At 69.4% G+C, this 88,408-nt stretch carries 84 protein-coding genes and 1 tRNA gene; 42 read left to right on the plus strand and 43 right to left on the minus strand.

Translation table 11 applies throughout. The features are described from left to right. Positions 1-209, minus strand: a 209-nt coding sequence (locus IHD13_RS10920; RefSeq protein ID WP_326838341.1) for an EamA family transporter, incomplete at its 3' end; no start/stop codon positions are given. Positions 210-374: 165 nt separating this feature from the next. On the opposite strand from IHD13_RS10920, the gene IHD13_RS10925 reads away from it, so the two are divergent. Together IHD13_RS10925 and IHD13_RS10930 are read left to right on the plus strand one after the other, a co-directional pair. Continuing rightward, positions 375-1,025: a DUF1826 domain-containing protein gene (locus tag IHD13_RS10925; protein WP_195861079.1), complete on the plus strand. Its 651-nt coding sequence runs from the start codon at positions 375-377 to the stop codon at positions 1,023-1,025. A 144-nt stretch (positions 1,026-1,169) separates the two neighbouring features. Beyond that, the gene (locus IHD13_RS10930; protein WP_195861080.1) at positions 1,170-1,514 is read left to right on the plus strand and encodes a DUF6482 family protein; all 345 of its coding nucleotides are present in this window, start codon (positions 1,170-1,172) and stop codon (positions 1,512-1,514) included. A gap of 32 nt (positions 1,515-1,546) precedes the next feature. On the opposite strand, the gene IHD13_RS10935 is transcribed toward IHD13_RS10930, so the two are convergent. The 5 genes from IHD13_RS10935 to dksA all read right to left on the minus strand — a co-directional run bounded on the left by IHD13_RS10935 (position 1,547) and on the right by dksA (position 7,162). Next, complete coding sequence (locus IHD13_RS10935; RefSeq protein ID WP_195861081.1) at positions 1,547-2,878, minus strand: dihydroorotase; 1,332 nt, start codon at positions 2,876-2,878, stop codon at positions 1,547-1,549. Further along, positions 2,875-3,771 carry a GTP cyclohydrolase FolE2 gene (gene folE2 / locus IHD13_RS10940; protein WP_195861082.1) on the minus strand — a complete coding sequence of 299 codons (897 nt, stop codon included), beginning with the start codon at positions 3,769-3,771 and terminating at the stop codon, positions 2,875-2,877. The genes IHD13_RS10935 and folE2 overlap by 4 nt, the downstream gene beginning before the upstream one ends. Before the next feature lie 127 nt (positions 3,772-3,898). Beyond that, on the minus strand, positions 3,899-5,296 hold the full coding sequence (locus IHD13_RS10945; protein WP_326838342.1) for a D-alanyl-D-alanine carboxypeptidase: 1,398 nt from the start codon (positions 5,294-5,296) through the stop codon (positions 3,899-3,901). Between the two features lie 167 nt (positions 5,297-5,463). Continuing rightward, positions 5,464-6,699 (minus strand): zinc metallochaperone GTPase ZigA, encoded by a 1,236-nt coding sequence (gene zigA / locus IHD13_RS10950; RefSeq protein WP_195861083.1) that lies wholly within the window; start codon positions 6,697-6,699, stop codon positions 5,464-5,466. A 34-nt stretch (positions 6,700-6,733) separates the two neighbouring features. After that, a complete protein-coding gene (gene dksA / locus IHD13_RS10955; RefSeq protein WP_195861084.1) occupies positions 6,734-7,162 on the minus strand; it encodes an RNA polymerase-binding protein DksA in 429 nt (142 codons plus the stop codon). 160 nt (positions 7,163-7,322) lie between these two features. Here dksA and IHD13_RS10960 point away from each other — a divergent pair, with 160 nt between their 5' ends. Next, a complete protein-coding gene (locus IHD13_RS10960) occupies positions 7,323-7,526 on the plus strand; it encodes a DUF2061 domain-containing protein (protein ID WP_195861085.1) in 204 nt (67 codons plus the stop codon). A gap of 2 nt (positions 7,527-7,528) precedes the next feature. On the opposite strand, the gene IHD13_RS10965 is transcribed toward IHD13_RS10960, so the two are convergent. Continuing rightward, complete coding sequence (locus IHD13_RS10965; protein WP_195861086.1) at positions 7,529-7,963, minus strand: hypothetical protein; 435 nt, start codon at positions 7,961-7,963, stop codon at positions 7,529-7,531. 60 nt (positions 7,964-8,023) lie between these two features. Between IHD13_RS10965 and IHD13_RS10970 the strand changes: the two genes are divergently transcribed. Further along, positions 8,024-8,566 (plus strand): hypothetical protein, encoded by a 543-nt coding sequence (locus IHD13_RS10970; protein ID WP_195861087.1) that lies wholly within the window; start codon positions 8,024-8,026, stop codon positions 8,564-8,566. On the opposite strand, the gene IHD13_RS10975 is transcribed toward IHD13_RS10970, so the two are convergent. Continuing rightward, positions 8,563-9,330 (minus strand): sulfite exporter TauE/SafE family protein, encoded by a 768-nt coding sequence (locus tag IHD13_RS10975; protein WP_195861088.1) that lies wholly within the window; start codon positions 9,328-9,330, stop codon positions 8,563-8,565. The genes IHD13_RS10970 and IHD13_RS10975 overlap by 4 nt on opposite strands. A gap of 160 nt (positions 9,331-9,490) precedes the next feature. Between IHD13_RS10975 and IHD13_RS10980 the strand changes: the two genes are divergently transcribed. Genes IHD13_RS10980 through IHD13_RS10995 form a run of 4 tightly spaced genes read left to right on the plus strand, consistent with a single transcriptional unit; the run spans position 9,491 to position 12,642 of the window. Next, on the plus strand, positions 9,491-10,399 hold the full coding sequence (locus IHD13_RS10980) for a 3-keto-5-aminohexanoate cleavage protein (protein ID WP_195861089.1): 909 nt from the start codon (positions 9,491-9,493) through the stop codon (positions 10,397-10,399). Next, a complete protein-coding gene (locus IHD13_RS10985) occupies positions 10,396-11,352 on the plus strand; it encodes an L-carnitine dehydrogenase (RefSeq protein ID WP_195861090.1) in 957 nt (318 codons plus the stop codon). Before IHD13_RS10980 ends, IHD13_RS10985 begins: the two co-directional genes overlap by 4 nt. Next, on the plus strand, positions 11,352-11,807 hold the full coding sequence (locus IHD13_RS10990; RefSeq protein ID WP_195861091.1) for a thioesterase family protein: 456 nt from the start codon (positions 11,352-11,354) through the stop codon (positions 11,805-11,807). Before IHD13_RS10985 ends, IHD13_RS10990 begins: the two co-directional genes overlap by 1 nt. A 4-nt stretch (positions 11,808-11,811) precedes the next feature. Continuing rightward, complete coding sequence (locus tag IHD13_RS10995) at positions 11,812-12,642, plus strand: alpha/beta hydrolase (RefSeq protein ID WP_195861092.1); 831 nt, start codon at positions 11,812-11,814, stop codon at positions 12,640-12,642. Here IHD13_RS10995 and IHD13_RS11000 read toward each other — a convergent pair. Continuing rightward, positions 12,639-13,610, minus strand: a complete 972-nt coding sequence (locus IHD13_RS11000; protein ID WP_195861093.1) for a GlxA family transcriptional regulator — start codon at positions 13,608-13,610, stop codon at positions 12,639-12,641. The two genes, IHD13_RS10995 and IHD13_RS11000, sit on opposite strands and share 4 nt — an antisense overlap. 211 nt (positions 13,611-13,821) lie before the next feature. On the opposite strand from IHD13_RS11000, the gene IHD13_RS11005 reads away from it, so the two are divergent. After that, the gene (locus tag IHD13_RS11005; RefSeq protein WP_195861094.1) at positions 13,822-15,222 is read left to right on the plus strand and encodes a BCCT family transporter; all 1,401 of its coding nucleotides are present in this window, start codon (positions 13,822-13,824) and stop codon (positions 15,220-15,222) included. An 18-nt stretch (positions 15,223-15,240) separates the two neighbouring features. Here the strand turns inward: IHD13_RS11005 and cyoE are convergent, their stop codons facing one another. From cyoE to cyoA, 5 genes are read right to left on the minus strand one after another with little or no spacing between them, the layout of a single operon-like run. Further along, complete coding sequence (cyoE, locus tag IHD13_RS11010; RefSeq protein WP_230086256.1) at positions 15,241-16,161, minus strand: heme o synthase; 921 nt, start codon at positions 16,159-16,161, stop codon at positions 15,241-15,243. Positions 16,162-16,180: 19 nt separating this feature from the next. Then, on the minus strand, positions 16,181-16,513 hold the full coding sequence (cyoD, locus tag IHD13_RS11015) for a cytochrome o ubiquinol oxidase subunit IV (protein ID WP_195861095.1): 333 nt from the start codon (positions 16,511-16,513) through the stop codon (positions 16,181-16,183). Beyond that, positions 16,510-17,118: a cytochrome o ubiquinol oxidase subunit III gene (gene cyoC / locus IHD13_RS11020; RefSeq protein WP_442786571.1), complete on the minus strand. Its 609-nt coding sequence runs from the start codon at positions 17,116-17,118 to the stop codon at positions 16,510-16,512. Before cyoC ends, cyoD begins: the two co-directional genes overlap by 4 nt. A gap of 2 nt (positions 17,119-17,120) precedes the next feature. Beyond that, positions 17,121-19,133 carry a cytochrome o ubiquinol oxidase subunit I gene (gene cyoB / locus IHD13_RS11025; RefSeq protein ID WP_195861096.1) on the minus strand — a complete coding sequence of 671 codons (2,013 nt, stop codon included), beginning with the start codon at positions 19,131-19,133 and terminating at the stop codon, positions 17,121-17,123. Between the two features lie 11 nt (positions 19,134-19,144). Then, positions 19,145-20,014: a ubiquinol oxidase subunit II gene (cyoA, locus tag IHD13_RS11030; protein ID WP_195861097.1), complete on the minus strand. Its 870-nt coding sequence runs from the start codon at positions 20,012-20,014 to the stop codon at positions 19,145-19,147. A 246-nt stretch (positions 20,015-20,260) separates the two neighbouring features. On the opposite strand from cyoA, the gene IHD13_RS11035 reads away from it, so the two are divergent. Further along, positions 20,261-21,244, plus strand: coding sequence for a GlxA family transcriptional regulator (locus IHD13_RS11035; RefSeq protein WP_195861098.1), 984 nt, complete (start codon positions 20,261-20,263; stop codon positions 21,242-21,244). Between the two features lie 178 nt (positions 21,245-21,422). Further along, the gene (locus IHD13_RS11040; protein WP_195861099.1) at positions 21,423-22,664 is read left to right on the plus strand and encodes a TauD/TfdA family dioxygenase; all 1,242 of its coding nucleotides are present in this window, start codon (positions 21,423-21,425) and stop codon (positions 22,662-22,664) included. Here the strand turns inward: IHD13_RS11040 and IHD13_RS11045 are convergent. Then, positions 22,661-23,680 carry a GlxA family transcriptional regulator gene (locus IHD13_RS11045; protein ID WP_195861100.1) on the minus strand — a complete coding sequence of 340 codons (1,020 nt, stop codon included), beginning with the start codon at positions 23,678-23,680 and terminating at the stop codon, positions 22,661-22,663. The two genes, IHD13_RS11040 and IHD13_RS11045, sit on opposite strands and share 4 nt — an antisense overlap. 113 nt (positions 23,681-23,793) lie before the next feature. Between IHD13_RS11045 and tmpA the strand changes: the two genes are divergently transcribed. The 9 genes from tmpA to IHD13_RS11090 all read left to right on the plus strand — a co-directional run bounded on the left by tmpA (position 23,794) and on the right by IHD13_RS11090 (position 32,908). Further along, complete coding sequence (tmpA, locus tag IHD13_RS11050; protein WP_195861101.1) at positions 23,794-24,906, plus strand: 2-trimethylaminoethylphosphonate dioxygenase; 1,113 nt, start codon at positions 23,794-23,796, stop codon at positions 24,904-24,906. Then, entirely contained in the window at positions 24,903-25,499 is a 597-nt protein-coding gene (locus IHD13_RS11055; RefSeq protein ID WP_195861102.1) for an HD domain-containing protein, read from the plus strand. Before tmpA ends, IHD13_RS11055 begins: the two co-directional genes overlap by 4 nt. After that, positions 25,496-27,088 carry a 5-guanidino-2-oxopentanoate decarboxylase gene (locus tag IHD13_RS11060; protein ID WP_195861103.1) on the plus strand — a complete coding sequence of 531 codons (1,593 nt, stop codon included), beginning with the start codon at positions 25,496-25,498 and terminating at the stop codon, positions 27,086-27,088. Before IHD13_RS11055 ends, IHD13_RS11060 begins: the two co-directional genes overlap by 4 nt. A gap of 32 nt (positions 27,089-27,120) precedes the next feature. After that, positions 27,121-28,347 carry a pyridoxal phosphate-dependent aminotransferase gene (locus tag IHD13_RS11065; protein ID WP_195861104.1) on the plus strand — a complete coding sequence of 409 codons (1,227 nt, stop codon included), beginning with the start codon at positions 27,121-27,123 and terminating at the stop codon, positions 28,345-28,347. Beyond that, positions 28,344-29,141, plus strand: a complete 798-nt coding sequence (locus IHD13_RS11070; protein ID WP_230086257.1) for an ATP-binding cassette domain-containing protein — start codon at positions 28,344-28,346, stop codon at positions 29,139-29,141. The genes IHD13_RS11065 and IHD13_RS11070 overlap by 4 nt, the downstream gene beginning before the upstream one ends. A 33-nt stretch (positions 29,142-29,174) precedes the next feature. Beyond that, positions 29,175-29,945, plus strand: a complete 771-nt coding sequence (locus IHD13_RS11075) for a transporter substrate-binding domain-containing protein (RefSeq protein ID WP_195861105.1) — start codon at positions 29,175-29,177, stop codon at positions 29,943-29,945. A gap of 77 nt (positions 29,946-30,022) precedes the next feature. Next, entirely contained in the window at positions 30,023-30,730 is a 708-nt protein-coding gene (locus tag IHD13_RS11080) for an ABC transporter permease (protein ID WP_195861106.1), read from the plus strand. Position 30,731: 1 nt separating this feature from the next. Next, the gene (locus IHD13_RS11085) at positions 30,732-31,457 is read left to right on the plus strand and encodes an ABC transporter permease (RefSeq protein WP_195861107.1); all 726 of its coding nucleotides are present in this window, start codon (positions 30,732-30,734) and stop codon (positions 31,455-31,457) included. 14 nt (positions 31,458-31,471) lie between these two features. Next, positions 31,472-32,908, plus strand: a complete 1,437-nt coding sequence (locus IHD13_RS11090) for an aldehyde dehydrogenase family protein (protein WP_195861108.1) — start codon at positions 31,472-31,474, stop codon at positions 32,906-32,908. Here IHD13_RS11090 and IHD13_RS11095 read toward each other — a convergent pair. The 8 genes from IHD13_RS11095 to hmpA form a co-directional block, all read right to left on the minus strand. After that, positions 32,905-34,959, minus strand: coding sequence for a prolyl oligopeptidase family serine peptidase (locus tag IHD13_RS11095; protein WP_195861109.1), 2,055 nt, complete (start codon positions 34,957-34,959; stop codon positions 32,905-32,907). The genes IHD13_RS11090 and IHD13_RS11095 overlap by 4 nt on opposite strands. Positions 34,960-35,024: 65 nt before the next feature. Continuing rightward, positions 35,025-35,993, minus strand: a complete 969-nt coding sequence (locus IHD13_RS11100; protein ID WP_195861110.1) for a GlxA family transcriptional regulator — start codon at positions 35,991-35,993, stop codon at positions 35,025-35,027. A gap of 4 nt (positions 35,994-35,997) precedes the next feature. Next, positions 35,998-37,668, minus strand: coding sequence for a BCCT family transporter (locus IHD13_RS11105; RefSeq protein ID WP_195861111.1), 1,671 nt, complete (start codon positions 37,666-37,668; stop codon positions 35,998-36,000). 309 nt (positions 37,669-37,977) lie between these two features. After that, positions 37,978-38,778 carry an ABC transporter permease gene (locus IHD13_RS11110; RefSeq protein ID WP_195861112.1) on the minus strand — a complete coding sequence of 267 codons (801 nt, stop codon included), beginning with the start codon at positions 38,776-38,778 and terminating at the stop codon, positions 37,978-37,980. Then, the gene (locus IHD13_RS11115) at positions 38,775-39,662 is read right to left on the minus strand and encodes an ABC transporter permease (RefSeq protein ID WP_195861113.1); all 888 of its coding nucleotides are present in this window, start codon (positions 39,660-39,662) and stop codon (positions 38,775-38,777) included. Before IHD13_RS11115 ends, IHD13_RS11110 begins: the two co-directional genes overlap by 4 nt. Continuing rightward, positions 39,655-40,794, minus strand: a complete 1,140-nt coding sequence (locus IHD13_RS11120; protein WP_195861114.1) for an ABC transporter ATP-binding protein — start codon at positions 40,792-40,794, stop codon at positions 39,655-39,657. Before IHD13_RS11120 ends, IHD13_RS11115 begins: the two co-directional genes overlap by 8 nt. Positions 40,795-40,887: 93 nt before the next feature. Continuing rightward, positions 40,888-42,003, minus strand: coding sequence for an extracellular solute-binding protein (locus IHD13_RS11125; RefSeq protein ID WP_195861115.1), 1,116 nt, complete (start codon positions 42,001-42,003; stop codon positions 40,888-40,890). Positions 42,004-42,209: 206 nt separating this feature from the next. Next, positions 42,210-43,385, minus strand: a complete 1,176-nt coding sequence (gene hmpA, locus IHD13_RS11130) for an NO-inducible flavohemoprotein (protein WP_195861116.1) — start codon at positions 43,383-43,385, stop codon at positions 42,210-42,212. 372 nt (positions 43,386-43,757) lie between these two features. Between hmpA and norR the strand changes: the two genes are divergently transcribed. Then, positions 43,758-45,284 (plus strand): nitric oxide reductase transcriptional regulator NorR, encoded by a 1,527-nt coding sequence (gene norR / locus IHD13_RS11135; RefSeq protein ID WP_195861158.1) that lies wholly within the window; start codon positions 43,758-43,760, stop codon positions 45,282-45,284. A 26-nt stretch (positions 45,285-45,310) separates the two neighbouring features. Here norR and IHD13_RS18565 read toward each other — a convergent pair whose 3' ends face one another. The 3 genes from IHD13_RS18565 to IHD13_RS11150 form a co-directional block, all read right to left on the minus strand. Beyond that, positions 45,311-46,465: a GGDEF domain-containing protein gene (locus tag IHD13_RS18565; RefSeq protein WP_195861117.1), complete on the minus strand. Its 1,155-nt coding sequence runs from the start codon at positions 46,463-46,465 to the stop codon at positions 45,311-45,313. Next, entirely contained in the window at positions 46,462-46,935 is a 474-nt protein-coding gene (locus IHD13_RS11145; protein ID WP_195861118.1) for a molybdopterin-dependent oxidoreductase, read from the minus strand. Before IHD13_RS11145 ends, IHD13_RS18565 begins: the two co-directional genes overlap by 4 nt. A 159-nt stretch (positions 46,936-47,094) precedes the next feature. Continuing rightward, positions 47,095-47,171: transfer RNA gene (locus IHD13_RS11150), tRNA-Arg, on the minus strand. Positions 47,172-47,368: 197 nt separating this feature from the next. Between IHD13_RS11150 and IHD13_RS11155 the strand changes: the two genes are divergently transcribed. After that, positions 47,369-48,109, plus strand: coding sequence for a c-type cytochrome (locus IHD13_RS11155; protein ID WP_326838343.1), 741 nt, complete (start codon positions 47,369-47,371; stop codon positions 48,107-48,109). An 83-nt stretch (positions 48,110-48,192) separates the two neighbouring features. Here the strand turns inward: IHD13_RS11155 and rep are convergent, their stop codons facing one another. From rep to pyrE, 4 genes are all read right to left on the minus strand, one after another. Then, positions 48,193-50,241, minus strand: a complete 2,049-nt coding sequence (gene rep, locus IHD13_RS11160; protein ID WP_195861119.1) for a DNA helicase Rep — start codon at positions 50,239-50,241, stop codon at positions 48,193-48,195. Between the two features lie 3 nt (positions 50,242-50,244). Continuing rightward, a complete protein-coding gene (gene trmL / locus IHD13_RS11165) occupies positions 50,245-50,730 on the minus strand; it encodes a tRNA (uridine(34)/cytosine(34)/5-carboxymethylaminomethyluridine(34)-2'-O)-methyltransferase TrmL (RefSeq protein ID WP_195861120.1) in 486 nt (161 codons plus the stop codon). A gap of 86 nt (positions 50,731-50,816) precedes the next feature. Further along, on the minus strand, positions 50,817-51,377 hold the full coding sequence (locus tag IHD13_RS11170) for a YfaZ family outer membrane protein (protein WP_195861121.1): 561 nt from the start codon (positions 51,375-51,377) through the stop codon (positions 50,817-50,819). 33 nt (positions 51,378-51,410) lie between these two features. Then, on the minus strand, positions 51,411-52,082 hold the full coding sequence (gene pyrE, locus IHD13_RS11175) for an orotate phosphoribosyltransferase (protein WP_195861122.1): 672 nt from the start codon (positions 52,080-52,082) through the stop codon (positions 51,411-51,413). 105 nt (positions 52,083-52,187) lie between these two features. On the opposite strand from pyrE, the gene IHD13_RS11180 reads away from it, so the two are divergent. Further along, positions 52,188-52,955, plus strand: coding sequence for an exodeoxyribonuclease III (locus IHD13_RS11180; RefSeq protein ID WP_195861123.1), 768 nt, complete (start codon positions 52,188-52,190; stop codon positions 52,953-52,955). A gap of 88 nt (positions 52,956-53,043) precedes the next feature. On the opposite strand, the gene rph is transcribed toward IHD13_RS11180, so the two are convergent. After that, complete coding sequence (gene rph / locus IHD13_RS11185) at positions 53,044-53,766, minus strand: ribonuclease PH (protein WP_230086258.1); 723 nt, start codon at positions 53,764-53,766, stop codon at positions 53,044-53,046. A gap of 263 nt (positions 53,767-54,029) precedes the next feature. Here rph and IHD13_RS11190 point away from each other — a divergent pair, with 263 nt between their 5' ends. The 12 genes from IHD13_RS11190 (at position 54,030) to IHD13_RS11245 (ending at position 66,991) form a co-directional block, all read left to right on the plus strand. After that, positions 54,030-54,893: a YicC/YloC family endoribonuclease gene (locus IHD13_RS11190; protein WP_195861125.1), complete on the plus strand. Its 864-nt coding sequence runs from the start codon at positions 54,030-54,032 to the stop codon at positions 54,891-54,893. Between the two features lie 7 nt (positions 54,894-54,900). Then, positions 54,901-56,622 carry a transporter substrate-binding domain-containing protein gene (locus IHD13_RS11195; RefSeq protein WP_195861126.1) on the plus strand — a complete coding sequence of 574 codons (1,722 nt, stop codon included), beginning with the start codon at positions 54,901-54,903 and terminating at the stop codon, positions 56,620-56,622. Then, entirely contained in the window at positions 56,619-58,049 is a 1,431-nt protein-coding gene (locus tag IHD13_RS11200) for a sigma-54-dependent transcriptional regulator (protein WP_195861127.1), read from the plus strand. Before IHD13_RS11195 ends, IHD13_RS11200 begins: the two co-directional genes overlap by 4 nt. Before the next feature lie 332 nt (positions 58,050-58,381). Beyond that, positions 58,382-59,842: an alanine/glycine:cation symporter family protein gene (locus IHD13_RS11205; RefSeq protein WP_195861128.1), complete on the plus strand. Its 1,461-nt coding sequence runs from the start codon at positions 58,382-58,384 to the stop codon at positions 59,840-59,842. Between the two features lie 54 nt (positions 59,843-59,896). Further along, a complete protein-coding gene (gene glsB / locus IHD13_RS11210) occupies positions 59,897-60,886 on the plus strand; it encodes a glutaminase B (protein WP_195861129.1) in 990 nt (329 codons plus the stop codon). A gap of 125 nt (positions 60,887-61,011) precedes the next feature. Further along, positions 61,012-62,217 carry an MFS transporter gene (locus tag IHD13_RS11215; RefSeq protein ID WP_195861130.1) on the plus strand — a complete coding sequence of 402 codons (1,206 nt, stop codon included), beginning with the start codon at positions 61,012-61,014 and terminating at the stop codon, positions 62,215-62,217. 104 nt (positions 62,218-62,321) lie between these two features. Continuing rightward, positions 62,322-62,954: a guanylate kinase gene (gene gmk, locus IHD13_RS11220; RefSeq protein WP_195861131.1), complete on the plus strand. Its 633-nt coding sequence runs from the start codon at positions 62,322-62,324 to the stop codon at positions 62,952-62,954. A 64-nt stretch (positions 62,955-63,018) separates the two neighbouring features. Continuing rightward, positions 63,019-63,273 (plus strand): DNA-directed RNA polymerase subunit omega, encoded by a 255-nt coding sequence (rpoZ, locus tag IHD13_RS11225; protein ID WP_195861132.1) that lies wholly within the window; start codon positions 63,019-63,021, stop codon positions 63,271-63,273. Positions 63,274-63,326: 53 nt separating this feature from the next. Then, positions 63,327-65,465, plus strand: coding sequence for a RelA/SpoT family protein (locus tag IHD13_RS11230; protein ID WP_195861133.1), 2,139 nt, complete (start codon positions 63,327-63,329; stop codon positions 65,463-65,465). Positions 65,466-65,543: 78 nt separating this feature from the next. Beyond that, entirely contained in the window at positions 65,544-65,933 is a 390-nt protein-coding gene (locus tag IHD13_RS11235) for a Rid family detoxifying hydrolase (protein WP_195861134.1), read from the plus strand. 20 nt (positions 65,934-65,953) lie between these two features. Further along, positions 65,954-66,472 carry an RNA 2',3'-cyclic phosphodiesterase gene (gene thpR / locus IHD13_RS11240; RefSeq protein ID WP_195861135.1) on the plus strand — a complete coding sequence of 173 codons (519 nt, stop codon included), beginning with the start codon at positions 65,954-65,956 and terminating at the stop codon, positions 66,470-66,472. A gap of 12 nt (positions 66,473-66,484) precedes the next feature. Further along, on the plus strand, positions 66,485-66,991 hold the full coding sequence (locus tag IHD13_RS11245; protein ID WP_195861136.1) for an acyloxyacyl hydrolase: 507 nt from the start codon (positions 66,485-66,487) through the stop codon (positions 66,989-66,991). 244 nt (positions 66,992-67,235) lie between these two features. Here IHD13_RS11245 and IHD13_RS11250 read toward each other — a convergent pair whose 3' ends face one another. Further along, on the minus strand, positions 67,236-68,111 hold the full coding sequence (locus IHD13_RS11250) for an SDR family oxidoreductase (protein ID WP_195861137.1): 876 nt from the start codon (positions 68,109-68,111) through the stop codon (positions 67,236-67,238). Between the two features lie 78 nt (positions 68,112-68,189). Between IHD13_RS11250 and IHD13_RS11255 the strand changes: the two genes are divergently transcribed. Both IHD13_RS11255 and recG read left to right on the plus strand, forming a co-directional pair. Then, positions 68,190-69,104, plus strand: a complete 915-nt coding sequence (locus IHD13_RS11255) for a hydrogen peroxide-inducible genes activator (protein ID WP_195861138.1) — start codon at positions 68,190-68,192, stop codon at positions 69,102-69,104. Continuing rightward, on the plus strand, positions 69,101-71,182 hold the full coding sequence (recG, locus tag IHD13_RS11260; RefSeq protein ID WP_195861139.1) for an ATP-dependent DNA helicase RecG: 2,082 nt from the start codon (positions 69,101-69,103) through the stop codon (positions 71,180-71,182). Before IHD13_RS11255 ends, recG begins: the two co-directional genes overlap by 4 nt. A gap of 129 nt (positions 71,183-71,311) precedes the next feature. Here the strand turns inward: recG and IHD13_RS11265 are convergent, their stop codons facing one another. The 3 genes from IHD13_RS11265 to IHD13_RS11275 form a co-directional block, all read right to left on the minus strand. Next, complete coding sequence (locus IHD13_RS11265; protein WP_195861140.1) at positions 71,312-71,668, minus strand: hypothetical protein; 357 nt, start codon at positions 71,666-71,668, stop codon at positions 71,312-71,314. Positions 71,669-71,732: 64 nt separating this feature from the next. Continuing rightward, a complete protein-coding gene (locus IHD13_RS11270; protein ID WP_195861141.1) occupies positions 71,733-72,008 on the minus strand; it encodes an HU family DNA-binding protein in 276 nt (91 codons plus the stop codon). 137 nt (positions 72,009-72,145) lie between these two features. Next, on the minus strand, positions 72,146-73,306 hold the full coding sequence (locus IHD13_RS11275; RefSeq protein WP_195861142.1) for an FAD-dependent oxidoreductase: 1,161 nt from the start codon (positions 73,304-73,306) through the stop codon (positions 72,146-72,148). Between the two features lie 76 nt (positions 73,307-73,382). Here IHD13_RS11275 and IHD13_RS11280 point away from each other — a divergent pair, with 76 nt between their 5' ends. The 4 genes from IHD13_RS11280 (at position 73,383) to phoR (ending at position 77,225) form a co-directional block, all read left to right on the plus strand. Next, on the plus strand, positions 73,383-73,925 hold the full coding sequence (locus tag IHD13_RS11280) for a chorismate--pyruvate lyase family protein (RefSeq protein WP_326838344.1): 543 nt from the start codon (positions 73,383-73,385) through the stop codon (positions 73,923-73,925). 29 nt (positions 73,926-73,954) lie between these two features. Continuing rightward, complete coding sequence (gene ubiA, locus IHD13_RS11285) at positions 73,955-74,836, plus strand: 4-hydroxybenzoate octaprenyltransferase (RefSeq protein WP_195861143.1); 882 nt, start codon at positions 73,955-73,957, stop codon at positions 74,834-74,836. A gap of 324 nt (positions 74,837-75,160) precedes the next feature. Continuing rightward, complete coding sequence (gene phoB / locus IHD13_RS11290) at positions 75,161-75,850, plus strand: phosphate regulon transcriptional regulator PhoB (protein ID WP_195861144.1); 690 nt, start codon at positions 75,161-75,163, stop codon at positions 75,848-75,850. 64 nt (positions 75,851-75,914) lie between these two features. After that, positions 75,915-77,225 (plus strand): phosphate regulon sensor histidine kinase PhoR, encoded by a 1,311-nt coding sequence (phoR, locus tag IHD13_RS11295; RefSeq protein ID WP_195861145.1) that lies wholly within the window; start codon positions 75,915-75,917, stop codon positions 77,223-77,225. A gap of 121 nt (positions 77,226-77,346) precedes the next feature. Here phoR and cysZ read toward each other — a convergent pair whose 3' ends face one another. The 6 genes from cysZ to IHD13_RS11325 all read right to left on the minus strand — a co-directional run bounded on the left by cysZ (position 77,347) and on the right by IHD13_RS11325 (position 84,194). Next, positions 77,347-78,072 (minus strand): sulfate transporter CysZ, encoded by a 726-nt coding sequence (gene cysZ / locus IHD13_RS11300; RefSeq protein WP_195861146.1) that lies wholly within the window; start codon positions 78,070-78,072, stop codon positions 77,347-77,349. Positions 78,073-78,221: 149 nt separating this feature from the next. After that, a complete protein-coding gene (gene phoU, locus IHD13_RS11305) occupies positions 78,222-78,944 on the minus strand; it encodes a phosphate signaling complex protein PhoU (protein ID WP_195861147.1) in 723 nt (240 codons plus the stop codon). Positions 78,945-78,967: 23 nt separating this feature from the next. Next, the gene (pstB, locus tag IHD13_RS11310) at positions 78,968-79,786 is read right to left on the minus strand and encodes a phosphate ABC transporter ATP-binding protein PstB (RefSeq protein ID WP_195861148.1); all 819 of its coding nucleotides are present in this window, start codon (positions 79,784-79,786) and stop codon (positions 78,968-78,970) included. 8 nt (positions 79,787-79,794) lie between these two features. Next, positions 79,795-81,360: a phosphate ABC transporter permease PstA gene (gene pstA / locus IHD13_RS11315; RefSeq protein ID WP_195861149.1), complete on the minus strand. Its 1,566-nt coding sequence runs from the start codon at positions 81,358-81,360 to the stop codon at positions 79,795-79,797. Continuing rightward, positions 81,357-83,168, minus strand: coding sequence for an ABC transporter permease subunit (locus IHD13_RS18570; protein ID WP_326838345.1), 1,812 nt, complete (start codon positions 83,166-83,168; stop codon positions 81,357-81,359). Before IHD13_RS18570 ends, pstA begins: the two co-directional genes overlap by 4 nt. Positions 83,169-83,249: 81 nt before the next feature. Next, on the minus strand, positions 83,250-84,194 hold the full coding sequence (locus IHD13_RS11325; protein WP_195861150.1) for a PstS family phosphate ABC transporter substrate-binding protein: 945 nt from the start codon (positions 84,192-84,194) through the stop codon (positions 83,250-83,252). A gap of 136 nt (positions 84,195-84,330) precedes the next feature. Here IHD13_RS11325 and IHD13_RS11330 point away from each other — a divergent pair, with 136 nt between their 5' ends. Then, positions 84,331-84,735, plus strand: coding sequence for an acyl-CoA thioesterase (locus IHD13_RS11330; protein ID WP_195861151.1), 405 nt, complete (start codon positions 84,331-84,333; stop codon positions 84,733-84,735). Positions 84,736-84,823: 88 nt separating this feature from the next. Here IHD13_RS11330 and IHD13_RS11335 read toward each other — a convergent pair whose 3' ends face one another. Continuing rightward, positions 84,824-85,912, minus strand: coding sequence for a TRAP transporter substrate-binding protein (locus IHD13_RS11335; RefSeq protein ID WP_195861152.1), 1,089 nt, complete (start codon positions 85,910-85,912; stop codon positions 84,824-84,826). Positions 85,913-86,077: 165 nt separating this feature from the next. Next, positions 86,078-88,285 carry a DNA helicase II gene (uvrD, locus tag IHD13_RS11340; protein WP_195861153.1) on the minus strand — a complete coding sequence of 736 codons (2,208 nt, stop codon included), beginning with the start codon at positions 88,283-88,285 and terminating at the stop codon, positions 86,078-86,080. Positions 88,286-88,408: the final 123 nt, after the last annotated feature.

The following is an 88,408-nucleotide window of genomic DNA, read 5'->3' on the forward strand; positions in this document are numbered from 1 at the left end:
TGCACCCCGGGGCGCCGGGTACTCAGCTTGCGCAGGCCGCCATAGAAGTGAGCGATCAGGGCGATCAGCGGCAGCGACACCAGGGTGCGGAAGAAGATGATCTGCACCGGGGAGTGCACCTCCCCCAGCCACTTGGCGATGGCGTCCCCCACCGAGAGGCAGAAGACCCCGGCACACATCCACAGGATACCCTTCAAGGACGGTGACATCGCCGCTCCTCCTTTCCCTGGTTGTTGAATAATTGACACACCGACTCTACCGGACTCTCGCCTCCGGAGCGATGCCTCTCGGGACACCGAACGCCCACCGGGCTTGCCAGCCCCCACAAAAGCAATGTTATATAGTTACTTTTCACTCCGAGAGACGAGGTCCCCATGTCCCTGTCGGCCACCCCGCTCGCCGCCTCGCCGCCCCAGGCCGCCTTCGGCGACACCATCGAGATCCTGCCGCGGATCTTCCATGACGACACCAACCTGGCGGTGATGCGCCGCCGGCTGGACCCGGCGTTGGCGGCCAGCGTGATGGCCCAGCTGGAGGACGAGCGCCGCCTGGACTGGCGCTGGCGGGGCGGCGTCGGCGAGGCCCTGACCGAGGACCTGCTCAGGCACCTGCCGCGACCCCAGCAGGCCGGGCCCCTGGTGGAGGACATCACCCTGATCTGCGAAGCCATGGCCTACCTCTTCGATACCGAAGCCATCGGCGTGCGACTGCAGCGCCTGGAGGGCGCCATGTGCCCGCGCTTCCATGTGGACAACCTGGCGGTGCGCCTGGTCAGCACCTATGCGGGGCCCGGCAGCGAGTGGCTGCCGGAGTCGGCGGTCAACCGGGCCGGCCTGGGGGCGCCGCGTCCCGACAAGCCCGACCCCCTGCGCAATGCCCAGTCGGTTCGCCGCCTGGGGTGCGGCGATATCGCCCTGCTCAAGGGGGAAGGATGGATCGGCAATGAGGGGCGTGGCCTGGTACACCGCAGCCCCCAACCGGCGCCCGGCGAGCCGCGGCTGCTATTGGCCCTGGACCCGGGATAGGGTGATACACAGGCAATACAATGCTTATACAAAAAGCTCAGAATATAATGGCGCCCGGTACCATGGCGTGCCGATACGCCTAGACATGGGCGTCTCATCTTCTACGCTTGTTATACAGGGCACCCTTTCCCCATGAGGTAACAGATGAGCACCATCGACTTGACCGACTGCCGCAAGCTGACCTACAAGCAGCTTGGCCAGGCCCTGCATCAGGGCTTCTCCCCCATCGTCGAGGTGGAGTCCCTGGATGGCATCTACACGGTGCATTTCCACCACGCCCATGGCGTCGCCGACCTGGTGGACGACCGCGGCAAGGTGCGCACCTTCATGGGCACCGGCGAGATTCGCGATCTGCTCGGCGACCTGGGGCTGACCCATGGGGTGCTGACCTGCGCCGACCAGTGCGGCGACGAGATGATCGGGGTGCCGGGCAAGCCGATCACCCCGGACGAGATGCTCACCTACGGCACCCGTATCGCCTTCCGTTAGGTTTTTTCAACGCTCCGCTCAATCGCGCCGGCTTAGCGAGCAAAGCGCAGTGGCCGGCCTCGGCTGGCCTCCGGCCGCCCCCGGTACCAGGCCAGCTGCCCCGAGACCAGGGTCGCCACCACCTCATGGCGGAAATGCCAGCCCGCGAAGGGCGTCCAGCCGCAGTGTGCCAGCACGGGACGCTCGGCTACCGCCCGGGGGGTGGGCAGGGCCCCCAGCAGGGCCAGGTCGGCCCAGTAGCCCTCCCGCAGATAGCCCCGTTCGACGATGTCGAAGCGCTCGGCCACCGCGTGGCTGGTCTTCGCCACCAGGGTCTCCAGGGGCAGGACCCCGTCGGCCACCAGCTCCATCAGCGCCGGGAGGGCATGCTCCACCAGGGGCAGCCCCGCCGGGGCCGAGACGTAGGGGCGCTGCTTCTCGGCCAGCGCATGGGGGGCATGGTCGGTGCCGATGATATCCAGGCGCCCCTCCACCAGGGCCCGGCGCAGGGCGTCACGGTCGGCACGCCCCTTCACCGCCGGGTTGCACTTGAGGCGATGCCCCAGGTCGGCGTAATCGCCCTCGTCGAAGAGCAGGTGATGCAGGCACACCTCGGCGGTGATCCGCTTGTCGCTAACGGGCCCCGCCTCGAAGAGCGCCAGCTCCCGGGCGGTGGTCAGGTGCAGCACATGCAGCCGGGTGCCATGGCGCCGCGCCAGCGCCACCGCCAGGCTCGACGACCGGTAGCAGGCCTCGTGATCACGAATCCACGGATGCCACTCGGCGGGAATCGCCTCGCCGAAGCGGGCCCGGGCCTCGGCCTCCCGGGCCTGGATGCGCGGCGTGTCCTCGCAGTGGGCCAGCAGCGGCGTGGGGCAGGTGGCGAAGAGGCGCTCCAGCACGACGGGGTCGTCCACCAGCATGTCGCCGGTGGAGGCCCCCATGAAGACCTTGACCGCCGCCACCCGATCCGCCGGTAGGGCGGCCACCCGATCCAGGTTGTCGTGGCTGACCCCGAAGTGGAAACCGTAGTTGGTCCAGGCGGTGGCCGCGGCGCGACGCTCCTTGGCCTCCAGGGCCGTCAGGTCGAGGGTCGGCGGCTGGGTGTTGGGCATGTCCATGACGCTGGTGATGCCCCCCGCCACCGCGGCCCGGGACTCGCTGGCGAAGTTGCCCTTGTGGGGGGCACCCGGGTCGCGGAAGTGCACCTGGTCGTCGATCATCCCGGGCAGCAGCCAGGCCCCATCGGCCTCGATCTCCCGCTCGGCGTTGGCGTCGATGGCGGGGGCGATGCGCGCGATGCGACCGTCCCGGACCAGCAGGTCCCCTTCCCGGATCTCGCCCTCATTGACCAGGCGAGCGTTGCGAATCAGTACCTGGTTCATTCGGCCTCCCAGCGCCACTCGCTGCGCGCCACGGCATCATGGGCGTGCAGGCTCTCGCCGTGCACCACCCGCAGCCGGAAACCGGCCACCTCGGGCGCCTCCCGCAGGGTGTCGTCCAGGCGGCGCGCGGCGTCCTCGCAGAACATCAGGTTCTGGCCATTGGCCAGGGCGAAGGCCTGCTCGTCGGCACGCTTCACCGCGGTCTGCAGGGCCGTGCCCAGGGCCGCTTCGGCGCGCTCCACCAGGGCCTCCAGGGGCAAGTCCTCGAGTCCCTCGGCGAGGCGCAGCCGCAGATGCGCCTGGCTGCGCTGGCTATGCGGGGTGGCGACGATGCCCTGGGCACTGCCCAGCCAGGCCTGCACGGCCTCCGCGTTCACGCTCCCCTCGCCGAAGTCCTGTCGAAACTGCTGCTGTATCAGCTGGCGGGCCAGGGCCGCCGAGCAGGGGCAGGTGGAGGAGTAGCCGAGGGTGATGGCCAGCTCCAGGGCGAGCCCGTTGCCATCGAGGCAGGCCTCGAGCCGGAAGGGATAGGTCTTCCAGCCCGCCAAGGGGCTGACCAGGGCCGGGCGCCGCAGCAGGGCATCCCCAGAGAGGCTCAGGAAGGCCTGGCGGGAGAGGCCGTCGTGGCTGGCCAGGAAACGCTGCAGTACCGCCTCGATGCGAGCCGGGGTCAGGGGCTCGCCTTCCAGGGCTTCCAGGGCCAGGTAGAGGCGCGACATATGGATGCCCCGGGCGCTGGGCTCGTCGAGGCTGACGCCGGCATCGGCCCAGCCATTGATCGACTGGCCGGCCACGCTGAGGGGCAGGGCGATGCCCTCCATGCCGACCCAGCTGAGGGTGCCCAGGTGGCGGCCGCGCTCCGCGGCGATATCGGCGAGGGGTGAGCGGGTCATGGCGGTCTCCCGGTGATGGCTCGAACAAAATGCAATGTTATAACATTTTCATCGCCATCACAGGCCCCTCAACGACGACGCCCCCGCCGGCCTTGGCCGGCGGGGGCGTTCCCGGGTCAGTAGTCGCTCAGGGGTTGGCGGTGACCACCAGGCACTCCAGGCCCCGCCGTTGCAGGCGCTGGCAGGCGCTATAGGCCTGGTCCTGTTCGAAATCCACCAGGCGGGCGCGGAAGACGGTGCGCTCCTGGGTGGCCAGCTCGGTGACCGCCACCGGGGCGGGCTGGGCCAGGTAGTCGGCGGCCCGACTGGCCAGCTGCTGGGCCTGGTCGCGATCCTGGAAGGCTCCCACCTGGATCGCCCAGTTCCCGCCGCCCTGGGCCGCCACCGTCCGCGTCACCGGGGCAGGCTCGGGCTCGCGGCGCATCAGCTCGAGAATCGGGTCTTGGGTCGTCAGGCTGCCCTCGGCCAGGGCGCCATCCTCGGCATAGGTGGGCGAGGCCGGCGCGAAGGCCGCCACCAGACGCTCGGTGGCCTCGGCCCGCGCGCGCGCCTCGGCGGCCCGGGTGTCCACGGCGCTGGCCAGCATCGTGCCCGGTGCCGCCCCCGGCGAACGCGGCCCGAGATCGGCGGAGACGCTCGCCAGCAGCGGCGGTACATTGGCGGAGACATCGGCGGAGGCGACCCAGTCACGCCCCCCGCGCAGCGCCAGGCGTTCGAAGCCGTTGTCCAGCAGGGTGGTCATATGGGCATCCCGGGAGTGGGCGGTGAAGCCGCCCATCACCACCGCCAGCAGGCGCTGGTCTCCGCGCCGCGCCGAGGTGGCCACATTGAAGCCGGAGGCGCGAATGAAGCCGGTCTTGAGGCCGTCGGCACCGGAATAGTTGGTCAGCAGGCGATTATGGCCGTTGTGCTGGTTGCCGCGGAAGCTGAAGCGGGTGTTGCCGAAGTGATCGTAGTAGTGGGGGTAGTCGGCCATCAGCCGCACCGCCAGGTTGGCCATGTCCCGGGCGGTGGTGACCTGCAGGTTGTCGGGTAGCCCCGAGGCGTTGCGGAAGCGGGTGTCCAGCATGCCCAGCTCCCGGGCCTTGTCGGTCATCAGCCGGGCGAAGCCCGCCTCGCTGCCGCCCAGGGCCTCGGCCACCACCACCGCCACGTCATTGGCGGAGCGGATGACCAGCGCGGGGATGGCGTCGCGCACCCGGATGCTGTCACCGGCCTGAAGCCATAACTTGGAGGCGGGCATGGCCGCCGCCTGGGCGGAGACCGGCAGGGGCTGGTCGAGGCTGAGGCGCCCCTCGTCCAGGGCCTCGAACAGCAGGTAGAGGGTCATCATCTTGGTCAGCGAGGCCGGGTAACGCTGGGCCTCGGCATTGGCGGCGTGCAGTACTTCGCCCGTGGTGGCATCCACCACGATGGCGGCATAGCGCGGATTGGCCTGGGCCGGCGCCGTGGCCAGGGCCAGGCAGACCAGCACCATCAGCGGTGCCAACCAGCGCCCCCGGGCGGCCTTGTGAGTGGGCATCATCGTTCGGTTCCCCCGCATGAAACTGCCTGGTTGGAACGCCGGCGGCCCCCTTATCCATCGCTTGGCGACGATACCGGGGGCTCGACCCGTTCCCTGCGAATCTTTTCTCCTTACCTGGAAGTATGCCGACGAAAACGCTGCTGTCCACCGCCGGGCGTGGAATCCGGTCACGCTGACGGTGCGGGTTCCCAGGCCGGGAAGGGATCCTCGAGGGATTGCCAGTATTCACGACCGGCCGCGAGCTCCTCTTCGCTCAACAAACAGGCGTCCAGGGCGGCACGAATGCGTGCCTCGTCCAGGTGCTGGCCGATAAACACCAGCTCCTGACGCATGTCACCGAAGGGCTCCTGCCACTTCTCGAGGATATAGCCGCGATACTCCGGGTCCGTGGGCCAGCGGGACTCCGGCACCGCCTTCCAGAACAGGCCGGCGAAGCCGTGGTGGGCGATGCCCCCCGCCTGGCTCCACTGGCCGGCGAACTGGGGCCGGGTGGCCAACCAGAAGAAGCCCTTGGAGCGCAGCAAGCGGCCGCCGAACCAGTCGCCATGCAGCACGGCATGGAACCTGGCCGGGTGGAAGGGGCGCCGCGCCAGGTAGGTAAAGCTGGAGATGCCGTACTCCTCGGTCTCCGGCACATGCTCGCCGCGCAGCTCCTTGAGCCAGCCCGGGGCCTGCTGGGCGCGCTCGAAGCTGAAGCGCCCGGTATCCAGCACCCGATCCAGGGGCACCTCGCCCTTGGCGATGGAAATCAGCTCCGCCTCCGGGTTGAGGCTGCGCAGCACCGCCTTGAGCTCATCGAGCCGGGCGGCATCGATCAGGTCGGTCTTGCTGATCAGCAGCACATCACAGAACTCGATCTGGTCCACCAGCAGGTCGGCGACGTTGCGCTCGTCTTCCTCGCCCAGGCTCTCGCCCGCCTCTTGCAGGGACTGGGCCTCCCGATACTGGGCGAGGAAGTTGGCGCCATCCACCACCGTGACCAGGGTGTCCAGGCGCGCCAGTTGAGAGAGGCTCTGGCCCAGCTCGTCCTCGAAGGTAAAGGTCTCGGCCACCGGCAGCGGCTCGGAGATGCCGGTGGACTCGATCACCAGTTGATCGAAACGCCCTTCCCGGGCCAGCCGCGCCACCTCCAGCAGGAGGTCCTCGCGCAGGGTGCAGCAGATGCAGCCATTGCTCATCTCCACCAGCCGCTCCTCGGCGCGGTTGAGCTCCACGTCACCCTGGGCCCCGGGGCCGCCGCGCACCGCGGCGGCGTCGATATTGACCTCGCTCATGTCGTTGACGATCACCGCCACCCGGCGGCCGTCGCGGTTGGCCAGGATATGGTTGAGCACCGTGGTCTTGCCGGCACCGAGAAAACCGGACAGCACGGTCACCGGCAAAGTGGCATTCGGGTCGGACATCATGCCCTCCTCGTCAGGGTCGGTCGCCCGCGGCTCACTGGCCGCGGTGCTTGGTGAAGTGGTGTTCGCGGCGCTCCTGGCGCTGCTTGGCCTCCAGGCAGAGTTCCGCGGTGGGGCGCAGCAGCAGGCGCGGCAGGCCGATGGGCTCGCCGATCTCCCGGCAGTAGCCGTACTCCCCCTCATCGATCCGCGTCAGCGCCTGGGCGATCTTGCGCAACAGCCGGGTCTCCCGGTCCGCCTGGCGCAGCAGCAGGCTCAACTCCTCCTCCATGGAGGCGCGATCCGCCTCGTCGCTGCACTGCTCGTTGGCGGCGATGGCCCCCCGCACCTCATCCAGGTGGGCCTCCACCTGGCCGCGCTCCTCCTCCAGGCGACGGCGGAAGAAGGCCAGCTGGGCCGCATTCATGTAGTCATCGGAGGCCATGGCCAACAGGCCGGCCTCATCGGTAATGGCATCAGGCATGGCGGCTCTCGTCACGGGAAAATACGAACGTTATAACATAACTATTTTGACGGGCACTATCCACGATGGGGTCAGGCTATCGCGGGGATTGGGGGATTTAACTCAACAAATAAGAATCATTCTCTTATGATGAGTCTCAACAGTCTCGAGGAGAGCCTCCATGTCCCAGGCCAAGATCAAGACCCTCACCTTCGCCGCCGTCCACTTCAGCGTGGCCTTCGCCGTCACCTTCCTGCTCACCGGCAGCTGGGTACTGGGCGGGCTGATCGCCATGATCGAACCGGCGGTCAATACCCTGGCCTACTTCTTCCACGAGAAGGCCTGGGAGGCCTTCGGCCGGCGCGCCCCCGGGGCCGGCGCCTGATCTCAGAGCGGTTCGACCCTCAGGCTGACCCGGTAGCGGGCATCGCGATCCGGGCAGCGCAGCACCGAGCGACAGCCGTGGGTCTCGCTGACGATCAGGTACCAGGTGCCCGCGTCGAGACGAGTCTCGATACGGAAGTTGCCGCCCTGGCGACCGCTGGCGAAGTCCCGCGCCACCACCTCCCCATCGGCATTCAACAGGCGCCCGTTGGGGCGCACCGCCAGCACCTGCCCGGGGAAGACCTCGCTCTCCAGGATCACCCGAGCCGGGGCCGCCAGGCTGAAGCGGTAGCGATCCGGGCCGCTCAGCAGCTGGCCTTCCCGGGACTCGCCGGGGCGCAGCTCCCGCGCCGACTCCATCGGCGACACGGCGGCACAGCCCACCAGTCCCATCACCAGCCCCGCCAGTAGGCCCCGGCACCACGCTCTGCTACCCATGGTCGTTCTCCCTGCGATTCGGTTAGGCTATTCGACTCTCTTCTGATCGGAACGCTCACCATGCCGACCCTGGTTCGTCCCCTGCTGCTTATCGGCGCCCTGCTGCTGGCCACCCCGGCGGCGGCCACCATGTTCAATGCCGACCGCGTCGAGCCCAGCGGCCACTGGCACTCCCTGCGCCTGAGCCTGGGCGAGGCGCGCCTGTTCCGCGCCACCAACACCCTGGACCAGCCCGGCACCGCCTTCTCGGTGGACTTTACCCCACCCCACTGCCAGCCCCGGGCGGAGCTGCGGGTCGAGATGCACGAGTTCGTGGCCGAGCCCGAGATCCGTCAGGATGCGGCCAGCCTGCGCATCGACGACCTGGCCCCCTTCGCCGGCCCGGTCGAGCTGCAGCGGGAGCCCGGCGACAGCGGCGCCTATGCCCTCTTTCACCTCGACGAGCCCTATCGGCTGCTGCATGAGCTGCGCAGTGGCGAGGTGCTGCGGCTGCGCCTCGGCGATGACGATGCTCCCTGGGAGCTGGACTTCGCCCTGGCCGGGGCCGGTCCCGCCCTGGATCGCGCCGCCCGCCTGTGCCGGCGAGCCGGCGACGAGGACTAGACGACGCCGAGCCGCCCCACCCCCAACCAGACCAACCGTAGCGCCAGCAGGGTCAGCACCCACTTGAAGAGGCTGTCGAAGCGCCGATCGGAGAGCTGGCGCAGCAGGCGCAGGCCCAGCCAGGTGCCCACCAGGCCGGCGACGATCATCGCCGCCATCAGCGCCAGCCACTCCCGGAAGACGAAGCCGGCGGCCCCGAAGATAAAGGCCTTGGAGAGGTGCTGGAAGCTCATGCAGGCGGCGAAGGTGGCCACCCGCGGCAGGCGCTCGCCGAAGTGCTGCTTGATCACCGCCCCCACCAGGGGGCCGGATGCCCCCACCAGGCTGGAGAGGAAGGTGGTCAGGGCTCCGGCCAGCAGGGTCCCGGCACGCCCCAGCCACCCCTTGGGCCAGCCCGGCCCCCAGCAGGAGTAGAGCACGAAGGCGGCGATGCACAGCTCCAGTACGCCGGCAGGCAGGCGTACCAGCAGCCAGGCGGCCACCAGGGCCCCCAGCACCACCCCGGGCAGGAAGGCGGCCAGCAGGCCGCGATCGATATGCCGCCAGGTCATTACCGCCCGGCCGCCATTGGAGCCCAGCTGCACCATGCCGTGGACCGGAATCAGCGCCGTGGCCGGCATCACCTGGGCCATCACCATGATCAGCAGGGTGCCACCGCCGATGCCCACCGCCGCCGAGACCCCCGAGGTCAAGGCCGCCAGCAGCACCAGGCCCAGGTTGATCGCCGCCGATAGCGGCGACAAGAGCTCCAGCATCCCTTCCATGACCTTCTCCTCGATGGTTTCGGGCGACCTCACCCGATGATTCGCCTCCTATTCATCCCCCTCCGGCGACTCGGGTCAACTTCCCGGCGCAACTTGCCAAACGGCCGGGGCCTCGGCGGACGACACTGGACGGGAATTCCACCACCCCGAGGGAGCGACCATGAATCGCAACGTCATCCTCACCTGCGCCATCACCGGCGCCGGCGACACCGCCGCCAAGAGCCCCCATGTGCCGGTGACCCCCAAGCAGATCGCCGACAGCTGCATCGAGGCCGCCCGGGCCGGGGCCAGCGTGGCGCATATCCACGTGCGCGACCCGGAGACCGGCGGCATCAGCCACTCCGTGGAGCACTTCCGCGAAGTGATGGACCGGGTCCGCGAGGCGGACGCGGATATCGTCATGAACATCACCGCCGGCGGCGGCGGCGACTGGATCCCCGACGCCGAGGACCCCACCCGCGGCGGCCCGGGCACCGACATCCAGACCCCGGCCGAGCGCCACGCGCCGGTGGCCGAGCTCCTGCCGGAGCTCTGCACCCTGGACTGCGGCAGCCTCAACTTCGGCGACATGGTCTACGTGAACACCGCCGACTGGCTGCGCGAGCATGCCCGCCTGGTGCAGGCCGCCGGGGTCAAGCCGGAGCTCGAGTGCTTCGACCTGGGCCATGTGTGGTTCGCCCGCCAGCTGCAGCAGGAGGGCCTGCTCGACGGCGATCCCCTCTACCAGCTCTGCCTGGGCATTCCCTGGGGCGCCGAGGCCGACACCGAGACCATGCTGGCCATGCGCAACAAGCTGCCGGAAAACGCCAACTGGGCCGCCTTCGGCATCGGTCGCCACCAGATGCCCATGGTCGCCCAGGCGGTGCTGCTGGGCGGTCATGCCCGGGTCGGCCTGGAGGACAACCTCTACCTGGAGAAGGGCGTCCTGGCCACCAACGGCCAGCTGGTCGAGAAGGCCACCACCCTGATCGAGAACCTCGGCGCCCGGGTCATGACCCCCGCCGAGACCCGCGCCCACCTCAAACTGCGCGACCCGCGCACCGGGAAGGTCGTCGGAGGTGACGCATGAGCCGCCAACTGAGCGTGATCGGCACCGGCGTGATCGGCAACGGCTGGATCGCCCGGGCCCTGGCCCGGGGCTGGGACGTGGTGGCCTTCGACCCGGCCCCGGAGGCCCCGGCGCGCACCCGAGCCTTCGTCGACAACGCCTGGCCGTCCCTCGAGCGCCTGGGCCTGGCCGAGGGCGCCAGTCCCGCGCGGCTCACCTTCGTCGACAGCCTCGAGGCCGCCGTGGCCGGCGCCGACCTGATCCAGGAGAACGTCCCGGAGCGCCTGGCACTCAAGCGCGAGATCCTCGCCGCCCTGGACACCGCCGCCGAGGCGGAGGTGATCATCGGCTCGTCCACGTCCGGCTTTAAGCCCAGCGACCTGCAGCAAGACTGTGCCAAGGCGCCGGGACGGGTGATCGTCGCCCACCCCTTCAACCCGGTCTACCTGCTGCCGCTGGTCGAGCTGGTGGGGGGCGAGGCCACCGCCAGCGAGCAGACCGAGCGCGCCCGGGGGCTCTACCAGGCCCTCGAGATGCGCCCCCTGGTGGTCCGCCGCGAGATCGAGGGGCATATCGCCGACCGCCTGATGGAGGCGCTATGGCGGGAGGCCCTGCACCTGGTCAACGACGGCGTGGCCACCACCGAGGAGGTGGATGCCGCGGTGGTCTACGGCTGCGGCCTGCGCTGGTCGCTGATGGGCACCTTCCTGACCTTCCACCTGGCCGGCGGCGACGCGGGCATGCGGCATATGCTCGAGCAGTTCGGCCCCGCCCTGAAGCTGCCCTGGACCAAGCTCGAGGCCCCCGAGCTCACCGAGGAGTTGATCGACAAGGTGGTCGAGGGCTGCGAATACCAGGCCGCCGGCCGGCCGGTCAGCGAACTCGATCGTCGCCGCGACGACTTCCTGGTTGAACTGCTCGACCTGGTGCAGAAATACTGGCCCGAAGCGGAAGGCCTGGAGGGGCGTATCTGATGGTGATCCTGGAGACCCGGGTGGCCCCGGCGTGGGTCGACTACAACGGCCATATGAACGACGCCGAATACGCCAGGGTCTTCTCCCTGGCGGTGGAGGCGCTGATGGACAAGATCGGCCTGGATGCCGAAGGGCGCAGCCGTCACGGCTATACGATCTACACCCTGGAGACCCACCTCTGCTACCGTCGCGAGGCCCACCAGGACCAGCCGCTGGCGGTGGCGGTGACCCTGCTGGATCGCGACGCCAAGCGGCTGCACGCCTTCTTCGAGCTGTTCGACGAGGAGCGCAACCTGCTGGCCACCAGCGAGCAGATGCTGATGGGCATGAACCAGCAGAGCGGCCGCCCCGACGCCTTCCCGGCGCCGGTGGCCGAGGCGCTGGCCGAGCTGCCCCACGCCGAGGCCGACGCCTGGCCGGCGCTCGCCGGGCGCACCATCGGCATCCGGCGCTGACGGAATGGAGGTCGAGGCCTTTATCCGGCGCTTCGCCACCGGCCTGAGTGATCTGGAGGGCGTGCCACCGACGGTGGCACGCCCTCGCTATGAGGCCCTCTGCGCCGGCTTCGCCCCCGCCGACCCACCCGGCCTGCGAGTCACCGATACAGGGTGCGGCGGGGTGGCGGTGCGCCGCTTCCTGCCCGATAACGCCGGCCCCGGCACGGTGCTCTTCGTGCATGGCGGCGGCTGGAGCCTCGGCTCCGTGAAGAGCCACCACGGGGTGGCGGCGAGCCTCGCCGAGGCGCTGGGCCGCGAGGTCATCAGCATCGACTATCGCCTGGCCCCGGAGGCCGACTACACGATCATGCTCGCCGACTGCCGAGCGGTGGCCGAGGCCACCGCCCCGCAGGCGCTGGTGGGCGACAGCGCCGGGGGACGGCTGGTACTCAACCTGGCCTGGGAGCAAGCACGCCCGGCCATGCCCCTGGGGCTGATCTATCCCCCGGTGGGAAACCCCGATACGGTCGAACTGGGCCCGGATGCGCCGCTGCTCTCCCGGGACGAGATCCTCGCCCTGTGGCGAACGATCGCCCCGGACCTGCCCCCCGCCCCCGAGACGCCTCCCTCCCAACGGATCGAAGTGCTGGCGGTGGAACACGACCCCCTGACCCGTCCCCTGGAGGCCGCCGTGGCCGAGTGGCGCCGCCGGGGGGCCCGGGTCGGCTATCGCCTTGCCCCGGAGATGGTCCATGGCGCCCTCCACGCCCAGGCCCAGCTAGCCCCCATGGGCGAGGCCTGGCGCGACTTCTGTCGGGCCCTGGCCAGGCGCCTGGACACCCCGCCCCCCTAGCTGGGTGGCATCAAGCGCACCCGCCGCGGCGAGATGCCGAACTGGGCGCGGAAGGCCCGGGAGAAACTGGAGCTGGAGGTAAAGCCGCAGGCCAGGCCCACCGAGAGGATATCCAACTGGGTATCCTCAAGGAGCTGACGGGCCCGGGTCAGGCGTAGCTTGAGGTACCAGTGGCGCGGCGAGCTATTGAGTTCCTGCTCGAAGAGGCGCTGCAGCTGGCGTGGCGAGACGCCGCTGCGGCAGGCGATTTCCGCCAGTGACAGCGGCTCCTCCAGGTGACGCTCCATCAGCGCCACCGCCTCGATCAGGCGGCGTTTATGGGTGCCCAGCCGCCGCGCCAGGGACATGCGCTGCTGATCGCCACGGCTGCGGATGCGGTCATGGATCAGCTGCTCCGAGACCGCCACCGCCAGGGCGCTACCGTGACGATGACCAATCGCCGCCAGGGCCATGTCCATGGCGGCGGCCCCGCCGGCACAGGAGAAGCGTCGCGGTCCCAGTTCGAAGAGCTCGTCGGAAGTGGCGATGGTGGGAAAGCGTTCGCGGAAGGCGGGCAGGCTCTCCCAATGCAGGGTGACCCGCGCCCCCTCCAGGAGCCCCGCCGCCGCCAGCAGGAAGCCGCCGGTATCCAGCCCTCCCAGCACGCAGCCGCCGCGGTCGAGCCGGTGCAGCCAGCGAATCAGCGGCCGACTCAGCTGGGCCTCCGGTGAGAAACCGCTGCATACCGCCAGGCAAGGCAGCGACGCCACCTCATCCATGGCGTGATCCACCATCAGGGTCATGCCATTGGAGGCGGAGACCGGCTGGCCATCGGTGCTGATCAGGCACCAGGCATAGAGGGCCCGATCGGCCACGCGATTGGCGATGCGCAGCGGCTCCACCGCGGCGAAGAAGGCCATCATCGAGAAGCCGGGCACCAGCAGGAAGCCGATGCGCTCCGGGGTCGTACCATCATGCTCGAGCCGCATGGCCGCCGCCTCCCGCGCCGATTCAGGACACCATGCCGGCAGTCTCGCTCAGCCCCGTCCTCGACCCTTGTCCCAATGCGACGCCCGGCAGACGCCTTCGGCCCTGCGGATGGCGTCGATTTCCCTTCGCCTGGTGCCAAGTGCACCTCCGGCTCCGGGCCTAGGCTGGCATGGCGTCCCACCCCAATAACAACAGTGGAATCGACCCGCCATGAAACAGGACTATCTGACCAGCGTCGCCTCGATACTGACGGTGGGCGCCCTGATCGGCGCCATCGTGCTTTTCCCGGGCCAGTTCGAGCAGGCCCTGACCCTGGCCAAGACCCAGGTGATCGGCAACTTCGGCTTCCTCTTCACCTACCCGGCCTTCGCCGCCTCGCTGTTCTTCCTGGTGGCCGCCGTCACCCCCCTGGGGCGGCTACGCTTCGGCGAGGGCCCGCCGGAGTTCTCCACCGCAAGCTGGCTGGGCATGCTGTTCTCCACCGGCATGGGCATCGCCCTGCTGACCTGGGGCGTCAGCGAGCCCCGCTACCATGTGGAGGCGGGCATGAGCTCCCACCAGGCGCTGCTCACCGCCCTCAACCACTGGGGGCTGCTGGCCTGGGTGGGCTATCTCGGGGTGGGGGTGATGTTCGCCCACGCCCTCTATAACCTGCGTATCGACAAGCCCGCCGAACAGTTGTTGGGCAACGGCTTCCTCAGCCGACTCAACCTGGTGAGCCTGGTGGTGGCGACGGTGATCGGCCTGGCGCTGACCTTCGCCTACGCCAGCACGCCGCTGCGCCAGGCGCTGACCGACGGCCTCGGCCTGGAGGTGAGCAACGCGGCGATGATCCTGGCCCTGGCCGGCTTCGCCATCCTCTCCTCCGCCTCGGGGCTCAAGCGCGGCATCAAGTGGTTGAGCAACTACAACAGCGTCTTCGCCCTGGGGCTGATGCTGGCGGTCTTCCTACTCACCCAGCCCGGGGAGATCCTCGCCCAGTTCGCCCGCCTGCTGCCGGAGTACCTGCTGCGCTACCCGGCCATGGCCACCGATATCGGCCTCGGCGACCCGGAGCGCAAGGCCTGGCTGGCCGACTGGCTCTACGCCTTCGAGGCCTCCTGGTACGGCTGGTTTATCTTCACCGGGGTCTTTATCGCGCGCATCTCCAAGGGCCGCAGCCTGCGCGAGCTGGTGCTGGGCATCCTGGTGGTGCCCAGCCTGCTCACCGGCTTCTGGTTCGTCACCTTCGGCCTGGCGGGCCTGGAGGCCGGCGCCGAGGACGTCTTCGCGCTGGTACGCGGCATCGACACCAGCGGGCTGCTGTCGCTGGTGCTGCTGCTCAATATCCTGCTGTTCTTCGTCACCAGCGCCGATTCGGCGGGCCTGGTCTGCGAGATGCTCACCGCCCGACGCACGCGGATCTTCTGGATCCTGGCCATGGCCGGCCTGGCCATCGTGATCGGCTGGCTGGGCGGCGACGTCTACCGGGTGATCCTGACCCTGATCTCGGTCTCGGCGATTCCCGTGGCGCTCGGCATCTTCGCCCTGACCGGCGCCTTCCTGCTGCGCCTCAGGCGAGACCGGGCCGCCATGCCCGAAACCCGCGGTGGTGACTCGGGGGCGGCGTAGCCCTCTCCCGACACGGCGTCACCCCCCCCACCAGGCCGCCAGGGGCGCTCCCGGGGCATCCAGCGCCAGCAGGGTGCTGAGGGTGACCACCACCAGGATCGAGCCCAGGAACTGGCGCCGCGCCCAGCGCCGTGGCGGCTGGTGCCGCCAGCCGACCAGCGCCGAGCCCCACCAGGCGCCCCCCGCCAGCAGGATCACCGTCAGGTAGGCCGGCCCGGCATGGCCGGCCCAGCCGAGGCCGGCGGCGGCCAGGGTGAAGGCGGGGATCTGGCCGACGATGGTGGCCCGGGCCGTGGCCTGGCCACGCACCCGGGGCAGGACCGGGATGCCCGCCCGGGCGTAGTCGTCCAGGCGCAGGAGGGCGATGGCGTGGGAGTGGGGCAATTGCCACAGGCAGAAGGTCAGCAGCAGCAGCCAGGCCGCCCCGTCCCAGCGCCCGGCCACCGCACAGTAGCCGATCACCGGCGGCATGGCCCCGGCCAGGCTGCCGACCAGCACGGCATGCACCGAGCGACGCTTCAGCCACAGGCTATAGAGCCCCACATAGACCGCCCAGCCCAGCACGCCCAGGGCGGCGGCCAGGCCGCCGCCCTGCCAGCCCAGCAACCCCAGGCCCAGGCCGCCCAGCAGGGCGGCATAGCCCAGGGCCAGTCCCGGGGCCAGGCGCCCCTCGACCAGCAGGCGGTCACGGGTACGCGCCATGCGTCCATCGATATCCCGGTCGATGACGTTGTTGCAGACGCAGCCCGAGGCCACCACCAGCGCCACGCCGGCGAGGATCGCCAGCAGCGGCCCGGGCGCCGCGATGCCGCCACCGGCCAGCAGGGCCCCGCCCAGGGCGGTGATCAGGTTGCCGGCGATGATCCCCGGCTTGGTCAGCGCCAGCCAGTCGCCGAGCCCCAGGCCCTCCATGGTGAGGGCCAGTTCCTTGGTGGACATCCGCGCTCTCCCGCCCGGTTCAACCGGGCATCACGTTGTGGTGGAGGTGGTGCATGATCCACAGCGACCCCACCACCACGATGGCCAGGATCAGCACCGTGAAGGCCAGGGAGAGCAGGGTCCAGCCGCCCTCCGAGTCGCGGTCCAGGTGCATGAAACAGACCAGTTGCACCAGGATCTGCAGCCCCGCGGTGGCGGCGATCACCGCCACCATCGCCGGGCCCGCCAGGGCCCCCGTCATCACCAGGCCGAAGGGGATCAGGGTCAGCCCCAGGGAGAGCAGCAGTCCCCAGGTGTAGGCACGGACGCTGCCGTGGCTGGCGCCGCCATAGGTGGTCGCTGTTCGGCTCATGACATCACTCCCAGCAGGTAGACGATGGAAAAGACGCAGATCCACACCACGTCGAGGAAGTGCCAGAACAGGCTCAGGCACAGCACCCGGGGCCGGGTCATGGCGGTCAGGCCCTGGGTATTGACCTGGATCAGCAGCACCAGCAGCCACACCAGGCCCAGCCCCACATGCAGGCCATGGGTGCCCACCAGGGTGAAGAAGGCCGACAGGAAGGCGCTGCGCTGGGGACCCGCCCCCGCGGCGATCAGGTGGTGGAACTCGTAGAGCTCCATGCCGATAAAGGCAGCGCCCAGCAGGAAGGTGATGACCAACCAGCGGTTCAGCCCGCGCCGGTCGTCCCGGTGCATGGCCAGCACGCCGAGGCCGAAGGTGAAGCTGCTGGCCAGCAGCAGCAACGTCTCGCCCAGCACGAAGGGCAGCTCGAAGAGCTCCGCGGCGGAGGGGCCGCCGGCGGTGTTGCCCTGGAGCACCGCATAGGTCGCGAACAGACAGCCGAACAGCAGGCAGTCGCTCATCAGGTAGATCCAGAAGCCGAACAGGGTGGTGTCGCCGGCCTCCTGGTGGTCATGCCCCGCTGCCTGCGGGGCCGGATGGGTCATGGCCATGATCAGAAGGCCTCCTGGGGCTGTTCGTGAAGGGAGGAGGACGATGCGGTCGGATGCGCCGGCCGACCGGCCTCGATCCGTGCGACCTCCTCGGCGCCGACGTAATAGTCGATATCGGTAGCGAAGGCGCGCACCAGGAAGGCGACGAAGGCGCCCAGCGCCGAGAGCCCGGCCAGCCACCAGATATGCCAGACCAGGGCGAAGCCCAGGCCGAAGGCGAACAGCGAGATAATCACCCCGGCACCGGTATTGCGGGGCATATGGATGGGTTGGTAGTCCCGAGCCTCGGGCAGCGGCGATTCGCCCCGGCGCTTGGCATCCCAGAAGGCGTCGCGCTCGGCGATGACCGGGGTATGGGCGAAGTTGTAGAAGGGCGGGGGCGAGGTGGTGGCCCACTCCAGGGTACGGCCATCCCAGGGGTCGCCGCTCAGGTCGCGATTCTTCTCCCGGTCGCGCACGCTGACCACCAGCTGGATCACCTGGCAGACGATGCCGGCGAGGATGATCAGGGACCCCAGGGCGGCGATGATCATCATCGGTTGCCAGTCGGCGTTGGCGTAGTGGTTCATGCGCCGCACGGCGCCATGGAAGCTCAGCACATAGAGCGGCACGAAGGCCACGTAGAACCCCACCAGCCAGCACCAGAAGGCACGCTTGCCCCAGGTCTCGTCGAGGGTGAAGCCGGTGGCCTTGGGGAACCAGTAGGCCAGGCCCGCCATGGCACCGAACACCACCCCGCCGATGATCACGTTGTGGAAGTGGGCGATCACGAAGAGGCTGTTATGGAGCACGAAGTTGAGCCCCGGCAGGGCCAGCATCACCCCGGTCATGCCGCCGATGGTGAAGGTGACCATGAAGCCGAGGGTCCAGAGCACCGGGGTGGTGAAGCGCACCCGGCCACGGTACATGGTGAACAGCCAGTTGAAGATCTTCACCCCGGTGGGGATGGCGATCAGCATGGTGGCGATGCCGAAGAAGGCGTTGACGTTGGCGCCGGCGCCCATGGTGAAGAAGTGGTGCAGCCAGACGATAAAGGAGGCCAGGGTGATGACCACGGTGGCCCATACCAGGGTGGTGTAGCCGAACAGCCGCTTGCGGGAGAAGGTGGCGATCACCTCGGAGAAGACCCCGAACATCGGCAGGATCAGGATGTACACCTCGGGGTGGCCCCAGGCCCAGATCAGGTTGACGTACATCATGGCGTTGCCGCCGCCGTCATTGGTGAAGAAGTGCATGCCCAGGTAGCGGTCCAGGGAGAGCAGCGCCACCGTCACGGTGAGGATCGGGAAGGCGGCGATGATCAGCACATTGGTGCACAAGGCCGTCCAGGTGAATACCGGCATGCGCATCATCGTCATGCCCGGGGCGCGCATCTTGAGGATGGTGACGAAGAAGTTGACCCCGGTGAGCAAGGTGCCCACCCCCGAGATCTGCAACGCCCAGATCCAGTAATCGACCCCCACCCCGGGACTGAACTCGATGCCTGAGAGGGGCGCGTAGGCCAGCCAGCCGGTGGCGGCGAACTCGCCCAGGGCCAGGGAGACGTTGACCAGCAGGGCACTGACCGCGAACAGCCAGAAGCTCAGCGAGTTGAGGAAGGGAAAGGCCACGTCGCGGGCGCCGATCTGCAGCGGCACGACGATATTCATCAGGCCGATCACCAGCGGCATGGCGACGAAGAAGATCATGATCACGCCATGGGCGGTGAAGATCTGGTCATAGTGCTCGGGCGGCAGGTACCCCAGGGCCTCGCCGGCGGCCAGGGCCAGCTGGGCGCGCATCATCAGCGCATCGGCGAAGCCGCGCAGCAGCATCACCAGGGCCACCAGGAGATACATCAGGCCGATCTTCTTGTGGTCCACCGAGGTCAACCACTCGTTCCACAACCAGCCCCACTTGCGGGCCCGGGTCAGGTAGGCGACCAACGCCAGTCCTGCCAGGGCCATCAGGCCGACCGCCCCCATGATGATCGGCTCGTGATAGGGAATCGCTTCCAGACTCAGTTTTCCCCACATGGGGTGCCCTCCTAGCCTTCCGGCGCCGTGTGATGGGGTTCACCGCCCTGGTAACGGGCGAGAATGTAGTCATAGAGTTCGCCGTCCACCGCGCCGAAGTACTCGACCGGATGGGCCCGGGTCGGCTCGGCCAGCTCCTCGAAGGCCTCGGCATCGAGGGACGCCTCCGCCGCCTGACGCGCCGCGATCCAGTCGGCGAAGGCCTCCCGATCGGAGGCATGGGCGTCGAAGACCATGTCGGAGTAGCCGACCCCGCTGTAGTTGGTGGACTTGCCCGCATAGACGCCGGCCTCGTCGGCGATCAGGTAGAGGTCGTTGTCCATGCCGGTCATGGCATAGATCTGGCTACCCAGTTGGGGAATGAAGAGGGCGTTCATCACCGAGGCCGAGGTGACCCGGAAGTGCACCGGCACACCCACCGGCAGGGCGACCTCGTTGACCGCGGCCACCCCCTGCTCGGGGTAGATGAACAGCCACTTCCAGTCCATGGCCACCGCCTGGATCTCCAGGGGCGCCTCGTCGGACTCCAGCGGCTGGTGGGGGTCGAGGGAGTGGGAACTCTTCCAGGTCATCACCCCGAGGATCAGGATGATCACGCAGGGTACCGCCCAGACCACCGCCTCGATGCGGTTGGAGTGGGCCCAGTCGGGCAGGTACCTGGCCAGGGTATTGGTATGGCGATAGCGCCAGGCGAACCACAGGGTCATGACGATCACCGGGATCACCACGATCAGCATCAGCCCGGTGGAGGTCAGCAGCAGCGACTTCTGCTCGGCACCGATCTGCCCCTTGGGGTCGAGCAGGGCCGAACCGCAGCCGCTCAACAGCAAGGGGGAGACCGGTACCAGGCGCCGCCAGCCGGGACGGGGACTCAGGGTCATAGCGAGACTCTCGTTGGCAGGGGGGACGGCCGCACTGGCGGGGGCCAGGGGCCGGCCGGGCGGAACCCTGCCGGTCGCGGTCTCGACAGCGCGGCACGATGGCGTGCTATTTAGTTAGCCAACGAAAAATATTCCTGCAAAACATAAGACGAAAGTGGCATTTTGACGCAGACCCTCGGCAGCCGGGTTTGCCGGTGCGATCCCCGGGCTCCCATAATGGGGCCCCCGAGCCGACGACGACGCCCGATGCGACTCCACTACGCCGGCCCCGAGCCGGAACCCATCGGTATCCTGCTGCTGCCGCGCTTCGCCATGGTGGCGCTCTTCTCCGCCATCGAGCCGCTGCGGATCGCCAACCGCATGGCGGGCCGCGAGCTGTTCCGCTGGCACCTGATCGGCCTGGACGGTGCCCCGGTGACGGCCAGCAACGGCATGTCCCTGGGGGTCGAGCTGGCCCTGGCGCAGGCCCCGGACTTCCCCAGCCTGGCGGTCTGCGCCAGCTTCGCCCCCGAGGCGGCCCTGACCCCGGCCCTGCTGGGCTGGCTGCGCGAGCGGGCGGCCCGGGGCTGCGTGCTGGGCGGCATGGACACCGGCTGCGTGGCGCTGGCCGCGGCGGGGCTGCTCGATGACCGGACCGTGACCCTGCACTGGGAGAGCCTGCCCGACTTCCGCCGCCGCTTCCCGCGGGTCGACGCCGTGGAGTCCCTCTACGAGGTGGATGCCCGAGGCTTCTCCTGTGCCGGCGGCAGCGCCGCCATCGACATGGCCCTGGACCTGGTGCGACGCCGCCACGGCGAGGCCCTGGCGGCCCGGGTCAACGCCCAGCTGGTGCATGCCCGGGGGCGCCTGCCCGCCAGCCGCCAGCGTCCCGCCGTACCGCCCCACCTGCCCCTGGAACTGCGCCGTGCCATCGGCCTGATGGAGGCCAACCTGGAGTCGCCCCTGGCCATCGCCGATCTGGCCCGGCGCCTGGCACTCTCCTGGCGTGGCCTGGAGCGGCTCTTCCTGCGCTACCTGGCGTGTTCGCCCCGGGATCACTACCTGGGGCTGCGCCTGGATCACGCTCATGGCCTGCTGCTGGAGACCTCCCACCGGGTGCTGGAAATCGCCCAGGCCTGTGGCTTCGCCTCCGCCTCCAGCTTTACCCGCGCCTTTCGCCAGCGCCACGGCCTCACCCCCAGCCAGCTGCGACGCCAGCAGGATCGGGCCTGGCTATCGAATGGCGCTTAAGCCGGGCTGTCGAATGGTGCCTGCTTTAGCCGGGGCGTCGAATGGCGCTTACGCCGGATCCTTGCGTGGTACTAGGCCGGGCTGTCGAATCGTGCATAGTCGGCGTCGAATGGCGCCGCTTTTCCTCGGCGGGCAATCGGCAAGCTAGGACCTTCCATCCCCCCCCGGAGAGGTCCTTATGAATTCGCTCTCGTCCCCGACGCTGCCGCTTACCCCGGACTACGACGCCTGGCCCATCGAGGCCGAGATCCGCTCCGTCACCCACGACGCCCGGGTGGTGACCCTGGGCTGGAGCGACGGTCGCGTGAGCCGCTACCACGGCATCTGGCTGCGCGAGAACGCGGCCGACGAGAGCACCGTCAATCCCGCCACCCGGGAGCGTATCCTCGACCTCTCCACCCTGCCCGCCTGGCCGGAGATCGGCGCCGCCGAGGTGGGCGCCGCCGGCGCCCTCTGCGTCACCTTCGCCCCCGAGGCGCGCGTGCTGCGCTTTCACCCCGGCTGGCTGCGCGCCCACGACTACGACAACGGCGCCACCCAGGAGGCCCCCCTGGTGCCGGTAACGACCTGGCTGGGCGGCCCCGGGGCCAGCCCCGACAGCCTCGACGCCAGCGGCCTGCTCGACGCCGAGCCGGCCGGCGAGGCCGAGGAGGCGATCCTCGCCCCGGCCCTGGAGAGCGTGCTCGGCAAGGGGCTGGTGCGCCTGCGCGGCCTGCCCACCACGCCGGGCTCCCTGGCCGAGATCGCCGCGCGCATCGGCCCGCTGCGGGCCACCAACTTCGGCACCCTCTTCGACGTGCGCGCCAAGCCCGACCCGGACTCCAATGCCTATACCTCCATCGCTCTGCCGCCCCATGTGGACCTGCCCACCCGGGAGTACCAGCCGGGGCTGCAGCTGCTGCACTGCCTGGAGAACGACGTGGCGGGGGGCCAGGCGGTGATGCTCGACGGCTTCGCCGTGGCCGAGGCGCTGCGCGACCGACATCCCGAGGCCTTCGCCACCCTGACCCGCCAGCGCTGGTGCTTCGCCAATACCGCCCGCACCACCGATCATGTCTGGCATGCCCCCATGATCGGCCTGGACGAGCGCGGCGAACTGCAGGAGGTGCGTATCGCCGACTTCCTGCGCGGCCCGCTGCAGGCCCCCTTCGAGGCGGTGGAGTCCGCCTATGAGGCACTGATGGCGCTGCAGGCCCTGCTCCATGAGCCGCAGTTCGCCCTGCGCTTCGACTATGCCCCGGGGGACCTGGTGATCTTCGACAACCGCCGGCTGCTGCATGCCCGGGACGCCTTCGCCGGGGGCGGCGGCCGGCGCTGGCTGCAGGGCTGCTACCTGGAGCGGGACGAAGTGCGCTCCCGCTACCGGATGATCCAGCGCGCCCGGCGCCGCCGGCGGCTCGATCCGGAACACAACGGCTAACGCGGGGGATCCAGCGAGCCCCGCTCGGCGGTGGTGCTCGGAGCCTCGTTGAAGCGTTGCCGATAGGCCCGCGAGAAGTGCGCCGGCTGGGTAAAGCCGGCGGCCAGGGCCGCCTCGGTGACCCGGCAGCGGCTATCGGCGAGGATGCGCCGCGCCTGGTCGAGGCGCAGGCCCAGATAGCACTGCTTGGGGCTCTCGCCGAAGTGGGCCATGAACAGCCGCGTCAGCTGGCGCTGGGACTGGCCCACCAGGCGACACACCTCGGGGATCGGCAGCGCCTGGGCCAGGTTGGCCTCCATCACCGCCAGGGCCCGCACCACGCTGCGCGGCAGCTCTTCGTAGAGATGACGCTGCGCCAGGGAGGCCTCGCCCCGGGCCCGCTGGTGGACCAGCTGGCGCCCCACCGCATTGGCCAGGGCCGGCCCGTAGGCCCGCTCGATCCAGTCCAGCATCATGTCGATGCTGGCCGAGCCCCCGGAGCCGGTCAGGCGCTCGCTACCGAACTCGTAGCGGGCCTGGCTGATGGCCAGGTGAGGAAACTCCTGGCGAAAGGCCGGCACGCTCTCCCAGTGCAGGGCCACCCGGTGCCCCTCCAGCACCCCCGCCCGGGCGAGGATAAAGGGCGCCGTGTCCAGCCCCCCCAGCCAGCCACCATGGGCGGCGATGCGCCGCAGTACGGCGCGCTCCGCCGCCCCCACCGTCAGCTCCGCCTCGTAGGAGGAGACCACGATCAGGCCGGCATCGTCGGCCAGGGTCTCGAGGGGGCCGTCCACGTCGATACGCACCCCGTTGCTGGCCACCACCGCCTGGCCGGTGGCGGAGCGCAGCCGCCAGGCGAAGAGGTCGCGCCCGAAGCGATTGGCCACCCGCAGCGGCTCCAGCAGGCAGAACAGGGTCAGCATCGAGAACTTGGGCACCAGCCAGACATCCAGGGTGTGCTCGGCCTCCTCGGGGGTCAGCAGGGGCGGCGAGTCGGGACGCGGATAGGGCCATTCGTCGGGATAGGGTTCCATCATGGCCAATAAGTTCAAGGATATGGCCAATTTAATCAAGTCCAGGGGCGAAACCACGGATAAGGTAATAAGCACTCACGCCAATGCCAGTGACCGAATCTTGTGGAGACGCCGTCATGACCCACGTCAGGCTCCGGGCCCAGGGCCAACGCCTGGTACTCGACCATCGGGACCAATCGCGGGAGTTCACCGCCCTGTGGCTGCGCGAACGCAGCCCCGATCCCCAGACCCGGGACCCGCGCACCGGCCAGCGCCTGATCGAGGCCGCCGAGCTGCCCCTGGACCTGCGCCTCGAAGCCGCCGAGGTCAGCGGCGCCGGCCTGGCACTGCGCTTCAGCGATGGCCACCGCTGCGAGGTGCCGCTGGCGGAGCTGCTCGAGGCGCCCATCGATCCGCCCCGGCGGCTCTGGGACGCCGCCGGCGCCCCTAGCCCCCGGGCCGACTTCGCCGCCGCCCTGAACGACGACGGCGCCCTGCTGGCGCTGCTGGAGGCACTGCACCGGGACGGCTTCGTGCTGGTCTCCGGGGTCCCCGCCGAGGAGGATGGCATGCGCCCGCTGATCGACCGCATCGGCCCGCTGCGGCGCACCAACTGGGGCGGCATCGCCGACGTCAAGTCGGTGGCCGATGCCTACGACCTGACCATGACCCAGCGCGGCCTGGAACCGCACACCGACAACCCCTACCGGGACCCCATCCCCGGCTATATCTGGCTGCACTGCCTGAGCAATGCCGCCGAGGGCGGCGACAACACCCTGGTGGACGGCTATATGGCGGCGCGCCGGCTGCGCGAGCGCGACCCCGTGGCCTTCGACTGCCTGACCCGGGTGCGCCCGGGCTTCCGCTACCGGGACGACACCACCCACCTGGAGAGCGAGGGGCCGCTGATCGAGCTGGATCGCCAGGGCGAGCCGGTGCGGGTGCGCTACTCCAACCGCACCGAACGGGTGCCGGCCCTGGCCCCCGAGACGCTGGACACCTACTACGCCGCCCGCCGCGCCTTCTATGAGCTGATCACCGGCGACGAGCTGACCCTGCACCTCAAGCTGGCGCCGGGACAGATGCTGATCATGGACAACTATCGGCTGTTCCACGGCCGGCGCGCCTATCAGCTGGCCGGCGGCGTGCGCCACCTGCGCCAGGGCTACGTGGATCGCGACAGCACCGCCAGCCGCCGCCGGGTATTGCGCCGCCAGGCCGAGCCCCTTGCCCAAGGAGAGCCCGCATGACCCAGGCCCGTTTCCGCCACTTCGGCGAGGCCCAGCGCGACGACTGGGCGCTGATCGATGCCCGTTTCCGCGACTATGTGGCCGATGCGCCGCGCCGGGTGCTGGCCCACCTGAACAACCTGGCCGGGGACACCCACGGCTACCCGGTGGACCGCTACGAGCACTGCCTGCAGACCGCCACCCGGGCGCTGCGCGACGGCGCCGACGAGGAGATGGTGGTCTGCGCCCTGCTCCACGATATCGGCGATGACCTGGCCCCGGCCAACCACGCCGAGATCGCCGCGGCCATCCTCGAGCCCTTTATCGACCCGCTCAATGCCTGGATGATTCGTCACCACGAGCTCTTCCAGGGCTACCACTATCGCCACTACTTCGGCCTCGATCGCCACGCCCGGGAGGCCTACCGGGATCACCCCGCCTATGCGCGCACCGTGCGCTTCTGCGACGACTGGGACCAGACCAGCTTCGATCCCGACTACGACACCCTGCCGCTGAGCCACTTCCTGCCCATGGTGGAGCGGGTCCTGGGGCGCCCGCCCTTCGGTGGCCTGCCCGACCCGGTATCCCCGGTCGACGAGGAGACCCCGCGATGAACCAGACCTGTGCCAGCTATCTACTGCGGCTCTTGGAGGCGTACGGCATCGATACCGCCTTCGGGATTCCCGGGGTGCATACCATCGAGCTCTACCGTAGCCTGGGCGACAGCGCCATCCGCCACGTCACCCCGCGCCACGAGCAGGGCGCCGGCTTCATGGCCGACGGCTATGCCCGGGCCAGCGGCAAGCCCGCCGCCTGCTTTATCATTACCGGCCCCGGCATGACCAATATCGCCACCGCCATGGGGCAGGCCCTGGCCGACTCCATCCCCATGCTGGTGATCTCCAGCGTCAACCGTCGCGATACCCTGGGCCGCGGCCAGGGCCGGCTCCACGAGCTGCCCGGCCAGCGCGAGACCCTGGCCGGGGTCAGCGTCTTCAGCCACACCCTGCTCGACCCGGCGGCGCTGCCGGAGGTGCTGGGGCGAGCCTTCGCGATCTTCCAGGGCGCCCGCCCGGGGCCGGTGCATATCGAGATCCCCCTGGACCTGCTGGCTGCGCCCCTGGAGGCCCCGGCGCCGCGCCCGCTGCGGGTCTATCCGCCGGCGGCCCCGGCGGCGGCCATCGCCCAGGCCGCCGACTGGCTGGCCGGCGCCGAGCGCCCCCTGCTGCTGCTGGGCGGCGGCTGTGCCGATGCCCCCCAAGCGGCCCGCGCCCTGGTGGAGCGCCTGCAGGCGCCGGTGCTGACCACCATCAACGCCAAGGGGGTACTGGGTCAGGATCACCCCCTGGACCTGGGCGCCACCGCCAGCCTGCCCGCTGCGCGCCGCCTGGCCGCCGAGGCCGATGTGGTGCTGGCGCTGGGCACCGAGCTGGGCGAGACCGACTATGACCTGGTGTTCGACAATGGCTTCCGCCTCGACGGGCGGCTGATCCGGGTGGATATCGCCCCCCAGCAGCTGGCCCGCAACCAGGCCGCCGACCTGGCCCTGGTGGCCGACGTGGGCCAGGTGATGCAGGACCTGGCCGAGGCCCTGCCGGCGCGCGCCGACGATGGCCGCGCCGCGGCGGTGCGCGACGCCCTGGCCCTCGAGGCGGACCCGGAGCTGGCCCCCTATGTGCCCCTCTATGCCAGCCTGCGGGCGGCGCTGCCCGAGGCGATCCTGGTGGGCGACTCCACCGGGCCGGTCTATGCCGGCAACTTCCTCGCCTCGCTGCCGGCGCCGCGGCGCTGGTTCAATGCCGCCACCGGCTACGGCACCCTGGGCTACGGCCTGCCGGCGGCCCTGGGTGCCGCCCTGGCCTGCCCGGAGCGGCCGGTGGTCGCCCTGGTGGGCGACGGCGGCCTGCAGTTCGTGCTCGGCGAGCTGGCCACCGCCCGCGACCTGGGCCAGGCGGTGGCGGTGGTGATCTGGAACAACCAGGGCTACGACGAGATTCGCCGCTACATGGCCATGCACGAGGTGCCCCGGCTCGGCGTCGACCTGGCGCCACCGGACTTCGCCGGCCTGGCCGCGGCCTACGCCTGCCGCTACCGGGCGGTGGGTGACCCGGCCGCCCTGGGCGAGGCCCTCGGCCGGCTCGACGAGGCGGCCTCGCCGCTGCTGATCGAGGTCGATGCCGCCGCCTGGACCCAGGCCCTGTGAGCACCACGCCAACACAACCAAGGAGCCCTGATATGCGCTACTCCCGACTGACCGACCGCATCGCCGGCGACGGGGCCGCGGCCTGGGATATCCACTACCGCGCCCTGGCCCGCCAGGCCGCCGGCGAGGAGATCACCGTGCTCTCGGTGGGCGACCCCGACTTCGCCACCCCGGCGCCCATCGTCGAGAGCGCCGTGGCCAGCCTGCGCGGCGGCGCCACCCACTATTCGGACGTGCAGGGCAAGCTGGCGCTGCGCCAGGCCATCGCCGACGGCTACCGGCGCCGGGGCATCGCCGCGGGCCCGGACAACGTCATCGTCATGGCCGGCGCCCAGTGCGGCCTCTATGCCGCCGCCCAGTGCCTGCTCGATCCCGGCGACGAGGTGCTGGTCCCCGAGCCCAGCTATGTCACCTACGAGGCGGTGCTGCGCGCCACCGGTGCCGAGCTGGTGCAGGTGCCGCTGAGCGGCGAGGCGGACTTCCGCCTCGACCCGGCGGCCCTGGAGGCGGCCCTCACCCCGCGCACCCGGGCCATCCTGCTCAACAGCCCCCACAACCCCACCGGCCAGCTGATCGACGCCGAGACCTGGGCGGCGATCGCCGCCCTGTGCCAACGTCACGACCTCTGGCTGATCTCCGACGAGGTCTATGCCGAGCTGATCTTCGAGGGCGAGCACCTCTGCCCCGCCGGCCTGCCAGGGATGGCCGAGCGCTGCGTGGTGATCAGCAGCCTCTCCAAGTCCCACGCCATGACCGGCTGGCGCCTGGGCTGGGTGCTGGGCCCCGAGGCGCTGATCCAACACCTGACCCACCTGGCGCTGTGCATGCTCTACGGCTGCCCCGACTTCATCCAGGACGCCGCCTGCGAGGCCCTGACCGCGCCGCCCGTCGAGCTGCAGGCGATGCGCGAGGTCTACCGGGGCCGCCGCGACGCCGCCTGCGCGGCCCTGGCCGAGAGCCCGGCGGTCACGGCGATCCGCCCGCCGGCGGGCATGTTCCTGATGGTGGATATCCGCGCCACCGGTCTCTCCTCCCAGGCCTTCGCCGACCGCCTGCTCGACGAGGAGGGCATCTCGGTGCTCTCCGGCGAGGCCTTCGGGCCCTCGGCGGCGGGCTTCGTGCGCCTCAGCCTGACCGTGGAGGCCGAACGCCTCGCCGACGCCTGTCGACGCCTGGCGGCCTGTGCGGAGCGCGCCCGCGATGCCGGCGCCCCGCCTGCCCTGTCACCCACCGCGGCCCCGGAGGCCGATTGCCTATGACATCATCACTCGAGCTTCCCCTCCGTCCCCGGGCCGCCACCGCCGATGCGGTGGTGGCCGACCACCTGATCAAGCGCTATGGCGACCTGGAGGTGCTCAAGGGCGTCTCCCTGAGCGTCCCCGAAGGCACCGTCACCTCCATCATCGGCGCCAGCGGCTCCGGCAAGAGCACCCTGCTGCGCTGCATGAACCTGCTGGAACGCCCCGACCGCGGCGAACTGGCGATTGCGGATGAGGCGATTCGCTTCGCCCGCAATCCCCAGGGCGACATCATCGGCCTGGATCGGCGCCAGCTGCAGCGGCTGCGCGCCAAGGTGACCATGGTCTTCCAGCAGTTCAATCTCTGGCCCCACCTCAGCGTGCTGGGCAACGTCATCGAGGCCCCCATGCGGGTCAAGGGACTCTCCCGCCGGCGCGCCACCGCCCTCGGCGAGCACTACCTGGAGCGAGTCGGCATGGCCGACAAGCGCGACGCCTACCCCGCCTTCCTCTCCGGCGGCCAGCAGCAGCGGGTGGCCATCGCCCGCGCCCTGGCCATGGAACCGCGCCTGCTGCTCTTCGACGAGCCCACCTCGGCCCTCGACCCGGAGCGGGTCAACGAGGTACTGGGAGTGATCCGCGGCCTGGCCGACGAGGGTCGCACCATGCTGCTGGTCACCCACGAGATGCACTTCGCCCGCGAGGTCTCCGACCAGCTGGTCTATCTCGACCAGGGGCGCATCGCCGCCTCCGGGGCCCCACAAGACGTCTTCGAGGATCCCCGCTGCCGCCACTTCGTGGCGCCCGCGGCCTGAACGCTCCACCAACCATAACGACAGGAGAAGACCATGAAATTCCCCCTGATGATCGCCACCGCCGCCACCCTGGGCCTCAGCCTCACCGCCCAGGCCGACGCCCCCCTCAAGGTGGGTATCTCCGGCGAGCCCTACCCGCCCTTCACCTACCGCGCCGCCAGCGGCGACTGGACCGGCTTCGAGGTGGAGCTGGCCAATGCCATCTGCGACGCCATGGGTCGCGACTGCGAGATCGCCCCCACCGGCTGGAGCGGCATCATTCCCTCCCTCAACGCCGGGCGTATCGACATGATCATGAACTCCATGTCGATCACCGAGCAGCGCCAGCGGGTCATCGACTTCACCCGCCCCTACTACTTCACCCCCGGCGCCTATGTGGCGGCCAGCGACCTGGCGCTGGACATCCCCGACGGCCTGGACGGCCTGATCATGGGGGTGCAGAGCGCCACCACCAACGCCACCTATGCGCGCCGCGAGCTGCGCGACAGCGGCGTGGACATCCGTCTCTATGACCAGGCGGAGCAGGTCAACAACGACCTCCTGGCCGGTCGCCTGGACCTGGTCCTCGCCGACGAGATCGCCATGTTGCAGTTCCTCGACCGGGACGAGGCAGCGAACTTCGAGGTCAAGGCCACCGCGCCCCGCCACGAGGCCTACGGGGAGGGCATCGGTATCGGCCTGCGCCAGGAGGACGACGATCTGCGCGAGGCCCTGAACGCCGCCATCGCCGCGGTGATCGAGGACGGCACCTGCGGCGAGCTTTCCGAGCAGTTCCTGGACACCGACGTCTGCGTCTACGACTGAGCCATCAACGGCTGCCATGCCCCCCGGCGCCAGCAGCGCCGGGGGACTTCGTCGCGTGACCGAGGAAAGGTTCCACCATGACTTCGATGACACCGGAGGGGCTCGGCGACTGGGCCGGTCCCATCCTGGCCGGGGCCCTGACCACGGTGCAGATCGCCGTGCTGGCCTACGCCATCGGCCTGCTGCTCGGGCTGCTGGGGGCCGGCGCCCGACTCAGCCCCTGGGCGCCCCTGCGCGGCCTGGCCACCGCCTACTCCACCCTGATCCGCGCGGTGCCCGAGCTGCTGCTGATCATCCTGCTCTACTATGCCGGCGCCCAGGCCCTGGACGCCCTGCTGGACCGGCTCGGCATGGCCGGCGCCGTGCAGATCACCGGCTTCGCCACCGCCGTGGGCGTGCTGGCCTTCGTCCAGGGGGCCTACATGACCGAGGTGTTCCGCGCCGCCATCCTGGCCATTCCCCGGGGCCAGCTGGAGGCCGCCGATGCCTATGGCTTCTCGCGCTGGACGCGCTTCCACCGCATCGTGCTGCCCGGGATGCTGCCCAATGCCCTGCCGGGCATGTCCAACCTCTGGCTGATCCTGATCAAGGACACCGCCCTGATCAGCGTGATCGGCTTCAACGAGCTGTTCTTCACCATCCAGCAGGCCGCCGCCAGCAGCCGTGCCTACTTCCTCTTCTATGCCGCCGCCGGCGTCATCTACCTGCTGATGACCCTGACCTCCACGGCGCTCTTCGCCCGCCTCGAGCGTCATGTGCGCCGCGGCCAACCCACGGAGGCCTGAGATGGACTTTTCCTGGCTGAGCGACCCCTTCTACCAGGCCTACCTGTGGGAGGGCTTCGTCAATACCCTGTGGCTGCTGCTGGTCTCGGCGGTGGGCGGCCTGCTCCTCGCCGTGGCGGTGGCCCTGGCCCGGCTGCGCGGCCCGCGTCCCCTGGCCTGGCTGGCCTGGGCCTTTACCACCGTGATTCGCGGCACCCCGCTGCTGGTGCAGCTGTTCTTCTTCTACTATGGGGTGGGCCGGCTGCTGGAGGGGGTCCCGGGCATCCGCGACAGCGTCTTCTGGCCGCTGCTGCGCGACCCCTTCTTCTTCGGCGCCCTGACCTTCATCCTCAGCGTCGGCGCCTACTCCGGCGAGGTGATCCGCGGCGCCATGCAGAGCGTGCCCCGGGGCGAGCTGGAGGCCGGCCGCGCCTTCGGCCTCTCCGGCTTCCAGGTGCTCTATCGGCTGTGGCTGCCCCGGGCCATCCAGCTCTGCCTGCCGACCCTGACCGGCGAGATGATCCTGCTGCTCAAGTCGGTACCGCTGGTCTCCACCATCGCCCTGATGGACCTGCTGCAGGCGGCCAATATCATTCGCGACGAGACCTTCCTGGTCTACGAGCCACTGCTGCTGATCGCCGGCATCTACCTGGCCACCACCATCGTGTTGACCCTGGTGCTGCGCCTGGTGGAGCTGAACTTCCCCGGCATGCGCCCGACCCGGCGCCGCTGGCTACCCATTCGCTGAGCGAGGAGCGGCCGATGCACGTCCTGACCGAGCAATTCATCGCCAACGCCTGGGTGGCCAGCCAAGCCAGGGCGCGCCACCCCCTGATCGATCCCTACCGAGAGGTGGCGATCGGCGAGGTGACCGCCGGCGATCCTGCCGACGTGGAGGCGGCGGTGACCGCCGCCCGCCGAGCCCTGCCCGGCTGGCGGGCGACCCCCGAGGCACGCCGCGGCGATGCCCTGGACGCCATCGCCGCGGGGCTCGAGAGGCGCCGCGGGGCGCTGGCCGCACTATCGAGCCGCAACAACGGCAAGCCGCTCGCCGAGGCGCGCCAGGACCTGGATGACGCCATCGCCTGCTACCGCTACTACGCCACCCGGGCCCGCGCCCTGGGCGAGCGCCAGGGGCAGCGCGACGACGGCGGCATCGACGGCCTGACGGCCCGGCGCTACTGGGAGCCCATCGGCGTGGTGGGGCTGATCACCCCCTGGAACTTCCCCCTGGTCAGCAGCGCCTGGAAGCTGGCCCCGGCGCTGGCCGCCGGCTGCACGGTGGTGTTCAAGCCCTCCGAGGTCACGCCCCTGCCGGAACGCGCCCTGGCGGAGATCGTCCGGGAGGCGGGCCTGCCCCCGGGGGTGGTCAACCTGTTGCATGGCGACGGCCAGGGCATCGGCGCACCGCTGAGCCGCCATCCGGGCATCGACAAGCTCTCCTTCACCGGCAGCAACCCGGTGGGCGAGGCGGTGATGCGGGCCGCCGCCCACGGGGTGCGGCCGGTCTCCCTGGAGCTGGGCGGCAAGTCGCCGATCCTGGTCACCGAGGACGCCGACCTGGCCCGGGCCCGGGACCTGGTGATGGCCGGCATCTGCTACAACGCCGGCCAGATGTGCTCGGCTACCAGCCGGTTGCTGGTCCACGAACGCCTGGCGGACGCCCTCTATGCGGCCATCGACGCGGCCATGGGCGCCCTGCGCCTGGGTGATCCCCTGGCCGCGGAGACCGAGATGGGCCCCCTGGTCAACGCCGCCCAGCGCGACCGGGTGCGGGACTATCTGGCCCTGGCCGAGGCCGAAGGGCTGCCGAGCGAGACCCCGGCGCTCGCCCTGCCCGCGCGGGGCTGCTTCGTGGCCCCGCGCCTCTATCGCGAGGTGCCGACCACCAGCCGGCTGTGGCGGGAGGAGATCTTCGGGCCACTGCTCTGTGCGCGGCGCTTCGCCAGCGACGAGGAGGCCATCGCCCTGGCCAACGACAGCGACTACGGCCTGGCCGCCAGCGTGGTCAGCGGCGATCCGGGGCGAGCCGAGGCCATCGCCCGGCGCCTGGAGGTGGGCAACGTCTGGATCAACTGCGACCAGGTGGCGCCGCCCCACGCCAGCTGGGGCGGCATGAAGGGCAGCGGCATCGGCCGCGAGCTCGGCGAGGCGGGACTCGCGGCCTATCTGGAACCCAAGCGGGTGACCCTGGGCTAGTCCCCCGCCAGGGTCTGCCACAGGAAGGTAAAGGCCAGGGCCTGCATCTGGGCCCGCTGGGGATTGTCCGCGGCGCCGCCGTGGCCGCCTTCGAGGTTCTCGTAGTAGAGCGCCGGCTGGCCCAGCTCGTGCAGCCGCGCCAGCATCTTGCGGGCATGGCCCGGATGGACCCGGTCGTCCCGGGTGCTGGTCATCAGCAGCGTCGGCGGGTAGGCCACCGCCGGGTCCAGGTTGTGGTAGGGAGAGAGGTCGCGCAGGAAGGCCTCCCAGTCGTCGCCGTCCGGGTCCCCGTACTCGGCCATCCAGGAGGCGCCGGCGAGCAGCTCGTGGTAGCGGCGCATATCGAGCAGCGGCACCTGGCAGACCACGGCGCCGAACAGCCGCGGATACCTCACCAGCATGTTGCCCACCAGCAGGCCGCCATTGGAGCCGCCCTGGATGCCCAGGCGCCGCGGCGAGGTGACGCCCCGGGCGATCAGGTCCTCGGCCACGGCGGCGAAGTCCTCGAAGGCCCGGGGGCGCTTCTCCTTGAGTGCCGCCTGGTGCCACTCGGGGCCGTATTCGCCGCCGCCACGGATATTGGCCACCACATAGACTCCGCCCCGACTCAGCCAGCCGCGCCCTACCCCGGGGCTGTAGGCGGGCAGCAGCGATACCTCGAAACCGCCGTAGCCGTAGAGCAGGGTCGGGTGGTCGCCATGGGGCGCGAGGTCGCGCCGCGCCACCTGGAAATAGGGGACACGGGTGCCGTCGGCACTGGTGGCGAAGTGCTGAGTGACCGCGAACTCCTCGGCCGCGAACCGCGCCGGGGCCCGCTTGAGCGGGGTGAGCGGCTCGCCGACCCGACCGTGGTACAGGGTGGTGGGGGTCAGGTAATCGCTGGCCACCAGGAACAACTCGTCGCTCTCCTGCTCGTCCACGGCGGCGACGCTCAGGCTGCCCGCCGCGGGGACGCCGGCCAGGGGCGCCCGGCGCCAACCGTCGGCCCCGGGGGTCAGCACCTCCAGGCGGTTGCGCACGTGCTCCAGCACATTGAGCACCAGGTGATGGCGGGTCCAGGTGACGTCCGTCAGGGAGCGTCCCGCCTCGGGGGTGAAGAGCACCGTCACCTCGCGCCGGCCGGCCAGCCAGGCCGCGAAGTCGGCGACCAGCAGGCTGCCCGCCGGATGGGTGGTCCCGGCCAGTTCCCAGGGCTCGCGCGGCTCGATCAGCAGCCAATCGCGATGCACCTGTTTGTGGGCGGAGTCGGGCACCTCGATGCGCCGCAGTTGGTCATCGGCCTCGCGGAGGTAGAGCTCGCTGGCATAGAAGGCCCTGGCGCGGCTGATGAAGTCGCGCTCGAAGCCGGGGGTCGGGTCGTGCACGGCGGCGACGGAGAGATCATCCGCTTGCCCTTCGAACAGCGTCTCGGCCGTCGCCAGGGGCGTGCCCCGCCGCCAGCGCTTGACCACCCTGGGGTAGCCCGAGGCGGTCAGCGAGCCCGCGCCGAAATCGGTGTAGACGTAGACGCTGTCGCGATCGATCCAGCCGACCCCGCCCTTGGCCTCGGGGCGCTGGAAGCCGTCGTCCACCCAGCGCTTCTCCACCAGGTCGAACTCCCGGGTCACGTCGGCATCGGCCCCGCCCCGGGAGAGGCTGATCAGGCAGTGCCGCCAGGGCGCGTCCGCGTCGCGGGGCCGCAGGCAATGGGCGCCGTGCCACACCCAGTTCTCGCCCTCGGCGGCGTTGAGGGCGTCCAGGTCGATCAGCACTTCCCAGGCCGGCTGCGGCTTGGCGTACTCCGCCACCGGGGTGCGCCGCCAGAGGCCCCGGGGATGGGCCCGATCCTGCCAGAAGTTGTAGTAATGGGGGCCGCGGCGCACCACGAAGGGGATGCGATCCTCGGCCTCGAGGATCGCCAGCAGGTCGTCGCGCAGCGCCGTAAAGCCGGCATCCGCCGTCAGCCGGGCCAGGGTCTCGGCGTTGTGTTCCCGCACCCAGGCCAGGGCCGCCGGGTCATCCACCGCCTCGAGCCAGCGGTGGGGATCTTGGGGGTGGGGTGAGGATGCCATGGCCGTTCTCCGAGGGGCTTTTCCCCAGTGTATCGGGGAGTGGCTCGGGCGTCGCCGCCCCGGGGTCAGCCGGGGCCCCGCCGCGCCTGACGCGGCGAGTGGCCGTAGAAGCCCCGGAAGGCCCGGGAGAAGCTGGAGCTGGAGGTGAAGCCGCAGGCCAGGCCCACCGAGAGGATATCCAGCTCGGTCTCGTCGAGCAGACGGCGGGCCCGCTCCAGGCGCAGCTTGAGGTAGTAGTGGCGGGGCGAGCAGCCCAGCTCCTGGTCGAAGAGGCGCTGCAGCTGGCGCGGCGAGACACCACCGCGCCGGGCCACCTCGGCGAGGCTCAGCGGCTCCTCCAGGTGGCGCTCCATCAGTGCCACCGCCTCCACCAGATGCCGCTTGTGGGTGCCCAGGCGCCGCGCCAATGTCATGCGCTGCTGGTCGCTGCGGGTGCGGATGCGCTCGTGGATCAGCTGCTCGGAGACATCGACGGCCAGCCGCGCCCCGTGGCGCCGGCCGATCACCTCCAGGGCCATGTCCATGGCGGCGGCGCCGCCGGCACAGGAGAAGCGCCGGCGGCCCAGCTCGAAGAGCTCGTCGGAGGTGGGCACCCCGGGGAAGCGTTCGCGGAAGGCGGGCAGGCTCTCCCAGTGCAGGGTGACCCGCTCGCCCTCCAGCAGGCCCGCCGCCGCCAGCAGGAAGCAGCCGGTGTCCAGGCCACCCAGCACGCAGCCGGCCTGGTCCAGGCGGTGCAGCCAGGCCATCAAGGGCCGGCTGAGGTGCGCCTCCGGCGCGAAGCCGCTGCATACCGCCAGCGAGGGCAGGTGGTGCACCTCGCCGATGGCCTGGTCGCTCATCAGTGTCATGCCGTTGGAGGCGGTGACCGGCCCGCCGCCCTCGCTGATCAGGGTCCAATCGAAGAGCGGCCGGCCGCTGATGCGGTTGGCGATGCGCAGCGGCTCCACCGCCGAGAAGAAGGCCATCATCGAGAAGCCCGGCACCAGCAGGAAACCGACGGTCTCCGGCAATGGGCCCGCATACGCCAGGCGCATGGCGTCAGTCCTGCCCGGTGGCGGCGGCCCGGGCCGCACGTCGCCGACGGCGTACCGCGGCGGGGTTCTGGATCAGCGACTTGAGTACCCCCAGGGTCATCAGGATGATCACCACGCTGAGCGGCAGGGCCGCGGCGATGGAGGCGGTCTGCAGGGCGCCGAGGCCACCGGCCAGCAGCAGTACCGCCGCCACGGCACCGATCACCGCGCCCCAGAAGATGCGCATCGGCCGGGAGGGCTCGTCATTGCCCAGCGACAGGATGGTGGTGATCACCAGGGTGCCGGAGTCGGAGGAGGTGATAAACCAGCTGGCCAGCAGCAGGGTGGCCAGTGCCGAGACCGCCCAGGCCAGCCAGGGGGTGGCCGCCAGGCCATCGATGGTGCCGTAGAGGGCCGCCGGGAGGTTCCAGTTCTGCACCAGGGTGATCAGCCCGGCCTCGCCACCGGCGGCGAGCTCCTGATGCAGGGCCACGCCACCGAAGACGCAGAGCCAGCCGATGATGATGGCGGTGGGAATGATCATCACGCAGGCCATGTACTCGCGCAGGGTGCGCCCCTTGGAGATGCGCGCGATAAAGAGCCCGACGAAGGGGGCCCAGGCCAGCCACCAGCCCCAGTAGAAGATGGTCCAGTCGCCCTGCCACTGGGAGGGGCCCGGCTCCTCGGGGAACCACAGCCCCATCTGCACGAAATTGCCCAGGTAGTGCCCCAGGGAGTCACCGAACATGCCCAGCAGCCAGCTGGTGGGGCCGGCGAAGAGGAAGAAGCCCAGCAGCAGCACCGACATGATGATGTTCCACTGGGAGAGCAGCTTGATGCCACGCCCCACCCCGGAGACCGCCGAGAGGATGGAGAGGCCACTGATGCCGACGATCAGCGCCAGCTGGGTGGGGTTGCCCGGATCGATACCGAACAGCCGCTCCAGGCCGGTGGCGATCTGGCTCACCCCCAGCCCCAGGGAGGTGGCCACCCCGAAGACGGCACCGAACACCGCCAGGATATCCACCAGATGGCCGATGGGACCGTAGATCCGCTCGCCGATAAACGGATAGAGGGCCGAGCGCAGCGCCAGGGGCAGCTTCTTGCGGTAGGCGAAATAGGCCAGCGACAGCCCCACCAGCACATAGACCGCCCAGCCATGGAAGCCCCAGTGGAAGTAGGTGACCGCCAGCGCCGAGACCGCCCGCTCATGGCCCAGCTCGGTGGCCCCGGCCAGGTCCGCGTAGGGGTTGTTGGGGTAGCCGAAGGCGCCGCTGGTATCCAGGTAGAAGAGCGGCTCGGCGACGCCGAAGAAGAGGATGCCGATGCCGATACCTGCGGAGAAGAGCATGGCGATCCAGGCGAAGGTGGAAAACTCCGGGCGGCTGTCATCGTCGCCCAGGCGCACCTTGCCGAAGGGGCTCAGCATCAGGCCGAAGCAGACGGCGATCAGGAACACCAGGGTGATGATGTAGTAGGCGCTGAAGGTGCTCTCGATCCAGGCCCGGGCGCTGCCGAAGACGGTGCCGGCCAGGGAGGTATCGAAGGCGGTGAACAGCACGAAGGCCAGGATGATGGCCGCGGCGGTGAGGGTCATGCCGCGGTGGGCGCCCTTGAGCAGGCCCTGTTGCTGAATCTGTAACGCGGCGGGGTTCAGCGGCCCCGCCTGGCTGGGGTCGTCGTGACGGTCGGACATCTCGGCTCCTCGAGCCGTTGCCGTGAGCTTCGGACAGTGTCGCAAGCCCCGAAAACCGGAGACTGTGAGACTAGCCGTTCACGCAACGGACGGATGACCCGCCGGGGCCTGGATCCTGCCTGTCAGGGGCCCCAGGGCGGAGATCGGCTTGGGTTCGGCGACAGGCACGCCCCTATGGTGGGCGAAGCCGCCAGGCAAAAATGACAAAACACGCCATTTATTGCGCACGAAGCGACGCATTATCGCCTTCGTCGCCATCATTCGGCCAGATTCCGCGTCTTTTTGCGCCGACGACGTAGGGAGTTGTCACTAGACGCCGGGCACCCGGGTCTCCCGGCGCCGCTTGACCTCGTAGGCGATGGCCAGCAGCACCGTGACCAGGATCAGGATCAGCCCCAGGGCATTGACCGCCGGGGTCAGGCCGGTGCGCACCTTGGAGGCGATATAGACGGTGAGGGTGGTGTCATAGCCCACCACGAAGAGGGTGGTGTTGTAGTTCTCGAAGGATTGCAGGAAGGCGATCACCGCCGCCGAATAGATCGCCGGCTTGAGGTAGGGCAGCAGGATGCGCCGGAACATCTGCCACTGGCTGGCGCCCAGGTCCAGGGCGGCGCGCTCCATGGTGCGGTCGAAGCGCTGCAGCCGGGCGGTGACCATCAGCATCACATAGGCGGCGATAAAGGTGGCCTGGCCCAGCACGGTGAGGAAGATGCCGCCGCTCACGCCCCACTGGCGCCAGAAGATCAGCGTCGAGATGCCGATGATCACCCCCGGGGTGAGCAGCGGCGAGAGGATCAGCGCATAGAGGAAGGGCTTGGCGCGGCTCGACACCGTGTTGAGGAAGAGCGCCGTGGCGATGCCGATGGGCACCGCCACCACCAGCACCCCGGCGGCGACGATCAGGCTGTTGGTGAGCGCCTGCCACATGCCCCGGTCATTGGCCAGCTCGCCGAACCAGCGCAGGGTGGTGCCGTCCCAGGGGGTCACGGTGGGGAAGCGGCTGTCGTTGAAGGTGGCCGCCGCCATCACCAGCAGCGGCAGGAAGAGGTAGGCGAAGAACACCACCACATAGCCGCGCAGGGCCCAGCCCATCAGTCGTTGCGAACTCATTTGGCGATATCCCCCAGCCCCACCTTGAAGAGCTTCATCACCAGCGACATGAAACCGATGCACAGCACCAGCAGCAGGAAGGCGTAGGCCGCCCCCTGGTTCCAGTTGCCGCCCTCGAAGAACCAGTTGTAGATGATCTGGGTGAACCAGCGGCTGCCCGGCGAGCCCAGCAGGGCCGGCACCGCATAGCTGCCCGCCGCCAGCATGAAGGTCATGATGCAGCCGGTGGCGATGCCCGGCTTGGCATGGGGAATGATGATGCGCCGATGGGTGCGCAGGGTGCCGGCGCCCAGGTCCCGGGCCGCCCGCACCTGGTTGTCGTCGAGGCTCTCGATGGCGTTGTAGATGGGGAAGACCATGAACAGGATATAGGCATAAACCATGCCCACCATGACCCCGGCATCGCCGCTGAGGAAGCGGATGGGGCGATCGATCAGCCCCAGCATCATCAGCACCTCGTTGAGCGGGCCGCGAAACGCCAGGATGATGAACCACGAGTAGGTGCGCAGGATCTCGTTGATCCAGAAGGGAATGATCAGCAGCAGGATGCATAGCGCCGCCTGCCGGGGACTGGCCAGCTTGGCCAGGTAGTAGGCCAGCGGGTAGCTCACCGCTAGGGTCAGCAGGGTCACCAGCACGCTGGACCAGAGCGTCTTGAAGAAGATCGCCCGGTGAATCTCGTTGTTGAACAGGGTGACGTAGTTGGCCAGGGTCCAGCCGTCCTCGGGCCCACCGACCTGGGCCGGCAGCAGGTTGGGGCGCAGCGAGTAGTCGATCATCTGCAGCTGGGGCAAGGTGACCATGACGATCAGCCAGATCCCCAGTAGGGCCAGGATCGCCGCCGCCAAGGGGCCGCCGAAGCGTGCCCGCAACTGCCTAAACATGGGCGTCCTCCATCACCTCGCCGGTGGCCGCGTCCAGCGCCGGGCCGCCATCGTCGGGCAGCACCACCGCGTCTTCGGGATCGAAGCCGAAGTGGGCATGGCGCCCCGGCTGGAGCGCCTCCAGGTGCTGGCGGGAGAGCTCGTGGCCCAGCTGCACCCGCAGCTTCTCGCCGCTGGCGGCGAGCCGCGTCTCCAGCATCACCCAGGCGCCCTCGAAGTGCACCGCCTCGATGGTGGCCTCGAGGCCCTGCCCCGGAGCCACCGGGCGCAGGTGCTCGGGGCGCACGTAGAGGGTCGCGGCGGCGCCATTGGCCAGGGGCGTGGGCGCGGTGCCGCGCCCGCTCAGCTCGCCCAGGGCGCCGCCGTCCAGGCGTACCCGCTCGCCGTCCTGGTCGATGACCTTGGCCTCCAGGCGGTTGTTCTCGCCCACGAAGGCGGCCACGAAGCCGGTCTGGGGCGAGCGGTAGAGGGTCATGGGGTCGGCCACCTGCTGGAGTCGCCCCGCCGACATCACCGCCACCCGGTCCGACATGTTGAGGGCCTCGCCCTGGTCGTGGGTGATGTAGATAAAGGTGATGCCGGTCTTGCGCTGGATCGCCTTGAGCTCGACCCGCATATGCTGGCGCAGCTTGAGGTCCAGGGCCGAGAGCGGCTCGTCGAGCAGCAGCACCCGGGGCTCCACCGCCAGGGCCCGGGCGATGGCCACCCGCTGCTTCTGGCCACCGGAGAGCTCGGTGACCTTCTTGGGACCGCTGCCCTCCAGGGCCACCAGGGCGAGCAGTCGCTCCGAGGTGGCGCGCCGCGTCCTGCGGTCGACGCCGCGCACCTCGAGGCCGAACTCGATGTTCTCGAACACCGTCATCAGCGGGAAGAGCGCCAGGTTCTGGAAGATCATCGCCGTGGGGCGGCGGTTCACCGAGACCCCGGCCATGGACTCGCCGCCGATGCGTACCTCTCCGGCGGTGGGGGTCAGGAAGCCGCTGACGATATTGAGCAGGGTGGTCTTGCCGCAGCCCGAGGGGCCGAGGAAGCTGAAGAACTCGCCGGAGGCGATGGCCAGGGAGGTCTCCTCGATGGCGGTGAAGTCGCCGAAGCGCATCACCACCCGATCCAGTTCGACGCTAGCGTCCATTGCGCGTTTGCCTTCTTCGACCGATGGGACAGCGGCCCCCGCCGGGGGGCCGCTCGCTCGGGCGCTCGCTCAAGCACTCTCTCAAGTACTCGCTCAAGCGCTTAGGTAGCGATCCTGATACTCGTTGCGCAGCGCCACGTACCAGGGTTCCTGGATCGGCCACCACCAGAGGTTGGCCAGGTCTTGCTCGGTGTAGGAGTCGGTGAAGAACTGGCGGGTGGCCTCCGGCAACAGCTCGGTGGCGCCCTTGGCGGTGGAGTTGTAGCCGGTGGCCTCGACGAACATGGCCCCCGCCTCGGGGGTGTAGTACCAGTTGATCAGCTCGTAGACGGCGTCCGGGTTGCGGGCATTCTTGGGAATCACGAAGCCCTCCATCCACGCCAGGGCCCCTTCCCGGGGCGCGCCATAGGCGATGTCCTCGCCCTCCTGCTGCAGGCGGAAGGCGGTGGAGTCCCAGGTCTGGCCGATGATGGCGCCGTTGGTACGGAAGGCGGCCTGGGCCTCGTTCTCGGTGTCCCAGAACTGCACCAGCATCTGCTTGTGCTTGACCGCCTCCTCGAGGATGACGTCGAAGTTGGCGCGCATCGCCTCCTCGCTGCGGTAGGAGTCGAGCAACGGGAAGGGCAGCCGGCCCTCCCGCTCCAGCCACAGGCCGATGCCCACCAGGGCGGAGTGGCCGCGTACCGTCACCCCCTGGCCATGCTCCGGGTTCCACAGGTCCGCATAGCTGAGGCTGGCGCGATCGATATTGGCGTAACGACGGTGCCAGGTGATCGCCTCGGTGCCCCAGTCGCTGGGCGCGAAGTAGCGGCGCCCATCCACCACACCGCCCACCTCGGAGCCCTCGATGGCACTCTCCAGGGCGCCGTCCCAGTTGATGCGGGAGGTATCCAGGGGCTGGATCAGGTCGAAATCCAGGTAGCCGGGCACCCGGTCCACGGTGGGCATGATGACGTCGAAGCCGCTGCCGTCGGTGGCGCGCAGGGAGTTCATCAGCTCGTCGTTGGTGCCATAGGGGGTGAAGGTGGCACGAATCCCGGTCTTCTCGGTGAAGTCCGCCAGCATGGCATCGGTGAAGTAGCCGGCCCAGGCATAGATGCGCAGGGTCTGCTCCTGGGCCAGGGCGCTGTTGATATAGAAGGTGGGCGCCGCGGCGGCGGCGCCCGCCGCCAGGGACCCCTTGAGGAAACGACGACGCGTGATCGACATGGTTCTCTCTCCGGTGGACAGGTTGAGTCGACAGCACTGGATAGCGCGACGATGGTACGGCCGCCAGGTGTCCATCGGATGGCAATTAAATGACCGTTCAATCGTCGATCCACTAAGCGTAGCCACTAATGGATGCGGGCCCAGCGTCGTTTTCAACGCTGGGCCCGCTGCCGGTCATCGAGGAGGGAAGGCGTCGCCGGAGGCGCTCAGGCCGCCATGTCCAGCGGCCGGGCCGGCCCGAAGTGCTCGAAGTGACGCCGCTCGACGGGCACCCCGAGGGCCTCCAGATGGGCGTTCACCGCGCTCATGAAGCCCTGGGGACCGACGAAGTAGCAGTGCGCCTCCCCCTCGGGCAGTAGCGACGCCAGCAGGTCACGATCGATACGCCCCCGGTAGTCGCCCCCCTCGCCCTCTTCATAGAGCAGGGTGGTATCTAGCAGTTGGGGGAAGGCGCCATCTAGATCCGCCAGCTCCCCGGCGAAGGCGTGATGGGCGGCGTCGCGGGCGGCATGCACATAGATCACCCGACGCCCCTGCTCCAGGGCCTGGCGGGCCAGGGGCAGCATCGGGGTCTGGCCCACGCCACCGCTGAGCAGCAGCACCGGGGCGGCGCCGGGCGCCAGGGTCAGGTCACCGGCCGGGGGCAGCAGCTCCAGGGTATCGCCCACCGCCATCCGTGCATGGAAGTGCTCGCTGACCCGACCGCCGGGCTCGCGCTTGATGGAGAGGCGATAGCTCCGGCCGTTGGGGTAGGCGGAGAGGCTGTAGTGGCGATAGTGGGTCTCGCCGTCCAGGCTCAGCTTGACGCCGATATACTGCCCCGGCTGGAAGTCCGCCACCGGGCCGCCGTCCACCGGCTCCAGCAGGAAGGAGGTGATCACCGCGCTCTCCTCGCGGCGTTCGGCGAGGCGGAAGGTGCGGGTGCCCTGCCAGCCGCCGGGGAGACTGGCGAAGGCGTGGTAGTGGTGGGATTCCAGCTCGATCAGCAGCCCCGCCAGCTCCTCGTAGAGGGCCCCCCAGGCACCAGCGATCTCCGGGGTCACGGCCTCGCCCAGCACCTCGCCGATGGCCGCCATCAGACACTCGCCGACGATGGGGTACTGCTCCGGGGCGATGCCCAGGGAGACATGCTTGCTGATCGCCGTGGCCAGCGCCGCCCGGGCCCGGGCCGGCTCATGGCGCAACTGCACATAGGCCAGTACCGCCCCGGCCAGGGCGCGGGGCTGGGCGCCGCTGGCCTGGTGAGCCGGGTTGAAGAGGGCCTGGACCTCCGGGTAACGGTCGAACATCAACGGATAGAAGCGCTGGGTAATGGCGTCGAGGTGTTCGGCGACCACCGGGGCGGTGGCGGCGATCAGCTGTTCTTGGTCGTGAGTCAGCATGGCGTTCCTTGATCATCGAGTGGGTTTGGCTCTCTGCCTCTTCCCTAGAGCAAGAGACATGCCAACCACCCGGGATCACACGCGTAGCAGGGCAGACGAGCCGGAATTGCCAAGGGGCGCTGGAGGCAGAGCTGAGCGGGGGTCCTATGCCAGGGATGGCATCGGTAGCGCCCAGGGAAGGGTTTACAGCGCCCCGCGAGGACCTGCCTCCAGGGTAGCCCCGGGCCGCAACAGCGGGAGCCCACTAACGGCGATAACCCTGGGCCTGGCGTCTTGGCATCCCCCCCTAGTCCCCAGAGCGATGCCCCAAGAGTGTTATTTTGACTCGACTGATGCTGTTATAGTGACAACGATATTGTTTAAGTGACACCGATGACCGACTTCCTCGAGGCCCTGCGCCACCTGCTTACCCAGCTGACCCATGAGGCCCCCGCCCAGGCCGCCTGGGCCCGGCTGCTGGAGACCCTGGTGGGGGACTACCCCGCCGACGCCAGTACCCTGATGGTGCTGGAGGAGGAGAGCCTGCGCCCGGTGGCGGTGCTCGGGCTGCATGACGAGGTACGCGGCCGGCGCTTTCGCCTCGCCGAACACCCCCGCCTGGCAGCCATCGCCGCCCATCCCGGCGTCTGTCGCTTCCCGCCGGACAGCGAGCTCCCCGACCCTTTCGACGGCCTGCTCGACGAAGGCCTCAACCCGGTCCACGACTGCCTGGGAGTGGCCCTGCGCGACGACGACGAGCGCCTTACCGGCCTGCTGACCCTGGACGCCCTGGCCCCCGGCGCCCTGGCCGAGCTGGACGAGGCGGAGCTGGCCGCCGCCGCCCACCTGCTGGGCACCTGTTTGCGCCTGGCCGACCGGCTCAGCGCCACCCGCTCACGGCTCAACGAGGCCCTCGAGCAGGAGGCCCCTCCGGCGGGCATCCAGCACTGGAACAGCCCCGTCATGCGCCAGCTGATGGCCAATGTGGCCCTGGTGGCCCCCACCGCCATGAGCGTGCTGCTGCATGGCGAGACCGGGGTCGGCAAGGAGCTGATCGCGCGGAGCCTGCACGCCCGCTCCGAGCGCCACCAGGGCCCCCTGGTGCAGGTCAACTGCGCCGCCCTGCCGGAGAGCCTGGCGGAGAGCGCCCTCTTCGGGCACCGCCGTGGCTCCTTCTCCGGGGCGGTGAAGGACCATCGCGGCCACTTCCGCATGGCCGATGGCGGTACCCTGATGCTGGACGAGATCGGCGAGCTGCCCCTGGCGCTGCAGGCCAAGTTGCTGCGGGTACTGCAGGAAGGAGAGATCCAGCCCCTGGGCCAGGAGCGCCCGGAGCCGGTGGACGTGCGTATCGTGGCGGTGACCAATCGCGACCTGGCCGCAGAAGTGGCTGCCGGTCGCTTCCGCGAGGACCTCTACCACCGCCTCGGCGCCTTTCCCCTGGAAGTGCCGCCGCTGCGCCAGCGTCGCGAGGATATCCCGCTGCTCGCGGGCCATTTCCTGGAGGTCAACCGCATCCGCCTGGGGCTCGCCAACCTGCGCCTGAGTCCGGCGGCGGGGACGGCCCTGCTCGACTGGCAGTGGCCGGGCAATATTCGCGAGCTGGAGCATACCCTGGCCCGGGCGGCGCTGCGCGCCCTGGCCGACGCCCCGGAGGCGACCCGCCGCCACCCGCTGGCCATCCAGCGACATCATCTGGCCCTGCCCGGAGACGGCGCCGCGCCCCCGCCGGAGACGTCATCGGCCACCACCGAGCCGCCGCGGCGACCGCTGCGCGAGGCCACCGAGGCCTTCCAGCGCGACACTATCGCCCGGGCCCTGGCAGCGGAGGGCAACAACTGGGCCGGCGCCGCCCGACGCCTGGGCATGGACCCGGGTAACCTGCACCGCCTGGCCCGGCGCCTCGGCCTTAAGGGTTGACCAGGGAGTCATCGAGCGCCTCGCCCTTAAGGATTGACCAGGGAGTCGTCGAGCGCCTCGCCCGTCACGCCGCCGATGACCCGATCGCGTCCCTCGGCCTTGGCCCGATAAAGGCGCCGGTCGGCCAGGGCATAGAGAGCCTCGAAACCGGCCATGTGGGGGGTGGCGGTGGCCACCCCGAGGCTCGCGGTCAACCGCTCCTCCGCGGCGCGGCCCGGCAGCCCCAGGCCGGCGATACGGCCGCGCACCCGCTCGGCGAGGCGGCAGGCGCCGGCCTCGTCACAGGCAGGCAGGAAAATGGCGAACTCCTCGCCGCCCAGGCGCGCCACCCGGTCCATGGCCCGCACCTCGCCGCTCAGGGCCGCCGCCAGGGCCACCAGGACGGCATCCCCGGTGGGGTGGCCATAGGCATCATTGATGTGCTTGAAGTGGTCCAGGTCGATCAGCACCAGGCTGGGGGCCTCGCCGCTGCGCCGATAGCGCTCGAACTCCTCGGCGGCCACGTCATAGAGGTGGCGACGGTTATCCAGGCCGGTCAGGGGATCGGTGCGGCTCTGCTGAGCCAGGATCTCGCGCTGCTGATAGAGGCGCAGCAGGGTCAGCATCAGCCCGCCCACCATCAGCACCGCCACCAGCCCCAGGGCGATCACCGCCAGGGTCAGGCGCTCCATCATGCGCCGCTGGGTCGCCGAGGCCTGGTGCAGGAGTTCGTTGAGTTCGCTATAGGCCCAGGCCAGCCCCTCCTCCAGCTCGCCCCCCACCTCTTCCAGGCGCCGCGGGTCGCGCCCCGTCTGGAAGGCCACCAGGGCACGCTCCAGCGCCGGCAGGCGCGACTCCAGATAGGCCAGCTCCTCGACCAGGGGGCGATAGGCCGCGCGGGGAATCTCGCTGCGCTGCAGCAGTCCGGCGATGCCCTGGATACGCAACCCGATGATCCAGATCAGTCGCTCCAGCTGCTCCACATGCAGGGTATCGGCGCTGTCCTTGAGGTTGTCCAGGGTCAGCCGCAGACGCACCGCATCCTCCTGGGCCCGCACCACGTCGGTGACCATGGCGATATAGTCGGCCCCCACATGGCGGCGCGCCTCGGTGATATAGGTGCTCACCGCCAGCAGGCTCAGCGTCACCAGCAGGATAAAAGCCCCCGCCATGCCCAGTGCCAGGCGGCGCCCCGCCCTCACCGGGCGCTCACCTCACGGATCGACCAGATCCAGCGGGACGAGGGTTCGCTGCCCTCGAGCACCCCCACCGCATCCGCCGGCACCACCAGCATCAGGGGCCCGAACTGGTCTCGTCCGAGGGGCTCGCCGTCCAGGCGGGTCACCAGCAGGTAGGCCTTCTCCGCCCGCTGGGACGGGGTCAGGAAGGTGGTGTAGTCGTCATGGGCGATAAAGCGCACCCGGGCGGCGTGATCCAGCCCTTCGGCGGCCAGGAAGTCGTCGAGCCAGACACCGGCGAAGCGCCCCTCCGGCCCCTCGAAATGGCGCATCTCCACCTCATGGAGGCCGTGACGCTCGATCTCGGCGAGGCTCAGGGCGTCGCTCTCCCCGCCCCGGGTCACGGTGAGCACGGGGCTTTCCTGGGCCTGGACCAGGGAAGCGCCCAGCCACAGGATCAGCAGCAGGGGCGAAAACGGGACGGGAAAGCGCATGGCGGGACTCCTCGATGGACACGGCTCTAATGAGTCATCGGCCGCATTGAAGAAGACTGTACCCCACCGAAAAACATTATAAATTTCTGATATTTAGGCCATATCCGGCCACAAACGACGAAGGGCCCGCGATTTCTCGCGGGCCCTTCTCGGAAAGCGTGGCGCGCCCGACAGGATTCGAACCTGTGACCCCTGCCTTCGGAGGGCAGTACTCTATCCAGCTGAGCTACGGGCGCGCGATGCCTGACGCGGCGGCCAGGCGGTCGTCATCCTACCTTCCCCCCTGGCCGCTGTCCAGCCCAGCCGCCACCGAGGGCTGGCCATTCGGCGAAGGATGGCATTTTCCTGCCCAGAGGGATGCCGGTATACTGTCGCCACTTGCGCAGCGCGCGACCCGATTTCGAATAACAGTACCGTCGACGAGGTGGTGAGAGTGAAATCCAGCAAGCTGATGATGGGGTGCCTGGCCACCCTGGGCCTCTCCGCAGGCCTGGCCATGGCCGCACAGGCCCAGACCGATAGCGAGCGCGAGGCGATCGCCGAGCGCCTCAAGCCGGTGGGCGAACTCTGCCTGCAGGGCGAGGAGTGCGGCAGCGCCGTTGCCGCGGCAGCCCCCAGCGGTAACGGTGATGCCATCGATGGCAGCGCCATCTATGGCAATGTCTGCATGGCCTGCCACGAGACCGGTGCCGCCAATGCCCCGGTGCGGGGCAACGAGGAGGCCTGGGCCAGCCGCGTCGAGCAGGGCTTCGCCACCCTGCTGGATCACTCCATCAATGGCTTCAATGCCATGCCGGCCCGGGGCGGTAACCCCAACCTGAGCGATGCAGAAGTGGAGGCGGCCACCGCCTATCTGCTGGAGCCGGTGATGGAGGTCCCCGCGCCGAGCAGCGATGATGTGGCCGCCGAGGAAGCCAGCGCCGATAGCGGTCTGGATGGCGAGACCCTCTACGGCAGCAGCGGCTGCGCCGCCTGTCACGCCAGTGGCGTGGCCGGTGCCCCGGTGCTGGGCGATGCCGATGCCTGGGTCGCGCGCCTGGAGCAGGGCACCGAGACCCTCTATGACCACGCCATCAACGGCCTGGGCGCCATGCCACCCAAGGGCGGCAATGCCGGCCTGGGCGACGACGAGGTGAAGGCCATCGTCGACTATATGGTCGCCGAAGCGCAGTAAGCGGCGCCGATCGAGCCCCGCTCAACGACAACGGGCACCCTTCGGGGTGCCCGTTGTCGTTTCCGGCGTCGTCCGCGCTCGGCTCACCCCAGCAGCGAGCGCAGCCCGGCGATGGCGTCCTTGCCCCGGGCCTGCTTCTTGTCCGGGTCCTCCTTGTCGGCGCGGCCTTCCCACTCCAGGTCGTCGGCGGGCAGCTCGTCGAGGAAGCGGCTCGGGGTGCAGTCCATCAGCTCGCCATAGGCCTTGCGCTGGCGGGCCAGGGTCAGGGTCAGGGTCTGGCGGGCCCGGGTGATGCCTACATAGGCCAGGCGCCGCTCCTCCTCCACGGTGCCCACCTCGATGGCGTTGCGGTGGGGCAGCAGCTCCTCCTCCCAGCCCATCAGGTAGACATGCGGGAACTCCAGCCCCTTGGAGGCGTGCATGGTCAGCAGCTGGACCCGGTCGGAGTCGTCCTCCTCAGCCTGCTGCTCGAGGATATCCCGCAGCACCAGCCGCGAGATGGCCGCCTCCACGCCGTCGGTCTCGGTCTCCTCCGAGGCGCTGCTCTCCTCCTCGCGCTCCATCGACTTCTCGAGCTGGTCGATCAGGATCCAGACGTTGGCCATGCGCCGCTCGGCGATGGTCGGCGCGCTGGCGTTCTGGTAGAGCCAGGCCTCGTAGTCCATCTCGCGGATCATCTCGCGAATGGCGGCGATGGCATCGCCGCCGTCCATGCGTCGGCGCACCGCCTCGATAAAGTGGGTAAAGCGACCCAGGCGTTCCACGGCTCTGACCGGCAGCTGCTCGGCCAGACCCATCTCGCCGCAGGCGGCGAACAGCGAGCCGCCGCGCTCGTTGGCGTAGTTGGCGAGCTTCTCCAGGGTGCCGGGGCCGATCTCCCGGCGCGGCACGTTGACGATGCGCAGGAAGGCATTGTCGTCCGCCGGGTTGATCAGCAGGCGCAGGTAGGCCATGGCGTCCTTGATCTCGTTGCGCGAGAAGAAGGAGGTGCCGCCGGAGAGCTTGTAGGGAATCTGGTAGTGCTGCAGCTTGAGCTCCAGCAGCCGAGCCTGGAAGTTGCCCCGGTAGAGCACCGCGAAGTCGCGCCACTCGGCGCGCTCCTTGATGCGCCGGGTGAGGATCTCGCTGGCCACCCGCTCCGCCTCGGCCTCCTCGTGGCGGTTGACCACCACGCGAATCGGCTCGCCGGGGCCCATCTCCGACCACAGGGTCTTGTCGTAGACGTGGGGGTTGTTGGCAATCAGGGTATTGGCGGCGCGCAAGATGGTGCCGGTGGAGCGGTAGTTCTGCTCCAGCTTGATTACCTGCAGGCGCGGGAAGTCCTCGCCCAGGGTCACCAGGTTCTCGGGCCGCGCCCCGCGCCAGGCGTAGATCGACTGGTCGTCGTCGCCCACCACGGTGAAGGTCTGGCGCTCGCCCATCAGCAGCTTGACCAGCAGGTACTGGCTGACGTTGGTGTCCTGGTACTCGTCCACCAGCATGTAGTGGATGCGCTTGCGCCAGCGCGCCAGGGCCTCCGGGTCGTCGCGCAGCAGCACCACCGGCAGCAGGATCAGGTCGTCGAAGTCCACCGCGTTGTAGGCCTTGAGGTGGCGGTTGTAGGCTTCAAAGACCCGGGCGGCGAACAGCTCGTCCTCGTCGGCGGCGTGGGACAGGGCCTGGCCCGGCAGGATCAGGTCGTTCTTCCAGTTGGAGATGGTGGCCTGGACCCGATTGATCTGGTCGGCATCCACCTGGGCGTCCTTGTTCATCAGGTCGCGCAGCAGCGCCTTGGCATCGTCCGGGTCGAACAGCGAGAAGCCCGGCTTGTAGCCGAGGGTCTTGAGCTCGCTGCGGATGATGGTCAGGCCCAGGGTGTGGAAGGTGGAGACGGTGAGGCCGTGGCCCTCCTTGCCCTTGAGCATCTGGCCGACCCGCTCCTTCATCTCCCGGGCGGCCTTGTTGGTAAAGGTCACCGCGGCGATGCGCCGGGCGCTCATGCCGCACTCCTGCACCAGGTAGGCGATCTTGGTGGTGATCACGCTGGTCTTGCCGGAGCCGGCCCCGGCCAGCACCAGGCAGGGACCGTCGATATAGCGCACCGCTTCCCGCTGGCGGGGGTTGAGCTTGGCCAGCCGCTGTTGAATCGACATCGCTTACTCCTTGGGGGCATCGCAGGGTGCCGCCCCGGGGAAACCCAGCTGACGCCAGGCTTCGAACACCAGCACCGCGCAGGCGTTGGAGAGATTCAGGCTGCGGCTGTCCGCGCGCATGGGGATGCGCAGCCGCTGCGCTTCGGGCAGGGCATCGAGCAGCGCCTGGGGCAGGCCGCGGGTCTCGGGGCCGAACACCAGGGCGTCCCCCTCCCGATAGGCGGGCTCGTGATAACCGGTGCGACCGCGGGTAGAGACCGCGAAGAGGCGCTCGGGCGCCACCGACTCGAGGAAGGCCTCCCAGCCGGGATGCACATGCACCCGCGCCCACTCGTGGTAGTCGAGGCCGGCACGGCGCAACCGCTTGTCGTCCAGCTCGAAGCCCAGCGGCTCGATCAGGTGCAGCCGGAAGCCGGTGTTGGCGCACAGGCGGATCAGGTTGCCGGTGTTGGGGGGGATCTCGGGCTGGTAGAGCACCACATCAAGCATAAGCGCTTCCTGAAACGATCATCGGCCAAACGCGCTCGGGCCCCATGACGGGGCCCGAGGCATCGACGGTGGCGTCCTGGACAGGATCAGAAGACCAGGCGCACGCCGCCGTGCACGCCGCTGTCGAGGGTCCGGGTGCCGATGCCGGGGCGATCGAAGTCGGCCCGGAAGCGGCGATAGCCCAGGTAGGCGTCCACGTTGGAGGTCACCGCATAGCGGGCCCGCACCCCATACTCGAAGGCGTCGTCCAGGTCGCGGCTGGTGACCACGCCGGGGGTATAAAAGCCGTAGCCGCCCAGGGAAACCGCCGGGGCCTGGGGCAGGTAGGCGTAGCCATAGCCGCCCAGGCCCAGGCCACCGCCGTCGCCGAAGTCGCTATCCACCTGGGTCCAGCGGGCGCCGACGCCGATCTCGTAGTCGCGGGTGCGCTCCACGCCGAGCAGCTGGCCGTGCCAGACGGTGGCGTCGCCGCGATAGTCGCTGTCCAGCACGCCGGCGCCCAGCTGGATACCGGAGGCCACCTCGACATTGGCCTCGAACTGCACCGCATCGCCGCTCAGGTTGAGGTCCAGGCTGGCGGCATGGCACAGGGAGGTGCCGACCAGCGCCAGGGCGCCGGCGGCCACCAGGGTAGGGATCACTTTCATGGGGAGTCGTTCTCCTTGCTTGCCGAGGCCGGGTCAGTCGGCCTGAATTCCGTAGCGGGCCCGGTAGTCGCGGATCGCCGCGGCGTGGGCCTTGAGCGCTTCGCCAGCGTGCGCTTCCAGGTACTCAAGCACCAGGTCGAGGGTGACGATGCTCACCACCGGCATGCCGTAGCGCGCCTCGACCTCCTGGATGGCGCTTTGGCTCTTTGTTTCACCGTCAGCCTTGCCGCGCTCCTGGCGGTCCAGGGCGATCACCACCCCGGCGGCCTTGGCGCCGGCGGCATCGATCAGCTGCATCACCTCGCCGATGGCGGTACCGGCGGTGATGACGTCGTCGATGATCAGGATACGGCCCTCGAGCTCGGCACCGACGATATTGCCGCCCTCGCCGTGGTCCTTGGCCTCCTTGCGGTTGAAGGCGAAGGGGGTGTCGCGATCATGGCCGTCGGCCAGGGCCACGGCGGTGGTGGCGGCCAGGGGGATGCCCTTGTAGGCGGGGCCGAAGAGCACATCGAAGTCGAGGCCGCTGTCGGCGATGGCCTGGGCGTAGAAGCGTCCCAGGCGTGCCAGGGCGGCGCCGCTCTTGAACAGGCCGGCGTTGAAGAAGTAGGGGCTGACCCGGCCGGACTTGAGGGTGAACTCGCCGAAGCGCAGGACACCCTGCTCGATGGCGAACTCGATGAATTCTCGCTGATATGGCTGCATGCTGTCCGCCACGCTTCCCCCTATCATGGTTAATCGGTACGGGCCATTTACCCAAACGTCGAAACGTCAGGTATCATACACGCGCGACGGTAAAGGGACTATGTGATGAAGATCGCGACCATTAATGTGAACGGCATCCGCGAAGCGGTGAGCCGCGGTTTCCTGGATTGGCTGGCCAACCAGGACGCCGATGTCGTTTGCGTGCAGAACCTGAAGACCAAGAGTTTCGAGCTCGACGATAGCATCCTCTACCCGGAAGGCTACGAGGGCTATTTCCTGGACGCCGAGGAGGATGGCTTCTCCGGGGTGGGCATCTATTGCCGCAAGATCCCCAAGGCGATCATGTATGGCCTGGGCTTCCCCCAGTGCGACAACGAGGCGCGCTTCCTGCAGGCGGACTACGATCGCTTCAGCATCGTCAGCTTCCTGATGCCCGACGGCAGCGACCCCCAGGCCAAGCAGGCCTTCATGGAGCAGTACCAGGAGTACCTGGCCAAGATGGCTCGCAAGCGCCGCGAGTACATCATCTGTGGCACCTGGCATGTCGCCCACAAGACCATCGACCTGGAGAACTGGGCCGATAACCAGACCACCCCGGGCTTCAAGCCCGAGGAGCGGGCCTGGATGGACCAGCTGTTCGGCCCCACCGGCTTTATCGACACCTTCCGCGAGATCAACCGCGATGCCGGCGAGTATACCTGGTGGCCCAAGCTCGACCAGGACGTACCGCGCTCCCGCCAGGAGGGCTGGCGCCTCGACTACCAGGTGGTGGGCCCCAACTTCCGCCGCCATGTGGTCGACGCCTGGATCGACCGCGATGCCACCTTCTCGGAGTTCGCGCCGCTGATCGTGGAGTATGACCTGACGCTATGACCCAGGCCTCCGTCGCCGCCCCTCGGGGCCCCATCACGCCGGCACTCGCCGGCGTGATGCGTTTCTGGGGGAGTCGTCTGGCCGGAATTCAGTCGCGAATGCCCAGGGCCTCGCGCTGGCGGGCGAAGAGGGTCGCCCCGGCGCCTTCCGCCAGCTCGAGCATGGCGTTGAGCTCGGCGCGGCTGAACTGGCCCGCCTCGGCGGTGCCCTGCACCTCGATCAGGCCGCCCCCCTCGGTCATCACCACGTTCATGTCGGTATCGGCGCCGCTGTCCTCGGGGTAGTCCAGGTCCACCACCGGCTGGCCCTTGAAGAGCCCCACCGAGATGGAGGCCACCAGCTGCTGGAAGGGGTCGGACTTGATCAGCTTCTTGCGCTGCAGGTAGCGGATGGCGTCCACCAGGGCCACGCAGCCACCGGTGATGGAGGCGGTGCGGGTGCCGCCATCGGCCTGGATGACGTCGCAATCCACGGTGATGGTGAATTCGCCGAGCTTCTTCAGGTTGACCGAGGCACGCAGCGAGCGGCCGATCAGCCGCTGGATCTCCAGGGTGCGGCCGCCCTGCTTGCCCCGGGCCGCCTCGCGACCGCTCCGGGTGTGGGTGGACCGGGGCAGCATGCCGTACTCGGCGGTGACCCAGCCCTGGTTCTTGCCGCGCAGCCAGCGCGGTACCCCGGCCTCGACGCTGGCGTTGCACAGCACCTTGGTGTCGCCGAACTCCACCAGCACCGAACCCTCGGCATGGCGGGTATAGTCCCGGGTCAGGCGAATCTCGCGGGGCTGGTCGGGCTGTCGTCCGCTGGGGCGCATAGAACCTCTCGTCATCGGGTGAACTCTCTGGGTCAGGCCATCAGTCGTGGCCCGGGGCTACCCTGGGGCAGGCAACTCCGCGAAGACGCTGTGAACCCCTCCCTGGGCGCTCGACTTTTTCGTCCATGAAAAAGACGCTTCGCTTCGGCCTGCCCCAGCGCCCCTAAGCACTGCCAATGGCCCTGGAACCTCTGGCAGGGCGCTTATTCTACACCCTTAATCGGTTACACTGTCGCCCCCTGCGCCCACCATCAGGAGTTCCCATGGTTCACAGCATGACCGCCTTCACCCGGCTGAGCCGGGACGCCGACTGGGGTAGCCTGCACCTGGAGCTGCGCTCCGTGAACCAGCGCTACCTGGAACCCCATTTCCGCCTCCCCGATAGCCTGCGCGACCTGGAGCCGGTGTTCCGCGAGACCCTGCGCCGGCGCCTGGCCCGAGGCAAGGTGGAGTGCAGCCTGCGCTTCGAGTCCGCCGGCGAGGGCGAGGCCCTGACCATCAACCGTCAACACCTGGCCGCCCTGGGCTTCGCCCTGCAGCAGGTGCGTGCCGAGATTCCCGACGCCCCCATGCCCGACGCCCTGGCGCTGCTCGACCACCCCGGCGTCGTCGAGGCCGCCGAGCCGGACCTGGAAGCGATCAAGGCCGCGGCCGGCGAACTCTTCGCCGCGGCGGTGGACGACCTGATCGCCGGCCGCGCCCGGGAAGGCGCCAAGCTGGCCGAACTGATCCGCGATCGCCTGGCCGGCATCGGCGAGCAGGTCGCCAGGGTGCGCGGCCTGCTGCCGACGATCCTCGAGCGCCAGCGCACCCAGCTCCAGGAGCGCCTGGCCGCCCTCCAGGCCGAGCTCGACCCCCAGCGCCTGGAGGCGGAGATCGCCCTGCTGGCCCAGAAGGCCGACGTGGACGAGGAGCTCGACCGCCTGGAGACCCATGTGGCCGAGGTGGAGCGCCAGCTGACCCAGAAGGGTCCCGTCGGCCGGCGCCTCGACTTCCTGATGCAGGAGCTCAACCGCGAGGCCAACACCCTCTCTTCCAAGTCGGTGGTGGCCGAGACGACCCGCTGCGCCGTGGAGCTCAAGGTGCTGATCGAGCAGATGCGCGAGCAGATCCAGAATATCGAGTGACTCCGGCATGATCGCCCGCCCGCGCCTCGTCGCGCTTCGTCATCGCCTCCTGCCGCTGCTGCTGGCGCTGCTCGCCGTGCTGCCGGCGGCGGCCCGGGGGGAGGCCGAGTCGGTGATCGTGGTGGGTGGTGACCGTTATCACCCGCCCTACGAGTTCCTCGACGACCAGGGCCAGCCGGCCGGCTACAACGTCGAGCTGACCCGGGCCATCGCCGAGGTGATGGGGCTCGAGGTACGCATCGAGCTGGCCACCTGGAGCGAGGTGCGCCACGGCCTGGAGAGCGGCGAGATCGATATCCTCCAGGGCATGTCCTTCTCCGAGGCGCGCACCGAGGCCTTCGACTTCGCCCCGCCCCATGCCATCGTCCACCAGTCGATCTTCGCCCGCCGCGGCACGCCTCCGGTGGAGAGTCTCGAGGCCCTGCGCGGCCGCGAGGTGATCGTCCAGCGCGGCGATATCATGCATGATTTCCTGATCGATCAGGGCCTGGATATCCGCCCGATCACCACCGATACCCACGCCGATGCCCTGCGCTCCCTGGCCGCCGGCCAGCACGACTACGCCCTGGTGGCCAACCTGCCGGCGCTCTATCTCAGCCAGGAGCTGGGCCTGACCAATATCGTCCCCGTGGCCCAGCCCTTCTCGCTGCGCTACGGCTACGCGGTGAGGCGCGGCAACGCCGACCTGCTGGCCCAGTTCAGCGAGGGGCTCGCCATCCTCCGCAACACCGGCCGCCACCAGGCGATCTATGACAAGTGGCTGGGCCCCCTGGAGCAGGCCGAGGGCGTCCCCTGGAAGCGCATCGGCCTGGTCGGCGCCGTGCTCTCCGGCCTGCTGTTGCTGGTGCTGGGCGGCATCATGGTGTGGAACCGCATGCTCAAGCGCCAGGTGGCCGCCCATACCGAGGAGCTGCGCCAGCGCCAGCAGCAGCTGATCCAGGCCGACAAGATGACGTCCCTGGGCATCCTGGTCTCCGGCGTGGCCCACGAGATCAACAACCCCAGCGGCCTGCTGCTGCTCAACCTGCCGGTACTGCGCGACGCCTATGACGACGCCCGGCCGATCCTGGAGGCCTACTATCGGGAGCATGGCGACTTCTCCCTCGGCGGCCTGCCCTACTCACGGATGCGCGACGAGATCCCGCCCATGCTCGACGAGATGCTCGAGGGCACCCAGCGCATCAAACGCATCGTCGGCGACCTCAAGGACTTCGCCCGCCAGGACAGCCGCGACCTGGATGACGCCCTGGACCTCAACCAGGTGGTCGGCACCGCGACGCGCCTGGTGGACAACTCGATCCGCCAGGCCACCGACCGCTTCACGACCCGCTATGCCCCGGACCTGCCGATGGTGCGCGGCAATACCCAGCGCCTCGAGCAGGTGGTGATCAATCTGGTCCTGAATGCCTGCCAGGCCCTGGAAGCGCGCGACCAGGGCATTCGCCTGAGCACCCGCCATGACGCCGCCGCCCGCCGGGTGATCCTGGAGGTGGCGGATCAGGGCCGTGGCATCCCCGCCGAGGCCTTGAACCGTCTGACCGATCCCTTCTTCACCACCCGCCGGGAGTGCGGCGGTACCGGCCTGGGCCTCTCGGTCTCGGCCGGCATCGTCCACGAGCACGGCGGCGAACTGGCCTTCGCCTCCCGGCCGGGACAGGGCACCACCGTGACCCTGTCGCTGCCGGTGGAGGCGTCGCCGCCTGACGCCAGCCAGAGGAAGCGCCCATGACCGACAACCGCTACCCCGACTTCGGCATCCTGCTGGTGGACGACGAGCCCGCCTACCTGCGCGGCCTGAGCATCGCCCTGGAGCGCAGCGGCATCACCCACCTGCAGCGCTGCGAGGACCCCCGCCGAGTCATGGAGATCCTGGCCCGGGAGCCGATCGGCCTGGTGACCCTCGACCTGACCATGCCCCACCTCTCGGGGGAGGCGCTGCTGGCGCGGATCGTCGAGGAGCATCCGGACGTCGGGGTCATCATCATCAGCGGCATGAACCAGGTGGAGACCGCCGTCGACTGCATCAAGAACGGCGCCTTCGATTACTTCGTCAAGACCGACGAGCAGCGCCGCCTGATCGCCGGCATCAAGCGCGCCATTCGCCTCCAGGAGCTGAAGCTCGAGAACCAGGCGCTGCGCCGGCGCGTCCTCGACGATACCCTGGAGCACCCCGAGGCCTTCGCGCCGATCATCACCGCCGACAAGGGCATGCGGGCGGTCTTCCAGTACCTGGAGTCGGTGGCGCCGAGCCGCCAACCGCTGCTGATCTGCGGCGAGAGCGGGGTCGGCAAGGAGCTGGTGGCCCGCGCCGTGCATCGCCTCAGCGGCCGCCCGGGCCCCCTGGTCAGCGTCAATGTGGCGGGACTCGACGACAACGTCTTCGCCGACACCCTGTTCGGCCACCAGCGCGGCGCCTTCACCGGCGCCGAGCAGGCCCGGGCCGGCATGATCGAGCAGGCCGCGGAGGGCACCCTCTTCCTCGACGAGATCGGCGACCTCAGCCTGGCCTCCCAGGTCAAGCTGCTGCGGCTGCTCCAGGAGGGCGAGTACTATCCACTGGGCAGCGACCGTCCCAAGCGCCTCAACGCCCGCATCGTGGTGGCCACCCACCGGGACCTGCACGCCAAGCAGCAGGCCGGCGACTTCCGCAAGGACCTCTACTACCGGCTGCGCACCCACCAGGTGCTGATCCCGCCGCTGCGATGCCGCAAGCCGGACCTGCCCCTGCTGCTCGATCACTTCCTGGCCGAGGCCGCCGAGGAGCTGGGCAAATCGGTACCGAGCTACCCGCCGGAGCTGCCGGTGTTGCTGGCCAACTACGACTTCCCCGGCAATGTGCGCGAACTGCGCGCCATGGCCTTCGACGCCATCAGCCTGCACCGCAGCCGCATGCTCTCCATGGAGGCCTTCAAGCGCGCCATCGAGCAGGGCGGCGGGCAAGCACCCGCCGTTGATGCCGAGGCGCCACGACGGCCGGTCTTCGCCCCGGACGAGCCCCTCCCCACCCTCCACGAGGTGGCCGACCTGCTGGTGACCGAGGCGATGCGGCGTGCCGAAGGCAACCAGTCCCTCGCCGCGCGCCTGCTGGGCATCTCCCAGCCGGCGCTGAGCAAGCGACTCAAGCGGCGCCGCCAGGACGACGGCGATCCCCTATAACCCTCGATCACTTATAACCTGGGTTATATCTTATTAAAGTGGTTTATTTTCAGTAAGTTACCAAGCCGACCCGCGACACCCCGGACACCGGGTTATACCCCTTGCGGCCTGTCCCCGACCAGAATCCCCAAAACAACAAGATCAAAAACAATCACTTACCTTAAATTCGGCGACCTGGCACGCGACTTGCTCCTCTCAGCCTGGCTTCCTCGATGGAGCCCCGACATTCCCGAGCAAGAGGTTCGACCCACCATGCCAATAACAACGTCTCCGATCGCCCGGCCGGCGATCACCCGCCCGCTGTCCCTCACCCGCCTCGCCGGAGGTGCCCCATGCTGGATCTGATCAATGAGTTCCTCTGGGGCAAGGTGCTGATCGCCCTGCTGGTCGCGGTCGGCATCGGCTTCACCCTGCTGTCGCGCTTCGTGCAGTTCCGCTATTTCACGCGCATGTTCCGCATCCTCGGCGCCAGCCACGCCTTCAAGCGCGATACCCATGGCCACCTCAGCTCCTTCCAGGCCCTGCTGCTCTCGGTGGCCGGCCGCGTCGGTGGCGGCAATATCGCCGGGGTGGCGGTGGCCATCACCCTGGGCGGCCCCGGCGCCATCTTCTGGATGTGGGTGGTGGGCCTGATGGGCATGGCCACCAGCTTCCTCGAGTGCACCCTGGCCCAGGCCTACAAGAGCGCCGAGCCCGACGGCACCTACCGTGGCGGCCCGGCCTACTACATCTCCCGGGGCCTGGGCAGCCGCTGGACCTGGCTCGCCGCCCTCTACTCGATCCTGCTGCTGGTGACCTTTGGTTTCGGCTTCACCGCCCTGCAGTCCTACGCCGTGGCCACCTCCTTCGGCGACGCCTTCGGCATCCCGGTTCACGTCACCGGCATCGCCCTGGCCCTGCTGGTGGGCCTGATCATCTTCGGCGGCGTCAAGCGTATCGCCCGGGTCACCGAGGTGCTGGTGCCGGTCATGGCCGTCGGCTACCTGGTGATCGCCATCGCGGTGCTGGTCCTCAACGTGACCCTGATCCCGGACGCCATCCTGCTGATCGTGCACAGCGCCTTCGGCCTGGAGCAGGCGGTCGGCGGCGGCATCGGCGCCGCCATCCTGATGGGCGTCAAGCGCGGGCTCTTCTCCAACGAGGCCGGCCTGGGCAGCGCCCCCAACGTGGCCGCGGTGGCCTATGTGCCGCACCCGGTCAACCAGGGCATCGTGCAGTCCTTCTCGGTGTTCATCGACACCCTGATCATCTGCTCCGCCACTGCCTTTATCATCCTGCTCAGCGGCGCCTATGACCCGGCCCTGGGCGCCGGCGTCGACGGCGTGGCCCTGACCCAGGCCGCCCTCGCCGACCATGTGGGCGAGTGGGGACGCAGCTTCGTCAGCATCGCCCTGCTGCTGTTCGGCTTCAGCACCATTCTCTACAACTACTACCTGGGCGAGAACAGCCTCAACTTCCTCAGCCGCCAGAATGGCCTGCTGTTCAATGCCTTCCGCATCGCCGTCATCGGCCTGTGCGCCTGGGGGGCGACCACCAACCTGGGCACCGTCTTCGCCTTCGCCGACGTGACCATGGGCTTCCTGGCGCTGGCCAACCTGATCGCCCTGATCCTGCTGATCAAGCCGGGGCTGCGTTTCATGCGTGACTTCGACGACCAGTTGGCCGCCGGCGTGAAGCGACCGACCTTCGCGGCGGAGAAGTTCGACGACCTGGAGATCGACCCGGAGGCCTGGACCCTCGAGCCGGAGGATCGCCAGCCGAGCGCCTCGCCCGCCCCTTCCACCCCCCGGTAAGCCCGTCACGCGGGGCCCCTCGGGGCCCCGCTCTCCTCGCAGGAGATCCACGCCATGAATGCCAGTCTCTGCACCCCGAGCCTCGATCTCGGCGACGCGTCGTCCCTGCAGGCCTGGGTGGAACGCCTCGCCGAGCGGGCCCGCAGCCGGCTCGGCCTGGGCCGGGTGGCCGACTATATCCCGGCGCTGGCCGACCAGCCGGCCGATCGCCTGGGGATCGCCCTGTGTACCCGGGACGGGCGCCTCTATAGCGCCGGCGATGCCGAGGAGCCCTTCTCGATCCAGAGCCTCTCCAAGGTGCTGCTGCTGAGCCTGGCCCTGCGCAGCCACGGCGACGCCCTCTGGCAGCGGGTCGGGCTCAACCCCTCGGGCATGCCCTTCAACTCCCTGATGCAGCTGGAGACCGAGCGCGGCAAGCCGCGCAACCCCTTTATCAATGCCGGCGCCATCGTGGTCACCGATCACCTGGTCGGTGCCTACGCCACCCCGGTGAAGCACCTCCAGGACATCGCCCGGCGCCTCTCCGGCAACCCCGCGGTAATGATCGACCGGGAAGTGCTCGCCTCCGAGTGGCAGCACCGTGCCCGCAATGCCGCCGCGGCCTACCTGATGAAGGCCTTCGGCAACCTGCACAACGAGGTGGACGCGGTACTGGAAGCCTATTTCGCCAGCTGCGCCCTGCGCATGAGCTGCCGCGACCTGGCCAGTGCCTTCCACTACCTCGCCGCCGAGGGCCGCGCCCCCGCCACCGGCGAGGCCTTTATCCCGCCGGCCATGGCCCAGCGCATCAATGCGCTGATGTTCACCTCGGGCATGTACGACGCCGCCGGCGACTTCGCCTATCGGGTCGGCCTGCCGGCCAAGAGCGGCGTCGGCGGCGGCATCGTCGCCATCGTCCCCGGCGAGCTGTCGATCTGCGTCTGGTCACCGGCCCTCGACGGCAGCGGCAACTCGGTGGCCGGCCAGTATGCCCTGGAGCTGATCGCCGAGGAGCTGGGCCAGCTGCGCCGGGGCCCCCTCGGGGTGGCGCCCCGCACGCCCTGATTCGGAGGCGGACACCGGGCGCAGGAAGAAACGATTCGCCTCCTAATGGCTCTTGCCTTACACTTTCGTATTATTACTACGCGACTCCGGCCTCCGCCGGAGTCGTTCGCTTTTCGGGAGGCCCCATGACGTCATCATCCGCACCCACCCGCGGGGCGCGCCATCCTCGCCTGGCCGAGTTCGCCCTGGCCCTGGGCGGCTTCGGCATCGGCACCAGCGAATTCGTGATCATGGGCCTGATGCCGCGGGTCGCCGCCGACCTCCAGGTGGCCACCGCCGAGGTGGGCTATGCGATCTCCAGCTATGCCCTGGGCGTGGTGGTGGGGGCCCCGCTGATCGCCGCCCTGGCCGCCCGGATGCCGCGTCGCACCCTGCTGATCCTGCTGATGCTGGTGTTTGCCGTGGGCAATATCGCCAGCGCCCTGGCCACCGCCTTCTGGCCCTTCGTCGGCCTGCGCTTCCTGGCCGGCCTGCCCCATGGCGCCTATTTCGGTGTCGCCGCCCTGGTCGCCGCGGCGGCGGTGCCCGTCGATCAGCGCGCCCGCGCCATCGGCCGGGTGATGCTGGGGCTGACCGGGGCCATCCTGGTGGGCGCCCCGCTGGCCACCTGGGCCGGCCAGTGGCTGGGCTGGCCCAGCGCCTTTATCGGCGTCGGCGTCATCGCCCTGACCACCGCCGGGCTGATTCGCCTCTGGGTGCCCAGCCAGCCCCGTGACGCCAGCGCCAGTCCGCGCCGCGAGCTCTCCGCCCTGGCCAAGCCCCGGGTGCTGATCACCCTGGGCATCGCCAGCATCGGCTTCGGCGGCATGTTCGCGGTGTTCAGCTATGTGGTACCGACCCTGGCCAGCCAGGCCGGCATGCGCGAGGTCCTGGGGCCCCTGACCCTGGCGATCTTCGGCATCGGCACCATCGCCGGCAACCTGGTGGGGGCCCGGGCCGCTGACCGCGACCTGGACAAGGCGATTCCGCGCATCCTGCTGTGGTGCCTGCTGGTCCAGGGCGGCTTCTATTTCGCCGCCAACCACCTGGTCACCGGCCTGCTGTTCGTCGGCCTGGTGGGCACCAGCATGGCCCTGGGGCCGGCGCTGCAGACCCGGCTGATGGACGTGGCCGGCGATGCCCAGACCATGGCCGCCTCGATGAACCACGCCGCCTTCAACTGCGCCAATGCCCTGGGCGCCTGGCTAGCGGCACTGGTAATCCAGGCCGGGGCGACCTGGTCCTCCAGCGGCCTGGTCGGCGCCGCCCTGGCCGCCGGCGGCCTGGGGGTCTTCCTGATCGGACGGCGCCTGGAACGGCGCCCGGCCACCCCCTGCCCCGAGACGCCCTGAGACACCGGGGCGGGCCATGACGGCCCGCCCTCCGGGGGCGTATAATGCCTGGCTTTGGATGCGGGCGGCCCCGCCGCCCCTCGCCCCGCGACCCGGAGCCCGACATGTCCCAAGGCACCCTCTTCATCGTTTCCGCCCCCTCCGGCGCCGGCAAGACCAGCCTGGTGCGCGCCCTGCTCGAGCGCCTCGACGGCATCGAGGTGAGCGTCTCCCACACCACCCGGCCCAAGCGTCCCGGCGAGGAAAATGGCGTCAACTACCACTTCGTGGAGGTGCCCGCCTTCGAGGCGATGATCGCCCGCGGCGACTTCGTCGAGCATGCCCGGGTCTTCGACAACTACTACGGCACCTCGCGCCCGGCGGTGCAGGCGCGCCTGGCCGCCGGCCAGGACGTGATCCTGGAGATCGACTGGCAGGGCGCCCGCCAGGTCCGCGAGCAGTTTCCGGAGGCCCTGTCGGTATTTATCCTTCCCCCCTCCCGAACCGCCCTGGAGGAGCGGCTCACCGGCCGCGGTACCGACGACGCCGCGGTGATCGCCCGGCGCATGCGCGACGCCATCAGCGAAATGTCTCACTATGACGAGTATGATCATGTGATCATCAATGATGACTTCGCCGTGGCCCTGGACGAGCTGTGTGCCCTGGTGCTGGCGGGCCGTACTCGGCTGGCACGGGTTCGCGATGGCCAGGCGGCGCTGATCGAGGCGCTCTTGTCACAGGATCATGGGGTCGAGTAGACTTTTTTGTCCCCCCGAATACACGCCGCGCTCAAGCCGGCAGTGCAACATCAGGATACCGTTCATGGCGCGAGTTACCGTTGAAGATTGTCTGGATCACGTGGAAAACCGTTTCAAGCTGGTGATGATCTCCACCCAGCGCGCCCGTCAGCTGGCTCGCGGTTCCCGTGACGCCCTGCTGCCCTGGGACAACGACAAGCCCACCGTCATGGCCCTGCGCGAGATCGCCGCCGGCAAGATCGACGATCAGGTGCTCAACGAGCCGGTGGAGGCGCTGGTACGCCCGCGGCCGGAGGCGGAAGCAGGCTACGGCGAGTAACGGCAACGCCGTTCCTCGCTTTTTCCCTCCCTCCGCAGCAATAAGGCGCGCCCATGTTTACCATCGACGACCTGGCCGACCGCCTCGGTAGCTACCTGCCCGCCGAGGAGATCCAGCAGGTCAAGCGCGCCTTCTACTACGCCGAACAGGCCCACGACGGCCAGCGCCGCCGTTCCGGCGAACCCTATGTGACCCACCCCCTGGCGGTGGCCAATATCCTCGCCAACATGCACATGGACCATCAGAGCCTGATGGCCGCCATGCTGCATGACGTCATCGAGGATACCGGCGTGCCCAAGGAGGCCCTGGCCGCCCAGTTCGGCGAGCCGGTGGCGGAGCTGGTCGACGGCGTCTCCAAGCTGACCCAGATCGCCTTCGAGGACAAGGCGGTGGCCCAGGCGGAGAACTTCCAGAAGATGGTGCTGGCGATGTCCCGGGATATCCGGGTCATCATCGTCAAGCTCGCCGACCGCCTGCACAACATGCGCACCCTGGGTGCCCTGCGCCCGGAGAAGAAGCGCCGCATCGCCCGCGAGACCCTGGAGATCTACGCCCGTATCGCCAGCCGCCTGGGCATCAACACCATCCGCGTGGAGCTGGAGGACCTCTCCTTCCAGGCCATCTACCCGATGCGCGCCGAACGCATCAAGCGAGCGGTGAGCAAGGCCCGGGGCCATCGCCGTTCGGCGATTCGCCAGCTGCAGACCAGCCTCCAGCAGTGCCTGGACGACGAGGGCCTGGCCGGCAACGTGGTGGGGCGCCAGAAGCACCTGCTCTCCATCTATCGCAAGATGCGCGATCAGCAGAAGTCCTTCGCCGAGATCATGGACGTCTTCGGCTTCCGCATCATCACCGACAGCGTCGACAGCTGCTACCGCATCCTCGGCGTGGTGCACAACCTCTACAAGCCGGTGCCGGGGCGCTTCAAGGACTATATCGCCATCCCCAAGGCCAACGGCTACCAGAGCCTGCACACCACCCTGTTCGGCGCCGGCGGCATGCCCATTGAGGTGCAGATCCGTACCCGCGAGATGGAGGCCATGGCCAACAACGGCATCGCCGCCCACTGGCTCTACAAGGCCGGCCAGACCGATCACCCCATCGCCGAGGGCAGCCACGCCCGGGCCCGCCAGTGGGTCAAGGGGCTGCTGGAGATGCAGCGCCACGCCGGGGACTCGCTGGAATTCATCGAGCACGTCAAGAACGACCTCTTCCCCGACGACATCTACGTCTTCACCCCCAAGGGCGACATCATGGAGCTGCCCCAGGGAGCCACGGTGATCGACTTCGCCTACAGCGTGCACACCGACATCGGCAACGGCTGCATCGCCTGTCGCATCGATCGCCACCTGGCGCCGCTCTCCACCCGCCTGGAGAGCGGCCAGACCCTGGAGATCATCACCGCCCCGGGGGCCAAGCCCAATACCACCTGGCTCTCCTTCGTGATCACCGCCAAGGCGCGCTCGGCGATCCGCCATGCCATCAAGCACCAGCAGCACACCGAGTCGGTGCAGCTGGGGCGGCGCCTGCTCAACAAGGCACTGGCGGATTTCGAGACCAGCCTGGAGGAGCTGCCGGAGGGGCACCTGAGCGCCCAGCTGGAGACGCTGTCGGTGAAGCACGAGGACGAGCTGCTGGAGTCCATCGGCCTCGGCACCCGCATGGCCTATGCGGTGGCCCGGCGCCTGGTGGAGGCACTGCCGGCAGGTCGGGAGGCCCCGCGCCCCACGGGCAGCGGCCAGGGCGACAGCCCGGTGGTGATCAGCGGCGCCGAGGGCATGGTGATCAAGTTCGCGCGCTGCTGCCACCCGCTGCCCGGCGACCCGGTGCTGGGCCACCTTTCGGTGGGCAAGGGCATCGTGGTGCACCGCGCCGACTGTCGTAACCTGAACGACCTCAAGGGCGACCCGGAGAAGCTCTTCCCCCTGGAGTGGTCGGAAACCATCACCGAGGACTTCCCGGTGGCGCTGCGCATCGAAATGGAGACCCGCCGCGGCCTGGTGGCGGAGCTGGCCAGCCTGGTCACCGATGCCGATGCCAATATCGAGCGCATCGGCATCGAGGAACGCGACGCCCGCCTGGCCATCGTCAACCTGACCCTGGCGGTGCGCGACCGCATCCACCTGGCACGCATCATCAAGCGCATCCGCAACCTGCCCCAGGTGGGCCGCGTCGGCCGCGTCCGCAACTGATCCCTGAATCCGGCCCCGCCGCCCCCGCCGGGCGGCGGGGCCCACTTTTTCCCACACAACCACAGCGAGGACACCACCATGAGCAACAAGGCCGTGATCAACACCGACAAGGCACCCGCCGCCATCGGCCCCTACTCCCAGGCCATCAAGGCCGGCAACACCGTCTACCTGTCCGGCCAGATTCCCCTGGACCCGGCCACCATGGAGCTGGTCTCCGACGACTTCGAGGCCCAGGCCCGCCAGGTCTTCACCAACCTCAAGGCGGTCTGCGAGGAAGCCGCCGGCTCCCTCGGCGAGATCGTCAAGATCAATCTCTACCTGGTGGACCTGGACAACTTCGCCATCGTCAACCAGGTGATGGAGGAGTTCTTCGCCGCCCCCTTCCCGGCCCGCGCCGCGGTCGGCGTCAAGGCCCTGCCCAAGGGCAGCCAGGTGGAGGCCGAGGCGGTCATGGTGATCGGCGACTAAGGCGCCCCGGAGGTTGTGGCGTGCGGCTCTTCCTCGCCCTGCGCCCCGACCCGGCCCTGGTCGAGTGCCTTGCCGACCTGGCCGAGCAGGCCCGCCGTCGCTGCGGCGGGCGGGTCGTGCCCCGGGCGTCACTGCACCTGACCCTGGCCTTCCTCGGCGAAGTGCCCGAGCCCCGGCTCGACGCCCTGACTCGCTTCACCGAGGCGTTCTCCTGCCGCCCCGGCGCCTGGCCCCTGGATCGCTACGGCCACTTCCGTCGCGGCGGCATCCTCTGGCTCGGCTCGAGCCAGCCCGCACCGGCCCTGGCGGCGCTCTACCAGGAGCTCCACCAGGGCCTGGACGAACTGGGCCTGGCGCCACCCCCGCGCCCCTTCCTGCCCCATGTCACCCTGCTGCGTCATGCCAAGCACACCGCCCCCGCAGCGTTGGCGGCCCTGCCACGGCCGGCGCTGACATGGCGCTACACTCAGATGGAATTGATCCACTCCCGGGCCAAGGATGGCAGACGCCACTATCACACCCTGGCTCGGAGTCGCTAAGGAAACCTGCCGATGACGCTTTCGAAGGCTTTACGCGGGGCTCTGCTGGCCCTGCTGGCGGTGGGAACGCCGCCGCTCTGGGCGGCCCCCAACCTGGGCCTGGGAATCACCAGCGAGCGCACGCCGGCGCTGCGCCTGACCCTGGATCGCACCTTCGACCTGAGCCACTGGCACTCGCGCCTCGACCTGCGCCTGGCCAGCGGGGTGCTGTTGCTGCCGGGGGATGACGGCGACGATAACGCCGCCTGGGTGATCACGCCGGCCTTTCGCTATCACCTGGGCGAGGCCCGCCGTGCCTACGTGGAGGCGGGTATCGGCGCCGCTCTCTTCCTGAACACCCGCCTGGAGACCCGCCAGCTCTCCACCGCCTTCCAGTTCGAGGATCGCCTCGCCCTGGGCTGGACGCTGCCCGGCGCCAGCGAACTGAGCCTGAGCGTCACCCACTACTCCAATGGGCGGATCAAGCGGCCGAATGATGGCTTCGAGGTCTATGGCCTGACCTACCGCCTGGCGTTGTAGGCCGCCGAACGGGAAGGATCAAGCGACCACTCTCGAGTCGGCGGCTTCGAGGTCTATGGCCTGACCTACCGCTTAGCGTTGTAGGCCGCTGAACGGGAAGGATCAAGCGACCACTCTCGAGTCGGCGGTTTCGAGGGCTATGGCCTGAACTACCGCTTGTCCTTGTAGGCCAAGGGATCAAGCGCCCGTCTCGCCCATCGGCGGCTTCGAGGCCTATGGCCCGAACTACCGCCTGGCGTTGTAATCACTTCTTGGCGGGCAGGAAGCCCCCCGCCTCCAGCACCTGGGCATAGCCCTCCCGGAAGCTGGGGTAGCGGAAGCGGTAGCCGCTCTCGAGCAGCAGGGCATTGTCGCAGCGCTTGCTGGCGCGGCGCCGCAGCGGCGACTGGATCACCTGGCTGGGCTCGACCCGCAGCTTGTCGGCCAACCACTGCATCACCTCGTGGAGCGGTGCCGGCTCGCAGTCGGAGGCGAGATAGAGGGGTGCCAGGGGCTGGTCGGCCAGGGCCAGGTCGATCAGGTGCGCCAGCACCCCGGTACAGTCGTCACGATGGATGCGATTGGAGTACATGGTCGGACTGGCCGGGGCGATGCGCCCCTCGCGGACCTGACGGATCAGGCGATCGCGTCCCGGCCCATAGATCCCGGAGAAACGTACCACGGTGCCCGGCAGGTCATGGGCCAGCAGGGCCTGTTCCGCCTCCAGCATCAGCTGTCCCGAGAAACCATGGGGCGCCACCTCGCTGGCTTCATCGACGCTCTCGCCATCCTGCTGGGCATAGACGCTGGTGGAAGAGACGAAGAAGACCCGCTTGGGCGGCCGCTTGCGGCCGGCAAACTCGGCCAGCACCGCCTTGAGGCCATCCGGATAGGCGGCCCGGTAGGCCCCTTCCTCGAAGCGGTCGGCGCTGATCACATAGACCACCACCTCGGCATCCGGCAGGGCCGCCAGGCTCTCGGCGTCCTGAACGTCCGCGGCCACCGCCGGAATGCCCGTCTCGGCCAGGGCCTCCGGACGACGGCGCACGCCGGTGACGCTCGAGCCTTGGGCCTTGAGTTGCCGTGCCAGGGTGATGCCGATATCGCCGCAGCCGACGATCAATGTCGTTGTTTTCTTCACCTTTCCCTTGCCCCTTGATAAAAAGTCCCTATCGGATAACACATTACTGCCCCGAGAGGATGCCGCCGAGGCACCACCATGACTCTAACAGAACTCCGCTACATCGTAACCTTGGCCCAGGAGCGCCATTTCGGGCGCGCCGCCGAGCGCTGCCACGTCTCCCAGCCGACCCTGTCGGTGGCGGTGAAGAAACTCGAGGAGGAGCTCGGTGTGCCCCTCTTCGAGCGCTCCAAGTCCACGGTCCAGGTCACCCCCCTGGGGGAGCGCATCGTCGAGCAGGCCCAGCGGGTGCTGGAGCAGAGCAGCGTGATCAAGGAGCTGGCCAATGCCGGCAAGGACCAGTTGGCCAGCCCGTTGCGCATCGGTGCCATCTATACCATCGGCCCCTACCTGTTTCCGGACCTGATTCCCGAGCTGGCCCGCAGCGCTCCCCAGATGCCGCTCTACATCGAGGAGGGCTTCACCGCCACCCTGCGCCGCAAGCTGCGCAGCGGCGAGCTGGACGCCATCATCATCTCGCTGCCCTTCACCGAGACCGACGTGCTCACCAAGCCCCTCTATGACGAGGAGTTCGAGGTGCTGATGCCGGCCAGCCACCCCTGGACCGAGAAGGCCAGCATCGACAAGGAGGAGCTGCTCGGCGAGCGTCTGTTGCTGCTCGGCGAGGGCCACTGCTTCCGCGACCAGATCCTCGAGGCCTGCCCGGCGATCAGCGCCAAGCTCAACAGCCCCAGCAATACCCTGACCGCCGAGGGCGGCTCCCTGGAGACCATCCGCTACATGGTCGCCTCGCGGCTGGGCATCACGGTACTGCCCCGCTCCGCCCTCGGCAGCGGCCGCTATGAGCAGGGCGGGGTGGAGAGTCGCCCCTTCAGCGACCCGGCGCCGTCTCGCACCGTGGCCATCGCCTGGCGCGCCAGCTTCCCGCGGCCCAAGGCCATCGATACCCTCACCGAGGCGATCGCCAAGTGCCGTCAGCGGCGAAGCTCATGAACGAGCTGCAGCAGCCGGTCACCGAGCTCAAGGGGGTCGGCGAGGCGCTGGCCGCCAAGCTGGCCCGGCTGCGCATCGCCACCCTGGCGGACCTGCTCTTCCACCTGCCGCTGCGCTACCAGGATCGCACCCGCATCACCCCCATGGGCACCCTCAAGGCGGGCCAGGAGGCGGTGATCGAGGGCGAGGTGGCCGCCGCCAGCGTGGTCCAGGGGCGTCGCCGCAGCCTGCTGGTACGGCTCAAGGACGGTTCCGGCATCCTCAGCCTGCGCTTCTTCCACTTCTCGCCGGCCCAGCAGCAGCAGTTCCGCCCCGGGGTGACCCTGCGTGCCTTCGGCGAGGCCCGGGCCGGGGCCACCGGCCTGGAGATCTACCACCCGGAGTATCGCCTGCTGGCCAGCGGCGAGGCCCCGGTGGAGGAGCACCTGACGCCCATCTACCCGACCACCGAGGGGCTCAACCAGGCACGGCTGCGGGCCCTGATCGGCCAGGCCCTGGCGCTGCTGGATCGCCACCCGGACGACCTGCGCGACTGGATTCCCGAGGCCCTGCGCCAGCGCTTCGGCCTGCCGGAGCTGCGCCACTGCCTGCATGCCCTGCATGAGCCGCCCCCGGAGGCGGACCTGGAGAGCCTGGCGAACGGTCACCACCCGGCCATTCGCCGCCTGGCCCTGGAGGAGCTGCTGGCCCATCAGCTCAGCCTGCGCCAGGTGCGCCTGCGCATCCAGGCCGATGGGGCCCCCGAACTGCCCTCCGGCCGCGGCCTGCAGGCGCGTTTCGTGGCCCAGCTGCCCTTCAGCCTGACCGGCGCCCAGCGCCGGGTACTCGACGAGATCGCCGCCGACCTGCAGCGCCCGCTGCCCATGCTGCGCCTGGTGCAGGGCGACGTGGGCTCCGGCAAGACGGTGGTGGCGGCCCTGGCGGCGCTCTCCGCCATCGCCGGGGGCTGTCAGGCGGCGGTGATGGCGCCCACCGAGATCCTCGCCGAGCAGCACTTCCGCACCTTCCGCGCCTGGTTCGAGCCGCTGGGCATCGAGGTGGCCTGGCTGGCCGGCAAGCTCAAGGGCAAGGCGCGCCTGGACACCAAGGCGGCGCTGCTCGACGGCCGCGCCCAGGTGGTGGTGGGCACCCATGCGCTCTTCCAGGACGACGTCCACTTCCAGCGCCTGGGGCTGGCGATCATCGACGAGCAGCACCGTTTCGGCGTGCACCAGCGCCTGGCCCTGCGCGAGAAGGGCGAGGCCGCGGGTCTCACGCCCCACCAACTGGTGATGACCGCCACGCCGATCCCCCGCACCCTGGCGATGAGCGCCTACGCCGACCTGGACCTGTCGGTGATCGACGAGCTGCCCCCGGGGCGCACCCCGGTGCAGACGGTGGCGGTGCCCGACGAGCGCCGCCCCGAGGTGGTGGCGCGCATCCGCCACGCCTGCGCCGAGGGGCGCCAGGCCTACTGGGTCTGCACCCTGATCGAGGAGTCCGAGGCGCTGCAGTGCCAGGCCGCCGAGGCGACCCGGGACGAGCTCACCGAGCGGCTCCCGGAGCTTTCCATCGGCCTGGTGCATGGGCGCATGAAGGCGACGGAGAAGGCCGAGGTGATGGCGGCCTTCAAGGCCGGCGAACTGGACCTGCTGGTGGCCACCACGGTGATCGAGGTGGGGGTGGACGTCCCCAACGCCAGCCTGATGATCATCGAGAACCCGGAACGCCTGGGGCTCTCCCAGCTCCACCAGCTGCGCGGTCGGGTGGGGCGCGGCGCCACCGAGAGCTTCTGCGTGCTGCTCTACCATCCGCCGCTGTCGGCCCACTCCCGGGAGCGACTGGCGGTGATGCGCGAGACCACCGACGGTTTCCGCATCGCCGAAAAGGACCTGGAGCTGCGCGGCCCCGGCGAGGTGCTGGGCACCCGCCAGACCGGCCTGGCACAGATGAAGATCGCCGATCTGGAACGGGACCGGGACCTGCTGGATAGCGTCACCGAACTCGCCAAGGCCCTGCTGGAGCAGGCACCGGAGGCCAGCGACCCGCTGATTCACCGCTGGCTGGGGGATGAAGCCGGGCGTTATGGGCAGGTGTAGGAAGCTGGAAGCTGGAAGCTGGAAGCTGGAAGCTGGAAGCTGGAAAACAGTCTGCCCCTATCCCCTATTGGGCCAAGGTTTTTTCGTCCGGCTTCAAGCTTAAGGCTTCTAGCTCCTGGCGAAGCCCGGCTAGAGGTGCTTGAGGAGTTTCTGCAGCTGGGTGAGATCGGCGGAGTCGCCGACCAGGCGTACGGTGCCGGCCATCATGCCGTCGAGGAAGGCCTGCTGGGTCGGCCTGCGCAGGACCTTGAGGGCGGTCGCCTCGTCCTCGAAACGCAGCTCCAGGTCGAGATCCACCGGCAATCCCTTGCCGGTCTGGATGCCACGGGGCGACATCCGGTAATAGCGGGCGATGGAGAGGTCTTCGGTGGCGATGCCCCAGTCGAGGCCCTTGGCCTGGCTGAGTACGTCGCGGAAGGCGGCCTTGCGGCGCAGGGCACGCTTGAGCAGCCAGCCCAGGATCCACAGCAGCAGACGCAGCTTCATGGCACTCCCTGCATGACAGATTCCGGGCCCGGCGATGGCGTCGCCGGGCCCGCGGTGGACAGCCTTACTTGGCGACGGCGTCCTTGAGCGCCTTGCCCGGCTTGAAGGCCACGGTCTTGCTGGCCGGAATGGTCAGCGGCTGACCGGTCTGGGGGTTCTTGCCGGTGCGTGCGGCGCGCTCGCGCACGGTGAAAGAGCCGAACCCGATCAGGGAAACGTCCTGCCCCTTGGCCACGCTACCGGTGATCTCATCGAGAATCACGTTGAGCACCTGGCCGGCCTTGTCCTTGGAAAGATCGGCACGCTCGGCGATCGCCGCAGCGAGTTCTGGTTTGCGCATACAGCCCTCCTGGTTTTGGATATGCAAGGCGGCATCCGCCGCTCTCGTTGTTCTTCGTTAGCCACTGAAGTCGAAGCACCCGGGAAACCCAAGCACCCCATCGATGCTGGCGGGAGCCCTCCCCCCACGTAACGTCACTAGACTAGCAACGGCGGGGCGACTCGCGCCAGCTCAACTTTCCGCTTCACGGCGGCGCCTGTCAACGCGAAACCAATCAAACGTCCGTCTGCATCTTCGGCCCGGGCCGTGAGATCCCGGCCTTCGCCTTCGATCCGCCACTGCGCCGGCACCTGGTGGGGCGGCAGGGAGACCACCGGCAGCAGGGGCGTCTTGACCAGTACCGGCCAGGGGCCATAGCTCACCGGGGTCGGCGTTCCGCTCAGGGTCGCCGCCAGGGCCCTGGCCGCCGCCTGCAAGGGCTGCACGTACATGGCGTTGACCCCGGCCACGCAGGCCACGTCCCCCAGGGCATGGATATCCGCCGCCGAGGTGGCCAGGTAGCGGTCGGTGACGATGCCCTCGGGGGAGGTCGTCAAGCCCGCCGCCGCGGCCAGCTCGGTCCGCGGCACCAGGCCGGTGGCCACCAGCACCAGATCGGCATCGAGGCAGCGGCCATCGTCCAGGGTCAGGACCACGCCCCGGGGTTCGGCCGCCAGGGTCGTCAGCAGGCGCCCCATATGCAGGGTGATGCCCGCCTCCGCCATGGCCTCGCCCAGGGCCCGCCCCAGCGGCGCCGGCAGCAACCGCGCCAGGGGCGCCAGCTCCGGGGCGATCAGGTCCACAAGGTGGCCGCCGGCGTGCAGGTCGTTGGCGAATTCGCAGCCCACCAGGCCACTGCCGATGATCGCCACCCGGGCCGGGCGGCCGAGGGTCGCCAGGGCCCCCTGGAAGGCGCGGTAGTCATCCAGGTCATTGATGGTAAAGACCCGCCCAACCAGTTCCTCGGAAATGGCGAAGGGGGGCCGCGGCGTGGCACCAGTGGCCAACACCAGTTGGCCGTAGTCGAGGCGTTCCTCGCCGATCCACAGGCAGTGGGCCTCGGGATCGATGGCGGTAACCCGGGTCCGGGTCCGCACCACGGCCCGGAGTTGATCGGCCACCTCGATGGCCGAGCGCTGGGCCAGCCGCTCCGGGGGCAGGCCCTTGGCGAAGCCGGTGGAAAGCAATGGCTTGGAGTAGTCGTCGCCACTATCGGCGGTGATCAGGGTCAAGGGGCGCTCGGGGTTGCGGGCCCGCCACTGGCGGGCCAGGCCCAGGCCGGCCATACCGGTGCCGAGAATGATCAGGGGCGTGTCCATGGGGCTCCTGGCAAGCGAGAGGGGATGGGGCCCCATGGTACACTAGCCGCCCCTTGACTCGACCCGGAGAGGCACGGTGCGCGACAGGCCCCTTCCTACCCCCAGCCCCCACTGGCATCCCGCCGCGGCCTTTCGGCCATTGATCAGCGCCCCCTGGTGGCAGTGGCTGGCTTCCCAGGACTCCCTGACCGAGCGCCTGATGGCCGCCGGCGGCGAACGCCCCTTCCGGGTCCGCCTGCTGAGCCAGCGCCTGGGGGTGCCGCGGCGGGACGAGGCCCAGGCGCTGGGGCTGGCGCCACGCCGCCTGGCCTGGCTCAGGGAGGTGGCCCTGTGCCTCGACGAGTCCCCCTGGGTCGTGGCCCGCTCGGTGGCCCCCCTGACCCAGCTGCGTGGCCAGCGCCTGGATGGCCTGGGGGAGCGCTCCCTGGGTAGCTGGCTGTTCCGCCAGCCGGACCTGGAGCGCAGCCCCATCGAGCTGACCCGGCGCCCGGCCCCCTTCCACCCCGCCCAGGGGCCCTGGGGGCGCCGCTCGGTGTTCCGCCACGGCGACTTCGCGGTGCTGGTGCAGGAGTATTTCCTGGCCACCATGGCGGATGATCTGGGGCTGCCTTCGCGCTAGGATGAGCGCCATCGCTTCAGGAGGACACGATGGACTCGACCCAGCCCCGCGGCCTGCGCCGCCTGCCCGACTTCCTGCGCCTGATGCGCCTCGACCGGCCCATCGGCACCTGGCTGCTGATGTGGCCCACCCTCTGGGCCCTGTGGGTGGCCGCCGAAGGCCTGCCCGGCCGCGACCTGCTGCTGATCTTCGTCGGCGGGGTCTACCTGATGCGCGCCGCCGGCTGCGTGATCAACGACTACGCCGACCGCCACCTGGACGGCCACGTGAAGCGCACCCGGGATCGCCCCCTGGCCACCGGTCGCATCTCGGAGAAGGAGGCCAAGGGGCTGTTCGGCGCCCTGGTGGCCGCGGCCTTCGTGCTGGTGCTCTTCACCAACCTCTTCACCATCCTGCTGGCCTTCGTGGGGGTGGGCCTGGCCTTTATCTACCCCTTTATGAAGCGCTACACCCACCTGCCCCAGCTGTTCCTGGGGGCCGCCTTCTCCTGGGCGATCCCCATGGCCTTCGGCGCCGTGCTGGGCCATATTCCCGTCGAGGCCTGGCTGCTGTTCGCCGCCAACGTCGCCTGGACCGTGGCCTATGACACCCAGTACGCCATGGTCGACCGGGACGACGACCTGAAGATCGGCATCAAGTCCACGGCGGTGCTCTTCGGCCGTGCCGACAAGGCGATCATCGGCCTGCTGCAGCTCACCACCCTGGGGCTGCTGGGCTGGGCAGGCTGGCGCCTGGGGCTGGGCGGCTTCTTCTGGCTGGGGCTGGCGACCATGGCGGCCACCTTCGTCCACCAGCAGGTGCTGATCCATGACCGCTCCCGGGAGCGCTGCTTCCAGGCCTTCCTCAATAACCACTGGTCGGGGCTGGTGCTCTTCGCCGGGCTGGCGCTGACCCTCTGGCCCCAGGGCTAACCATCCCGCCTGGGAGACGCCGCCTTTACCTCGGATAAGCCCGCGAACCAAGGGGCGCTGGGGGCAAGGCGGAGCGGGGGTCCTATGCCAGGGGTGAGGAGGATTCCTCCGAACGGGCTGGCCAGGGATGGCCAGCACCGGTCCTGCAAGCGAAGCAGGATGCGGGAGCGCCGCAGGGCATCGGTAGCGCCCAGGGAAGGGTTTACCGCGCCCCGCGACGGCTTGTCCCCAGGGTAGCCCCGAGACAAACTCGCTTTGTCATGGCACTGTCATATTGTCAGGCTCTAATCGTCATCACACCGTCATAGCCAGCCGAGGCCCGAGATGACCGCCAAGACCGTTCTGATCGTCGATGACGAAGCCCCCATCCGCGAGATGATCGCCGTGGCCCTGGAGATGGCCGACTATCGGGTGCTGGAGGCCGATAATGCCCAGGACGCCCACGCCATGATCGTCGACCACCAGCCCGACCTGCTGCTGCTCGACTGGATGATGCCCGGCACCAGCGGCATCGAGCTGGCCCGGCGCCTCAAGCGCGAGACCACCACCGCCGAACTGCCGATCATCCTGCTTACCGCCAAGGGCGAGGAGGACAACAAGATCCAGGGCCTGGAGGCCGGCGCCGACGACTACATCACCAAGCCCTTCTCGCCCCGGGAGCTGGTGGCCCGCCTCAAGGCGGTGCTGCGCCGTACCACCCCCAAGGGGGTCGAGGAAGCGGTCGAGGTGGATGGCCTGGTGCTGGACCCCGCCAGCCATCGGGTCAGCGCCAACGGCCAGGCGGTGGAGATGGGCCCCACCGAATACCGGTTGCTGCAGTTCTTCATGACCCACCAGGAGCGCGCCTACACGCGCAGCCAGCTCCTCGACCAGGTGTGGGGCGGCAACGTCTATGTGGAGGAGCGCACCGTGGACGTGCATATCCGCCGCCTGCGCAAGGCCCTGGGCGAGCACCACCAGCACCTGGTACAGACGGTACGCGGGACCGGCTACCGCTTCTCCGCCAAGGCCTAGTATTCTGATGCCAAAAGCGGTGCTGACCACCGCCCCCTGAACCTCCGACCTGCGGAGCCCGCCCGTGCGCAACTGGCATCGCGAACTCTGGCGACTCGCCCTGCTGATCGCAGGGGCCGGCCTGCTGGGCTGGCCCCTGGGGCACCCCGTGGTCGGCCTGGCCCTGGGGCTGGCCCTGGCCCTGGGGCGCCAGCTCTGGCAGCTGCGCGCCCTGCACCGCTGGCTGAGCCGCCACCCCCAGGACGAGCCCCCCGCCGCCAGCGGCCTGTGGGGCGAGCTCTTCGATCGCCTCTACAAGTACCAGAAGGGCCAGCGCCTCACCCAGCAGCGCCTGCGCGATACCCTCAAGCGCATCCAGGACTCCTCCGAGGCGATGAGCGACAGCGTGGTGATGCTCGACTCCCATGGCGACCTGGAGTGGTGGAACAGCGCCGCCGAGCAGATGCTGGGCCTCAAGGCCTCCCACGACCGCGGCCAGCACATCACCAACCTGCTGCGCGACCCGCGCTTTATCGCCTACTTCAATGCCCGCGACTACCAGGAACCGCTGACCCTGCCCTCGCCGCTGCGCGAGGACCTGATCCTGCAGTTCCAGATCACCCTCTATGGCGACGACGAGCGCCTGCTGATGGCCCGGGACATCACCCGGCTGCACCGCCTGGAGATGATGCGTCGCGACTTCGTGGCCAATGTCTCCCACGAGCTGCGCACTCCGCTGACGGTGCTGGCCGGCTACCTGGAGACCTACGCCGACCACGCCGACCTGCTGCCGCCGCGCTTCGCCCGGGGCCTGGGCCAGATGCAGCGGCAGGCCACCCGCATGCAGACCCTGGTGGAGGACCTGCTGCTGCTGTCGCGGCTGGAGAACGAACAGCATCGGGAGCCCGCCGCGCCGGTGGATCTCGGCGAACTGATGACGGCGGTGTGCCGTGACGGCGAGGCCCTTTCCGGGGGGGCGCACCACCTGGCGGTGGACGCCCAGGCAACGGAGCGACTGCTGGGCAATGCCCAGGAGCTGCGCAGCGCCCTCTCCAATCTGGTCTTCAATGCAGTGCGCTACGCCGGCGAGGGGGCCCGGATTACCCTGCGCTGGCGCCTCACCGCCGAGGGCGCCTGCCTGGAGGTGGAAGACGACGGCGAGGGCATCGATCCGGTCCACCTGCCGCGCCTCACCGAACGCTTCTACCGGGTCGACAAGGGGCGTAGCACCGCCACCGGCGGCACCGGCCTGGGCCTGGCCATCGTCAAGCATGTGCTGCTGCGCCACGACGCCCGCCTGACGATCGACTCCCACCCCGGCGAGGGCGCCCGGTTCTCTTGCCACTTCCCCGCCGACCGATTGCTGCCCGCCCCGGCAATGGCGAACTCCTCCTGAGCGGGCGCCTCTCCATCACTCCCCTTGCCACTTCCCCGCCGAACGATTGCTGCCCGCCCCGGCAATGGCGAACTCCTCCTGAGCGGGCGCCTCTCCATCACTCCCCCTACTAGCGTCCTGATCAGGCCTCTGTTGCTAGGCCCCGGTAGTGAACGTCCCACATCAGCACCGCGCCGGCCACGGCGCCGGGCAGCAGGAAGAGGTTGGCCAGGGGGATCCAGGTGATCAGGGTGACCCAGCCGCCATAGGTGAGGGTCGGCCAGGGACGGCGGGCCAGGCGGCGACGCATCTCGGCGAAGCTCACCTTGTTGTTGTCCATGGGGTAGTCCAGGTAGGTGATGGCCATCACCCAGGCGGAGAAGAGCGCCCAGAGCAGGGGCGCGGCCAGGTTGATGCCGGGGACCCAACTGATCAGCAGGAGCAGCGCCAGGCGCGGCAGGATATAGGCCAGCTTGACCAGCTCGCGACCCAGGGCATCCACCGCGGTGCGCGCCAGGCCGCGATCGTCCAGGGGCTCGCGGCCGGTGGCCAGCCCCTCCACCTTGGCGGCCAGGAAGCCGTAGAAGGGCGCGGCGATCAGGTGGGTCACCAGGGTGAAGGTAAAGAAGATGATCACCACCAGGGCAAGCAGGAACAGCGGCCAGATCAACCAGCTCAGCCAGTCGAGCCAGGCCGGCACCATCGCCATCCAGCTGTCCAGCCAGCCGCCGAAGTGGGCCAGTACATAGCGCAGCAAGAGCGCATAGACCACCAGGTTGATGGTAATGGGCAGGAACACATAGCGGCGCAGCCCGGGGCGATAGACCAGGCGAGTGCCACGCAGCACCGCCGTCAGCGCATCCAGCATGGGATATCTCCCTTCCATACGACAACGACCGCCGAGGGCCTCGGCGGTCGCTGCATTGGAGGGGCTGGCGCCCCGGCGGTCAAGTCCGGTGGCCATCAACTGCGGTCAGGCACCCTCATCCGTGGCGGCCCGGGGCTATCCTGCCCCCCTTACCGTTTGATAGCCGCCTCGTCCAGCTCCTCGGGGTCCACATGGCGGATATCCAGCCCCTTGACCAGGTAGACCACGTACTCCGCCAGGTTATTGGCGTGATCGCCGATGCGCTCCAGGGCGCGCAGGATCCACATCACATTGAGGATCGGCGAGATCGAGCGCGGATCCTCCATCATGAAGGTCATCAGCGAGCGCATGGCGCTGGCGTACTCGCTGTCCACCGAGTCGTCCTCGTGGACCACCTCCAGGGCCAGTTCGATATCGAAGCGGGCGAAGGCGGTCAGGGCATCACGCAGCATCTTGCGCACGTGCTCGCTGATATGGCGCACCTCCACCACGCCCTTGGCCCCCTGGCTCGCCTCGATCAGCGACAGGGCGTTGCGGGCGATCTTGCTGGCCTCGTCGCCGATGCGCTCCAGGTCGGAGGTGGCACGGATCACCGCCAGCACCAGGCGCAGGTCGGAGGCGGCGGGCTGACGACGGGCCAGCACCCGGGTGCACTCGTCGTCGATCTTCAACTGCATGTCGTTGACCGCCTTGTCGTTGTCGCGGACCCGCTCGGCGAGGCGGCTGTCGCCCTCCAGCAGGGCGCTCACCGCTTCCTGGATCTGCTGCTCCACCAGGCCGCCCATGGCCATCAGGTGGGTCTTGAGCTCCTCGAGCTCCTGGTTGAACTGACGGGAAATATGCTGGCTGTGGGTATCGCTGGTGATGTCCATGGGACGCTCCTGAGGCCGCCGGATCAACTCATCCGGCCGGTGATATAGTCTTCGGTGCGGGCCAGCCGCGGATTGGTGAAGAGGTCATCGGTGGCGGCATACTCCACCAGCTCGCCGCCCTCCAGGAAGGCGGTGTAATCGGAAACCCGGGCCGCCTGCTGCATGTTATGGGTGACCAGGATCACCGAGAGCCGCGACTTGAGGTTGCGGATCAGCTCCTCGATCTTCAGCGACGAGATCGGGTCCAGGGCCGAGGCGGGCTCGTCGAGCAGCAGCACCTCCGGCTGCACCGCCAGGGTCCGGGCGATCACCAGGCGCTGCTGCTGGCCCCCCGAGAGGGTCCAGGCGGAGTCGTGGAGGCGATCCTTGACCTCGTCCCAGAGGGCCGCGGAGACCAGGGCCCATTCGATGATCTCGTCGCGGCGGCGCTTCTTCAGCGGCGCCTGGAGCCGCAGCCCGAAGGCCACGTTCTCGTAGATCGACATGGGGAAGGGGTTGGGGGTCTGGAAGACCATCCCCACCCGGCGGCGCAGCTGCGCCACCGCCACCCCGGGCCCATGAATGTCCTCTCCCTCCAGCAGTACCCGACCGCTCTGGGTGACCTCGTCGTTGAGGTCATGCAGTCGGTTCAGGGCCCGCAGCAGGGTCGATTTGCCGCAGCCCGAGGGACCGATAAAGGCGGTCACGGCGTGCCGCGGGATCCGCAACGACAGCCCCTCGAGCGCCGACTGGCCGGCATAGCGCAGGGAGAGGTCATCGATCGCCAGGCAGCTCGCCGCCGCGGGGATCTCGATCACCGCGGGGCGGGCACCGCTCGCCCGGGAAAGCAGGGTCTCGCTCATGGGTCGACTCATCGGGACCGCAGCCGCGCATGCCGCATCCGCAGATGATGACGCAGCAATATTGCAGTCAGGTTAAGCACCAGGATCACTCCTACCAGCAGCAGCGCCGTGGCATAGACCAGCGGCAGGGCCGCCTCCACGTCGCCGCTATGAAAACCGACATCGAAGACATGGTAGCCCAGATGCATGAACTTCCGTTCCAGGTGCAGGTAAGGGAAGTCTCCATCCAGCGGCACCTGGGGCGCCAGCTTGGCCACCCCCACCAGCATCAAGGGCGCCACCTCGCCGGCGGCCCGGGCGATGGCCAGGATCACGCCGGTAAGCATCGCCGGCAGGGCCATGGGCAAGACCACCCGGCGCAGCATCTCGGCACGGGTGGCCCCCAGGGCCAGGGCCGCCTCGCGCTGCTGGGCGGGGATCCGCGCCAGCCCCTCCTCGGTGGCCACGATCACCACCGGCAGGGTCAGCAGGGCCAGGGTCAGGGAGGCCCACAGCAGGCCACCGGTGCCGAAGGTGGGCGACGGCAGGCTATCGGCGAAGAACCACTCGTCGAGGCGCCCGCCGATGCCATAGACGAAGACACCGAGGCCGAAGACGCCGTAGACGATGGAAGGCACCCCGGCCAGGTTGCGTACCGCGATGCGCACCCAGCCGGTGAGCCGCCCCTGGGGCGCCACCTCGTGCAGGTAGACCGCCGCCAGCACCCCGAAGGGGGTGACCAGCACCGACATCAAGAGCACCATCAGCACGGTACCGAAGATCGCCGGCCAGACGCCGCCGGCGGTATTGGCGGCCCTGGGCCCCTCGGAGAGGAAGTGCCAGAGGTTCGCCCCCCAGGCCGCCAGCTTCTGCAGCGGCGACATGGCGTTGGGGCGCCAGGCGGCGACCATCTCCTCCAGGGGCACGCTGAGGCGCTCGCCGGCGGCACTCTCCACCACCAGGGCATCCCGGGCCATGGCCGCCTGCAGCTCGCCGACCCGGGCCCGGGCCTCGGCCAGTCGCGCCTGGGCCTCGGCGTCCTCATGCCCCGCCGCCAGGTGCCGCGCCAGGGGCGCGATCACCTGCCGGCGCAGGGCATCGCGCTCGACGCGCAGCGCCTGGACCCGTGCCAGCCGCGCCGTGAAGCTCTCCCAGAGCGGTGCCTCGGTCAGTCGCCGCCCGTTCTCCTCCAGGGCCAGGGGGCGCACGATCAGTTCCCCCCAGCGCTGGCGCTCGATCACCGCCCAGTCGGCGGGGTGCTCGTGGGTGGCGATGCTCGCCACCGGGACCCAGCGCCAGGCGTCGCCCTCCAGGTCACGGTTGCCGGTGCGGTAGAGGCGCTCGCGCAGGGGGCTGCCCTGCAGGGTCTGGCGACGCTCCTCGCGCACCCGTTGGCCGGCCAGCTGGCGGCCATCGTCGAGGGTCACCAGTTCCACCGGCGCCGGCCAGAAATGCCCCAAGCCGCGCCCCGCCAGCAGCAGCAAGAGGGCCGCCAGCATCAGCAGCGACAGGGCCAGGCTACCGGCGGCCAGCCAGGGCCAGGGGCCCTCGCCCCGGGGCAGGCCGGCGCGACTCGCCACGCGCCAGCGCCTCATCGACCGGCCCCCAGCTGGCGATAACGACGCCTGAGCCGCCGCCGTACCAGCTCCGCCAGGGTGTTGACGGCGAAGGTGAAGAGAAACAGCAGCAGGGCGCTGAGCATCAGCACCCGGTAGTGGGTGGCGCCGGGCACCGCCTCGGGCAGCTCGATGGCCAGGTTGGCGGCGAAGGAGCGCATGCCCTCCAGGGGGCTGGCACTCATCAGGGCGGTATTGCCGGTGGCCATCAACACGATCATGGTCTCCCCCACGGCACGCCCGGCGCCGATCATCACCGCCGAGAAGATCCCCGGCCCGGCGGCGGGCAGCAGTACCTTCCACAGGGTCTGCCAGCGGGTGGCCCCCAGGGCCTGGGCGCCTTCGCCGAGGCTCGCCGGCACCCCGGAGAGGGCGTCCTCGGCCAGGGCGAAGATGGAGGGAATCACCGCGAAGCCCATGGCCAGGCCGACGATCAGGGCGTTGCGCTGGTCATAACCGAGCCCCAGGGAGGCCTCCAGCCAGCCGCGCAGGTCGCCATCGAACAGCACCGCCTCCAGCCAGGGCGAGGCCCACAGGGCCAGGGCGACCCATAGCGCCAGCCAGGGCATCAGCCAGAGTCCCGCCCAGCCCAGCGGCAGGCACCGCCGCCATGCCGCCGGCAGCCGCGTCCAGAGCCCCCCCGCCAGCAGCATCACCAGCGGCAGCAGGGCGATCAGCGCCAGGCCACCGGCCAGGTGACGCTCGACGAAGGGCGCCAGCACCAGGCCGGCGATGAAGCCGATCACCACCCCGGGCAGGGCCTCCATCAGCTCCAGGGTCGGCTTGATTCGCTCGCGCAGGCGCCGTGGCAGGTAGCAGGCGGAGAAGACCGCCGCCCCCAGGGCCAGGGGAATCGCCAGCAGCAAGGCATAGGCCGCCGCCTTGAGGGTCCCCCAGGCCAGCGGCGCCAGGCCATACTTGGGCTCGTCGAGGCTCCCTTCGCTGGCGCTCTGCCAGCGTTGCTGGGGCGCGGCATGGCCTTCGTAGGGCTGGGGCAACCAGAGGGTACGCCAGCTCACCTCGGCATGGGGCGCCTCGATGGCCAGGCGCTGGACCCGGCCCTCGTCCTGCCACAGCAGGCCGCCCCCGGCATCGAAACCCAGCGGCTCGCCGGCGGGCGCCTCGCCCTGCCAGCGTCGCCCGGCCAGGGATTCATAGAGGCTCAGCCCGGTGGTATCCCGGACCAGGAAGCGCCGCGACTCAGGCAACGGCCAGAGGGCCTGGATGGCCGGGCCCCGCTCCCGATAGGTCTTGACCGGGCGCAACCCGGGCGAGTCGGGCTCCGGGGCCCAGCGGCGCAGGCCGCCGCCATCATCGGCGACGACCAGGCTGCGCCCCCCGGCCAGGGTCGCCAAAGCGGTGATACGCTGCTCGGCGGCCACCACCGGCAGCCGCGCCACGACCCGGGGGGCCTCGCCGTCCAGGGCCAGTCGCGTCAGCCGATGTCCCTCCGCCAGCCACAGCGACTCGCCCGCGAACGGGGGCTGGGCCTGGGACAAGGCACGCGGCAGCCGATCCAGCCGCTGCTCCTGCAACCAGGCCTCGAGCCCGGCAGGCAGCGGTGCCGCCAGGGGATACGCCACCTCGACGCCGGGGGCGGCCGGCTCGGCGGCGACCCGCGGCGAGGAGAAGAGCGGCCAGGCGGCCATCACCAGGAAGACCCCGATGGCCAGCACGGCGACGATCACCCCGGTCCCGCAGGCGCCGATCAGCAGGGTCGCCAGGCGATCCCGCACCAGGCGCCAGCGCTGGCGCCGCCGCACGGCGGGCGAGGAGTAGTCGATCATGGCCGGGGCCCGTGGGAAGCGTGTAAAGACATGGCGATAGCGTGACTCTAGGTCAGAATCATGACAGTTGGATGACAGCGCTCAGGGCGCCGTCAGGCCCAGGCGCTGGCGACTCTCCGCCAGGCGTTCCGGCGACAGGGCCACGAACCCCAGCTCCTCGACGATGGCCTGCCCTTCGGCGGAGAGCACCAGCTCGACGAAGGCCCGCTCCAGCGGCGGCCAGGGCTCGCCCGGGGCCAGGTTGAGGTAGAGATAGAGGGGCCGGGTCAGCGGATAGCTGCCATCCAGGGTGGTGCCCGGGGCGGGCCGCACCACCTCACCATCGTCCCTCTCCAGAGCCAGGGCCCGCACCCCTGGGGTCAGGTAACCGAGGCCGGCATAGCCGATGCCCCGGGGGTCATTGGCCACCGCCGCCACCACCGCCGCCGAGCCCTGCAGCTCGGCGACATCGTTGCGGAAATCGCCGCCGCACAGGGCGACCCGGCGCATCACCCCATGGCTGCCGGAGGCGCTGTTGCGGCCATAGCGGGCGATATTGCCGTCGATGCCCGGCAACAGCCCGCCCCAGCGGGTCAGGGGCAGCGTGGCGCCGCAGCGCCGGGTATCCGAGAAGATCGCATCCACCTGGGCCAGGCTCAGCGCCGCCAGGGGGTTGTCGCGATGCACGAAGAGCGCCAGGGCATCCAGGGCCACCGGCAGGGCCAGGGGCGGGTAACCGTGGGCCGCCTCGAAGGCGGCGCGTTCCGCCGCCGACATGGGTCGCGACATGGGCCCCAGGCGGCTGGTACCCGCCACCAGGGCCGGCGGCGCCGTGGAGGAGCCGCTGGCCTGCAGCTGCAGGCGCACCCCGGGATGCTCGGCCTCCAGGGCTTCTCCCCAGCGCAGCATCAGGCCGGCCAGGGTCTCGGAGCCGATGGAGTGCAGGGTCCCGGCGATGGGCCCCCCCGCCTGCAGTGGTGCGGCGATCAGCCAGAGCAACAGCAGCGGCCAGGCAGACGGGCGCAGGGGATGACGAATACAGAACATGGCAAGGCTCCCGAACGGCCTGGGGCACGCGGCTGGCGCGACGCCCTGTCACGGATGGTGGTTAAGGGGCGGACAGGCGTTTAAGATGCCTGTTCAATGAGTCTCGAACAACAATGCCGGCGATCCGTGATACCCCATGACCGATCTCGATGATGTGCCCGCCCCCCAGGGGCAGTTGACCCTCAAGCTGCTGGCCTCGCGCCAGGATACCAACCTCTATGGCGATATTCCCGGCGGCTGGCTGGTCAGCCATATGGACCAGGCCGCCGAACTGGCCGCCGGCCGGGTGGCCCATGGCCGCACCGCCACCGTGGCCATCGAGGCCATGGACTTCCTGTGCCCGGTGCGCGTCGGCTCGGTGGTCAATATCTTCACCGAGGTGCGGGAGATCGGCCGCAGCTCCATCAAGATCGACGTGGAGGTGTGGAGCCGCCCGCCCCAGGAGCGCGACCCGGACGAGCTGCACAAGGTCACCGAGGCGCGCTTCGTGATGGTGGCCCTGGACGACAACGGCCGGATTCGTGCCGTGCCCGAGGCCTGACGCCTCGCATTCTCCCGCCCCCTGACGCCAGGCGGTATAACGACACTGGGCGCCCGCAGGCGCCCAGTCGGGACGAGCAGGGGGGCGCTTAGGCGCCGACGGCATCGCGTCCCTTGAGGTAGGAAAATTCCCCCACGTCGGTGAAGGGGCGCACCAGGCGCTGGAAGGCCTGATAGGACTCATAGACCCGCGCCGATTCCGGGTCGGACTCCACCTGACGCGCCAGCACCTCTTGGGACGACTCGTGAAGCGCCGCCATCACATCCTCGGGGAAGGTCCGCAGCTCGACGCCGTGCTCATCCACCAGAGTCTGCAGGGCCTGGGCATTGCGGAAGGTAAACTCGTCGATCATCGCCAGGTTGGCGGAACGGGCCGCCTCCACCACCACCGCCTTGAGGTCATCCGGCAGGGCGTTCCAGGCATCCAGGTTGATGGTGCCCTCGAGCACCGCGCTGGGCTCGTTCCATACCGAGGTGTAGTAGTAGTCGGCCACCTGGTAGAGGCCGAAGGCCATGTCGTTGTAGGGGCCCACCCAGTCGGCGGCATCCAACACCCCGGTCTGCATGGAGGTGAAGATCTCCGAGCCCGGCATGTTCACGGCGGTGGCGCCGATGCCGTTCATGGCCTCCCCGGCCAGCCCCGGCAGGCGGATGCGCAGGCCACGCATATCGTCCAGGGAATGGATCTCCTTCTTGAACCAGCCGGCCATCTGGGTGCCGGTGTTGCCCACCGCGAAGGGCTTGAGGTTATGCCGGGCATAGATCTCGTCCCACAGCTCCTGACCGCCACCGTGGTAGAGCCAGGCATTGGTCTCGGTGGTGTTCATGCCGAAGGGCACGGCGGTGAAGAACTGGGAGGCGGCCAGCTTGCCGCGCCAGTAGTAGGAGGCCGAATGGCCCATCTCGGCGGTGCCGGCGGCCACCGCATCGAACACCTCCAGGGCCGGCACCAGCTCGCCGGCGCCATAGACCTGGACCCGCATGCGGCCCCCGGAGAGGGTCTCGATACGCTGGGCGAAATCGTTGGCACCGGTGCCGAGGGCCGGGAAGTTCTTCGGCCAGGAGGTGACCATGCGCCAGGTGATGGTCTCCTGGGCACTGGCGGTGGAGACGAAGGGGGCGGCCACCGCCCCCGCGGCGCCGGCGCCCAGGGCACCGAGGAATTGACGACGTTTCATGACGGGCATGACTCCATTGAGCATTGTTGTTCTTCCGCCGGGCCCTGTGCTTTCCCCTGACGAGGCGGCCCTGGGCGGAAAAGTGTCCGTCACGCAGTATGCTTAGCGGCGTTAGCGACGGCAAGCCCGGTCGCCAACGCTATTGACGTTAGCGTCAAGGGGAGCTCATAGCGGTGTCAGCTTGGCGAAGCCCAGCACCAGCCACTTGTCGCCCTCGCCCTCGAAGCTCACCTGTACCCGGGCGCGCTGCCCCTCGCCCTCGGCGTTGATGATCACCCCCTCACCGAACAGCGGATGGCTGACCCGCTGCCCCAGGGAGAGGCTGGGCAGCGTTTCGCCGCCATTGACGCCCTCCTGACGGGCCGCCGCGGGCATGGCCCGGCCGGCGGTGACCGGCCGCGAGATCTGGCCGCGCAGGCGCACCTCCTCCAGCAATGCCTCGGGCAGCTCGCGCAGGAAGCGGGAGGGACGCTGGAAGGTCTCCTTGCCGTGCAGGCGGCGCAGCTCCGCATAGGTGAGGTAGAGCTTGTGCATGGCCCGGGTCAGGCCCACGTAGCAGAGGCGCCGCTCCTCCTCCAGGCGCCCCGTCTCCTCCAGGGACATCTTGTGGGGGAAGAGTCCCTCCTCGACCCCGGCGACGAAGACCACCGGGAACTCCAGCCCCTTGGCGGAGTGCAGGGTCATCAGCTGCACGCAGTCCTCGAACTCGTCCGCCTCGTGGTCGCCGGCATCCAGGGCCGCCTCGGCCAGGAAGGGCTCCAGGGCCGCGGCCCCCTCGCCCACCTCCCCCTCGCCCAGGGGCGTGCCCTGGGTGAAGGCCCGGGCGGCGGTGACCAGCTCCTCCAGGTTCTCGACCCGGGCCTGGCCCTTCTCGCCCTTCTCGTTACGGTGGTGCTCCAGCAGCCCCGACTGGCTCACCACATGGTCGATGATCTCGTGGAGCATCAGCGCCGCGGTATCGTGATCGAGACGCTCGATCAGCTCGGCGAAGGCCTGCACCGCCGTGGCGGCGCGTCCCTTGAGCCGGCCCTGGGCCAGGCAGTCGTGGAGCGCCTGCCACAGGGAGACGTTCTCCTCCCGGGCCCGCTCGCGGATCACCTCCACGGTGCGGGTGCCGATGCCCCGGGCGGGCACATTGATCACCCGCTCCAGGGAAGCGTCGTCGTCGCGGTTGAGCAGCAGGCGCAGGTAGGCCAGGGCGTTCTTGATCTCCAGGCGCTCGTAGAAGCGGTGGCCGCCGTAGATGCGGTAGGGCATGCCCTGGCGGATCAGCGCCTCTTCCAGCACCCGGGACTGGGCGTTGGAACGGTAGAGGATGGCGATATCGCGGCGGTTGATGCCCTCGTCCACCTTCTCCTTGATGGTGTCGACGATGAAACGCGCCTCGTCCAGGTCATTGAAGCCGGCATAGACGGAGATCGGCTCGCCCTCGGCGCCGTCGGTCCACAGCTCCTTGCCCATGCGCCCGCTGTTGTTGCTGATCAGCGCATTGGCGGCATCCAGGATGGCGCTGGTGGAACGATAGTTCTGCTCCAGGCGCACCGTCCTGGTGTCGGTGAACTCGGTCTCGAAGCGGCGGATATTCTCGACCCGGGCGCCGCGCCAGCCGTAGATCGACTGGTCGTCATCGCCCACCACCGTCATCGGCGTGCGCTGGCCGCTGAGCAGCTTGAGCCAGGCGTACTGCAGGGTATTGGTGTCCTGGAACTCGTCCACCAGCACATGGGCGAAGCGCGCCTGGTAGTGGGCCAGCAGCGCCGGGGTATCGCGCAGCAGCTCCAGGCTGCGCAGCAGCAGCTCGCCGAAGTCCACCAGGCCACCCCGCTCGCAGGTCAGCTGGTAGCGCTCGTAGAGCTCCACCATCTGGCTCATGTAGGCGTCGCCGTGGGCATCCACCTGATGGGGCCGCAGCCCCTCCTCCTTGCAGCCGGAGATAAAGTACTGCACCTGGCGGGGCGGAAAGCGCTCGTCGTCGATGCGGTGATCCTTGAGCAGGCGCTTGATCAGGCGCAGCTGGTCATCGCTGTCGATGATCTGGAAGTGCTGGGGCAGGCGGGCGTCCTGCCAGTGGGTACGCAACAGGCGGTGAGCGATGGAGTGGAAGGTACCCACCCACATATGCCGCAGCGACAGGCCCAGCAGGGCCTCCAGGCGGGTGCGCATCTCCCGGGCCGCCTTGTTGGTGAAGGTCACCGCCAGGATGGCATAGGGGGAGAGCCCCTCGGTCTGCAGCAGCCAGGCGATGCGATGCACCAGCACCCGGGTCTTGCCAGAACCGGCCCCGGCCAGCACCAGCATGTTGCCCTGGGGGGCGCTGACGGCCTCGCGCTGGGCGGGGTTGAGGTGGTCGAGAATCGCCGTGACGTCGTCCATAGGGGCAGGCACTTGCTGATCGAAAAATGGGCGACCAGCTTAGCATAAGCTGGAAGCTGGAAGCTGGAAGCTGGAAGCTGGAAGCTGGAAGCTGGAAGCTGGAAGCTGGAAGCTGGAAGCTGG

Source organism: Halomonas sp. 328 (genome assembly GCF_015645095.1).
Taxonomy (GTDB): Bacteria; Pseudomonadota; Gammaproteobacteria; order Pseudomonadales; family Halomonadaceae; genus Bisbaumannia.

Excerpts from the sequence above, each read along its gene's own strand:
- IHD13_RS10925 (WP_195861079.1), top strand. The coding sequence starts at position 375 with ATGTCCCTGTCGGCCACCCCGCTCGCCGCCTCGCCGCCCCAGGCCGCC.
- IHD13_RS10930 (WP_195861080.1), top strand. The coding sequence starts at position 1,170 with ATGAGCACCATCGACTTGACCGACTGCCGCAAGCTGACCTACAAGCAG.
- IHD13_RS10935 (WP_195861081.1), bottom strand. The coding sequence starts at position 2,878 with ATGAACCAGGTACTGATTCGCAACGCTCGCCTGGTCAATGAGGGCGAG.
- folE2 (WP_195861082.1), bottom strand. The coding sequence starts at position 3,771 with ATGACCCGCTCACCCCTCGCCGATATCGCCGCGGAGCGCGGCCGCCAC.
- IHD13_RS10945 (WP_326838342.1), bottom strand. The coding sequence starts at position 5,296 with ATGATGCCCACTCACAAGGCCGCCCGGGGGCGCTGGTTGGCACCGCTG.
- zigA (WP_195861083.1), bottom strand. The coding sequence starts at position 6,699 with ATGTCCGACCCGAATGCCACTTTGCCGGTGACCGTGCTGTCCGGTTTT.
- dksA (WP_195861084.1), bottom strand. The coding sequence starts at position 7,162 with ATGCCTGATGCCATTACCGATGAGGCCGGCCTGTTGGCCATGGCCTCC.
- IHD13_RS10960 (WP_195861085.1), top strand. The coding sequence starts at position 7,323 with ATGTCCCAGGCCAAGATCAAGACCCTCACCTTCGCCGCCGTCCACTTC.
- IHD13_RS10965 (WP_195861086.1), bottom strand. The coding sequence starts at position 7,963 with ATGGGTAGCAGAGCGTGGTGCCGGGGCCTACTGGCGGGGCTGGTGATG.
- IHD13_RS10970 (WP_195861087.1), top strand. The coding sequence starts at position 8,024 with ATGCCGACCCTGGTTCGTCCCCTGCTGCTTATCGGCGCCCTGCTGCTG.
- IHD13_RS10975 (WP_195861088.1), bottom strand. The coding sequence starts at position 9,330 with ATGGAAGGGATGCTGGAGCTCTTGTCGCCGCTATCGGCGGCGATCAAC.
- IHD13_RS10980 (WP_195861089.1), top strand. The coding sequence starts at position 9,491 with ATGAATCGCAACGTCATCCTCACCTGCGCCATCACCGGCGCCGGCGAC.
- IHD13_RS10985 (WP_195861090.1), top strand. The coding sequence starts at position 10,396 with ATGAGCCGCCAACTGAGCGTGATCGGCACCGGCGTGATCGGCAACGGC.
- IHD13_RS10990 (WP_195861091.1), top strand. The coding sequence starts at position 11,352 with ATGGTGATCCTGGAGACCCGGGTGGCCCCGGCGTGGGTCGACTACAAC.
- IHD13_RS10995 (WP_195861092.1), top strand. The coding sequence starts at position 11,812 with ATGGAGGTCGAGGCCTTTATCCGGCGCTTCGCCACCGGCCTGAGTGAT.
- IHD13_RS11000 (WP_195861093.1), bottom strand. The coding sequence starts at position 13,610 with ATGCGGCTCGAGCATGATGGTACGACCCCGGAGCGCATCGGCTTCCTG.
- IHD13_RS11005 (WP_195861094.1), top strand. The coding sequence starts at position 13,822 with ATGAAACAGGACTATCTGACCAGCGTCGCCTCGATACTGACGGTGGGC.
- cyoE (WP_230086256.1), bottom strand. The coding sequence starts at position 16,161 with ATGTCCACCAAGGAACTGGCCCTCACCATGGAGGGCCTGGGGCTCGGC.
- cyoD (WP_195861095.1), bottom strand. The coding sequence starts at position 16,513 with ATGAGCCGAACAGCGACCACCTATGGCGGCGCCAGCCACGGCAGCGTC.
- cyoC (WP_442786571.1), bottom strand. The coding sequence starts at position 17,118 with ATGGCCATGACCCATCCGGCCCCGCAGGCAGCGGGGCATGACCACCAG.
- cyoB (WP_195861096.1), bottom strand. The coding sequence starts at position 19,133 with ATGTGGGGAAAACTGAGTCTGGAAGCGATTCCCTATCACGAGCCGATC.
- cyoA (WP_195861097.1), bottom strand. The coding sequence starts at position 20,014 with ATGACCCTGAGTCCCCGTCCCGGCTGGCGGCGCCTGGTACCGGTCTCC.
- IHD13_RS11035 (WP_195861098.1), top strand. The coding sequence starts at position 20,261 with ATGCGACTCCACTACGCCGGCCCCGAGCCGGAACCCATCGGTATCCTG.
- IHD13_RS11040 (WP_195861099.1), top strand. The coding sequence starts at position 21,423 with ATGAATTCGCTCTCGTCCCCGACGCTGCCGCTTACCCCGGACTACGAC.
- IHD13_RS11045 (WP_195861100.1), bottom strand. The coding sequence starts at position 23,680 with ATGATGGAACCCTATCCCGACGAATGGCCCTATCCGCGTCCCGACTCG.
- tmpA (WP_195861101.1), top strand. The coding sequence starts at position 23,794 with ATGACCCACGTCAGGCTCCGGGCCCAGGGCCAACGCCTGGTACTCGAC.
- IHD13_RS11055 (WP_195861102.1), top strand. The coding sequence starts at position 24,903 with ATGACCCAGGCCCGTTTCCGCCACTTCGGCGAGGCCCAGCGCGACGAC.
- IHD13_RS11060 (WP_195861103.1), top strand. The coding sequence starts at position 25,496 with ATGAACCAGACCTGTGCCAGCTATCTACTGCGGCTCTTGGAGGCGTAC.
- IHD13_RS11065 (WP_195861104.1), top strand. The coding sequence starts at position 27,121 with ATGCGCTACTCCCGACTGACCGACCGCATCGCCGGCGACGGGGCCGCG.
- IHD13_RS11070 (WP_230086257.1), top strand. The coding sequence starts at position 28,344 with ATGACATCATCACTCGAGCTTCCCCTCCGTCCCCGGGCCGCCACCGCC.
- IHD13_RS11075 (WP_195861105.1), top strand. The coding sequence starts at position 29,175 with ATGAAATTCCCCCTGATGATCGCCACCGCCGCCACCCTGGGCCTCAGC.
- IHD13_RS11080 (WP_195861106.1), top strand. The coding sequence starts at position 30,023 with ATGACTTCGATGACACCGGAGGGGCTCGGCGACTGGGCCGGTCCCATC.
- IHD13_RS11085 (WP_195861107.1), top strand. The coding sequence starts at position 30,732 with ATGGACTTTTCCTGGCTGAGCGACCCCTTCTACCAGGCCTACCTGTGG.
- IHD13_RS11090 (WP_195861108.1), top strand. The coding sequence starts at position 31,472 with ATGCACGTCCTGACCGAGCAATTCATCGCCAACGCCTGGGTGGCCAGC.
- IHD13_RS11095 (WP_195861109.1), bottom strand. The coding sequence starts at position 34,959 with ATGGCATCCTCACCCCACCCCCAAGATCCCCACCGCTGGCTCGAGGCG.
- IHD13_RS11100 (WP_195861110.1), bottom strand. The coding sequence starts at position 35,993 with ATGCGCCTGGCGTATGCGGGCCCATTGCCGGAGACCGTCGGTTTCCTG.
- IHD13_RS11105 (WP_195861111.1), bottom strand. The coding sequence starts at position 37,668 with ATGTCCGACCGTCACGACGACCCCAGCCAGGCGGGGCCGCTGAACCCC.
- IHD13_RS11110 (WP_195861112.1), bottom strand. The coding sequence starts at position 38,778 with ATGAGTTCGCAACGACTGATGGGCTGGGCCCTGCGCGGCTATGTGGTG.
- IHD13_RS11115 (WP_195861113.1), bottom strand. The coding sequence starts at position 39,662 with ATGTTTAGGCAGTTGCGGGCACGCTTCGGCGGCCCCTTGGCGGCGGCG.
- IHD13_RS11120 (WP_195861114.1), bottom strand. The coding sequence starts at position 40,794 with ATGGACGCTAGCGTCGAACTGGATCGGGTGGTGATGCGCTTCGGCGAC.
- IHD13_RS11125 (WP_195861115.1), bottom strand. The coding sequence starts at position 42,003 with ATGTCGATCACGCGTCGTCGTTTCCTCAAGGGGTCCCTGGCGGCGGGC.
- hmpA (WP_195861116.1), bottom strand. The coding sequence starts at position 43,385 with ATGCTGACTCACGACCAAGAACAGCTGATCGCCGCCACCGCCCCGGTG.
- norR (WP_195861158.1), top strand. The coding sequence starts at position 43,758 with ATGACCGACTTCCTCGAGGCCCTGCGCCACCTGCTTACCCAGCTGACC.
- IHD13_RS11145 (WP_195861118.1), bottom strand. The coding sequence starts at position 46,935 with ATGCGCTTTCCCGTCCCGTTTTCGCCCCTGCTGCTGATCCTGTGGCTG.
- rep (WP_195861119.1), bottom strand. The coding sequence starts at position 50,241 with ATGTCGATTCAACAGCGGCTGGCCAAGCTCAACCCCCGCCAGCGGGAA.
- trmL (WP_195861120.1), bottom strand. The coding sequence starts at position 50,730 with ATGCTTGATGTGGTGCTCTACCAGCCCGAGATCCCCCCCAACACCGGC.
- IHD13_RS11170 (WP_195861121.1), bottom strand. The coding sequence starts at position 51,377 with ATGAAAGTGATCCCTACCCTGGTGGCCGCCGGCGCCCTGGCGCTGGTC.
- pyrE (WP_195861122.1), bottom strand. The coding sequence starts at position 52,082 with ATGCAGCCATATCAGCGAGAATTCATCGAGTTCGCCATCGAGCAGGGT.
- IHD13_RS11180 (WP_195861123.1), top strand. The coding sequence starts at position 52,188 with ATGAAGATCGCGACCATTAATGTGAACGGCATCCGCGAAGCGGTGAGC.
- rph (WP_230086258.1), bottom strand. The coding sequence starts at position 53,766 with ATGCGCCCCAGCGGACGACAGCCCGACCAGCCCCGCGAGATTCGCCTG.
- IHD13_RS11190 (WP_195861125.1), top strand. The coding sequence starts at position 54,030 with ATGGTTCACAGCATGACCGCCTTCACCCGGCTGAGCCGGGACGCCGAC.
- IHD13_RS11195 (WP_195861126.1), top strand. The coding sequence starts at position 54,901 with ATGATCGCCCGCCCGCGCCTCGTCGCGCTTCGTCATCGCCTCCTGCCG.
- IHD13_RS11200 (WP_195861127.1), top strand. The coding sequence starts at position 56,619 with ATGACCGACAACCGCTACCCCGACTTCGGCATCCTGCTGGTGGACGAC.
- IHD13_RS11205 (WP_195861128.1), top strand. The coding sequence starts at position 58,382 with ATGCTGGATCTGATCAATGAGTTCCTCTGGGGCAAGGTGCTGATCGCC.
- glsB (WP_195861129.1), top strand. The coding sequence starts at position 59,897 with ATGAATGCCAGTCTCTGCACCCCGAGCCTCGATCTCGGCGACGCGTCG.
- IHD13_RS11215 (WP_195861130.1), top strand. The coding sequence starts at position 61,012 with ATGACGTCATCATCCGCACCCACCCGCGGGGCGCGCCATCCTCGCCTG.
- gmk (WP_195861131.1), top strand. The coding sequence starts at position 62,322 with ATGTCCCAAGGCACCCTCTTCATCGTTTCCGCCCCCTCCGGCGCCGGC.
- rpoZ (WP_195861132.1), top strand. The coding sequence starts at position 63,019 with ATGGCGCGAGTTACCGTTGAAGATTGTCTGGATCACGTGGAAAACCGT.
- IHD13_RS11230 (WP_195861133.1), top strand. The coding sequence starts at position 63,327 with ATGTTTACCATCGACGACCTGGCCGACCGCCTCGGTAGCTACCTGCCC.
- IHD13_RS11235 (WP_195861134.1), top strand. The coding sequence starts at position 65,544 with ATGAGCAACAAGGCCGTGATCAACACCGACAAGGCACCCGCCGCCATC.
- IHD13_RS11245 (WP_195861136.1), top strand. The coding sequence starts at position 66,485 with ATGACGCTTTCGAAGGCTTTACGCGGGGCTCTGCTGGCCCTGCTGGCG.
- IHD13_RS11255 (WP_195861138.1), top strand. The coding sequence starts at position 68,190 with ATGACTCTAACAGAACTCCGCTACATCGTAACCTTGGCCCAGGAGCGC.
- recG (WP_195861139.1), top strand. The coding sequence starts at position 69,101 with ATGAACGAGCTGCAGCAGCCGGTCACCGAGCTCAAGGGGGTCGGCGAG.
- IHD13_RS11265 (WP_195861140.1), bottom strand. The coding sequence starts at position 71,668 with ATGAAGCTGCGTCTGCTGCTGTGGATCCTGGGCTGGCTGCTCAAGCGT.
- IHD13_RS11270 (WP_195861141.1), bottom strand. The coding sequence starts at position 72,008 with ATGCGCAAACCAGAACTCGCTGCGGCGATCGCCGAGCGTGCCGATCTT.
- IHD13_RS11275 (WP_195861142.1), bottom strand. The coding sequence starts at position 73,306 with ATGGACACGCCCCTGATCATTCTCGGCACCGGTATGGCCGGCCTGGGC.
- ubiA (WP_195861143.1), top strand. The coding sequence starts at position 73,955 with ATGGACTCGACCCAGCCCCGCGGCCTGCGCCGCCTGCCCGACTTCCTG.
- phoB (WP_195861144.1), top strand. The coding sequence starts at position 75,161 with ATGACCGCCAAGACCGTTCTGATCGTCGATGACGAAGCCCCCATCCGC.
- cysZ (WP_195861146.1), bottom strand. The coding sequence starts at position 78,072 with ATGCTGGATGCGCTGACGGCGGTGCTGCGTGGCACTCGCCTGGTCTAT.
- phoU (WP_195861147.1), bottom strand. The coding sequence starts at position 78,944 with ATGGACATCACCAGCGATACCCACAGCCAGCATATTTCCCGTCAGTTC.
- pstB (WP_195861148.1), bottom strand. The coding sequence starts at position 79,786 with ATGAGCGAGACCCTGCTTTCCCGGGCGAGCGGTGCCCGCCCCGCGGTG.
- pstA (WP_195861149.1), bottom strand. The coding sequence starts at position 81,360 with ATGAGGCGCTGGCGCGTGGCGAGTCGCGCCGGCCTGCCCCGGGGCGAG.
- IHD13_RS18570 (WP_326838345.1), bottom strand. The coding sequence starts at position 83,168 with ATGATCGACTACTCCTCGCCCGCCGTGCGGCGGCGCCAGCGCTGGCGC.
- IHD13_RS11325 (WP_195861150.1), bottom strand. The coding sequence starts at position 84,194 with ATGTTCTGTATTCGTCATCCCCTGCGCCCGTCTGCCTGGCCGCTGCTG.
- IHD13_RS11330 (WP_195861151.1), top strand. The coding sequence starts at position 84,331 with ATGACCGATCTCGATGATGTGCCCGCCCCCCAGGGGCAGTTGACCCTC.
- IHD13_RS11335 (WP_195861152.1), bottom strand. The coding sequence starts at position 85,912 with ATGAAACGTCGTCAATTCCTCGGTGCCCTGGGCGCCGGCGCCGCGGGG.
- uvrD (WP_195861153.1), bottom strand. The coding sequence starts at position 88,285 with ATGGACGACGTCACGGCGATTCTCGACCACCTCAACCCCGCCCAGCGC.